Annotated in this window: 113 protein-coding genes and 1 pseudogene (2 of these 114 running past the window's edge); 66 read left to right on the forward strand and 48 right to left on the reverse strand. The window is 66.4% G+C overall.

The genetic code is table 11. The features are described from left to right. The 7 genes from QOL68_RS01105 to QOL68_RS01135 form a co-directional block, all read left to right on the forward strand. Positions 1–1,742: the 3' portion of a bifunctional [glutamine synthetase] adenylyltransferase/[glutamine synthetase]-adenylyl-L-tyrosine phosphorylase gene (locus QOL68_RS01105; protein WP_282946151.1), read on the forward strand. Its footprint begins 967 nt before the window's first position; the window shows 1,742 of its 2,709 coding nt (coding positions 968–2,709); its start codon lies off the left edge, out of view; it ends in the stop codon at positions 1,740–1,742. Continuing rightward, positions 1,739–2,203 (forward strand): thioredoxin-dependent thiol peroxidase, encoded by a 465-nt coding sequence (gene bcp / locus QOL68_RS01110; protein ID WP_282946153.1) that lies wholly within the window; start codon positions 1,739–1,741, stop codon positions 2,201–2,203. The genes QOL68_RS01105 and bcp overlap by 4 nt, the downstream gene beginning before the upstream one ends. Beyond that, positions 2,203–2,994, forward strand: coding sequence for a ferritin-like domain-containing protein (locus QOL68_RS01115; RefSeq protein ID WP_282946155.1), 792 nt, complete (start codon positions 2,203–2,205; stop codon positions 2,992–2,994). The genes bcp and QOL68_RS01115 overlap by 1 nt, the downstream gene beginning before the upstream one ends. A gap of 174 nt (positions 2,995–3,168) precedes the next feature. Beyond that, positions 3,169–3,813, forward strand: a complete 645-nt coding sequence (locus tag QOL68_RS01120; protein ID WP_282946157.1) for a M23 family metallopeptidase — start codon at positions 3,169–3,171, stop codon at positions 3,811–3,813. Positions 3,814–3,903: 90 nt separating this feature from the next. Then, positions 3,904–4,245 carry an iron-sulfur cluster insertion protein ErpA gene (gene erpA, locus QOL68_RS01125; RefSeq protein ID WP_282946159.1) on the forward strand — a complete coding sequence of 114 codons (342 nt, stop codon included), beginning with the start codon at positions 3,904–3,906 and terminating at the stop codon, positions 4,243–4,245. A gap of 39 nt (positions 4,246–4,284) precedes the next feature. Then, positions 4,285–5,058, forward strand: coding sequence for an exodeoxyribonuclease III (gene xth, locus QOL68_RS01130; RefSeq protein ID WP_282946161.1), 774 nt, complete (start codon positions 4,285–4,287; stop codon positions 5,056–5,058). After that, positions 5,055–6,047, forward strand: coding sequence for a cyclic nucleotide-binding domain-containing protein (locus tag QOL68_RS01135; RefSeq protein ID WP_058455643.1), 993 nt, complete (start codon positions 5,055–5,057; stop codon positions 6,045–6,047). The genes xth and QOL68_RS01135 overlap by 4 nt, the downstream gene beginning before the upstream one ends. Here QOL68_RS01135 and QOL68_RS01140 read toward each other — a convergent pair. The 4 genes from QOL68_RS01140 to QOL68_RS01155 all read right to left on the reverse strand — a co-directional run bounded on the left by QOL68_RS01140 (position 6,044) and on the right by QOL68_RS01155 (position 10,809). Further along, positions 6,044–6,958 (reverse strand): class II glutamine amidotransferase, encoded by a 915-nt coding sequence (locus QOL68_RS01140; RefSeq protein WP_282946164.1) that lies wholly within the window; start codon positions 6,956–6,958, stop codon positions 6,044–6,046. The genes QOL68_RS01135 and QOL68_RS01140 overlap by 4 nt on opposite strands. 65 nt (positions 6,959–7,023) lie before the next feature. Beyond that, a complete protein-coding gene (locus QOL68_RS01145) occupies positions 7,024–8,145 on the reverse strand; it encodes a DUF1501 domain-containing protein (RefSeq protein WP_282946166.1) in 1,122 nt (373 codons plus the stop codon). 3 nt (positions 8,146–8,148) lie between these two features. Next, entirely contained in the window at positions 8,149–9,579 is a 1,431-nt protein-coding gene (locus QOL68_RS01150) for a DUF1800 domain-containing protein (RefSeq protein ID WP_282946168.1), read from the reverse strand. A 63-nt stretch (positions 9,580–9,642) separates the two neighbouring features. Further along, entirely contained in the window at positions 9,643–10,809 is a 1,167-nt protein-coding gene (locus QOL68_RS01155; RefSeq protein WP_282946169.1) for an N-acetyltransferase, read from the reverse strand. A gap of 126 nt (positions 10,810–10,935) precedes the next feature. Between QOL68_RS01155 and QOL68_RS01160 the strand changes: the two genes are divergently transcribed. Continuing rightward, complete coding sequence (locus QOL68_RS01160; protein WP_282946171.1) at positions 10,936–12,024, forward strand: fatty acid desaturase family protein; 1,089 nt, start codon at positions 10,936–10,938, stop codon at positions 12,022–12,024. Between the two features lie 741 nt (positions 12,025–12,765). Here the strand turns inward: QOL68_RS01160 and QOL68_RS01165 are convergent. After that, a complete protein-coding gene (locus QOL68_RS01165) occupies positions 12,766–13,041 on the reverse strand; it encodes a hypothetical protein (protein WP_204992477.1) in 276 nt (91 codons plus the stop codon). Between the two features lie 124 nt (positions 13,042–13,165). Between QOL68_RS01165 and QOL68_RS01170 the strand changes: the two genes are divergently transcribed. Beyond that, a complete protein-coding gene (locus QOL68_RS01170; RefSeq protein ID WP_282946174.1) occupies positions 13,166–14,338 on the forward strand; it encodes a DUF481 domain-containing protein in 1,173 nt (390 codons plus the stop codon). Here the strand turns inward: QOL68_RS01170 and QOL68_RS01175 are convergent. Genes QOL68_RS01175 through QOL68_RS01185 form a run of 3 tightly spaced genes read right to left on the reverse strand, consistent with a single transcriptional unit; the run spans position 14,335 to position 16,829 of the window. Next, complete coding sequence (locus tag QOL68_RS01175; RefSeq protein WP_282946176.1) at positions 14,335–14,796, reverse strand: VOC family protein; 462 nt, start codon at positions 14,794–14,796, stop codon at positions 14,335–14,337. The genes QOL68_RS01170 and QOL68_RS01175 overlap by 4 nt on opposite strands. Next, entirely contained in the window at positions 14,793–16,337 is a 1,545-nt protein-coding gene (locus tag QOL68_RS01180) for a M20/M25/M40 family metallo-hydrolase (protein WP_282946177.1), read from the reverse strand. Before QOL68_RS01180 ends, QOL68_RS01175 begins: the two co-directional genes overlap by 4 nt. A gap of 21 nt (positions 16,338–16,358) precedes the next feature. After that, complete coding sequence (locus QOL68_RS01185) at positions 16,359–16,829, reverse strand: SAM-dependent methyltransferase (RefSeq protein ID WP_058455652.1); 471 nt, start codon at positions 16,827–16,829, stop codon at positions 16,359–16,361. 68 nt (positions 16,830–16,897) lie between these two features. Between QOL68_RS01185 and QOL68_RS01190 the strand changes: the two genes are divergently transcribed. After that, positions 16,898–17,707, forward strand: coding sequence for an SDR family NAD(P)-dependent oxidoreductase (locus QOL68_RS01190; RefSeq protein WP_282946196.1), 810 nt, complete (start codon positions 16,898–16,900; stop codon positions 17,705–17,707). Here QOL68_RS01190 and QOL68_RS01195 read toward each other — a convergent pair. From QOL68_RS01195 to QOL68_RS01220, 6 genes are all read right to left on the reverse strand, one after another. Next, a complete protein-coding gene (locus tag QOL68_RS01195; RefSeq protein ID WP_282946197.1) occupies positions 17,704–18,198 on the reverse strand; it encodes a hypothetical protein in 495 nt (164 codons plus the stop codon). The genes QOL68_RS01190 and QOL68_RS01195 overlap by 4 nt on opposite strands. Positions 18,199–18,210: 12 nt before the next feature. Beyond that, positions 18,211–19,734 carry a fumarate hydratase gene (locus QOL68_RS01200; RefSeq protein WP_282946199.1) on the reverse strand — a complete coding sequence of 508 codons (1,524 nt, stop codon included), beginning with the start codon at positions 19,732–19,734 and terminating at the stop codon, positions 18,211–18,213. Positions 19,735–19,804: 70 nt separating this feature from the next. Then, positions 19,805–20,608, reverse strand: coding sequence for a hypothetical protein (locus tag QOL68_RS01205; protein ID WP_282946201.1), 804 nt, complete (start codon positions 20,606–20,608; stop codon positions 19,805–19,807). A gap of 1 nt (position 20,609) precedes the next feature. After that, positions 20,610–21,074 carry a Fur family transcriptional regulator gene (locus tag QOL68_RS01210; RefSeq protein WP_282946203.1) on the reverse strand — a complete coding sequence of 155 codons (465 nt, stop codon included), beginning with the start codon at positions 21,072–21,074 and terminating at the stop codon, positions 20,610–20,612. Positions 21,075–21,169: 95 nt separating this feature from the next. Continuing rightward, complete coding sequence (locus QOL68_RS01215) at positions 21,170–21,604, reverse strand: MerC domain-containing protein (RefSeq protein WP_349252311.1); 435 nt, start codon at positions 21,602–21,604, stop codon at positions 21,170–21,172. Positions 21,605–21,697: 93 nt separating this feature from the next. Next, positions 21,698–23,365 carry an AMP-binding protein gene (locus tag QOL68_RS01220; RefSeq protein ID WP_282946205.1) on the reverse strand — a complete coding sequence of 556 codons (1,668 nt, stop codon included), beginning with the start codon at positions 23,363–23,365 and terminating at the stop codon, positions 21,698–21,700. Between the two features lie 128 nt (positions 23,366–23,493). Between QOL68_RS01220 and QOL68_RS01225 the strand changes: the two genes are divergently transcribed. The 13 genes from QOL68_RS01225 to QOL68_RS01285 all read left to right on the forward strand — a co-directional run bounded on the left by QOL68_RS01225 (position 23,494) and on the right by QOL68_RS01285 (position 37,793). Next, entirely contained in the window at positions 23,494–24,030 is a 537-nt protein-coding gene (locus QOL68_RS01225) for a hypothetical protein (protein WP_282946207.1), read from the forward strand. 33 nt (positions 24,031–24,063) lie between these two features. Then, a complete protein-coding gene (gene pabB / locus QOL68_RS01230; protein WP_282946209.1) occupies positions 24,064–25,875 on the forward strand; it encodes an aminodeoxychorismate synthase component I in 1,812 nt (603 codons plus the stop codon). A gap of 127 nt (positions 25,876–26,002) precedes the next feature. Then, a complete protein-coding gene (locus QOL68_RS01235) occupies positions 26,003–27,214 on the forward strand; it encodes a pyridoxal phosphate-dependent aminotransferase (protein WP_282946211.1) in 1,212 nt (403 codons plus the stop codon). 257 nt (positions 27,215–27,471) lie between these two features. Beyond that, on the forward strand, positions 27,472–28,146 hold the full coding sequence (msrA, locus tag QOL68_RS01240; RefSeq protein WP_282946213.1) for a peptide-methionine (S)-S-oxide reductase MsrA: 675 nt from the start codon (positions 27,472–27,474) through the stop codon (positions 28,144–28,146). A 137-nt stretch (positions 28,147–28,283) separates the two neighbouring features. Continuing rightward, positions 28,284–29,417 carry a class A beta-lactamase gene (bla, locus tag QOL68_RS01245; protein WP_282946215.1) on the forward strand — a complete coding sequence of 378 codons (1,134 nt, stop codon included), beginning with the start codon at positions 28,284–28,286 and terminating at the stop codon, positions 29,415–29,417. A gap of 3 nt (positions 29,418–29,420) precedes the next feature. Continuing rightward, positions 29,421–29,732: a hypothetical protein gene (locus tag QOL68_RS01250; protein WP_058455663.1), complete on the forward strand. Its 312-nt coding sequence runs from the start codon at positions 29,421–29,423 to the stop codon at positions 29,730–29,732. 127 nt (positions 29,733–29,859) lie between these two features. Further along, positions 29,860–31,068, forward strand: coding sequence for an ADP-forming succinate--CoA ligase subunit beta (gene sucC, locus QOL68_RS01255; RefSeq protein ID WP_282946218.1), 1,209 nt, complete (start codon positions 29,860–29,862; stop codon positions 31,066–31,068). Positions 31,069–31,343: 275 nt separating this feature from the next. Next, positions 31,344–32,093: an electron transfer flavoprotein subunit beta/FixA family protein gene (locus tag QOL68_RS01260; RefSeq protein ID WP_204992491.1), complete on the forward strand. Its 750-nt coding sequence runs from the start codon at positions 31,344–31,346 to the stop codon at positions 32,091–32,093. After that, positions 32,090–33,019, forward strand: coding sequence for an electron transfer flavoprotein subunit alpha/FixB family protein (locus tag QOL68_RS01265; RefSeq protein WP_282946221.1), 930 nt, complete (start codon positions 32,090–32,092; stop codon positions 33,017–33,019). Before QOL68_RS01260 ends, QOL68_RS01265 begins: the two co-directional genes overlap by 4 nt. Positions 33,020–33,031: 12 nt before the next feature. Continuing rightward, positions 33,032–34,390 (forward strand): DUF389 domain-containing protein, encoded by a 1,359-nt coding sequence (locus tag QOL68_RS01270; protein ID WP_282946223.1) that lies wholly within the window; start codon positions 33,032–33,034, stop codon positions 34,388–34,390. Positions 34,391–34,486: 96 nt separating this feature from the next. Then, complete coding sequence (locus tag QOL68_RS01275; RefSeq protein WP_282946229.1) at positions 34,487–35,773, forward strand: serine hydrolase domain-containing protein; 1,287 nt, start codon at positions 34,487–34,489, stop codon at positions 35,771–35,773. Between the two features lie 56 nt (positions 35,774–35,829). Further along, positions 35,830–36,825 carry a cupin-like domain-containing protein gene (locus QOL68_RS01280; RefSeq protein WP_282946230.1) on the forward strand — a complete coding sequence of 332 codons (996 nt, stop codon included), beginning with the start codon at positions 35,830–35,832 and terminating at the stop codon, positions 36,823–36,825. 59 nt (positions 36,826–36,884) lie between these two features. After that, a complete protein-coding gene (locus QOL68_RS01285; protein WP_282946232.1) occupies positions 36,885–37,793 on the forward strand; it encodes an energy transducer TonB in 909 nt (302 codons plus the stop codon). A gap of 72 nt (positions 37,794–37,865) precedes the next feature. Here the strand turns inward: QOL68_RS01285 and QOL68_RS01290 are convergent. After that, positions 37,866–37,988 (reverse strand): annotated as a pseudogene (locus tag QOL68_RS01290) (PhnA domain-containing protein); the annotation flags it as partial. A gap of 36 nt (positions 37,989–38,024) precedes the next feature. Beyond that, positions 38,025–38,774, reverse strand: coding sequence for a class I SAM-dependent methyltransferase (locus QOL68_RS01295; RefSeq protein WP_282946234.1), 750 nt, complete (start codon positions 38,772–38,774; stop codon positions 38,025–38,027). 125 nt (positions 38,775–38,899) lie between these two features. Between QOL68_RS01295 and QOL68_RS01300 the strand changes: the two genes are divergently transcribed. Then, positions 38,900–40,639 carry an N-acyl-D-amino-acid deacylase family protein gene (locus tag QOL68_RS01300; protein WP_282946236.1) on the forward strand — a complete coding sequence of 580 codons (1,740 nt, stop codon included), beginning with the start codon at positions 38,900–38,902 and terminating at the stop codon, positions 40,637–40,639. Then, a complete protein-coding gene (locus QOL68_RS01305; RefSeq protein ID WP_282946238.1) occupies positions 40,639–41,649 on the forward strand; it encodes a zinc-dependent alcohol dehydrogenase family protein in 1,011 nt (336 codons plus the stop codon). Before QOL68_RS01300 ends, QOL68_RS01305 begins: the two co-directional genes overlap by 1 nt. Before the next feature lie 18 nt (positions 41,650–41,667). Here the strand turns inward: QOL68_RS01305 and QOL68_RS01310 are convergent, their stop codons facing one another. Both QOL68_RS01310 and nhaA read right to left on the reverse strand, forming a co-directional pair. Then, the gene (locus QOL68_RS01310; RefSeq protein ID WP_282946240.1) at positions 41,668–43,014 is read right to left on the reverse strand and encodes a hypothetical protein; all 1,347 of its coding nucleotides are present in this window, start codon (positions 43,012–43,014) and stop codon (positions 41,668–41,670) included. Continuing rightward, a complete protein-coding gene (gene nhaA, locus QOL68_RS01315; protein ID WP_282946242.1) occupies positions 43,014–44,300 on the reverse strand; it encodes a Na+/H+ antiporter NhaA in 1,287 nt (428 codons plus the stop codon). Before nhaA ends, QOL68_RS01310 begins: the two co-directional genes overlap by 1 nt. Positions 44,301–44,414: 114 nt before the next feature. Between nhaA and QOL68_RS01320 the strand changes: the two genes are divergently transcribed. From QOL68_RS01320 to QOL68_RS01340, 5 genes are all read left to right on the forward strand, one after another. Beyond that, positions 44,415–45,881 carry a glycosyl transferase family protein gene (locus tag QOL68_RS01320; protein ID WP_058455677.1) on the forward strand — a complete coding sequence of 489 codons (1,467 nt, stop codon included), beginning with the start codon at positions 44,415–44,417 and terminating at the stop codon, positions 45,879–45,881. 248 nt (positions 45,882–46,129) lie between these two features. Further along, positions 46,130–47,044, forward strand: coding sequence for a hypothetical protein (locus QOL68_RS01325; protein ID WP_282946245.1), 915 nt, complete (start codon positions 46,130–46,132; stop codon positions 47,042–47,044). A 105-nt stretch (positions 47,045–47,149) separates the two neighbouring features. Continuing rightward, the gene (locus QOL68_RS01330; RefSeq protein ID WP_058455679.1) at positions 47,150–48,058 is read left to right on the forward strand and encodes a sulfite exporter TauE/SafE family protein; all 909 of its coding nucleotides are present in this window, start codon (positions 47,150–47,152) and stop codon (positions 48,056–48,058) included. Further along, positions 48,055–48,822: a TIGR02186 family protein gene (locus QOL68_RS01335; protein WP_058455680.1), complete on the forward strand. Its 768-nt coding sequence runs from the start codon at positions 48,055–48,057 to the stop codon at positions 48,820–48,822. Before QOL68_RS01330 ends, QOL68_RS01335 begins: the two co-directional genes overlap by 4 nt. Positions 48,823–48,904: 82 nt before the next feature. Beyond that, the gene (locus QOL68_RS01340; protein WP_197410092.1) at positions 48,905–50,617 is read left to right on the forward strand and encodes an ATP-binding protein; all 1,713 of its coding nucleotides are present in this window, start codon (positions 48,905–48,907) and stop codon (positions 50,615–50,617) included. A 128-nt stretch (positions 50,618–50,745) separates the two neighbouring features. Here the strand turns inward: QOL68_RS01340 and QOL68_RS01345 are convergent, their stop codons facing one another. Together QOL68_RS01345 and QOL68_RS01350 are read right to left on the reverse strand one after the other, a co-directional pair. Further along, on the reverse strand, positions 50,746–51,132 hold the full coding sequence (locus tag QOL68_RS01345; protein WP_282946248.1) for a VOC family protein: 387 nt from the start codon (positions 51,130–51,132) through the stop codon (positions 50,746–50,748). 44 nt (positions 51,133–51,176) lie between these two features. Beyond that, positions 51,177–52,301, reverse strand: coding sequence for a cell wall hydrolase (locus QOL68_RS01350; RefSeq protein ID WP_282946250.1), 1,125 nt, complete (start codon positions 52,299–52,301; stop codon positions 51,177–51,179). Between the two features lie 160 nt (positions 52,302–52,461). Between QOL68_RS01350 and QOL68_RS01355 the strand changes: the two genes are divergently transcribed. Next, the gene (locus QOL68_RS01355) at positions 52,462–52,968 is read left to right on the forward strand and encodes a hypothetical protein (protein ID WP_282946252.1); all 507 of its coding nucleotides are present in this window, start codon (positions 52,462–52,464) and stop codon (positions 52,966–52,968) included. Here the strand turns inward: QOL68_RS01355 and dmeF are convergent. After that, on the reverse strand, positions 52,965–53,873 hold the full coding sequence (dmeF, locus tag QOL68_RS01360) for a CDF family Co(II)/Ni(II) efflux transporter DmeF (protein WP_204992505.1): 909 nt from the start codon (positions 53,871–53,873) through the stop codon (positions 52,965–52,967). The genes QOL68_RS01355 and dmeF overlap by 4 nt on opposite strands. Before the next feature lie 262 nt (positions 53,874–54,135). Between dmeF and rimP the strand changes: the two genes are divergently transcribed. Genes rimP through rbfA form a run of 5 tightly spaced genes read left to right on the forward strand, consistent with a single transcriptional unit; the run spans position 54,136 to position 60,064 of the window. Continuing rightward, the gene (gene rimP / locus QOL68_RS01365) at positions 54,136–54,681 is read left to right on the forward strand and encodes a ribosome maturation protein RimP (protein ID WP_058455685.1); all 546 of its coding nucleotides are present in this window, start codon (positions 54,136–54,138) and stop codon (positions 54,679–54,681) included. Further along, a complete protein-coding gene (nusA, locus tag QOL68_RS01370) occupies positions 54,681–56,288 on the forward strand; it encodes a transcription termination factor NusA (RefSeq protein ID WP_282946256.1) in 1,608 nt (535 codons plus the stop codon). The genes rimP and nusA overlap by 1 nt, the downstream gene beginning before the upstream one ends. After that, a complete protein-coding gene (locus tag QOL68_RS01375; RefSeq protein WP_282946257.1) occupies positions 56,269–57,039 on the forward strand; it encodes a DUF448 domain-containing protein in 771 nt (256 codons plus the stop codon). Before nusA ends, QOL68_RS01375 begins: the two co-directional genes overlap by 20 nt. Positions 57,040–57,056: 17 nt before the next feature. Then, complete coding sequence (gene infB / locus QOL68_RS01380; RefSeq protein ID WP_282946258.1) at positions 57,057–59,603, forward strand: translation initiation factor IF-2; 2,547 nt, start codon at positions 57,057–57,059, stop codon at positions 59,601–59,603. Between the two features lie 53 nt (positions 59,604–59,656). Beyond that, complete coding sequence (gene rbfA, locus QOL68_RS01385; protein ID WP_282946260.1) at positions 59,657–60,064, forward strand: 30S ribosome-binding factor RbfA; 408 nt, start codon at positions 59,657–59,659, stop codon at positions 60,062–60,064. Positions 60,065–60,068: 4 nt separating this feature from the next. On the opposite strand, the gene QOL68_RS01390 is transcribed toward rbfA, so the two are convergent. Genes QOL68_RS01390 through QOL68_RS01405 form a run of 4 tightly spaced genes read right to left on the reverse strand, consistent with a single transcriptional unit; the run spans position 60,069 to position 62,767 of the window. Continuing rightward, positions 60,069–61,487: a WS/DGAT/MGAT family O-acyltransferase gene (locus tag QOL68_RS01390; protein WP_282946262.1), complete on the reverse strand. Its 1,419-nt coding sequence runs from the start codon at positions 61,485–61,487 to the stop codon at positions 60,069–60,071. Between the two features lie 30 nt (positions 61,488–61,517). Beyond that, complete coding sequence (locus QOL68_RS01395; RefSeq protein WP_282946264.1) at positions 61,518–61,874, reverse strand: TehB-like domain-containing protein; 357 nt, start codon at positions 61,872–61,874, stop codon at positions 61,518–61,520. A gap of 1 nt (position 61,875) precedes the next feature. Next, positions 61,876–62,298: a hypothetical protein gene (locus QOL68_RS01400; protein ID WP_282946266.1), complete on the reverse strand. Its 423-nt coding sequence runs from the start codon at positions 62,296–62,298 to the stop codon at positions 61,876–61,878. After that, positions 62,291–62,767 carry a group III truncated hemoglobin gene (locus tag QOL68_RS01405; RefSeq protein ID WP_282946268.1) on the reverse strand — a complete coding sequence of 159 codons (477 nt, stop codon included), beginning with the start codon at positions 62,765–62,767 and terminating at the stop codon, positions 62,291–62,293. The genes QOL68_RS01400 and QOL68_RS01405 overlap by 8 nt, the downstream gene beginning before the upstream one ends. Before the next feature lie 80 nt (positions 62,768–62,847). Here QOL68_RS01405 and QOL68_RS01410 point away from each other — a divergent pair, with 80 nt between their 5' ends. From QOL68_RS01410 to QOL68_RS01450, 9 genes are all read left to right on the forward strand, one after another. Beyond that, entirely contained in the window at positions 62,848–63,279 is a 432-nt protein-coding gene (locus QOL68_RS01410; RefSeq protein ID WP_058455694.1) for an RrF2 family transcriptional regulator, read from the forward strand. A gap of 41 nt (positions 63,280–63,320) precedes the next feature. Further along, on the forward strand, positions 63,321–63,935 hold the full coding sequence (locus tag QOL68_RS01415; protein ID WP_058455695.1) for a thymidine kinase: 615 nt from the start codon (positions 63,321–63,323) through the stop codon (positions 63,933–63,935). Continuing rightward, a complete protein-coding gene (locus tag QOL68_RS01420) occupies positions 63,928–64,470 on the forward strand; it encodes a GNAT family N-acetyltransferase (protein WP_058455696.1) in 543 nt (180 codons plus the stop codon). Before QOL68_RS01415 ends, QOL68_RS01420 begins: the two co-directional genes overlap by 8 nt. An 84-nt stretch (positions 64,471–64,554) precedes the next feature. Next, on the forward strand, positions 64,555–64,977 hold the full coding sequence (locus QOL68_RS01425; RefSeq protein WP_282946273.1) for a DUF6491 family protein: 423 nt from the start codon (positions 64,555–64,557) through the stop codon (positions 64,975–64,977). Positions 64,978–65,009: 32 nt separating this feature from the next. Beyond that, positions 65,010–65,966 carry a tRNA pseudouridine(55) synthase TruB gene (gene truB, locus QOL68_RS01430; RefSeq protein WP_282946275.1) on the forward strand — a complete coding sequence of 319 codons (957 nt, stop codon included), beginning with the start codon at positions 65,010–65,012 and terminating at the stop codon, positions 65,964–65,966. Between the two features lie 22 nt (positions 65,967–65,988). Further along, positions 65,989–66,258 (forward strand): 30S ribosomal protein S15, encoded by a 270-nt coding sequence (gene rpsO, locus QOL68_RS01435; protein WP_058455698.1) that lies wholly within the window; start codon positions 65,989–65,991, stop codon positions 66,256–66,258. A 194-nt stretch (positions 66,259–66,452) separates the two neighbouring features. Beyond that, complete coding sequence (gene pnp, locus QOL68_RS01440; protein ID WP_282946279.1) at positions 66,453–68,783, forward strand: polyribonucleotide nucleotidyltransferase; 2,331 nt, start codon at positions 66,453–66,455, stop codon at positions 68,781–68,783. A gap of 516 nt (positions 68,784–69,299) precedes the next feature. Continuing rightward, positions 69,300–69,899, forward strand: coding sequence for a DNA-3-methyladenine glycosylase I (locus tag QOL68_RS01445; RefSeq protein WP_282946281.1), 600 nt, complete (start codon positions 69,300–69,302; stop codon positions 69,897–69,899). 201 nt (positions 69,900–70,100) lie between these two features. Next, the gene (locus tag QOL68_RS01450) at positions 70,101–71,402 is read left to right on the forward strand and encodes an Hsp70 family protein (protein ID WP_282946283.1); all 1,302 of its coding nucleotides are present in this window, start codon (positions 70,101–70,103) and stop codon (positions 71,400–71,402) included. Between the two features lie 63 nt (positions 71,403–71,465). On the opposite strand, the gene QOL68_RS01455 is transcribed toward QOL68_RS01450, so the two are convergent. Together QOL68_RS01455 and QOL68_RS01460 are read right to left on the reverse strand one after the other, a co-directional pair. Then, positions 71,466–71,999 (reverse strand): SRPBCC family protein, encoded by a 534-nt coding sequence (locus QOL68_RS01455; protein ID WP_282946285.1) that lies wholly within the window; start codon positions 71,997–71,999, stop codon positions 71,466–71,468. Further along, positions 71,977–72,372 (reverse strand): ArsR/SmtB family transcription factor, encoded by a 396-nt coding sequence (locus QOL68_RS01460; protein ID WP_197410093.1) that lies wholly within the window; start codon positions 72,370–72,372, stop codon positions 71,977–71,979. The genes QOL68_RS01455 and QOL68_RS01460 overlap by 23 nt, the downstream gene beginning before the upstream one ends. 130 nt (positions 72,373–72,502) lie before the next feature. Here QOL68_RS01460 and QOL68_RS01465 point away from each other — a divergent pair, with 130 nt between their 5' ends. The 12 genes from QOL68_RS01465 (at position 72,503) to phhA (ending at position 85,870) form a co-directional block, all read left to right on the forward strand. Then, the gene (locus QOL68_RS01465; protein WP_204992616.1) at positions 72,503–73,219 is read left to right on the forward strand and encodes a peptidylprolyl isomerase; all 717 of its coding nucleotides are present in this window, start codon (positions 72,503–72,505) and stop codon (positions 73,217–73,219) included. A gap of 74 nt (positions 73,220–73,293) precedes the next feature. After that, entirely contained in the window at positions 73,294–74,088 is a 795-nt protein-coding gene (locus QOL68_RS01470) for an outer membrane protein assembly factor BamD (protein WP_058455703.1), read from the forward strand. 49 nt (positions 74,089–74,137) lie between these two features. Next, positions 74,138–75,805 (forward strand): DNA repair protein RecN, encoded by a 1,668-nt coding sequence (gene recN / locus QOL68_RS01475; RefSeq protein WP_282946293.1) that lies wholly within the window; start codon positions 74,138–74,140, stop codon positions 75,803–75,805. After that, positions 75,802–76,461, forward strand: coding sequence for a hypothetical protein (locus QOL68_RS01480; protein ID WP_282946295.1), 660 nt, complete (start codon positions 75,802–75,804; stop codon positions 76,459–76,461). Before recN ends, QOL68_RS01480 begins: the two co-directional genes overlap by 4 nt. Positions 76,462–76,468: 7 nt before the next feature. Continuing rightward, positions 76,469–77,155, forward strand: coding sequence for a GNAT family N-acetyltransferase (locus QOL68_RS01485; protein ID WP_282946297.1), 687 nt, complete (start codon positions 76,469–76,471; stop codon positions 77,153–77,155). Then, positions 77,152–77,547 carry a putative quinol monooxygenase gene (locus QOL68_RS01490; protein ID WP_282946298.1) on the forward strand — a complete coding sequence of 132 codons (396 nt, stop codon included), beginning with the start codon at positions 77,152–77,154 and terminating at the stop codon, positions 77,545–77,547. The genes QOL68_RS01485 and QOL68_RS01490 overlap by 4 nt, the downstream gene beginning before the upstream one ends. Next, a complete protein-coding gene (ligA, locus tag QOL68_RS01495; protein WP_282946300.1) occupies positions 77,544–79,718 on the forward strand; it encodes an NAD-dependent DNA ligase LigA in 2,175 nt (724 codons plus the stop codon). Before QOL68_RS01490 ends, ligA begins: the two co-directional genes overlap by 4 nt. Before the next feature lie 161 nt (positions 79,719–79,879). After that, the gene (locus QOL68_RS01500) at positions 79,880–81,049 is read left to right on the forward strand and encodes a sterol desaturase family protein (RefSeq protein ID WP_282946302.1); all 1,170 of its coding nucleotides are present in this window, start codon (positions 79,880–79,882) and stop codon (positions 81,047–81,049) included. A gap of 65 nt (positions 81,050–81,114) precedes the next feature. Beyond that, complete coding sequence (locus tag QOL68_RS01505; RefSeq protein WP_282946304.1) at positions 81,115–81,507, forward strand: hypothetical protein; 393 nt, start codon at positions 81,115–81,117, stop codon at positions 81,505–81,507. Between the two features lie 72 nt (positions 81,508–81,579). Continuing rightward, the gene (locus QOL68_RS01510) at positions 81,580–83,604 is read left to right on the forward strand and encodes a TonB-dependent receptor family protein (RefSeq protein ID WP_282946306.1); all 2,025 of its coding nucleotides are present in this window, start codon (positions 81,580–81,582) and stop codon (positions 83,602–83,604) included. Between the two features lie 14 nt (positions 83,605–83,618). Then, complete coding sequence (locus QOL68_RS01515; protein WP_282946307.1) at positions 83,619–84,956, forward strand: PepSY-associated TM helix domain-containing protein; 1,338 nt, start codon at positions 83,619–83,621, stop codon at positions 84,954–84,956. A 38-nt stretch (positions 84,957–84,994) separates the two neighbouring features. After that, positions 84,995–85,870 carry a phenylalanine 4-monooxygenase gene (gene phhA, locus QOL68_RS01520; protein WP_282946309.1) on the forward strand — a complete coding sequence of 292 codons (876 nt, stop codon included), beginning with the start codon at positions 84,995–84,997 and terminating at the stop codon, positions 85,868–85,870. A gap of 144 nt (positions 85,871–86,014) precedes the next feature. Here phhA and QOL68_RS01525 read toward each other — a convergent pair whose 3' ends face one another. The 5 genes from QOL68_RS01525 to QOL68_RS01545 all read right to left on the reverse strand — a co-directional run bounded on the left by QOL68_RS01525 (position 86,015) and on the right by QOL68_RS01545 (position 90,568). After that, complete coding sequence (locus QOL68_RS01525; protein ID WP_282946310.1) at positions 86,015–86,986, reverse strand: 50S ribosomal protein L11 methyltransferase; 972 nt, start codon at positions 86,984–86,986, stop codon at positions 86,015–86,017. Then, positions 86,983–87,882, reverse strand: a complete 900-nt coding sequence (bla, locus tag QOL68_RS01530) for a subclass B3 metallo-beta-lactamase (RefSeq protein ID WP_282946312.1) — start codon at positions 87,880–87,882, stop codon at positions 86,983–86,985. The genes QOL68_RS01525 and bla (QOL68_RS01530) overlap by 4 nt, the downstream gene beginning before the upstream one ends. After that, positions 87,872–88,564, reverse strand: a complete 693-nt coding sequence (locus tag QOL68_RS01535) for an SDR family NAD(P)-dependent oxidoreductase (RefSeq protein WP_282946314.1) — start codon at positions 88,562–88,564, stop codon at positions 87,872–87,874. Before QOL68_RS01535 ends, bla (QOL68_RS01530) begins: the two co-directional genes overlap by 11 nt. Positions 88,565–88,602: 38 nt before the next feature. Continuing rightward, positions 88,603–89,955, reverse strand: a complete 1,353-nt coding sequence (locus tag QOL68_RS01540) for a methyl-accepting chemotaxis protein (protein ID WP_058456960.1) — start codon at positions 89,953–89,955, stop codon at positions 88,603–88,605. Positions 89,956–90,082: 127 nt separating this feature from the next. Continuing rightward, positions 90,083–90,568: an Lrp/AsnC family transcriptional regulator gene (locus QOL68_RS01545; protein WP_374392355.1), complete on the reverse strand. Its 486-nt coding sequence runs from the start codon at positions 90,566–90,568 to the stop codon at positions 90,083–90,085. A 156-nt stretch (positions 90,569–90,724) separates the two neighbouring features. Here QOL68_RS01545 and ald point away from each other — a divergent pair, with 156 nt between their 5' ends. The 5 genes from ald to sdhA all read left to right on the forward strand — a co-directional run bounded on the left by ald (position 90,725) and on the right by sdhA (position 95,234). Continuing rightward, positions 90,725–91,840, forward strand: a complete 1,116-nt coding sequence (gene ald, locus QOL68_RS01550) for an alanine dehydrogenase (protein WP_204992539.1) — start codon at positions 90,725–90,727, stop codon at positions 91,838–91,840. A gap of 19 nt (positions 91,841–91,859) precedes the next feature. Next, a complete protein-coding gene (locus tag QOL68_RS01555; RefSeq protein ID WP_204992540.1) occupies positions 91,860–92,093 on the forward strand; it encodes a hypothetical protein in 234 nt (77 codons plus the stop codon). Positions 92,094–92,652: 559 nt separating this feature from the next. Beyond that, positions 92,653–93,033 carry a succinate dehydrogenase, cytochrome b556 subunit gene (sdhC, locus tag QOL68_RS01560; protein ID WP_502957365.1) on the forward strand — a complete coding sequence of 127 codons (381 nt, stop codon included), beginning with the start codon at positions 92,653–92,655 and terminating at the stop codon, positions 93,031–93,033. Next, positions 93,026–93,430: a succinate dehydrogenase, hydrophobic membrane anchor protein gene (sdhD, locus tag QOL68_RS01565; protein ID WP_282946320.1), complete on the forward strand. Its 405-nt coding sequence runs from the start codon at positions 93,026–93,028 to the stop codon at positions 93,428–93,430. The genes sdhC and sdhD overlap by 8 nt, the downstream gene beginning before the upstream one ends. Position 93,431: 1 nt before the next feature. After that, entirely contained in the window at positions 93,432–95,234 is a 1,803-nt protein-coding gene (sdhA, locus tag QOL68_RS01570) for a succinate dehydrogenase flavoprotein subunit (RefSeq protein WP_282946322.1), read from the forward strand. A 40-nt stretch (positions 95,235–95,274) separates the two neighbouring features. Here the strand turns inward: sdhA and QOL68_RS01575 are convergent, their stop codons facing one another. From QOL68_RS01575 to leuC, 5 genes are all read right to left on the reverse strand, one after another. After that, positions 95,275–95,544 (reverse strand): hypothetical protein, encoded by a 270-nt coding sequence (locus QOL68_RS01575; protein ID WP_231729000.1) that lies wholly within the window; start codon positions 95,542–95,544, stop codon positions 95,275–95,277. Positions 95,545–95,661: 117 nt separating this feature from the next. After that, positions 95,662–95,871 (reverse strand): DUF167 domain-containing protein, encoded by a 210-nt coding sequence (locus QOL68_RS01580; protein WP_231728999.1) that lies wholly within the window; start codon positions 95,869–95,871, stop codon positions 95,662–95,664. Between the two features lie 65 nt (positions 95,872–95,936). Then, on the reverse strand, positions 95,937–96,932 hold the full coding sequence (locus QOL68_RS01585; RefSeq protein ID WP_282946328.1) for an NADPH:quinone oxidoreductase family protein: 996 nt from the start codon (positions 96,930–96,932) through the stop codon (positions 95,937–95,939). 22 nt (positions 96,933–96,954) lie between these two features. Beyond that, on the reverse strand, positions 96,955–97,545 hold the full coding sequence (gene leuD, locus QOL68_RS01590) for a 3-isopropylmalate dehydratase small subunit (RefSeq protein WP_282946330.1): 591 nt from the start codon (positions 97,543–97,545) through the stop codon (positions 96,955–96,957). After that, positions 97,542–98,972: a 3-isopropylmalate dehydratase large subunit gene (leuC, locus tag QOL68_RS01595; protein ID WP_282946332.1), complete on the reverse strand. Its 1,431-nt coding sequence runs from the start codon at positions 98,970–98,972 to the stop codon at positions 97,542–97,544. The genes leuD and leuC overlap by 4 nt, the downstream gene beginning before the upstream one ends. Before the next feature lie 204 nt (positions 98,973–99,176). On the opposite strand from leuC, the gene QOL68_RS01600 reads away from it, so the two are divergent. Continuing rightward, positions 99,177–99,695, forward strand: a complete 519-nt coding sequence (locus QOL68_RS01600; RefSeq protein WP_282946334.1) for a sterol desaturase family protein — start codon at positions 99,177–99,179, stop codon at positions 99,693–99,695. Positions 99,696–99,819: 124 nt separating this feature from the next. Here the strand turns inward: QOL68_RS01600 and QOL68_RS01605 are convergent, their stop codons facing one another. From QOL68_RS01605 to QOL68_RS01635, 7 genes are all read right to left on the reverse strand, one after another. Next, positions 99,820–100,500 carry a glutathione S-transferase N-terminal domain-containing protein gene (locus QOL68_RS01605; protein WP_282946336.1) on the reverse strand — a complete coding sequence of 227 codons (681 nt, stop codon included), beginning with the start codon at positions 100,498–100,500 and terminating at the stop codon, positions 99,820–99,822. Next, on the reverse strand, positions 100,488–101,465 hold the full coding sequence (locus QOL68_RS01610; protein WP_282946338.1) for an NAD-dependent epimerase/dehydratase family protein: 978 nt from the start codon (positions 101,463–101,465) through the stop codon (positions 100,488–100,490). Before QOL68_RS01610 ends, QOL68_RS01605 begins: the two co-directional genes overlap by 13 nt. 57 nt (positions 101,466–101,522) lie before the next feature. Further along, positions 101,523–102,803: a serine hydrolase domain-containing protein gene (locus QOL68_RS01615; RefSeq protein WP_282946340.1), complete on the reverse strand. Its 1,281-nt coding sequence runs from the start codon at positions 102,801–102,803 to the stop codon at positions 101,523–101,525. 79 nt (positions 102,804–102,882) lie between these two features. Beyond that, on the reverse strand, positions 102,883–103,332 hold the full coding sequence (locus QOL68_RS01620; protein ID WP_282946342.1) for a hypothetical protein: 450 nt from the start codon (positions 103,330–103,332) through the stop codon (positions 102,883–102,885). Beyond that, positions 103,325–103,960 carry a CoA transferase subunit B gene (locus QOL68_RS01625; RefSeq protein WP_058457034.1) on the reverse strand — a complete coding sequence of 212 codons (636 nt, stop codon included), beginning with the start codon at positions 103,958–103,960 and terminating at the stop codon, positions 103,325–103,327. The genes QOL68_RS01620 and QOL68_RS01625 overlap by 8 nt, the downstream gene beginning before the upstream one ends. Next, the gene (locus QOL68_RS01630; protein ID WP_282946347.1) at positions 103,957–104,850 is read right to left on the reverse strand and encodes an HAD family acid phosphatase; all 894 of its coding nucleotides are present in this window, start codon (positions 104,848–104,850) and stop codon (positions 103,957–103,959) included. Before QOL68_RS01630 ends, QOL68_RS01625 begins: the two co-directional genes overlap by 4 nt. Next, entirely contained in the window at positions 104,850–105,560 is a 711-nt protein-coding gene (locus QOL68_RS01635) for a CoA transferase subunit A (RefSeq protein ID WP_282946349.1), read from the reverse strand. The genes QOL68_RS01630 and QOL68_RS01635 overlap by 1 nt, the downstream gene beginning before the upstream one ends. 91 nt (positions 105,561–105,651) lie before the next feature. Here QOL68_RS01635 and QOL68_RS01640 point away from each other — a divergent pair, with 91 nt between their 5' ends. Together QOL68_RS01640 and QOL68_RS01645 are read left to right on the forward strand one after the other, a co-directional pair. After that, on the forward strand, positions 105,652–106,548 hold the full coding sequence (locus QOL68_RS01640) for a LysR family transcriptional regulator (RefSeq protein WP_282946351.1): 897 nt from the start codon (positions 105,652–105,654) through the stop codon (positions 106,546–106,548). Positions 106,549–106,610: 62 nt separating this feature from the next. After that, entirely contained in the window at positions 106,611–107,420 is an 810-nt protein-coding gene (locus tag QOL68_RS01645) for a universal stress protein (RefSeq protein WP_282946353.1), read from the forward strand. 24 nt (positions 107,421–107,444) lie between these two features. On the opposite strand, the gene QOL68_RS01650 is transcribed toward QOL68_RS01645, so the two are convergent. From QOL68_RS01650 to QOL68_RS01660, 3 genes are all read right to left on the reverse strand, one after another. After that, complete coding sequence (locus QOL68_RS01650) at positions 107,445–108,107, reverse strand: HAD-IA family hydrolase (RefSeq protein ID WP_282946355.1); 663 nt, start codon at positions 108,105–108,107, stop codon at positions 107,445–107,447. A gap of 55 nt (positions 108,108–108,162) precedes the next feature. Beyond that, positions 108,163–108,549, reverse strand: a complete 387-nt coding sequence (locus tag QOL68_RS01655) for a hypothetical protein (RefSeq protein ID WP_282946357.1) — start codon at positions 108,547–108,549, stop codon at positions 108,163–108,165. Between the two features lie 88 nt (positions 108,550–108,637). Further along, positions 108,638–109,750 (reverse strand): DUF2855 family protein, encoded by a 1,113-nt coding sequence (locus QOL68_RS01660; protein ID WP_282946359.1) that lies wholly within the window; start codon positions 109,748–109,750, stop codon positions 108,638–108,640. Positions 109,751–109,806: 56 nt separating this feature from the next. Here QOL68_RS01660 and QOL68_RS01665 point away from each other — a divergent pair, with 56 nt between their 5' ends. Continuing rightward, positions 109,807–110,190: a DUF488 domain-containing protein gene (locus QOL68_RS01665; RefSeq protein ID WP_204992561.1), complete on the forward strand. Its 384-nt coding sequence runs from the start codon at positions 109,807–109,809 to the stop codon at positions 110,188–110,190. Here the strand turns inward: QOL68_RS01665 and QOL68_RS01670 are convergent. Continuing rightward, positions 110,187–110,538: the 3' portion of a VIT1/CCC1 transporter family protein gene (locus tag QOL68_RS01670; protein ID WP_204992562.1), read on the reverse strand. 335 nt of this gene lie beyond the right edge of the window; the window shows 352 of its 687 coding nt (coding positions 336–687); its start codon lies off the right edge, out of view; its stop codon occupies positions 110,187–110,189. The two genes, QOL68_RS01665 and QOL68_RS01670, sit on opposite strands and share 4 nt — an antisense overlap.

The following is a 110,538-nucleotide window of genomic DNA, read 5'->3' on the forward strand; positions in this document are numbered from 1 at the left end:
CAGGGCGCGTCGACGCCGACGTCGCCGAACGGCTGACCGGTCATTATGCGCTGCTCCGCCGGATCGAGCACCGGCTGCAGATGGTCGAAGACCAGCAGACGCAGTGCCTGCCGGTACAGCCCGCCGCGCTCGACGGGGTCGCGCGGCTCGACGGCGAGGCCGACGGCGCGGCGCTGCTCGCCACCCTCCAGCCCATCGTGACCGACGTCGGCGCCTGCTACGACCGGCTCGTCGCCGAACGTGCGGCGACGAGCGGCTTGCCGCGCGATGAGGGCGAACTGGCGGGCGCGCTGATGGCGGCAGGCTTCGACCCGCCCGACGCCGCGCTCCGCACGATTTCCGAATGGCGCGGAGGCAAGCTGCGCGCGCTGCGCAGCGCGGCGGCGCTCGAGGCGCTCGAAACCGCGCTTCCCGAACTGGTGAAGGCCCTCGGCGCCGCTCCCGATCCCAACGCCGCGCTGCTCCGCTTCGACAAGCTCGTCGGCGGCCTGCCGAGTGCGATCGGCTTTTTCCACCTGCTCGCCGCGCAGCCCGCGCTGGCGAAGATTGCGACGCGCATCCTGTGGCTCGCTCCGGCGCTCGCGGACGCGCTCGGCGCGCGGGTCGAACTGATCGAAGGTCTGATCGACAAACGTGCGTTCGAGGCGCCCGCGACCAAGGCCGAACTGCTCGCCGAATGGGCGCCCGGGCTCGCGGGGCTCGATTACGAACGCCTGCTCGACCGCGTCCGCGACCGGGTCGGTGAGCGGCGCTTCGCCTACGGTGTGCAGATCATTGCGGGCTCGACCGATCCGCTTGCCATTGCGTGCGGCTATTCCGAACTCGCCGAGGCGGCTCTGCAGGTGCTTGCCGATGCCACGGTCACCGAATTCGTCGCCGCGCACGGCCGCGTCCCCGACAGCGAGCTCGTCGTGCTTGCGCTCGGACGACTCGGGGGCAGGGCGCTGACGCACGCGTCGGACCTCGACCTCATCTATCTCTTTACCGGCGATCATCTCGCCGAATCCGACGGGCCGCGCCCGCTCGGCGCGACGACCTATTACAACCGGCTTGCGCAGCGCGTGACCGGTGCAATGTCGGTGCCGACCGCTGCGGGCAAGCTCTACGATGTCGACACGCGGCTCAGGCCGCAGGGCGCGCAGGGGCCGCTCGTCGTCACGCTCGACAGCTTCGAACGCTATCAGCGCGAGGAAGCGTGGACGTGGGAGCATATGGCGCTGCTTCGCGCGCGGCCGGTCTATGGCTCGGACCGCGCAAAGGCGGCGGTACAGCGCACCATCGACGAACTGCTCGCCGCGCCGCGCGACCGCGCGACGGTCGCGCAGGACGCCGCCGAGATGCGCGACAAGATTGCCGCACACAAACCGCCAAAAGGCCCGCTCGATATCAAGGGCGGGCCCGGCGGGCTTGTCGACCTAGAATTCGCGATGCAGGTGACGCAACTGGCTACGGGGCGGTGTCACGATCCCAACATCGGATCCGCGCTCGCCTGTCTGAGGGTCGACGGTCTCGCCCCGCCCGGGATCTGCGATGCGCACGGCCTGCTCGCGCGGATGCTCGTGATGCTGCGGCTGACCGCACCTGAGGGGGAACCCGCGACCGCCGCCGCGCGTCAACTCGTCGCAAGCGCATGCGGCGAGCCCGGCTGGCCGCAACTGCTTGCCGCGCACGATGCGGCGCGGCAGGAGATCGCGGACTGGTGGGCCTCGATTCGTCCGCCGCAGCAGGAGACGAAGCCATGACACTCGCCATCGGAGACGCCATTCCCTCGGTCACGCTGCTCGACGCCGACGGTGCGAGGATCGATCTTGCGAGCCTGAAGGGCGCGCCGCTTGTCGTCTATTTTTATCCGAAGGCCGATACGCCGGGCTGTACGGTCGAGGCGCAGGACTTCACCCGCCTTGCGCCGGAATTCGCGCATCTGAACGCACAGGTGCTCGCGGTGTCGCGCGATGCGCCGGAAAGGCTCTGCAAGTTTCGCGACAAATATGGCCTGACGGTGCGCCTCGCGTCGGACGAGGATGGCGCGGTATGCGAGGCGTTCGGCACCTGGGTCGAGAAGCAGAATTACGGGCGCACCTATATGGGGATCGAACGGTCGACCTTCCTGTTCGGCGCCGACGGCAAGCTCGCGAAGGAATGGCGCAAGGTCCGCGTGAAGGGCCACGCCGAGGCCGTGCTGGAGGCCGCGAAGGCTCTTTGATGCAAACCCTCGGCGAAGCTGCGCGCGCGGTCCTGCTGACGCCGGACCCGCACGACAAGCGCCGCGCGGCGCGGGCGCTGGCACGGGCATGGCGGCGCGGCGAGCTTGGGCATCGTTGCGACGTTGCGATGCCCGACCGGCCTGCTTGGCCCGCCAAGCCCGAATTGCTCGCGCCCGGCCAGATGCCGCGCCGCCGCAAAGGCGGGTCGACACGCGGCCGGATCGCGATGCTCCACGCGCTCGCGCATATCGAATTCGTCGCGATCGATTTGGCGGTCGATCTCGTCGGGCGGTTCGGCGGTGCGTTCCCGCGCGGCTTCGTCGACGACTGGATCGGGGTCGCCGCCGATGAGGCGATGCACTTTGCGTTGCTCGACCGGAGATTGCGCCAGCTCGGCAGTTTCTACGGCGAACTGCCCGCGCACGCCGGGCTTTGGGAGGCGGCGCAGGCGACGAACGACGACGTGCTGGCACGTCTCGCGATCGTTCCGATGGTCCTCGAAGCGCGCGGGCTCGACGTCACCCCGGCAACCGTCGATCGCTTCGGGGCCGCCGGCGACGCGGTCTCGGCAAAGATTTTATCGCGTATTTACAAGGATGAAATCCGTCATGTGACCGCCGGCACAGTCTGGTTTAACCAAAAGTGCGACGAAATGGGATTCAACGCCGTCGAAACGTGGCAAAGCCTCGTAAAATCGCGATTTCGTGGAGTCTTGAAGCCTCCGTTCAACGACTCGGCGCGCCATGAAGCCGGTTTAACGCAAGACTACTACGCAGTTATTGCTTGGTAAGGTTTGGGCCGTCATCAACACTCGCGGGCAGGGAATTATCCCAATCCGAAGCAAAAATCCGGCACCGGCGATCCCGAAACGGGACACTGGCGACAAGGACTGCGGGGTCGATACGTGCGATACGCTCTACTGGCGCAAAAGTTTCATTCTGGCCTGATTCTCGCTGCCGCGGCAGTGACGGGGCTCACCGCTCCGGCCGCCCACGCGGCGAATGCGGGCAACGACGCGAGCATCACCGTTCCCGACGAGCCCGATGACGACGGCTTCACCGCCGGCGTTCCGACGGCCGGTGAGAACACCGAAGCGCGCGCGATATTCCAGGCGTGGAAGCGCCTCGACACTGGCCTGACCGCGAACATCGGCATCGCAGTACCTTCGCGTCGTCCGATCGAAAAGATGTCGCTGTCGTCATCTTACGGGATGCGCGTCCACCCGGTCACCGGCAAGCTCGCGCGCCACAATGGCATCGACATTCCCGCGCCTTATGGCACCCCCATTTATGCGACCGCCGACGGCATCGTCGGCCGCGCCCAACGCCTTGGCGGCTATGGCAATTATGTCGAGGTCGAGCACGGCAACGCGATCCAGACGCGCTACGGCCATATGTCATCCTACATCGTCGCTCCCGGCCAGCAGGTGAAGAAGGGCGACATCCTCGGTTACGTCGGCTCGACCGGCCGTTCGACCGGGAACCATCTTCACTATGAAGTCCGCATCGAGGGCGAACCGGTTAATCCGATGCCCTTCTGCCAGTCGGAAACCATGGCGATCGCCGCCATCACGGGGAACAAGAAGCTCGCAATGGGCGGTCCCGAATAACTAGCTTTCCTGGGTCGGAGAGGAGGGGCGCTCTACGGCTATAGCCGGGGCGCCCTTTTCATTTGGGGTTGCGGCCCCTATCTTGCCCAAATGGACACGCAGGTTTCCGACATCGCCCTCTCGTCCGCCGCTGCGGCGCGCGTACGCTGGATCGCCGACCGCAAGGGCGAGGGCGAGGCGGCGCTCCGACTTGCGGTCGACGGCGGGGGCTGTTCGGGCTTCACCTATCGCTTCGGTCTCGCCGAAAGCATCGACGCCGACGATATCGTGACCGAGACCGACGGGGTGAAGCTGGTCGTCGATCCGGTCAGCATCGACCTGGTGCGCGGCTGTGTCGTCGACTTCGTCGACTCGCTCGGCGGATCCTCGTTCAAGGTCGAAAATCCCAACGCCGCCTCGGGTTGCGGCTGCGGGTCGAGCTTCTCGATCTGACGCCTTCCTTAGCGGCATGCTTCCTGCCATAGCGGGGGCATGAAAGTCGCGACCTTCAACATCAACGGAATCAAGGCGCGCCTGCCGCGCCTCGTCGAATGGCTCGAGGAAACGCAGCCCGACGTCGCCTGCCTGCAGGAACTGAAGTCGAGCGACGAGACGATGCCGACCAAGGAGATCGAGGCGGCGGGCTATGGCTTCCTCTATCATGGGCAAAAGGGCTTCAACGGGGTCGCGATCCTCGCCAAGGACGAACAGCCGGTCGAAATCCAGCGCGGGCTCGAAGGCGAAGCCGAGGACGAGCAGTCGCGCTACCTCGAGGCCGATGTCCGGGGCGTCCGCGTCGGCTGCATCTATCTGCCCAACGGCAATCCGCAGCCGGGGCCGAAATTCGATTACAAGCTGCGCTGGATGGCGCGGCTGCGCGAGCGGGCGAAGGCGTTGCTTGCCGCCGAAATTCCGGTGATCCTGGCCGGCGACTATAATGTCATCCCGCACGACGACGACGTCTGGGATCCGCGCGGGCCGATGGCCGCCGATGCGCTGATGCAGCCCGAATCGCGCGACGCTTTTTTCCGCATTCTCGGCGACGGCTGGACCGACGCGGTGCGCAGCCGGCATCCGGCGGGCGGGGTCTGGACCTTCTGGGATTATCAGGCCGGCGCGTGGCAACGCGACCATGGCTTCCGCATCGACCATCTGCTGCTCAGCCCCGCGATGGCCGACCGGCTCGTCGATGCCGGGGTCGACAAGGACCATCGCGGCCGCGAAAAGGCGAGCGACCACGCGCCGACCTGGGCGGTCTTTGCATGAGCCTGCTGTCCGCCGCGAAGCTGGCGGACGCGCCGCTCTTCGCGGGACTGGCCGAGGCTGAGCGCATCGAACTCGCGGACGCCTTCGTTCCGCGCCATTTCGCCGATGGCGAGGCGATCCTGATCCAGAACGAACGCGCCGAAGGGCTGTTCCTGATCGACGCGGGGCAGGTCGATATCGGCAAGCGGCTGCCCGGCGGCGGCCTTGCCCTGCTCGCCAAGGTGGGGCCGGGCGAGGTGATAGGGGACATGGCGCTGATCGGACGCGACCTCAGACGCTCGGCGATGGGGATTGCGCGCGGGCCGGTCGCGACCTGGTATCTTCCCGCCGACCAGTTTCGCGCCGCGCTGTCGCAGCTTCGCCCCGCCTCGTTGCAATTGCAGGCGGAACTCGGGCGACTCGTCGCCAGCCGCGTCGTCGCCAAGGCGGCCGACATCGCGGGGCTGCTTGCCGATGGCCCCGATGCCTTTACCGCGCGCCCGCAACGTATGCTCGCGCCGGTTGTCGAGGAGGCCTTCACCCCCGAGCCTTTCCTTGCGAAGCTGCCCTGCTGCGCGGCGATGACCCACGCGCAGCGGCTCGCCTTCTGGGACGCGGGCGAGCGGATCGACGTTGCCGCCGACACCGACCTCGCGCTCGTCGGCGGCGCTTCGGATCGGATCTGGCTCGTTGTTCGCGGTGCGGTGCGCAGTGCGCTGCCGCACGGGACGGGTATCTATCAACTCACCGTCACCGGGCCCGGCCAGCTCGTCGGCATCGCCGCGCTGCTGCTCGATGGCGCGCACGACCGGCTGCTGCGCACCAGCGAACAGGCGACCCTGCTCGCCTTTGACCGCGCGACCTTCACCGAGATGCTGGACACGGGCGATGCGCTCAGCCGCGAGCTAGGCGCGTCGGTCAACGCCGATCTCGTCACCGCGCTCGATGCGCTCGACCAGGTCGAGGCGCGCATCCTTGCGATGCGCCGCGGCCACGCCGTCGCGGCCTAACGCGCGAGTGGTATCACCCTGAATTTCGGAAGATTCCCGTCCATCTCTGCATGAACCATCGCATATTCGGGAACCGGCATCCACGTCGCGCTGTTCGACGACAGCGGCTCCGACGCGACGATCACCGCGCGCGGTTCCTCCTCGCCACCGACCATCTGCCATTCGCCGTCGTGGAGGCCATAGTCGCGCCCGGTCGTGAACCACATCGACAGGAAATTCATGTTCGCCTCATGCACCTGATCGGGCGATCCGGTGCGATAATGACCGAAGTCGAAGCAGTGGCGGAGGCCCAATATCTGCCGCCCCGTGGTGATGAACAGGTTGCAGCTCGACGAGATCGCGATGCCATGGCGCCGCCGCGCCGCCTCGATCAGGTCGACCGTCTTCTGCACGGCGGCGACCAGTTCGTCGCGGCTCGGCTCGACGCGCCAGTCCGGGAGCTGCGACAGCAGCAGCGCATAGATCCATTCGCTGTCGGTCGATCCCGAAATCTGCGCGAGCAGTTCGGGGTCGATATCGGCCATCAGCGTCCCCTTCATTTCGCCGATCCGGTAGATGTCGCCGTTGTGCGCCATCGCCACCGCGGCGCCCGGAAAGTGAAAGGGATGGGTGTTCTGCTCGCTGACCTTGACCGTCGTTGAGTAAGCGACGCCGCGGACATGCGCGATCACGCATTCGGCGCGCGTCTTCACCGCCAGCGACTTGAGATTGCCGTCGAACACCGGCAGCGACGGCGAGCGATAGCGGTGCGGTTCCTGCGGCAGGAAGCTCGACGCATCCCATGCCATCATCCCGAACCCCGCCAGGTTCAGCATGTGCAGCATTTTGGGCATATAGGCCTGGTTGACGAGGCTGGAGTCAGGCTTGAAGAGCAGGTCGTCGAGCTGCACCGGCTCGCCAAGATACATCATCGCGCGGCACATGACCCGTCCCCACCCACTCGTTCGGGGCCAGCCTAGACACGACGCAGAGCGCGTCAAGCGTCAGGGTAGAGCGTTCTTGCGACCCGCGCCGGATCGAGATCATAATGATGCGCGATCGCGCCCGCGACGACGCGTTCGAGGCTGCGTGTCGGCTTGAGGTCGCGGCCTTCGTAGCGGGCCGGTACGGCCAGCCCCGGCCAGTCCGCGGATACCCTGCCGCCCTCAGCCAGTCCGCCGCCGAAGAACATCGCGGTCGACGCGGTGCCGTGATCGGTGCCGCCGGTGCCGTTGACCTCGACCGTGCGGCCGAATTCGGTCGCGACGATGACCAGCGTGTCGGCCCATGCCGGGCCGAGTCCGGTCTGAAGCGCACCAACGAGCTGATCGAGCCCGCGAAGCTGTGCGGCGAGGCGCCCGCGCTGCGCGCTGTGCGTGTCCCAGCCGCCGGTTTCGACCATCATCACGCGCGCGCCGTCGGCGGGAAGCATCAGCGAGGCGGCGAGTTTGCCGAGTTCGGCGCCGTTGCGGCCGTTGTTGCCGCCGATGTCGCTCGCCAGTTCCTGCGTCTTGACCGCGCTGTCCCACAACGGGCGTAGCAGCGCGTCGCCCTCATACATTGCGGTCAGCCGCGCGATCAGGTCGGCGTCGGCCTGCGGCAGGCGGCTCGGCGCATAGGTGCCGACCGGCACCGTGCCGCGCAGCGCGAGCGGCACGGCAGGCGCGATTGCGATCGCATCGCGCTCTGCGGCGGGGAGCAGGGTGAGCAGGCGCCCGACCCAGCCGTCGTCGCGCTCATATGGGCGCGACCCGCCTCCTTCTAGAACATTCTGCCCGTCGAAGTGCGAGCGGTCGCGATAGGCGGTGGCGACGGCGTGCGCGAAATGCGCCTGCTTCGCGGCGAAGAGCGAAGCGCCGGTCACGAGCGCAGGGTGCAGCGTGAAGAGGCCGTCGAGCTTCGCGCCGCCGCTAGTTTCATCGGCGAGCGCGCGCCGCGCGGCGGCGAAGGCGGGGTCGCCCGTTGGCGCGACGACCGCCAGTCCGTCGGCCGCACCGCGCTGGATCACAAAGACGAGGCGTCTGGGCGTGCCTGCGGCGGCATGGGCGAAACGCGGCATCGCGCCCGCAGCGGCGACGGTGATGCCCGACAGGATGATGGAACGACGTGAGAGGATCATCGTCTATCTCCGCAGGAAGACGGGGCTGGCGAACAGCATCGCGAGCGCCTGTCCGGGGCTGTCGGCGCGCGCGATCGCCTGTTCGATATCGGGGGTCATCGCGTCCGCGAGGATCAGGGGCGCGAGCTTGCGCGCATCGACGCGGTCGCCGATACGCCCGGCGATCCGGCTGGCGATTTCGACGCGCTGCATCAGCGCCGCCGACCCCGCCCAGGTCGCGACGAGGTCGTCATAGCCCGCGGGCGATCCCGGGCGCCATAGCGGCTGGCCGAGCTGGGTGAAGATCGCGGGCACATTCTGTTTCTCGCCGATCGCGGGCAGTTTCAGCGCGCGCATCGTCGACACCGCCCAGTCCCAAGGCGACTTGAACATCGTCGGCGCGCCTGCCCACGGCTCGGGTGAAGCGATCAGCGCGCGGTAAAGCGAGGGCAGGTCGCCGCCGGTCTGGCGGAAATCGGCCGTCAGCCGCTCGACGAGCGCGGGGGGCGGGGTGTCGCCGGTGAAGTGGCGCGCGAGCTTGGTCGCGATATGCGCTGCGGTCGCCGGGTGGACCGCAAGATCGCGGAGCACCGCCTCGCCTTGCCGTGCACCGGGCTGATCGTACCGCTTGCCGAGGATCGACTGTGCGCCGGGTTCGTGGAGTTGGGCGATGAACACCGTGTCACCGGGCCGCGCGTCGGCGGGCATCAGGCGTTGCCCGGCGCCCTTGCCGAGGCCGGCGACAGTCAGCCCGGTCAGCGCCTTGGCAAAGGCCGTGACGTCGGCCTGCGTATAGCCGGTGCGGACACCCAGCGTGTGCAACTCGAGTATTTCGCGCGCCAGATTCTCGTTGAGGCCGAGTTTCGCCTGCTTCTGGCGGCGCCGGACACGTTGCGCGACGGGGCTGTCGGGGCCGAAGCTCTGCGCCTGATCGAGATAGAGCAGCATTGCGGGGTGGCGCACCGCCGCGATCAGCAGGTCGGCGAATTTGCCCATGATGTTCGGGCGGATCGCCTCGAACTCATGATTGCCCGCAAAGCCGATCATCGTGATCTTGTCGGCCGACACCGCGAAATGATTGGCCCAGAAATGTGTCAGCCGTTCGGGGAAAGGGGTCGGCGTCGCGACGGCATTCGCCAGCCGCGCGCCCGCCGCATCGACATAGTGCCGGCGGATTTCGGACCGCGACAGGCGACGGAGTTCGGGGTCCATGCCCTTTTCCTCCTCGCTCATCGGCATGTCGGCGGCTTCGCGCCGCATTGCCTGCCGATCCTCCCGATAGCCCAGATAGGCGGCGGCGATCGCCGCGCGGCCGGGGAGCGCCGCGATCGCGGCGGGGGCAGGATCGAAAGCGCCGAGCTGGCGCGTCAGCCACTCCCGCGGATCGCCGATCGCGGGATCATCCCAGCGGCGTCCGAGGCCGAAACGATTGGCGGCAAGATACTGCGTCGACATGACATGCCTCTTCCGAACCGGAAACGCACCATGCCGGCTATTTGTCGCAAAGCTGTGCCAGCGTCAGAGCATCTTGTCGTAAAGCTGGTACACGCGGTTGCGCCGCGCGTTGATCGCGTCGGCCACCGCGACCATCCCCTGATTGTCGTCGAGGACCCAGCCGATATCGCCCTCGGTCGCGCCATAGTTGGCGACGCCGTCGCGGCGGATATATTCGATCATCATGAAGGCGAGGGTGCTCGCCATGCGGCTGTTCTGCAATTTCTTTACCACGCCCATCAGCGGTACGCGGAGCCGCTTGCTCTTGGGTTTCCTCAGCCACCAGAGCAGCCTCGCCCAGTTGAAGGGCAGCAGCGATCCGTCCATCTCGATCAGCAATTCGTTGATGTTCGGCAGCACGATCATGAAGGCGACCGGCTCGCCGTCGACTTCGGCGACGCGGATCAAATCCTCGAAGACGATGTCCTTCAACTTCTTGCCGACATAGGCGATCTCGCTGTCGGTCAGCGGCACGAAACCCCAATTGTCCGACCAGGCGTCGTTGAGGATGCCCATGATCAGCTTCGCCTCGGCGTCGAATTTCTTCTTGTCGACGCGGCGGATGCGGATGCGCTCGTTCTTTTCGCCCGCGGCGACGATGCGGTTCACCAGCGGCGGGAAACCGTCGACGATCTCGACGCCATAGTTGAAGAGCTGCTTGACCGGCCGGTACCCTTCGCCTTCGATCCAGCCCTGGTAGAGCGCGCTGTTGTGGCCGAGCATGATCGCCGGCGGCGTGTCGAACCCCTCGATCAGCAGCCCGGGTTCGTCCCAGACCGAAATCGACAGCGGCCCCAGAGCGCGCGTCATGCCCTGGCCGCGCAGCCAGTCCTCGGCGTTGGCGATCAGCGCATGCGCCACCTCGGCGTCCTCGGCCTCGAGCAGGCCCCAGTTGCCGGTGCCGGGCCCCATGCCCTGTTCGGCGGGCTGCGCGAGCGCGAGTTCGTCGATATGCGCCGAGATGCGCCCGACGGTGCGCTCGCCGCGCCGCGCGACGAAGAGCTGCGCCTTGCCGTGCTCGAACCACGGATTCTTGCCCGGCGTCAGCAGGCCGTAAACCTCGCCCTTCAGCGGCGGTACCCACGCCGGGTCGCCGCGATTGAGGCGATAGGCAAGCTCGACGAACTCGCGCCGGTCGGCTTTGGTCTTGACGGGGTGGAGGGTGATGGGGCCTTCGTTGTGGGCGCTCATACTGGTTTCCTGGGGATGCGATCCTATATGCGTGGCGACGCATTAGGGCATTGCGGTGGCGCTGGCGACCCGCATTCGGCCATTTTGCTGCCACGAAATCATGATGAAGACGCGGACATGTTAGCAATGAACACCCTTGTCGACCGCCTGTCGAGCGAACCGGCGGTCAAGGCCCCCAAGTCGGCAATCCCCGACGACATGGCGATGATCCGCGCGGCGTCGGAGTTGACGCGCGACCTCGTGACCCCCAGCGCGCGCGTCTATTGGACCGATTTCATCGCCTCGGCCGTCGTCGGCTATGCCGGCGTCGCGGCGGCGATCCTCGCGCCCTCGACGGGCTGGATGCTGGTCGCGAGCTTCGTCGCGGTGCTCGCCCTCTACCGCGCGGGCAGCTTCATCCATGAGCTGACGCATATCCGGAAGAATGCGCTGCCCGGCTTTCGCTTCGTCTGGAACCTGCTCGTCGGGGTGCCGCTGCTGATCCCGTCCTTCATGTACGAGGGGATCCATAGCCTGCACCACAACCGCACCAAATATGGCACGGTCGAGGATCCCGAGTATCTGCCGCTCGCCCTGATGAAGCCGTGGACGGTGCCGCTGTTCGTCGTCGCGGCAGCCTTTGCGCCGCTGGCGCTGCTGTTCCGTTACGCGGTACTGACCCCGCTATCCTTCCTGATCCCGCCGCTGCGCAAGCTGGTGCGCGAGCGCTATTCGGGGATGATCATCAACCCGATGTTCCGCCGCAAGTCGCCCGAGGGCGAATTCCGCCGCCAATGGGCGTGGCAGGAAGGCGGCGCCTGGGCGTGGTCGACCCTGCTCGTCGCGGCGGGCGTGTTCGGCTGGGTGCCGCTGCGCGCACTCGTCATTTTCGGCGCGATCGCGGCCGCGACGCTGGTGCTCAACCAGATCCGCACGCTCGTGGCGCATCTCTGGGAAAATGACGGCGAGGAGCTGACCGTGACCGCGCAGTTCCTCGACAGCGTCAACGTCCCGCCGCCGGGGCTGCTGCCCGAGCTTTGGGCGCCGGTGGGCCTGCGCTATCACGCGCTGCACCACCTGCTGCCGGGCGTGCCCTATCACGCGCTGCCCGAGGCGCACCGCCGCCTGAAGGAGGCGCTCCCGGCGGATTCGCAATATCATGGCGCGAATTACCGCAGCCTGCCGAAGCTGGTGATCAATCTGGTTGCCGGATCGGCGAAGGGTGCTGCGGCCTGATCTTTCGGCGGGCATTGGCTTTGGTGTGGAAATCCGTCCTGCCGCTCTGGTCATCGCGCCCTGGATTTTCAAAGTTCAGGAAAGTTCAGCCTATTGCGTCCCTCGTTCTGGAGATGCAGGGTTGCCGTACGCATCGCGCCCTTCGCGCCCGCAAGCCGAACCGGGACCGCTCTTATCCGTCAGATGGAACAGCCGGGTGAAGGCTGACACAGCGGGATAATGTAGGAAAGGCCTATTTGAGGGCGGTGGCGGCTTTGCGGTGGGGAGCGGTCGCCACTTAGATTGGAGGAAGGCCGCTAGAATATTCCGCGTCGCCGCTTCGGCGGAGGAATATCCTGGTAAACCCTGCGGACCTAACTATCTTTTCCGCGCGTCTTACGCACGCTTGGCGCTCTCCGCTAATCACCAGATCAATTTGCCACGACTTATCGGGGAGCTGTGTCATCCACTCCGAAAGGCCGCTACTTTTCAGGATCATGTCTTGGACCTGAAAAGAGCACGCTCCTTTATCGATTGTGACAAATACTGGATAGCCCGCTGGTAGGTCGCCGGATGCGAAAAATGGGCTCGAGGAAACCGCGCAGCCCGACAGGGCGAGGGCGAGAAAGCACATGGCGAACTTCATCACTGACCTAGTAGCGCGAAACTCGGAGTCCGCAATCGGTCGAAACCGGTCATCGCTCCCGATCGGCCGCGAATGCGAGCTCTCGTCCGTCCCAAGTCATCCCCCCCCCGGCGGCGTCAGCGCGGCCGGTGCATGATCCAGCTGAATGCCATCGCGTTGAAGATGGTGTAGAGGCCATAGAGCAAGAGCCCGGTGAACCAGTTGCGCGAAGCGATCGCCATCGCGCCGACGAGCAACAGGAATTCGAAGACATAGGTGATGTTCGGCCCGACCTTGTCGGCGAGCGGGCGGACCATCTGCTGGATCAGCGGGTCGTCGCTTTCCATGAAGGCGCGGTGCATCGCGAAATTGCCGATGCCGGCCCCGAAAATGGCAATGATCGCGATCCACATGAAAGGCAGATGGGGCAGGCGGGGTGGAATTGCCAGCCTCTTTCAGCGTATAGATGGGCCGGATGCCGCTCCACGAGGCCGCTCCGCGATCGAACGAACCCCAACCCCGAAGAAGGACGATTCGATGACCGCTCTCCCCCGCTTCGCGGCTCTCGGCCTGCTCGCGGTCGCCGGCCCGTCGGCGCACGCATCTTCCCATCCGGCGCAGCCCAACCCGGCGCTGGTCGATCCGGTGCTGGCCAATCCGGTTCCCGAGTCCATCGTCGTGCTGCCGCCCCCGCCGTTATCGGAAGCGGTCCGCGCGATGATCAACGCCGCGATCGCGAGCGGTGAGGACGCCGATGTCGAAACGGTGGTCAAGGTCGCGAAACTGGCCAATCCCGATCATGTCGCGGAGATCGACGCGCTGCTCGCGCGCTATCGGAGCCAGTATCCGCCGGTCGCGCCGGCCGATCCGGTCGGCGATCTGCTCGCCGCCGCGATCGTGAGCGGCAAGGATGCCGACGTCGAGGCGGTCGGCGCGCTGGCAAAGACGACCAATCCCGATCTGGCGACAGAGATAGAGGCGCGGCTCGTCGCCTACCGCGCCGAACGGCAGCGACTGAAGGACGAGGCGGCCGCGGCGGCGCGCGAGAAGCTGGCGAGCGCCAAATTCTATGAGAATTGGAAGGGCGAGGGGCAGATCGGCGCGACGCTGAGCAGCGGCAACACCGATTCGACCGGGCTCAGCGCCGGGGTCGCGCTGACGCGGCAGGGGATCGACTGGAATCACAAGTTCCGCGCGCAGGCCGATTATCAGCGCACCAACGGCCAGACCTCGGTCGAGCGTTTCGTCGTCGAGGTCGAACCGCAGTACAAGGTGAGCGAGCGCGCCTTTGCCTATAGCCTCGGCCGCTGGGAGCAGGACCGTATCCTCGGCTATGACACGCGCTGGAACCTGTCGGGCGGCGTCGGTTACAAGGTCGTCGATCGCGAGGGGCTGTCCCTGAGCGTGAAGGGCGGGCCCGCATGGCGGCAGACCGATTTCACCGGCGGCCGCCACGACAGCGAAATCACCGGGCTCGCCGGGGTCGATTTCGGATGGCAATTGTCGCCCGCGCTGCGGCTGACGCAGGTCGCCTCGACGATCGTCGGCGAAAGCAAGACCGCGACGAGCTCGCTGACCGCGCTCAACGCCAAGCTCACCGGCGCCTTGTCGGCGCGCATCGCCTATTCAGCGGAGATCGATTCGAACCCGCCGCCCGGCGTCGAGAATGTCGACACGCTGACGCGGCTGACGCTGGTGTACGGATTCTAGCTGCCGTCGAACGCGTCGGCGCCGCCGATTTCCTCGCCATCGATAAGCAGGCCCGCGCCGGGAACATGGTTGAATTCGATGCGGATGCCGTCGGGATCCTCGATCAGGACCGAATAATAGCCCGGCGCCCACGGCTCCTCCTGCGGCGCATGGACGATATGCACGTCGCCGCGGCTTGCCAGAAAGGCGTGGACCGCATCGACCGCCGCGCGGTCGCGCATCCGGAAGCAGGCGTGGTGCAGCCCCGGCGCGCCCTGATCGAAGCGTTTGCCCGCATTTTCGGGGCTGGGGGTGCGGATCCCGATCGCGGTGCGGCCGCCGACGCCATAGAGCATATAGTCGCTGTCGAGCACGAGCTTGAGGCCCAGATAGCCGATCATCTCGCGCCAGAAGGCGGTCGAGCGCGCGAAGTCGCCCGCGGTCAGGATGACATGGGCGACACCGTTGAGCCCGCTCACTTGATCGCCGCCAGCGTGTAGAGGAATTCGACGAAGCCCATCGTCGCGTCGACCATTCCCGCGACCTTCGGGTTGGTCGAATCGATCAGATAATATTCGTTCGGCGCGTGCGCGCCCGAACCATGACCGATGCCAAAGTGCGCGGCGGGGATCGACACCGGCGGGGCGGTGAAGGTCGCGCCGGGCCAGCTGCCCGCGAGCCGCGCGTTGATATTCGCCTTGACGCCGAGCGCCTTGTAGGCCGCAAGCTCGGTGCGGACGAGGCGGCTGTCCTCGGCGACCTCGGTCGGGTCATAGCCGCCCGAGACGTTCATTTCGACATCGGTGAAGCCATGCTTGTCGAGATGGGCGCGGAGCTTCTTCTCGGCCTCGGCGCGCGTCTGGTTCGGGACGAGGCGGAGGTCGAGCTTGGCGACCGCCTTGCCGGGCAGGATCGTCTTGCCGCCGGGGCCGGTATAGCCCGCGACGAGCCCTTCGATATTGACCGTCGGCTCCTGCGCGAGACGGATCAGCGCGTCGTCATATTTGAGATTGTCGATCCAGACGTCGACGCCGAGCGCCGCCTTTTCTGCGGCTTCGTCGGCGCCCTTCGCGGCTTCGCGGATCAGCGCCTTTTCGCGGTCGGTCAGCGGACGGACGTTTTCGAACCAGCCCTCGATCGCCGGGGTGTTGCCGTCGGGGGTGACGAGCGTCTGGAGCGCCTGCACCAGCCGCCAGACGGGCGAGTCGATCATCGCCTTCAGGCTGGAGTGGACATCGCCCTTCGGCCCGCGGCCCCATTTTGCGCCGCTCGCGATCAGTTCGAGTTCGATGATCCCCTTCGACCCCAGATTGACGTCGACCGCGCCGGTCTTGTCCTGCGAGGCGAAGGGAATGAAAATGCCGTCGCATGTCTTGAGCGCGGCGAGGACGTTGGGCTTGGTCGCGACCTGGCGGAAGTGCGGCGAGCCGATCTCCTCTTCGCCCTCGCAGACGAGGACGATGTTCACCGGCAGTTTCGCCTTGGCGGCGCGGATCGCGTGGAGCGCGGCGAGGAAGGTCGCCTCGGGACCCTTCTGGTTCACCGCGCCGCGGCCGACGATCGACAGGCCGAAGCCGGGCTTGTCGATCATCCTGCCTTCGAGCGGCGGCGACGACCATTCGGCGGGATCGAACTGCTTGACGTCGTACATGAAATAGATGCCGAGCGTGCGTTTCGCGCCGGCGTCGATCGTCCCGAAGACGCCGGGATGGCCGTCTGTCGGGATGATCTCGACATTGGTGAAGCCCGCATCCTTCGCGAGTTCGGCCATATAGGCCGCGCCCTCGGGCATATTGCGGTTCTCGGCAGCGATCGAGGGGAGGGCGATCCAGTCGCGCAGCCGCTTGAGCGAGGCGTCCTTGCCGGCTTCGGCCGCCTTGCGGATCGCGACGCTCTGGCTGCTCGCGGCGAGGGCGGGAAGTGGACTCATCGCCATCGCGCCGGCGCCTAGCATGGCCGCACCGCGCATCAGGCCGCGCCGCTCGAGCAACATCCGGATCGCCTGATCGTCATCGTGCATCGTCAGTCCCTTTCCCCGTCGTCATGATTTTTCCCAATATCCCTGCATCAATTCGTGCGACCAGTCCGGCTGTCGCACATCCCCGCGCGGGAGAAACTCCACCATCACCGGCTTGATGTCGAGGACGGGCGTGCCGTCGATCGCGTCGAGCCCCTCGACCTCGACAGTCAGGCCGTCGACCACGACGATGCGGCAGGTGGTGAGGCCGAGGCGGTTGGGGCGGTTCTTGCCGCGCTGCGCGAAGATGCCGACGAGCGGCCAGTCGGCGCGGTTGCGCGGATGGCGTGCACCGGTCTCGATCTTCTCGTCGGGCACCTTGTCGAAGAGGAAAATCACCTCGGCGTGGCTGAAGTCGGCAAGGCCGGCGAACGCGTCGGGGGTGAATTTATCGGGGTCGAGAGCGATCGTCGCGCGGCTGGCGCCCCAGTCGTCGTCGATCGCGTCGGCGCGGCCGCCGCGGACATGGCCGATGGGTGTGAGGGTGAAGCTCATCGTTGATCCCCTGCTGCGTTGACGCTGATGGCGCAGCGCGCCTAGCCTTGCAAGGAAGGAGAGGCGCGATGGACTTTCAGGGCAAGAGCGTCGTCATCACCGGCGGGGCGACGGGGATCGGCTTTGCGCTGGCGAAGCGCATCGGCGCTGCGGGCGCGCGGATCATCCTGTTCGAGCCGCGCGCCGACAAGCTCGCCGAGGCGGTCGCGGCGCTGGGCGCGCTCGGGATCGAGGCGCTGTCCGTCGCGGGCGATGTCACCGATGCGGCGGCGGTCGAAGCGCTCGCCGATTTCGCGCGGGATCAGCATGGCCGCGCCGACGCGATCATCGCCAACGCCGGCGTGGGTGGGGTCCGGACGGAAATCCTCGACACCGACGATGCTGCGGCGCGCGCGCTGATCGAGGTCAATTTCTGGGGTGTGTGGAATTGCATCCGCACCTTCGGGCGGCGTTTCCGCGAGGATGGGCTGCCCTCGGCGATCTATGCGACGGCGTCGGAGAACGGGCTGTTCAACGCGGTGCGCACGAACGGCGGCATCTATGTGGCGAGCAAACATGCCGTCGTCGGGCTGATGGACACGCTGCGCAACGAGGCGCCGGATAATATCGAGGTCGGCGTCATCATCCCCGGCTGGGTCAAGTCCGACATGACGCGCCACGCCGCCGCCGCGATGGACGCCGATGTCTTTGCGGACCGCATCGTCCCGCAGATGGAGGCGGGCCAATTCTATCTCGTCAGCCACCCCTATAATGTCGTGCGGATGGAGGAGCGCTGGGCCGAGGCCTATGCCGCCTTCGCGCAATATGCGCCGCGCGAGCCGGGCGACGATGCGATGGACGTCGCGCTGTTCGTCGAACGGATGCGCAGCCAGCGTTAGGCGGCGGGCCGCGCGTCGAGTTCGCGGCTCAGGAAGCGCATGATTTCGCGCCGGTCCTCGTCATCCTTTGCGCCGCCAGCGCGGAAGGCGAGGGAGCCGACGACCATCATGAACAGCGGAATCCCTGCGAAGATCACGCCGAACAGCAGGGCTTCGGGCACGAACCAGGCGACGGTGACCCCCACGATCACGAACAGCGACAGGAAACCGTGCCATACGAAAGGGAAGAGGCGCCCCGATCGCGTCAGGCCGAGCGTGCCAGTGATCCGCGTGCCCTCGCCCTCGGGCTCCATCGCCGCTTCGAGCGTCGGGGCCATCGGATTCTGGACGTTGCGACGCGCATAGCGCAGCGTCATGTCATACTGGCTGCCGCTGCCATAGACGCGCGCCGTTGCGGTCGTCATCGGATCGTCCATGACCGCCTTGAGCTTGCGCGCGATCTCGTCGGGCGGGAGAGGCGAGTAGAGATCGATGTCTTCGCTCTTCGCCATCGCCGCGCTCCCTCACGCCTTCTCGAGCAGTCCCTCGTCGGCGATGCGCTTCTGCCACAGCTTCGGCGCGTTGACGTGGACGTTCTGGCCTTCGCTATCGACCGCGACGGTGACCGGGAAGTCTTTCACCTCGAACTCGTAGATCGCCTCCATGCCGAGATCGGCGAAGCCGACGACCTTGCTGCCTTTAATGGCGCGCGCGACGAGATAGGCCGCGCCGCCGACCGCCATCAGATAGGCGCTCTTGTGCTTGGCGATCGCCTGCGTCGCGGCGGGACCGCGTTCGGCCTTGCCGACGCAGGCGAGCAAGCCCTGCTCCAGCATCATGTCCATGAACTTGTCCATGCGCGTCGCGGTCGTCGGGCCGGCGGGGCCGACGATTTCCTCGCCGACGGGGTCGACCGGGCCGACATAATAGATGACGCGGCCCTTGAACTCGACGGGGAGCTGTTCGCCCTTGGCGAGCATGTCGGCGATGCGCTTGTGCGCGGCGTCGCGGCCGGTGAGCATCTTGCCGTTGAGCAGCAGGCGGTCGCCCTGTTTCCAGCTCGCGACCACCTCGGGGGTCAGATTGTCGAGATCGACGCTGATCGCCGCCTTGTCGGGCTTCCAGTCGATCTGCGGATAATCGGCGAGCACCGGCGGTTCGAGGAAGGCGGGGCCGCTGCCGTCGAGGGTGACGTGCGCGTGGCGGGTCGCGGCGCAGTTCGGGATCATCGCGACGGGTTTCGACGCCGCGTGGGTCGGCCAGTCGGCGATCTTGACGTCGAGCACGGTGGCGAGCCCGCCAAGCCCCTGCGCGCCGATGCCGAGCGCGTTGACCTTTTCATAAAGCTCGATGCGCAGTTCCTCGGTCGGATTGCTCGGGCCGCGCGCGAGCAGTTCGGTCATGTCGATCGGGTCCATCAGCGACTGCTTCGCAAGCAACATCGCCTTTTCGGCGGTGCCGCCGATACCGATGCCGAGCATGCCCGGCGGGCACCAGCCGGCGCCCATCTGCGGCACCATTTCGAGCACCCAGTCGACGATCGAATCCGACGGGTTCATCATCTTGAACTTCGACTTGTTCTCGCTGCCGCCGCCCTTGGCGGCGACGTCGATCACGACCTTGTTGCCGGGGATCATCTCGACGTTAAGGACCGAGGGGGTGTTGTCCCTGGTGTTCACGCGACTGAACGCCGGGTCGGCGAGGATCGAGGCGCGCAGCTTGTTTTCGGGGTGGAGGTATGCCTTGCGCACGCCTTCATCGACCACCTGCTGCAGGCTGCGGGGGCTGTCGAGGCGGCAGTCCATGCCCCATTTGATGAAGACGGTCACGATGCCCGTGTCTTGGCAGATCGGGCGATGCCCCTCGGCGCACATCCGGCTGTTCGACAATATCTGCGCCATCGCGTCTTTCGCGGCGGGCGACACCTCGCGCTCATAGGCCGCCGCGAGCGCGCGGATATAGTCCATCGGGTGGAAATAGCTGATGTACTGGAGCGCGTCGGCGATCGTCTCGATCAGATCGTCCTCGCGGATGACGACGGTGTTCATGGGTGCAGCCCCTTTCCTGTTTCAGGATTCGCCGTCTCCCTAGACCCGGCGGCCCGGGGTGGGAAGGGGCTTAGGCGCCGCGGCGGCCGAAGCGCTTGTGGGCCGGTGCCGCGTCAGGTTCGGCGCGGCGCGTGGCGGGTGCCGGTATTTCGGGTTCCACAAGCGGGCGCTTGCGCACCGCCGCGCGCCAGCTTGCCATCATCGCAAGGCCGATCAGCACGATCCAGCCGCCGCCGGTCGATGCGAGCAGGGTCCAGCCGTAACGCGCGGGCACGGCGATCGCCATCAGCACAGGCACGCAGGCAACGATGACGAGCGTCCCGGCCAGCTCGTGCCAGCGGCCGATCCGCGCGATGCCGAGGCCGATCGCGACATTGGTGAGCGCCAGCAACGCGAATTTCGCCGCTACCGGATAGGGCAGGCTCGCCATCGCAGGCGAATAGTCACCGACGGTGAAGGCGGCCTGGATATCGAAGAGCAGCCAGTTTTCCCATGCGTCGCAGAGCCCCGCGAGGATCGGCAGCGTTGCTGCGGCCTTCAACGCGCGCAGTCCCAATTCGTGCGAGAGCGCGATGAGCCCCGATGCGAGGAAGCCCGTGTAGAGCAGCATGTAGACATAATCCTGCTCGTTCCCCGTCCGCATCGCGGCGAGGCGGCCGACCTGCCGCGGATCGCTCTCGGGACCGAAGATCGCGATCAGGTCGTGTTGGCCGCCCGCGAATTCGAACGCGAGGACGGGCGCGCCATAGCCGGGATCGACCGCATGGCCGTCTGGCGGAAAAACCTGCCCCAGGTGCAGGCCCAAGAGCAGGACAGCGATGCCAAGCAGCAGCGCCCCGTACCACCAGCGCGCCGCCGGCAGGTCGTCATTCAACCTATTGGCACTCGGCGCATTTGCCACGCACTTCGATCACCGGGCGTTCGGCGGCGAAGCCCGTTGCCTCGGCGGCGGCGCGGACGCCGTCCGAGAGCTTGTCGTTGTCGACATGGACCGCGGTGCCGCAGCTGTCGCAGATCAGAAAAATGCAGTCGTGCAGGCAGCCCGGATGGCTGTTCGCGACGAAGGCGTTGGCGCTTTCGACCCGGCGGACGAGGTTGTTCGCAACGAACAGGTCGAGAATGCGATAGACGCTGTTCGGCGCAACGCGCTTGCCACGCTTTTGCGAGACGATGTCGGCGATTTCATAGGCGCTCGCGGGCTTGCCGATTTCGGCGACCGCATCGAAAATCTGCGCGCGCATGTCGGTCCAGGCCTCGCCGCCCTTTTCGAGGGCATCCTGTGCGGCTCTGGCGAGCGAGGCGCCGGTCGCCTCGACGTGCGGATGTTCATGCTTGCCCATTGGATCTTCCTTGCGCGGCCGTCGTGCCGCTCTGCCCCCGTCCGAAGGCAATGTATGTCGTTTGGAGGTTCCCCGCAAGCTGCGGGGACTGCGTATCAGCGCGTTGCGCGCCTGTTAAGGTCGTGGCCGAGCGCAACGACCGCGACGCCGATCATCGTCGCCAGCACCTCGCTGCCGTCGTGCGGCCGCGACAGTGCGCCCGCCATCATGCCGAGCCCGAAGCAGCCGACCGCGAACGGCATCATATAGCCGTGGCTGAGCACCCCCGAGACGAGCGTGATCAGCGCGAAGCCGATTGCAATGACCAAGCCGATTTCATGGAACAGATGGCTTTCGAGGAACACACCCCCGACCGACGCGATCGAGGCGAAAAAGATCGTCGTTGCAAGGCAGTGGACGAGGCAGAGCCCCGACAGCCCCATGGCGAGCTGGTCGCCGGTCAGCGAAGTCAGCGGGCGCGAATCACGCGCAGCCCGCACCAGCGCGCCGAAGCGCGGCCATGCATGGCTGTGATTGGCGACTTGGGTCACCCGATTCTCCGTTGGACCAACTGCGAGGCGGGATATGGCATATCATGACCAAGGTTACAATGTCTCATTGTAACAAAATATCGTCGCGGCCGTTCAGGCGCCGGCCTCCGCCCGCAGCGCCTTCCGATCCAGCTTGCCGATCATCGTCTTGGGCAGGCTGTCGCGCACCTCGACCGCCGTCACCCGCTCATGCTTGCCGAGTTGGGGGTTGAGCCAGGCGGCAAGCGCTTGGCCCGAAACCTCGAAACCTTCCTTCAGCGTCACGAACGCCTTGGGCGCTTCGCCGCGATAGGCGTCGGGGACGCCGAGGACGATGGCTTCCTTGACCGCAGGATGCTCGTAGAGATGCGCCTCGATCACGCTCGGATAGACCTTGAACCCGCCGACCGCGATCATGTCCTTCAGCCGGTCGACGATGCGGATGTAGCCGTCAGCATCGATTGTCGCGACGTCGCCGGTGCGCAGCCAGCCATCGGGGGTAAAGCTGTCCATGTCGGCGTCGGGCCGGTTCCAGTAACCCTGCATGATCTGCGGGCCCTTCACCGCGAGTTCGCCGGGCTCGCCCGCGGGCGCGTCCTTCGACGGGTCTTCCTTGTCGAGCAGGCGGATGTGCGTCGCGGGGATCGGCTGCCCGATCGTACCGGGCTTGACCGGGCCGTCATAGGGGTTGGTCGCAACGACGCCCGAGCTTTCGGTGAGGCCATAGCCCTCGACGAGCGAGGCGCCGGTCGCGGCGATGAATTTCTCGCGCAGCTCGGCGGGCATCGGCGCGCCGCCCGAGATGCAGACACGCAGCGAGGAGAAGTCGGTTTTGGCGAGGTCGGGATGGTCGAGCAGCGCCTGGTACATCGTCGGCACGCCCGGCAGCGCGGTCGCCTTGGTCCGGGTGATCGCCTCGAGCGCGCCCTTGGCGTCGAAACGCGGCAGCATCGTGATCATTCCGCCGTTGAGGACGGTGCGGTTGAGCACGCAGGTGTTGGCGAAGACGTGGAAGAAGGGGAGGACGCCGAGAATGCGGTCGCCGGCGTCATGGTCGGGGTCGATGCCGTTCACCTGCCGCGCATTGGCGGTCAGGTTCTGGTGGGTGAGTTTCGCGCCCTTCGGCGTGCCGGTGGTGCCGCCGGTGTACTGGATCAGCGCGACGTCGCGTTCGGGGTCGATTGCGACCGCATCGGGCTTGCCGTCATTGTCGGTGAGCGCCGAGAAGCGGATGACGCGCGGGTCGGCGGGCAGCGGCGCGACCTCCTTGCGCTTGAAAAGGCGATAGAGAACCGATTTTGCGTGCGGGAGCCCGCCGGCGATCGAGCCGACAACCAGCCGCTTGAGGCTCGATCCGTCGAGCACTTCGAGCGCGGTCGGCAGCAGCGCAGCGGCGCTAATCGTGAACAAGGTGTCGGTGCCCGAATCCTCGACCTGCGCTTCGAGTTCGTGCGCGGTGTAGAGCGGCGAGAAATTGACCACCGTCGCGCCCGCGGCAAGCGCGCCATAATAGGCGGCGACGTAATGCGGCACGTTGGGCAGGAACAGGCCGACGCGGCTGCCCTTGCCGATTCCGAGCTGTTGCAACCCGCGCGCGACCCGCGCGACGCCGTTCGCGACTTCCGTGTACGAAAAATGCCGGCCCATGAAGTCGAGCATCGGCGCATCGCGCTTCGCCGCGACGCTCGCCGCGAGCATCGCGGGCAGCGAGAGCGGCTCGAACAACTGGTCCCACTTCGTCGGGTGGCGGTAATCGGTCGACCAGTCGTAGGGGGGCGTCATCGCGGAGGGAGACCCTTTCATCTGTGCTATTTACATCACTCTAGGCAGGCTTCGCTGCGTCCGCAATCTTGCGGCGCAGGGCGGCGGCGGCTAGTCAGGGGACCGTCCGGTCTGACAGGGGTTCGTCCATGGTGTTGCAGCATATCGTGCGTCTCGGCGCGCCCATCGTCCTTATCGCCTGCATGGCTGCGCCGGCGGTCGCCAAGGACAAGGAAGCGCCGCCGCGCCCCGCGCAGATCAACGAACTTTATGCCTGCCGCGATATCGCCGACCCCACCGCGCGCCTCGCCTGCTTCGACCGCGAGGTCGGCGAGCTGTCGGCGGCCGACCAGGCGCGCGAAATCACCTTTGCCGACAAGGAAACGGTCAAGAAGACGCGGCGCGGCCTGTTCGGCTTTACCTTGCCGAGCCTCGGTCTGTTCGGCGGCGACGACGACGCGGACAAAATCGAGCGGGTCGAAACCACCATTGCATCGGTTGCCGATGGCGCCGACGGCTATCGCATGGAAATGGCGGATGGATCGCTGTGGGTCCAGACCGACGGCAAGCGAATGCCGCTGCGCCCGCGCGTCGGGCAGAAGGTCGAGATCAAGTCGGGCACGCTCGGCACCTTTTTCCTCAGCCTCGAGGGGCGGCCGTCGGTCAAGGTGCGCCGCGAGCGATAAGCGCATCGTGGAGGTTTGCCGACGACGGCGATGATGCGACTGGCAACAGGTCCGGACGAGCAGGCCTTCGTCCTTCTCGACGATGCACGCGTGCATGGCGCCGCGCCGGCACGCCTGTTCCGCGACCCGGCCCAGGTGCTGACGGCGGCATCGGCAGACCAGATCCCGGCGCTGCTCGATCAGCTCGAAGTCGCGCCGCGCCGCGGGCTCCACGCCGCGGGCTACCTGGCCTATGAAGCCGGGAAGGGACTGGCGCCCGCGTGGCGCGGTGCGGCGGGCGATCCCGGCGACGATGCGCCACTGGCATGGTTCGGACTGTTCCGGAGCGTCGAGCGGATCGCAGCCGATGCCGTGCCAGCTCTCTTTCCCGATTCCGACGCCGCGTGGGTCGGCCGCGTCGCACCGCGTATCGCGCGCGCGGCCTATGAGGCAGCGGTGGCGCGCGTGCTCGATTATATCCGCGCCGGCGATATCTATCAGGCGAACCTGACCTTCCGCGCCGACGTGCCGGTGCTCGGCGATCCGCTCGCGGTCTATGCCCGGCTGCGCCGGACCGCGCGCGCCGGCTATGGCGGTTTCATCTGGACCGGCACGCAGGCGATCGCGTCGCACTCGCCCGAGCTTTTCTTCGCGCTGCGCGGGCGCGAGGTGATGGCGCGGCCGATGAAGGGCACCGCGGCGCGGCTGGCGGAGGGGGCGGCCGACGCGGCCGCGGCGCGCGAGCTGGCGGCCGATCCGAAGCAGCGCGCCGAAAATCTGATGATTGTCGACCTCATCCGCAACGACCTGTCGCGCGTCGCGGTGCCGGGTACGGTCGCGGTGCCCGATCTGTTCCGCGTCGAAAGCTTTCCGACGATCCACCAGCTCGTGTCGGACGTCACCGCGACGCTGCCCGAATGGGCGGGGGCGGTCGACGTCCTGCGCGCCGCCTTCCCCTGCGGATCGATCACCGGCGCGCCGAAGGTGCGCGCGATGGAAATCATCGACGAGCTGGAGAGCGATGCGCGCGGCCTCTACACGGGGTCGATCGGCTTCATCGAGGCAGGGGGCGACGCGGCGTTCAACGTTGCAATCCGCACGCTGATCTTTCCGTCGCAGAGCGGCTTGCGCGACGGCGCGGCTTGCGCCACGCTGGGGCTCGGTTCCGGGATCGTCGCCGATAGCCAGCCGGCGGAGGAATGGCGCGAATGTCTGGCCAAGGGGGAATTTGTGGGCGCAGCGGGGGAAAGCTTCGACCTTCTCGAGACGATGTTTTTCGACCCTGTCGAGGGCGTTCAGCGCCTTGAAGGGCATCTGGCCCGGATGAAGGCGAGCGCTGCGGCATTCGGTTTCGCGTTCGACCGCCATGGCGCGCGCAACAGCCTGCAATCGGCGACCTTCCGCCTTCGTACCGCGGCGCGAGTGCGGATGCGGCTTTCGTCGTCGGGCGCACTGGCGATCGAGGTGTCGCCGTTGCCACGCCTTGCCGAACTGCCCGTGCCCGTCGTCGCGCGGCCCGCGCCGATGGCGGCGGACGATTTCCGCCTGGCGCACAAGACCAGCCTGCGCGCGACCTATGACGCGGCGCGGATCGAGAGCGGCGCGGCCGAAGTGGTGTTCGTCGACGAACCGGGCTTCGTCACCGAGGGGAGCTGGAGCAATATCTTCGTCGAGCGCGACGGCGTGCTGCTGACCCCGCCGCTGTCGCTGGGGCTGCTGCCCGGGGTGCTGCGCGCCGAACTGATCGAAAAGGGCCGCGCCGCCGAATCGCACCTGCGGCTCGCCGACCTTGCCGAGGGCTTCTACATTGGCAATTCGCTTCGCGGGCTGGTTCCGGCGCGGCTGGCCGAGCCTTCGTCCGCGTGACGCGCAGTGCATAGGTAAATTATACCGCTGCGCGCTTGCGAATATGAGCCGGAGGCTTTAGGCGCGGCCGCGCGCAATTTCCTGTCAATTCGCAATCGATCCGCGCAAGCCACGGAAAGCCTGACCCATGTCGCTGAAGCCGCATACGTCCGCCGCCCTGAACCGCATCCAGCCGTCGGCTACGCTCGCCATGACCGCGCGCGTCGCCAAGCTGAAAGCCGAAGGCATCGACGTGATCGGCCTGTCGGCCGGCGAGCCCGATTTCGACACGCCGGACTTCGTCAAGGAAGCCGCGATCGAGGCCATTCGCAATGGCCAGACCAAATATACGCTCGTCGACGGCACGGTGGCGCTGAAGGAAGCGATCCGCGGCAAGTTCCGCCGCGACAACGGCCTCGAGTACGGCCTCGACCAGATCACGGTGAACGTCGGCGGCAAGCACACCTTGTTCAACGCGCTGGTCGCGACCGTCGACAAGGGTGACGAGGTGATCATTCCGGCGCCCTATTGGGTGAGCTACCCCGACATCGTCGCTTTTTGCGGCGGCAAACCCGTCGTGATCGAGGCGTCGGCTGCGCAGAACTACAAGATCACACCCGCGCAGCTCGACGCGGCGATCACCGAAAAGACGCGCTGGATCATCTTCAACTCGCCCTCGAACCCGTCGGGCGCGGCCTATTCGCCGCAAGAGCTCGACGCGATCGGCGAAGTCGTCCGCTGCCATCCGCACGTGATGGTGATGACCGACGATATGTACGAGCATGTCTGGTACGCCGATTTCGAATTCTCGACGATCGCGCAGCGCTGCCCGGATCTCATCGACCGTATCCTGACCGTGAACGGTTGTTCGAAGGCTTATGCGATGACCGGCTGGCGCATCGGTTATGCCGGCGGTCCCGCCTGGCTGATCAAGGCGATGGGCAAGCTCCAGTCGCAGTCGACTTCGAACCCCTGTTCGATCGCGCAGGCGGCGGCTGCGGCCGCGCTCGGCGGGCCGCAGCAGTTTCTCGATGACCGCAACGCCGCGTTCCGGAAGCGCCGCGACATGGTGGTCGCGATGCTCAACGACGCGCCGGGCCTGTCGTGCCCGGTCCCCGACGGCGCCTTCTACGTCTATCCCGACGCCAGCGGCTGCATGGGCAAGAAGACCCCCGACGGAAAGCTGATCGACACCGACGAGGCACTGATCGACTATTTCCTCGACAGCGCACGTGTTGCGGCGGTGCATGGCGGCGCCTTCGGCCTGTCGCCGGCGTTCCGCGTCTCCTATGCGACGTCGGAAGCGGTGCTCAAGGAAGCCTGCGTGCGCATCCAGCAGGCGTGCGCGGCGCTAAGCTGAACCGCGGACAACAGGTCGGTTCACCCGATAGTAAGCCGTCTCCCTTAAGGGTGACGGCGATCACTGCACGATGGCAAGGGGCGCGCCATATCGTTCGGTGTAACCGGAGCTCCGGCTCCACCGTATAAGATGACATGCAAAAAAGAGGCTCCCATGGTTTCCCTTCTCCGCTCCGACTGGTTTTCGACCATGCTCGCCGGCTTCGCGATCGGCGGGCTGATCGTGATGATCCAGCATCCGGCGTTCGCGATGGCGCTGTGACGCCGCGGGTCCGCCCGCTCGTCGCCCTGCTCGCCGCGGCCGTCCTGTCGCAATGCGCGCCCGCGCAGGCCGAAAGCGTCGTCAAGCTCCCCGCCGCTGCCGTCGATCCTGCGGTCAAGACCAAGCGTGCGACGGCCGTTCTCGCGGGCGGCTGTTTCTGGGGCGTCGAGGGCGTCTTTTCCAACGTGAAGGGCGTGATCTCGGTCGAGTCGGGCTATCATGGCGGCAGCAGGGCGACCGCGAAATACGAGCTGACGCACGACGGCACCTCGGGCCATGCCGAGGCGGTGCGCATCGTCTATGACCCGACGCAGGTCAGCTATGGCACCCTGCTGCGCGTGCTGTTTTCGGTCGTTGCCGACCCGACGCTCAAGAACCGTCAGGGTCCCGACTCGGGCACCCAATATCGCGCCGCGATCGTTCCGATGGATGCAACGCAGCGGCAGGTGGCAACCGCCTATCTGGCGCAGATCGGCAAGGGGAAATATTTCGCGAAGCCGGTGATCGTGCCGATCGAAAGCTACAAGACCTTCTATCCGGCCGAAGCGAGTCACCAGAATTTCATGCGGCTGAACCCATCGAATCCCTACATCGTGCGATGGGATGCGCCGAAGCTCGCAGCCTTGAAGCGCCTCTATCCCGACCTTGTACGCAAGGTTCCGGCGCCCTGACCGGCAGAGGTTCCGCCGCTCACCGTGCGTCGGGAATCATTCGTCGCAAATCGCTGGCCCCTGCCGCCCGCCTGCGGGACCAATAGGCCGACCAAAGGGGTCGGGACGATGATGACGGCTGTAGCCGCGGGGTTTGAATGACGTTTCACTTTTCGGGCAGGCCGCTGCTCGGTTTGACGATTGGTGCCGCCTTGCTCGCGGGGTGCGTGAGCAGCGCGGCGATTGTGCCGCCGCCGCGTCAGGCGCAAGCGCCGCAAGGTTCGGGCGCCGTGACGGTGCCGATCGGGCAGCCGGTGCGCAACGCGGCCCCGCCGCGCGGGACGCTGGATCCCGGCTTCCGCCGCCCTGCGCCTGGCCTCAGCGATCGGATCTATGCGCTGTGGCGCGCCTATCCGGGCAGGGTTGGCATCGCGGTCCAGCGCATCGACGGCGAATGGGCGATCGCGCAGCGTGGCCCCGACCTGTTCCCTCAGCAGAGCGTTTCGAAGCTGTGGGTGGCGATGACGGTGCTCGACGCGGTGGACAACGGCCGGCTGAGCCTCGACCAGCGCGTGCGGATCGGTCCCGAGGATCTGGTCGTCTTCCACCAGCCGCTCGCCGCTCGCGTCCGCGCCGAGGGGAGCGTGACGATGAGCGTTCGCGACCTTATCGAGACCGCGATCACCCACAGCGACAATCTTGCGAACGACAGCCTGTTGCGCACCGTCGGCGGTCCCGAGGCGGTGCGCGCCTTTCTTCGCAAAAAGGATCTGGGCTCGATCCGCTTCGGCCCCGGCGAACGGCTGTTGCAGGCCGGCACCGCGGGGCTGACGTGGCAGCAGAGCTATTCGATCGGGCGCAATTTCCAGGCAGCTCGTGCCGCGCTGCCGCCCGCAACGCGCCGCGCGGCGATGGACAATTATCTGGCAAACCCGGTCGATGGCGCGAGCCCCTCGGCGATCGCGAGCGGCCTTACGCGGCTTGCGCGCGGGACATTGCTGTCGCCCGAATCGACCGATTATCTGCTCGGCGTGATGAGCCGGACCAAGAGCGGACCGAAGCGCCTCAAGGCCGGGCTCCCGGCCGGCTGGCAGTTTCTGCACAAGACCGGGACGGGGCAGGATCTCAACGGCACCACCGCGGGTTATAACGACATCGGCATCGCGACCGCGCCCGACGGCACGCGCTATGCGATCGTCGTGATGATGGGTAGTACGGCGTCGCCGATTCCCGCTCGTATGCAGCTCATGCAGGCGGTATCGGGCGCCGTTGCCGAATTTCATGGAAGATAGACGATGCGTTTTGCCATTCTGCCTCTGGTCGCCGCCACGCTGATGCTCGCGGGCTGCGCCACCCCCGAGGCGCGATTGCGCACCGGGCTCAATAATGCCGGGCTTTCCAAGGCGATGTCGGCGTGCATGGCCGAACGGATGGTCGACCGGCTGTCGCTCGTACAGCTTCGTCGCCTGTCGGCGCTGGGCAGCCTGAAGGAGAAGCGGCTCGGCGACCTGTCGTTCGACCAGTTCCTGCACAAGGTCCGCGCGCTCAAGGATCCCGAGATATTGACCGTGACGACCAGTTCGGCGGCGCTTTGCGCGCTGCGTTAACGACTTAGCCCGCGCTTTCGGCAGTCCAAGTTTTTCTGGACGCGGCAGGGGTAGCCTTGCCGCGCAACTTGTGCTTATGCGGCGCCATTCTTCTCCCCTTCCAGAGTCGAAAGGCCCGGCAGACCTCATGAACATCCACGAATATCAGGCGAAAGAACTGCTCGCGAAATTTGGCGTTGCCATCCCCAAGGGCATCGCCGCGATGAGCGTCGAGGAAGCTGTCGCTGCGGCGAAGCAGCTGCCCGGGCCGCTTTATGTCGTGAAGTCGCAGATCCATGCGGGTGGCCGCGGCAAGGGCAAGTTCAAGGAACTCGGCCCCGATGCGAAGGGCGGCGTCCGCCTGGCCAAGACGCTCGAGGAAGTCGAAAGCCACGCGCGCGAAATGCTCGGCAACACGCTGGTGACGATCCAGACCGGCGAAGCCGGCAAGCAGGTCAACCGCCTCTACATCACCGACGGCGCCGACATTAAGAAAGAATATTATCTCGCGCTGCTCGTCGACCGCGCATCGAGCCGCATCGCGGTCGTCGCCTCGACCGAAGGCGGGATGGACATCGAAACCGTTGCGCACAACACGCCCGAAAAGATCCACACGATCACGATCGACCCCGCGACCGGCCTGATGCCGCACCACGGCCGCAGCGTCGCCGCCGCGCTCGAACTTGAGGGCGATCTTGCGAAGCAGGCCGCGAAGGTTCTTGCCGGCCTCTATGATGCGTTCCTCGCGACCGATGCCGAGCAGATCGAGATCAACCCGCTCGCCGTCTGCGAAGGCGCGAACGGCGACGAACTGCTCGTCCTCGACGCCAAATTGGGCTTCGACGGCAATGCCATGTTCCGCCACAAGGATATCGCCGAACTGCGCGACCTGACCGAGGAAGACCCGGCCGAAGTCGAGGCGTCCGAATATGACCTCGCCTACATCAAGCTCGACGGCAACATCGGCTGCATGGTCAACGGCGCCGGCCTCGCGATGGCGACGATGGACATCATCAAGCTGAACGGCGCCTTCCCGGCGAACTTCCTCGACGTCGGCGGCGGCGCCAGCAAGGAAAAGGTCACGGCCGCGTTCAAGATCATCCTGAAGGACCCGGCGGTCGAGGGCATCCTCGTCAACATCTTCGGCGGCATCATGAAGTGCGACATCATCGCCGAGGGTATCGTCGCCGCGGCGAAGGAAGTGAACCTGTCGGTCCCGCTCGTTGTCCGCCTCGAAGGCACAAACGTCCAGCAGGGCAAGGACATCCTCGCCAATTCGGGGCTGCCGATCGTCGCGGCCAACGATCTGGGCGACGCGGCAAAGAAAATCGTCGCCGAGGTTGCCAAGGCTGCGTGATAAGAAACTAGACCCTCTCCCCTTGTGGGAGAGGGATGCGGAGAGTTGCGAGCTTGCTCGCTAGTCGAAGCCGGGTGAGGGGTATGCGAGCCAAAGGCTCGCGCGGAGCTTTGCTCCGCTCACCCTCATCCAAGTCCGCCTAATCGCCTGCGGCGATAAGGCTCCCTATCCTTCTCCCCTCAAGGGAGAAGGGGTTTGGGGACTGCTAGGTTGACGTTTACGTAAAGCGCAACTATGGCGCAGTGCACAATTTGCTGAGAGGAGCTTTTAAAGCCATGAAAATCCTCGTCCCCGTGAAGCGGGTGCTCGATTACAACGTGAAGCCGCGGGTGAAGGCCGACGGCACGGGCGTTGACCTCGCCAATGTGAAGATGTCGATGAATCCGTTCGACGAGATCGGGGTCGAAGAAGCGATCCGCCTCAAGGAAAAGGGCGTCGCGACCGAGATCGTCGCCGTTTCTGTCGGTCCGGCGAAGGCGCAGGAAACGCTGCGCACCGCGCTCGCGATGGGCGCCGACCGCGCGATCCTGGTGCAGACCGACGATGAGGTCGAGCCGCTCGCGCTCGCCAAGATCTTCAAGGCGATCGCCGATGCCGAAGCGCCCGGTCTCGTGATCCTCGGCAAGCAGGCGATCGACGGCGACAACAACCAGACCGGCCAGATGCTCGCCGCGCTCACCGGCTGGGCACAGGGCACCTTCGCCAGCGCGGTCAATGTCGAGGGCGATCATGTCAGCGTGACGCGCGAAGTCGACGGCGGTCTCGAAACGGTGAAGCTCAAGCTTCCCGCGATCGTCACCACCGACCTGCGTCTGAACGAGCCGCGCTATGCCTCGCTGCCGAACATCATGAAGGCGAAGTCGAAGCCGCTCGATACCAAGACCCCCGCCGACTACGGCGTCGACACGACGCCGCGCGTCAAGACGGTCAAGGTGTCCGAACCGCCCGTCCGCTCGGCGGGCGTCAAGGTCGCCGATGTCGATGAACTGGTTGCCAAGCTGAAGGCGATGGGAGTGCACTCATGAAAACGCTCGTTTGGGTCGAACATGACGGTAGCGCCGTCAAGGATGCCACGCTCGCCGCGGTGACCGCTGCGTCGAAGCTTGGCGAAGTCCACCTGCTCGTCGCGGGCGAGGGCGTCGGCGGTGTCGCCAGTGCCGCCGCGCAGATCGCGGGCGTCCAGAAGGTGCATGTCGCCGACAACGCCGCTTTCGGTCACAACCTGCCCGAAAATATCGCGCCGCTCGTCGCCGAGCTGATGGCGTCGCACGACGCCTTCGTCGCGCCCGCCACGACCACCGGCAAGAATATCGCGCCGCGCGTTGCCGCGCTGCTCGACGTCATGCAGATTTCGGAAATCCTGTCGGTCGAGGGTCCGAAGACCTTCACCCGCCCGATCTACGCCGGCAACGCGATCGCGACCGTCGAATCGTCGGATGCCAAGCTCGTCCTGACCGTTCGCGGCACGGCCTTCGAAAAGGCTGCCACCTCGGGCGGCTCGGGCGCGGTCGAAGCCGTTTCGGCTGGCGGCGACGCCGGTATCTCGAGCTTCGTCGGCGCCGAGATCGCCAAGCAGGATCGCCCAGAGCTCACCTCGGCCAAGATCATCGTGTCGGGCGGCCGCGCGCTGGGTTCGAGCGAGAAATATCAGGAAGTCATCGTCCCGCTCGCCGACAAGCTCGGCGCCGCGCTCGGCGCCAGCCGCGCTGCGGTCGACGCGGGCTATGTCCCCAACGACTATCAGGTCGGCCAGACCGGCAAGATCGTCGCCCCCGAAGTCTATTTCGCGATCGGCATCTCGGGTGCGATCCAGCATCTCGCGGGCATGAAGGATTCGAAGACGATCGTCGCGATCAACAAGGACGAGGACGCGCCGATCTTCCAGGTCGCCGACTTCGGCCTCGTCGCCGATCTGTTCAATGCCGTTCCCGAACTGACCGGCAAGATCTAACCGTCCGCCCATATGGCCGGCAACCATCCCGGGGTGCCCGGACTGGGCGATGCACCGTTCAACGCCGGTGGTCGCCGGTCCGCGCGCCCCGGAGCCGGGCGCGAGGTCGATGATGACGACAATGGCCTCGGCGACGACGAGGTCCACGGGCGCGCTCTCGTCCTCGCGAGCGTCGCGCGCGACGCGCGGCTCAACAAGAAATTCCTGCTACTAATCACGCTGTCGGCCGCGATCGCAACGCTCGGCCTTCTGCAGAGCTCGACGGCGGTCGTCATCGGCGCGATGCTCGTATCGCCGCTGCTTGGTCCGATCATGGGTATCGGGTTTGGCCTTGCGACGCTCGAAAGCAACCTGATCAAGCGTTCCCTGGTGACGATGGCGGCGGGCATGGCGGTCGCCATCCTCGTCGCGATGTTCCTCATCTGGCTGTCGCCGATCCGCGACGTCACCCTCGAACTGCGCGCTCGGACACAGCCGACGCTGCTCGACCTCGGTGTCGCGGTCGTCGGCGGCATTGCTGGCGTCTATGCGATCATGCGCAAGCTGTCGGGGGTGATGGTCGGTGTGGCCATCGCGACCGCACTGGTTCCGCCGCTGTCGACCGTCGGTTTCGGGCTGGCGACCGGCCGCTTCGACTTTGCGCTGGGTGCGGCGTTGCTGTTCCTCACCAACACGCTTGCGATCGCCTTTGCCGCGACGATCGTGGCGCGAATCAACAAATTCGGACCATCGTTGACGCCGCAGCATACGGCGATGCAGGTCGCCGGCATCGTCACGACGCTGGGCATATTGTCGATCCCGCTCGCGCTGACGCTCAACAGCCTTGCGGGCGAGGTGCGCGCCCGATCGATCGTGCAAACCGAACTCAGGTCGCTGCTCGACGAAAACGATCGCGTCGACAGCCTCAACGTCCGGATGGAGCGTGACGCGATTGCTATCGACGGCGTCGTGCTTGTCGATCGTTATGCCGCAAGGCTCGACACGCAACTCGCAGCGAAAGTTCACGGCGAACTCGATCGCAATGTGCGCGTCAGCATCGTCCAGCTGAGGCAGCAGACGAATGCCGCAGTGCAGGTCGAAGAGCAGCTCAATCGCCGCCTTGCGACGCTCGAACGGCGCGAGGAGGACAGCCGCGCGATCCTCGCGGGACTGACGGTCGGTGAATTGCTGCCGCGCGAGCGGGTGCTGATCGACGCGCAGGCGCGCCGCGTGATCGTCCAGCGCGACCGCGAGGCCGAAGGCGAACAGGTTGCCGCGGCGATTGACCGGATCATGGCGTCGGTGCAGGCGGGTTATCCGCAATGGCTGATCCAGAACGGCGATCTGACCGCCGCGAAAACGCCCGCTGCGGAACCAGCGACGACCGAATAGCCTTTCCCGCAAACCTATTCGGGTTGACCCATCCTGTCCGATGCCATGTGGTGCGCGCCGATCCGCGACGAACCGCGGCGACGGCGGAGAGACGATATGCGCGGCAAGCGACTGGCAATGGCGCTGGCGATGACGATGGCGTGTGCGGCGTCGGCGGCGATCGCGCCGCCGCTGCAAGCGCGGCCGGCACCGGCCGAGGCGCTGACGATCGACGAGACGCGGATAGACACCGCCCTGAGACATATGGTCGACAGCGGCCGCGCCGCGGGGGCTTCGGCGCTGATCTGGCGGGATGGCAAGGAGGTTTATTTCGGCAGTGCCGGTATGGCCGACCGCAAGGCCGGGCGGCCGATGCGCCGCGATACGATCGCGCAGATCTTCTCGATGACCAAGCCGGTGACCGGGGTTGCCCTGATGCAGCTCTGGGAACGGGGCAGGTTCCACCTTGACGACCCGCTGGCGAAATATTTCCCCGAATATGCGGCCATGCGCGTCTATGCGGGCCGCGATGCGGCGGGCCAGCCGATCTATGTCCCTGTCGAGCGTCCGATCACGATCCGCGACGTCATGCGCCACACGGCGGGTTTCGCCTATGGTCCGGGGCCGACTCCGGCGCACGACGCCTATGTCGCCGCCGACCCGCTCGCCCTGACGATCGGGCTTCCCGAGATGAACCGCCGCCTCGCCGGGGTCCCGTTGCTCTTCCAGCCGGGGAGCCAGTGGAGCTACAGCATCGGCGTCGATGTGCAGGCGGCGCTGGTCGAGAAACTGTCGGGCCAGCCTTTCGCCGACTATGTCCGCGAGCATATCTTCGAGCGGCTGAAGATGACCGACACCGCGTGGCGCCAGCCCGACGCACGCCTGCCGCGCTTCGCGGCGATGAACGTCAAGCAGGACGGTAAGCTCGGACAGATGCCCGATGCCGAGGCGCGGACGCTCAATTTTCAGGACCACGCGCTGACGCCCGGCGGTTTCGGGCTCGCCTCGACGCTCGACGATTATCAGCGGTTCGCGCGGATGCTGCTGAACGAAGGCGAACTCGACGGTGCGCGCATCCTCCAGCCTTCGACGGTGAAGCTGATGTCGACCGACCAGCTCGACCCCGCGATCGCCGAGCGGCTGTGGCTCCCCGAAAAGGGCGCGGTCGGCTTCGGCCTGGATTTCGCGGTGCGCAAGCGGCCGCCGCAGACACCTGGGGAAAATCGCGGCGCTGTCGGGGAATTTTTCTGGGACGGCGCGGCCTCGACCTTGTTCTGGGTCGATCCGGTGAACAAGCTGACCGCGGTCTTTTTCGTCCAGACGATGCCCTATGACGGCACGCTCCACCGCGATTTCCGCGCCGCGGTCTATGGTGCGGATTACAAGGGGCCACCAGGCGACTGACGCTGTCATGCTTTTGTCATGTCGCTGGCCTTGAGCGGGCCGAGGAGATTGTGACGATGCCCCAGCCCGACAAACGCATGCTGCTTGCCGAAGGCCTGGCGGCGGGCGACGACGATGCGCTGCTCCACGCGCGGCTGGTCGAAGCGGGCGTGTCGGCGGCGGCGGCGAAGTACGAGGTCGACCGGCTGGCGAAGGATCCGATGGCGGCGATGCTGCGGCAGCAGGCGGCGCGGATGGCGAAGCAGGGCTGGCTGTTTGCGAACCAGCAGCGCCTCGCGTTCGAGGCCGAGGGCGGCTTCGCGCTCGATATGCTCGACAAGCCCGACACCGAATTATTTTACCGGCATTATTACGAGGCGAACCGGCCCGCGAAGCTGACCGGTATCATCGACCATTGGCCCGCGCTGACGTGCTGGTCGCTCGATCATTTCGACGCGGTCGCGGGCAACAACGTGGTCGAGGCGCAGGTCGAACGCGAGCGCGATCCGGACTATGAACTCGACAAGGACGACCATCGCCGCCTCGTCCGCTTCGGCGAACTGATCGACTGGCTGCGCAAGGACGAGGCGAGCAACGACATCTATCTGACCGCCTACAACAGCGGCAACAATGCCGCGGCGCTCGCGCCCTTGTGGGAAGATATGGCGCCGATTGCGCTGCTGGACGACAGGCGTGAGCGCGACGGCTTCTTCTGGCTCGGGCCGCGCGGCACGCTCACGCCGTGGCACCATGATCTCACGAACAATCTCCTCGTGCAGGTGATCGGCCGCAAAAGCGTGCGCATGGCGCCGCCCTGGGCCTTCGCGCGGATGCGCAACAGCCGCCACTGCTTCTCCGACTGGGGCAATGATCCGCTACCTGCGGGCGAAGGCGATGGCGCGACGCCGCCGGTCCTCGAAACGATCATCGGGCCCGGCGAAGGTATCTTTCTGCCGGTCGGCTGGTGGCACCAGGTCGAAGCGCTCGACCTATCGGCGAGCATGAGCTTCACCAGCTTTCGCCGACCCAATGCGCATGTCGAGGACTATCGGTCGTGGGGGGCGATCGGATGAGCGCTCCGCCGCGCCGCAAGCGGTTGCGCGCGCGAAGTTTTTCAGCATAGATTGACGACATGGCGCGCGCGAGGTGGACGATTGGAGCGGGGCTGCTCGCGGTGGCGAGCCCCGTATGGGCATCCAGCCGCGATGAACCCGTGGTGCTGGAACCGACGTCGCAATGGAACGTCAACTATGGCGCCGATTTCTGCCGCCTGACCCGCAAGTTCGGGACGGGCAAGGACGAGATAGTCATGCTTCTGGATCGCTACGCCCCCGGCGATTCCTTCCGTCTGATGCTGATCGGCGCCCCGACAGACGCGGCCAAGCAGCCTGGCACGGCAAAACTGCGTTTTGGATCGGCCTTCGCCGAACAAGAAGTCCAATTCGCGTCGGGCTTGTGGGGCGACAATATGCCGGCGTGGATCTTCACCGGTCCGATGCGCATTCGCCCCCGGACCGCGGACGAACAGCAGCGCTACGAAAAGGCCCGCGACCTCTACGGGACCGATGTGACGGGCGGGGAAATCACCGAAGCCGAAGAGGCGATGGTCACCGAAGTGCATATCGGCAGGCCGCTTCGTTCGCCCTATCTCTTGCGAACCGGATCGATGCGGCCCGCCTTCGCAGCGCTGCGCGCCTGCACCGACGAATTGATCACCCATTGGGGTATCGATGTCGCGCGCCACAAGGATCAGTCTATACCGCCCAAACCGGTCAATTCGCCCGCGCGCTGGGCGACCTGGCAGGACTACCCGTCGACCATGCTCGCGAACGGCAAGCAGGGGATCGTTCATTTTCGCCTTACCGTGGGCGAAGACGGCAAACCGACGGCCTGCCACATCCAGCAGTCAACGCGGCCAAAGGATTTCGACGACGCGGTGTGCAAGGCGATGATGCGCCGCGCCCGCTTCGAACCCGCCCGGGACAAGGATGGAAAGCCCCTGATGTCCTATTATATCAATTCGGTGCGTTTCTCGATGTAGCGAGGGCGTCGGTCCTCGAAGGGCAGGGAATGGGTGTCGCACCCCGATGTGCCGCGGCTTCGAGGAGCCGTATCACCGCTTCGTCACAAACTGGGTGCGCAGGACGAGGCCTCCGATGCCTTCGTGGCGACAGCCGATTTCCTCTGGATTGGCGGTCAGCCGGATCGACTTGACCACCGTCCCGACCCTGATAGTCATCGTCGTCGCTGGTCATCGTCCCGCGCCGGTGCCTCATCCCGGTTTGCGGAACCGCAGCGTGAACTGGTCGGTCTTGCCGCGAATGGCCGGGTCGAACACGTTGGCGGTAAGCGGATCGGCCGTCTGTTTGTAAAGATCGCTGGATGCGTCCAGCTTGAATCCGGCCTCGGTCAGCGCCGCGACCACCGCCGCCTTGTCGATGCGGTGGAGGCTGTCCGACAGCGTCGTCCCGGTGCCGGCGGCGGCGCTATGGTCGACGACGATCAGCGTCCCGCCGGGCTTCAGTGCCGCGAACAGCGCCGCGCTTGCCTTGGCGCCCGTGCCTGCGGGGAAGGGCTTGAGGTAAAGGTCGTGGAAATTCTGGACGGTGATGATCGCGTCGAGGGGTTCGGGGAACGCCGGCGCCGCGAACGGCCCCGCGACCGAATCGACATTGGCATAGGCGGCATCGATCGCAGCCTGATCGTCGCCATATTGCTTCTTGAACGCGATGAACTCGGCGGGCTGGAAGGCATAGACCTTGCCCGCGGGGCCGACTGCACCCGCGAGGATGCGGGTCAGATAACCGCCGCCCATCACGAAATCGCCGACCTTTTGCCCCGGCTTGATCCCGGCAAAGGCGAGCAGCTCCGCGGGTTTGCGCGCCGCGTCGCGCTCGCGGTCGGCGGCCGGGCGCGCCGGGTCGGCGAGTGCGGCCTTGGTGTCGGGGGCAGGGGCCTGTTTCGCAGCGACCGGCGGAGCGGCGAGGGCAAGCAGGATGGCAAGGGTCAGCGGGCGGATCATGGCATCGACTCCTTATGGTTTGTTGCGACATCATAGCGCCCTGGAACGCGTCCGGCGCCATAATTTGCACATCCTGATTTTGGTGATAGGTTTCACCTAGAAACCAAATAGCCGGGAGAGTCGGGATGCATGATCTGGTGATACGCGGCGGCACCGTCGTCGACGGAACGGGCGGCGCGCCTTTCGTTGCGGATGTCGCGGTGGCGGGCGATCGCATCGTCGCGATCGGCCGGAATCTCGGCCCCGCACGCGAGGAAATCGAAGCGACCGGCAAGATCGTTACCCCCGGCTTCGTCGACGTCCACACCCATTATGACGGGCAGGCGACCTGGGACGCCGAAATGGCGCCGTCGAGCTGGCACGGCGTCACCACCGTCGTCATGGGCAATTGCGGCGTCGGCTTTGCGCCCGCGCGGCCCGACCGCCACGACTGGCTGATCAGCCTGATGGAGGGCGTCGAGGACATCCCCGGCACCGCGCTCGCCGAGGGCATGTCGTGGGATTGGGAGACCTTCCCCGAATATATGGACGCGCTCGAAAAGCTGCCGCGCACCGTCGACGTCGCGTGCCACGTCCCGCACGGGGCGGTGCGTGCTTATGTGCTCGGCGACCGCGAAAAGCCCGGCGCGATCCCGACCGCCGAGGATATCGCGGAAATGTCGCGCATCGTCGAGGAGGGCGTGCGCGCGGGGGCACTCGGCTTCTCGACCAGCCGCACCGTGCTGCACAAATCGATCGACGGCGAACTCGTCCCCGGCACCACCGCGACCGCTGAAGAGCTGGTCGCGATCGGCCGCGCGATGGGCCGCGTCGGCTATGGCGTGTTCGAAATGGCGAGCGACATGAAGCGCGAATGGAACGAGTTTCAGTGGATGGGCGATCTCAGCCGCGAAACCGGGCTTCCCGTGACCTTCGCCGCGCTCCAGTCGATCGCCAAGGAGCTGCCGCTCGAAGAGCAGATCGAGGAAATGCGCAAACAGAATGCGACCGGCGCGAACATCGTCGCGCAGATCGCGCTGCGCGGCAATGGCATCATCATGGCGTGGCAGGGAACGGTGCATCCTTTCCGCTTCAAGCCGGCATGGAACGAGATCATCGACCTGCCGTGGGCCGAGCAGCTTTCTAAGCTGAAAGACCCGGCGTTCAAGAAGCGCATGATCGAAGAGGAGAATGTCTGGCCTGAAAGCGACATCCTCGATTTCCTGAAAATCGTCGCGCTCGGCTGGCCGGTGCAGTTCGAAATGGACCCCGACTTCAACTATGAGCCCAAGATGGACGAAAGCATTGCCGCGCGTGCCGCGGCGGCGGGGGTCTCGCCTGACGAATATGCCTATGATCTGCTGATGAAGGACGACGGCAAGGGTTTCATCTACTTCCCAATCCTCAACTACCGCGACGGCAACCTCGATTTCCTCGAGGATTTGCAGGCGGCGGACGACACCGTGAACAGCCTTTCGGACGGCGGCGCGCACTGCGGCACGATCTGCGATGCGGCCTCGCCGACCTTCATGCTCCAGCACTGGGTCCGCGACCGAAAGGGAAACCGCATCGCCCTTGAACACGCAATCAAGCGCCAGTGCCGCGACACTGCGATGCTCTATGGCCTCGAAGATCGCGGGGTGCTGGCGCCGGGCTATCTCGCCGATTTGAACGTCATCGACATGGAGGCGCTGAAGCTTGGCAAGCCCTGGCTCGCTTTCGACTTGCCGGCGGGCGGCAAGCGCCTGCTGCAAAAGGCCGACGGCTATGTTGCGACGATCAAGTCGGGGGTCGTCACCTTCAAGGACGGCAAAATGCAGGGCCCGACCCCGGGCGGTGTCATCCGCGGTCCGCAGCAAGTCGAGCTGGCGATGGCGGCGGAGTGATGCGGGCGGTCCGGCTTCGCGCGCCTGCCTCGCTCGACAATCTGACGCTCGCCGATCTTGCCGACCCCGGCGATCCGGGGCCGGGCGAGATTCGCGTGCGGCTCGCGGCCTCGTCGCTCAATTTCCACGATTTTGCGGTCGTCGCGGGGATGATCCCTACGATCGACGGGCGCATCCCGATGTCCGACGGGGCGGGAACCGTCGAGGCGGTGGGTGAGGGCGTGACCGATTACAAGGTCGGCGACGGCGTCGTTTCGCTCTTCTTCCCCGGTTGGGACGACGGCGACGCGCCATCGATGAGCGCCTTGACCAACGTGCCCGGTGACAGCACCGACGGCTATGCGCGCGACGTGGTGGTGACGCCGCAGCATTGGTTTACCCGCACACCGACAGGCTGGTCGGCCGCCGAGGCCGCGACGCTGACCTGTGCGGGGCTGACCGCGTGGCGTGCGCTGTTCGTCGACGGTGTTACCTTGCCGGGCTCGACCGTTCTGGTGCAGGGCAGCGGCGGGGTGTCCGTGTTCGCGCTGCAATTCGCCAAGGCGGCAGGTGCGCGGGTGATCGCGACAAGCTCGTCCGACGCGAAGCTCGATCGGCTGAAGGCGCTCGGCGCCGACGCGTTGATCAATTACAAGGACGTCCCGGAGTGGGGCGCCAGGGCGCTCGAACTCACCGGCGGGCGCGGTGTCGATACGGTGGTCGAGATCGGCGGTGCCGGGACGCTCGACCAATCGATGGTCGCGACGCGCGTCGGCGGCCATGTCGCCTTGATCGGCGTGCTTACGGGGATTGTCGGGCCGGTGAAAACCGCGCTGCTGATGAGCAAGAATCTGCGCGTGCAAGGGCTGACGGTCGGCAGCCGCGCGCAGCAACTCGCGATGATCGCGGGGGTCGAGGCGAACGGCATCCGTCCGATCCTCGACCAGCATTTCCCGCTCGAAAATCTCGCCGACGCGTTCCGGCATCAGGCGGCGAACGCGCATTTCGGCAAGATCATCGTCGATATCTAGGGTCCTGACCCTAGCGGCTCAACGCCCGAGCAAATCCGAAGGCAGGGTCGGTTCGCTGACGATCTTCGCCATGCGCCGCCACATCTCGTCGCGGCTCGGCCTGCCGCGCTCGACATAGGCGCGGACCATCGTCTCGCCGAGGCCGTAGTTGATCACATAGCTGCGATATTGTTCCGTGAAGCGAACCGACTGGTCGGCGCGTTCGGGCGAGACGAGCATATATTTCCGGGTAAGCGCAACCGCCGTCGCGCGGTCGATCTCGCCATCGAGATATTGCTGCGCGATCGTCAGCCGCGCCCCCGAAGCGCGTTTGATCGCCGACAGCAATTGCCAGTAGCGGTCGTCGGATGGTACGGGAATCTCGGCGATCGGCATCAGCACGTCGCGCTCGGTGTCGGCCTTGCTGGTCCCTGGAAAGGCAAGGTCGATGCCGTAGTTGGCGCTGCCCTCTGCGATCAGGCTCTGCGGGCTGTAGAGCGGATAGACGCTGAACTCGCTCCAGCCGCGCCTCTTCGCCAGCCCTTCCTCGAGCTTCATGTTGAGCAGATGATGGCCGGGATAACCCTCGTGGCAACCGAGGTCGAGCGCGCGCGACAGGCGGATCGGCAGGTCGGTGTTGACCTGGATCAGGCTGTGATAGCCGCCCTGGTAATAATTATAGCCGCTCCAGCTCTTGCCGGTGACGAATTCGAGGCGGAAGCTCTCGCCCGCGGGCATCGGAATATGCGCGGCGCTGCGGCCGCGACAGCGTGCGATTGCGGCGTCGAAGACCTTCTGCAGCCGCTGCTTCGGTATGGTGAAGCGGTCGAGATAGGCCTCGACCCGCGTCGCGAGCGGTCCCTCGCCGGGAACCAGCGCCTCGATCCTGGCAAGTTCAGCGTCATAGGTTTCGAGCGGTTTCAGCTTCGGGCGGACGCCGAACAGCCGCTCCGCCTCGTCGGCGAAGGCGAAGCGCGTGCCTTGCATCATCATCAGCCGCGCTTCGGCGGCGCGAAGCTGCGCGCGCAGGAAGGCGGCGCGGCGGCGGTCGAGCGGATCGGAGAGCCGCCGCGCTGCGGCATCGGTCCGCGCCATCAGGTCGCGCGTCGCGGCGAGCAGCGCATCCTTTTCGCGCGGCGCCGCCTCGGCCGCCTTTTGAAGGTCGGGCGGGCCGTAATAGGCGTCGATATAGCCGTCCTCGTGCGTCCCGATCTCAAGCGTCAGGCGCAGATAGTCGGCCGCGATGGCATCGAGGGCTTGCGACGCGTCGGGGCCGCGCCGGACATCGAGTGACGCGATCCCCGCTTCATTCGCGGGACGCGGCGGCGCATCGACCGCGCACGATCCCAAGGGGGCGGCGAGGAGGAGAAGGAGGAGCCTGCGCATCAGGTCGCGGCCGGTTCCTTCCTGTCCGACGTATCGCGCACATCGCCATCGGCGGCAATTTCCGCGTTCGTCTCGCTTTCGATCGCGTCATGGTCGGGATGCGGCGGTGCAAGGCGCAGCAGGGCGAAGCCCGAGAGCGCGGCGACCAGCGACCCCATCAGGATGCCGATCTTCGCTTCCTCGACCAGCGCCGCATCGCCGGGGAAGGCGAGCCCGCCGATGAACAGGCTCATCGTGAAGCCGATGCCGCACAGAATCGCGACCGCATAGACCTGCAGCCAGGTCGCGCCGCGCAGACGCCCGGCGATGCCGAGCTTCACGGCGAGCCAGACGCTGCCGAAGATGCCGAGCTGCTTGCCGAGGAACAGCCCTGCCGCGATGCCCAGCGGCAGCGGCGCGAACATCTGCTCGGGACCAAGGCCGCGGACATCGACCCCGGCGTTGGCGAAGCCGAAAAGCGGGACGATCGCGAAGGCAACCCAGGGATGCAATCCGTGCTCCAGCCGGTGCAGCGGCGACGCTTCGCTGTCGGGCGCGCCCGGCGTCCGCTCGAAGGGAATCGCCATAGCGGCGAGCACGCCCGCGATGGTCGCGTGGACGCCCGACAGCAGCATCGCGTACCAGAGGATCAGGAAGGCGACGAGGTAGAGCGCGAGGCTCTTCACTCCCAGGCGGTTCATCGCGAACATCACGCCGAGAATCGCCGCCGCCGCGCCGAGCGCGACGAGGTGGATCTTGGCGGTATAGAAGAGCGCGATGATCGCCACCGCGCCCATATCGTCGACGATCGCCACGGTGATGAGGAACAGCTTGAGCGAGGTCGGTGCGCGTTTGCCGAGCAGGGCGAGCACGCCCATCGCGAAGGCGATGTCGGTCGCGGCGGGAATCGCCCAGCCCTGCGCGAGGCCGGGCGTCGCGCCGGCAAAGGCCAAATAGATCGCGGCCGGGGCTGCCATGCCGGCAGCCGCGGCAACCATCGGCAGGATCCGCCGGCCCCATGTCGCGAGCCGTCCGTCGACGAACTCGCGCTTGATCTCCAGCCCGACGAGCAGGAAGAAAATCGCCATCAGCCCGTCGTTGATCCACAGATGCACCGTCATCGGACCGAGCTTGTCGGTCAGGACCGGCCCCGTCACGGCGTGGATGAGATGATTATAGGTCTCTGCGAATGTCGAATTTGCAACAATCATCGCCATTATGGCGGCGAAAATCAGCAGCATTCCTCCCGCGCTTTCACTCTCCAGAAAGTCGCGAAGGGCGGATCGAGGGGCGGATTTACTGGACATTCGGGAAAATACCGGATCGCTTTCAAGGGGTTTGACCCCGCTTTCCTAGCGACCGTGGGGGCGTCCGTCACCCTTTACAAAAATTGTGTCGATATTACCGAATGACGCCGGCCGATGGCGGGGCGCCATCGAGAAGGGGCGACGCGCGGGGTGGAGCTGTCGATCGCATCGCTGGAGTGGCTGGTGCTGGGCGCCGGTCGCGAACTGATGCTGTTTGCATCGGTCGGCATCCTGCTGTTCGGGATTGACGACCTGCTCTTCGACGGTCTGTGGATCGCGACGAACGGCCGCGACCGACTAGTCGATCTCGGTGTGGACAAGGAGCAGCCGCTCGCCGGAAAGTTGGCGATCTTCATTCCGGCCTGGAAGGAGGCGGCGGTTCTGCCGACGACGCTGTTGCGCTCGCTGGCGGCCTGGGGTGACGATGATTTTCGCATCTATATCGGCTGTTATCCCAACGACGCGGCGACGTTGCTCGCGGTGTCGCCGCTGGCGGCATCCGACCCGCGGCTCCGCCTGGTGATCGGCGCCGCTGACGGCCCCACGACGAAGGGCGACAATCTCAACCAGATGTGGGCCGCACTGTGCGCCGACGAGCGTGCCGAGGGGTTTCGCGCCCTGGGCGTCATTCTGCACGATGCCGAAGACCATGTGCATCCTCACGAACTCGCTCTCTATCGCCGCACCCTCGACGGCAATGCGATGGTCCAGATCCCGGTCGTGCCCTTTGTCGATCAGGGGGCAACCTGGATCGGGGGTCATTATTGCGACGAGTTTGCGGAAGCGCATGGCAAGGAGGTCGTGCTTCGTTCGCGGCTGGGCCTCCCGATCCCATCGGCAGGCGTCGGCTGCGCGTTGGCCCGCAGCACCGTTGCCCTGCTGGCGATCGAGCGCGGCGGTGATCCCTTTCGGCCGGACAGCCTGACCGAGGATTATGAGCTGGGCATGCTGATCGGCGCCTATGGCCTGTCGGCCCGCTTCGTCGATGCGATCGGACCGGACGGGGATCGAATAGCGTCGCGCGGGGCGTTCCCGATCACGGTAGAAACCGCAGTACGGCAGAAGTCTCGGTGGATTGCAGGTATCGCGCTTGCGGCCTGGGATTCGCTCGGTTGGATCGGCCAGATACGCAGCATACAGGATGGCGGACGTCCCAATATCTGGCTGACGCGCTGGATGCTGTGGCGCGACCGGCGCGCGCCCTTGGCCGCGATCGTGCTGCTGACGGCCTATGTCGCGTTGGTTCTGACGACGCTGGGCGTTGCGGGGACGCAGTGGCTGGGATGGGCCATGCCGACGCCGGGACAGGCGATCCGTACGCTGTTCCTGGTCAACGCGGTGGTTCTGCTCTGGCGGCTTGGCATGCGCGGATATTTCACTGCCCGCTGGTACGGGCCTCGGCAGGCGCTGCAGGCGCTGCCGCGCGCCTTTCTCGGCAATGTCATCGCGATACTCGCCGCGCGCCGGGCGGCTTCGCTCTATTGGACCATGCTCCGATCGGGCAAGGTCGTGTGGGACAAGACCGAACATTTCCATCGCGCGCCGCTGACCGAGCCGCTGCCATCGCGAGCGACCGAGTGATCGTCGGCGCCAACGTCTTGCTGCCGGCCGGAACCGAAGCGCGAGCGTTTCGATTTTTGGCGCTGTGTCTGGTTGGGTGGATCGGCGTTCGAGCTTTGGCGCTGTGGGGTGCCGCTGTCCCGATGGCCGCGCCCGCGGGCGTAGGGTCCGCGTGGGTGCCTCCACCGCCCGCCTTGGCTGCGCCGCTCCCTCCGTTCGTCACGTCCGCCCGCGCCGGAGACCGACCGCTGGCGCGCCAGGCCCTTGGCATGTCGGTGCCGCCCTCGATGCTGGCAAGCCGTCAAGGCGCCCGGCGCGCCTTCGCGGTCGGCGACGATGACCGGCGTGGAGAGGATCCCTCGCTGGTCGGCGGCGGCAATCGTCACAGCTTACGCTTGGCTTTGATGGCACGCTTGTTCCCGTCGGCCAGTCAGTCGAGCGCGGCCTTTCCCGGCCGTGAAAGCCTGTGGGCGGCCGCGGCGCCCGCCGCGGCCGCAACGCCAGGCTATGCGGAGCCCTTCTGGATGAACCGGCGGCTCGGTGGCTGGTCGCTGGGAAGCTGGATCTATCTGCGCGAAGGATCCGATCGGACGCCGGGCAATATCGTGGCGGGCGGTCAACTGGGGGGCTCGCAGGCCGGGATGCGGCTGGCCTACGGCTTTGGAGATGCCGGGCGCGTGCGCGCCTATGGCCGGGCGACGGTGGCGATTGAACAGCCGCGCCAGCGCGAGGCCGCGTTCGGCGTGGCTTTCGCGCCGGTCCGGCGCTGGCCGGTCGATATCGCGGTGGAGCAACGCGTTGCGCTTGGCGACCAAGGGCGGACGGCGCTCGCCGCGCTGGCGAGCGGTGGCGTGGGCGATGTTCCGGTAGCAGGCGCGTTCCGGCTCGAGGCCTATGCCCAAATGGGCGTGGTCGGCCTCAACCGCCGTGACGGCTTTGCCGACGGGGCCGTCGTGATCGATCGCCGGTTGGGCAAGGACGAGCGGTCTCCGCTGCGCCTCGGCGCGCTGGCGGCTGGAGCGATCCAGCCCGGCGCGTCGCGCGTCGATGTAGGGCCGCGATTGACCGTAAAGCTTCCAGACGTCGGGCAGGGCGCTCGGATCGCTCTCGACTGGCGGCAGCGGGTGGCCGGCAATGCGCGCCCCGAAAGCGGCGTTGCGCTGACGCTGGCGGCCGATTTCTGACGTCGGGAAATTTAGCTGGTTCATCCGATTCCCCGGCGATGAAAAATGCTCTAGGGTTTCGGGACTCGGCGCAGTTTTACGCCGCAGACGCATGTTTCGGGGCCCATGGATCTCTACCTCCCAGTCGCCAATCTGTCGGTCAACGCGCTGGTCATCATCCTGCTCGGCGGCGGGGTCGGCTTTCTGTCGGGGATGTTCGGGGTCGGCGGCGGTTTCCTGACGACACCGCTGCTGATCTTCTATGGCATCCCGCCGACGGTCGCTGCGGCATCAGCGGCGACGCAAGTGACCGGCGCCAGCGTGTCGGGCGCGCTCGCACATTTCGAGCGTGACGGGGTCGATGTGCGGATGGGCGCGGTGCTGATTGCCGGGGGCCTGCTCGGCTCGCTGATCGGCGCGGGGCTGTTCGAACTCCTCACCGCCTGGGGCCAGATCGATACCGCGATCAATATCCTCTATGTCGTGCTCCTCGGCTCGGTCGGCGGGCTGATGGCGCGCGAGGCCTGGGGCGCTCTCCGCGCCGCGCGGGCCGGATTGCCTGCTCCCGCCAGAAAGCGGCGTCACCATCCGATGGTCGCCAACCTGCCGCTGCGCTGGCGTTTCTATCGCTCGGGCCTTTATATCTCGCCGCTCGCGCCGCTGATCCTCGGGATGCTGGTCGGCATATTGACGATGCTGCTTGGCGTCGGCGGCGGTTTCATCATGGTCCCGGCGATGCTCTATCTGCTCGGCATGGGGACGCAGGTCGTGGTCGGCACCTCGCTGTTCCAGATCCTGTTCGTGACGATCGCGACGACGATGGTCCACGCGATGACGACGGGCGCGGTCGATATCGTCCTCGCCGGTTTGCTGCTGCTCGGCAGCGTCACCGGGGCGCAGTTCGGCGCGCGCTTCGCGCAGAAGGTGAAGCCCGAATATCTGCGCATGGCGCTCGCGGCGATCGTGTTGCTGGTGGCGGCGCGGATGGCCGTGGGGCTCTTCATCCGCCCCGACGAAATCTATACGGTGCAATGAGGCTCGCACTCGCCTCGATCCTTGGTTTCGCGCTGTTCGCGGCGGTTCCGGCGCAGGCCGCCGATCCGCGGCTCGTCCCCGACGTGTCGAGCCGCGCGATCGACATCCAGTACAGCTTTACCGGCGAGGAATTGCTGCTGTTCGGCGCGATCCTCTATCCGGGCCAGCGCCTCCCCGACGACCGCGCCGATATCGTCGTCGTGCTGAAAGGACCGGTGCGTCCGATCGTGCTTCGCGAAAAGCGCCGCGTCGCGGGCATCTGGGTTAACGCGAACAGCATCCGCCTTCGCACGTCGCCGGGCTTCTATGCAATCGGTTCGTCGCGGCCGATCGACAAGCTGGTCGACGAACGCACCGCCGCGATCTTCGAGCTCGGCCTCGACAATCTGTCGATGTCGCCGGCCGGCTTTTCGGAGGCGCGCAAGCTCGCCCGCTTCGAGAGCGGGCTGATCGACCTCTATCGGCGGAGCGGACTCTTCTATGAGAATCCCGGCGCGGTCGAGATTACGGAAGGCGTGCTCTATCGCGCGCGCATCCCGGTTCCGGCGCGCGTGCCGGTGGGCACCTATCGCGCCGAAACCTATCTGATCAGCCGCGGCCGCGTGCTGGCGGTCGCCTCGCGCGACGTTCAGATCCGCAAGGCGGGTTTCGAGCGTTTCGTCGCGCTCGCGGCGCAGCGCCACGGCTTCCTCTACGGCCTGACCGCGGTCGCGCTGTCGCTGCTGCTCGGCTATGGCGCATCGGCCATTTTCCGGCGCCGCTGAGATATATTGCCATTTAGTATAAGCGCTTTGTTTACTCTCGCCTGCGATAACGATCCCGGGACAACAAGTGGCGGGGCAAACTATGGATATGCATGGCGGCGGTTTCAGCGCCGGTGACACGACGGCGGCGCAGCATGTGCGCCTCGCAGGCGGCGGCACGGCAGCGGCGGTCGCGCCGGTCACGCTCCATCACCGCGATGACCTGCTGATCGGCGAAGTCATCGATATTTCGGGTTCGGCATCGCGCATGCTGCTCGATGCTGCGACGCTGGGCGAATTGTCGACTTCCGCCGACGCTGCCGTCGCGATGGCCGGACAGGTCGGCGCGCAGGTAAAGATCCGCGTCGGCAGCACCTGGCTCGTCGCCAGCATCCGTGACCAGCAGCTTCACGAGCGCGGCGAGGGGCTGATCGTCGCGACGATCGACTTCCTCGGCGAGGGCGAAGAGGAAAAGATCACCGGTCGTATTCACAATTTCCGCCGCGGCGTGACGCGCTATCCGATCCCGGGCAGCCAGGTTTATGCGGCGACCAGCCACGATCTGAAGCAGATTTACGCCGCCGACGAACGCGCGCATGTCGAGATCGGCAACGTCTATCCGACCAAGGATATTCGCGGTTCGCTCTATGTCGACGCGATGCTCGGCAAGCATTTCGCGCTTTTGGGCTCGACAGGTACGGGTAAGTCGACCAGCGCCGCGCTGATCCTGCACAAGATCTGCGAACTCGCGCCGCAGGGTCACATCGTGATGATCGACCCGCACGGCGAATATTCGGCCGCGTTCAAGAGCACCGGCGCCTTGTTCGACGTCGATAACCTCGCGCTTCCCTATTGGCTGATGAACTTCGAGGAACATTGCGAGGTGTTCGTCACCGCGCAGGGCCGCGAACGCCAGGCCGACTGCGACATTCTGGCGCGCTGCCTGCTGCAGGCGCGCACCAAGAACCGGCTCGCCGAGGGGATGACCAAGATCACCGTCGACTCGCCGATCCCCTATCTGCTCTCCGACCTTCTCAACATCCTGCAGAACGAGATGGGCAAGCTCGACAAGGCGACGTCGTCGGCGCCCTTCATGCGCATCAAGGGCAAGATCGAGGAAATGCGCGCCGACCCGCGCTATAATTTCATGTTCTCGGGGATGCTCGTCGCCGACACCATGGCGAATTTCATCGGCAAGATCTTCCGCCTGCCGTCGGATGGCCGTCCGATCTCGATTATCGACGTCTCCGGCGTTCCGTCGGACATCACGTCCGTGGTCGTGGCCGTGCTATCTCGGCTGACCTTCGACTATGCGATCTGGTCGCGCGGCGAGCCGCAGCGCCCGATCCTGCTCGTCTGCGAGGAGGCGCACCGTTACATCCCGGCGAAGGATGTCGGCGAGGGCCAAGCGGTCCGCAAGATCCTCGAACGGATCGCCAAGGAAGGTCGCAAGTACGGCGTGTCGCTGGGCCTGATCACGCAGCGCCCGTCCGACCTGGCCGAAGGCGTGCTGTCGCAGTGCGGTACGATCATCTCGATGCGCCTCAACAACGAGCGCGACCAGCATTTCGTCAAGGCGGCGATGCCCGAAGGCGCGCGCGGCTTCATCGACTCGATCCCGGCGCTGCGCAACCGCGAATGCATCGTCTGCGGCGAGGGCGTGTCGATCCCGATCCGCGTCTATCTCGACACGCTCGAAGAGGACAAGCGCCCGGCGTCGAGCGATCCGCTCTTCTCGAAACTGTGGCGCGAAACCGGCGGCGAGGCCGAAATCCTCGAACGCGTCGTCAAGCGCTGGCGTAGCCAGGGGCGTTGATGCTCTTCGCCTGACGGCGAAGGCGGCACCGGCCCGCTCCCCCACCCGGCCTCCCACAGAATACTGCGTCGGGAGGCCGGGTGGGGGAGCGGGCCGGTGCCGCGTCTGGCGTTAGCCAGACAACAAGATTACCCTTGCGGCGGCTCCCAGAGTTCGATCGGATTGCCTTCGGGGTCGTGGACCCGCGCAAAGCGCCCGACCGATGGATCGTCCCATTCGGGCTTGGTGATGATCGTCTCGCCCGCTTGCCTGAAGGGCGCCAGCACGGCGTCGAGATCGTCGACGCGCAGGTTGATCATGAACTGGCGGTCGGCGGCGAAATAGTCGGTGTCAGCCTTGAACGGCGAAAAGACGAGCGGCCCCGCCGTAACATTCCACACCCACTGGTTCGGCGGCACGCTGTCGTCGGCGCTGCACCCGCCGCCGACGCCGAGGCGTTCGCGATACCATGCGCTCAGTTTCTCCGGATCCTTCGCGCGAAAGAAGAGTCCGCCGATTCCTTTCACATGCCCCATGTCAGCCTCCCATGGAATGACGCGGTGAGACTAGGCAGCTTCGGTCAGCGAATCCACTCCCCGCTTTTCCGGAATTCCTCGCGGACCTGGCCCGACTGGTTGAGCCGCGGGTCCGAGTAGGCCGGCGCGGGCGCCGCGGCCGGTGCCGCGGGTGTGGGCGGCGGGGCGGTCATCGCACCGGGCATCGGTGCGGGCGCAACGTCGGGGAGGGGAGCGGGCGCGCCGGCGAGCGTGGGCAACGGTCCGGCGCCCGGCGCGATCCCTTTGCCTCTCAGGATCGCAAGCTGCTGCGCGACCGGCAGATAGGGGCCCGGTACGGGCTCGCGGCCGAGATAGGGCGCGCGGAAAGCGTCGGGCATTCCCCAGCGGCCGCGCCAACGATGGAAAATATGCGCACCGACGATGTTCGTCATGACGAGGCTCTTGCCCCAGCGCGGCCAGATCGCGGTGGTGTGATAATGGGTCGCGAGCCCGACGCCGGTAAAGACATCGCCATTGAGGGCGGCCGCCGCGATGCGGCTCGCGCGGAGCCAGTTGGTCTTGCTCGGCGCGCGGGCCATCGCGCCATCGCAGGAGAAGGTGAACTGGCACACGCCCGCGCGCTCCGACCCCTGGAACACGACACCGCACACGGTGTTCGGAAAGCTGGGGTGGCGGACGCGGTTGAGCACCGTCTGCGCGACGCCGCGCATCCCATCGTCGCTTTCCGACGCCGCTTCGTAATAGAGGGCGGCGGTCAGGCAATAATGTGCACGTTCGCGGTCGAGCGCAGTGAGACCGCGAAACATATAGGACGTCGCGGCAGGGCCGGTGAGCGCCTCCTGCTGAAGCTGCGCGGGGGGTGCCGGTGGTAGCGCGGTCGCATCGGCATAGCCTACGCTCGCGGGATCGGGCAGCGTCGGATCGATCTTCAGCGCGTCCTCATAGCTGTCGGAATTCATGATTGCCCAGCGCGCGGGATCATAGGGTTTGAAACTGAGCGGCACTGTGACGCTGTACGGCCCGAAACCGCGCGGGCGATATTGGCCGGTTGAGAGCATCAGCGCGAGGCACGCGACCACGACCACCGCGACCAGCACCGCCCAATAGTCGCGGCCCGGTCCCACCGTTTTTGCCGGCGCCGGGTCGCGCCACGTCGGGCCGGCGGCAAGGTTGAGTTCGGGTTTCATGCGTTCCGTCAAACCATCTCGGGCGATTCGCACCCTATTTCCGGCCTTATGCCCAGAAACGCCAATAAACTGTTTCGCCGCGCTTCGCATGTCCCACGCGGGGACATGACCGGCGGCGGATGTTAGCGAGCTGTTGAGGCCCACGTCCTATGCTCGGCGCATGACGGATGGGGGCATTCCAAGCTATCGGCGCAGCGCGCGGACCGACGTCCGGCTGTGGTTGCTCTTCGCCTTCGGCCTGATCTTCTTCTGGGCGGGCTCGATGCTTCGCCCCGAGGAAAATTGCAGCGAGGACGGGCGCGAATGCGCGCCGTGGCTGGTGCCGATGGCGCATGGGTTCGGGGCTCTCGTCGCGCTGGGCGCGGGCCTCACCATCCTCGCCAATCCGCGGCGCGGCAGTTGCATTGATGTCCGGACCGGCGACATCTTGTGGTGGCAGGGCCGGATCGGCGCGGCGGGCGGGGATGAGGGGCGTATTCACCCCTCGCAAATCGGCAAGCTGCGTATCGTCCGCCGCGACGAGCAGGAGGATGAGGTCCATCTCTATGATCTCGCCGGCAACCGCCTCTTCTGGTTCGATCAGGAGGTGATTCCCTGGCCCTATGACCGCTGGGCGGAGAAATTGCGCGGCGCGTGGCCGCATATAGAAATCGAGATTGCCGACTAGCGAATTTCGACCGTCAGATGTTCGATCTCGTGAACCGGGCGCAGGCGTTCGCAAATGATCGCGCGCCCTTGTCCCGTCACACTGACGATTGCGGCGTGTGCGCCCGGCCCGACGCGCCAGACATGGAGATCGGTGATCGTCGCATCGCCCGGCCCCTCGACGAGGGTGCGGATTTCGCTCGCGAGCTTGTCATCGGTGGCATCGAGCAGCACCGCGCCGGTGTCGCGCATCAACGACCAGGACCAGACTGCGATGACGATCGCGCCGACGACGCCCATCGCGGGGTCGAGCCAAACCCAACCAAGATAGCGCCCGCCGAGTAGCGCGGCGATCGCCAGCACCGAGGTCAGCGCGTCGGCGACGACGTGAAGATAGGCCGAGCGGAGGTTGTTGTCCTTTTCGTGCCTGTGATCGTGCGCGTGACCGTGATGATCCTCATGATCGTGCCCGTGGCCGAGGAGCAGCGCGCTGGCGATGTTCACGCCGAGCCCGATCACCGCGATGACCGTCGCCTCGCCGAACTCGACCGGGCTTGGATCGACGAGGCGGATCGCCGATTCCCAGGCGATGCCGATCGCGACGATGCCGAGGACGAGTGCCGAGGCGAAGCCCGCGAGGTCGCCGACCTTGCCCGTGCCGAAGCTGTAGCGACCGCTTGTCGCGTGGCGTTTCGCGTAGCGATAGGCGAGCGCCGCGATGCCGAGCGCACCGGCGTGCGTCGCCATGTGAAAGCCGTCGGCGAGCAGCGCCATCGAATTGAAGGCGATCCCGGCGACGATCTCGCCGACCATCATCGCCGCGGTGAGCAGCACGACCCAAAGCGTGCGGCGCGCATTTTCGTCGTGCCGCTTGCCCAGATAGACATGGCTGTGCGTCAGGGCGTCGATTTCACTGTCGAGCGACATCGTTGCTGCCTATCGGATAAGGGTGGAATGACAAGGGGGTGCGTGGTGCCGGTGTCGGATGCCTTTGAGTGCCCCAGTCACGGTCGGGATCCATGACGGCGGACGCCGAAACCTGCCACCCCAATCTCCCCTTGCCGACTCTCGCGGCAAAGCCTATATGCGCCCTACTTCTTGACATGGTTAGCCAGTTGGGACGTCGGGGCCGCGGGCCGCGGCGGCTTTTCCTGCATGGTTTTCCGGTCAGCCGATTTGGGAAACAGACTTGGTCGACTTCGACGTCCTCAACGCGATCATCGCGCCCGAAGCCGAGGCGATGGGCCTTGCGCTCGTGCGCGTCGCTTTCTTCGGCGGGACAAGCGATCCGACGCTTCAGGTGATGGCCGAGCGGCCCGACACGCGTCAGCTGACGATCGACGATTGCGCCGATTTGTCGCGCCGCATCTCCGACCGGCTCGACGCGCTCGAAGAGGCAGGGAAAGACCCGATCGAGGTCGCCTATCGTCTCGAAGTGTCGTCGCCGGGCATCGACCGGCCGCTGACGCGCCGCGCCGACTTCGCCGACTGGGCAGGGCACGAGGCGAAGGTCGCGCTCAAGGAAAAGCTGAACGGCCGCCAGCGCTTCAACGGCGAGCTGGTCGGCATCGACGGCGATACCGTCACGATTTCGGATAAGGAAGGGGTGGAGCACAAGCTGCCGTTCGATGCGATCGACACGGCGAAGCTGGTCCTCACCGACAAATTGATTGCCGCAACCGTCCCGCTCTCGATCGAGGGCGCGGATGAAATGGAAGAAGAAGGACAGGACTGATGGCCACTGCCATTTCCGCCAACAAGGCCGAGCTGCTCGCGATTGCCAACAGCGTCGCCAGCGAGAAGATGATCGACAAGGGCATCGTCATCGAGGCCATCGAGGAAGCGATCCAGCGCGCCGCGCGCGCCCGCTACGGCGCCGAGAACGATATCCGTGCCAAGCTCGACCCGCAGACCGGCGACCTTCGCCTGTGGCGCGTCGTCGAGGTCGTCGAGACCGTCGAGGATTATTTCAAGCAGGTCGATCTTGCTGCCGCGCAGAAGCTGCAGAAGGACGCGAAGATCGGCGACTTCATCGTCGACCCGCTGCCCGCGGTCGACCTTGGCCGCATCGACGCGCAGTCGGCGAAGCAGGTGATCTTCCAGAAGGTCCGCGAAGCCGATCGCGAGCGCCAGTATGAAGAATTCAAGGACCGCGCCAACGAGATCATCACCGGCGTCGTCAAGTCGGTCGAGTTCGGCCACATCGTCGTCAATCTGGGCCGCGCCGAGGGCGTGATCCGCCGCGACCAGCAGATCCCCCGCGAACTGATGCGCGTCGGCGACCGCGTCCGCGCGATCATCCTGTCGGTGCGCCGCGAGAACCGCGGCCCGCAGATTTTCCTGAGCCGCGCGCATCCCGAGTTCATGAAGAAGCTGTTCGCGCAGGAAGTGCCCGAAATCTATGACGGCATCATCGAGATCAAGGCCGCGGCCCGGGACCCCGGCTCGCGCGCGAAGATCGGCGTGATCAGCTATGACGGCTCGATCGATCCGGTCGGCGCCTGCGTCGGCATGAAGGGCAGCCGCGTGCAGGCGGTCGTGCAGGAAATGCAGGGCGAAAAGATCGACATCATCCCCTGGTCGGAAGACACCGCGACCTTCGTCGTCAACGCGCTTCAGCCCGCGACGGTGCAGCGCGTCGTCATCGACGAAGATGACGGCCGCATCGAAGTCGTCGTTCCCGACGACCAGCTGAGCCTCGCCATCGGCCGCCGCGGCCAGAATGTCCGTCTTGCCAGCCAGCTGACCGGCAGCCAGATCGACATCATGACCGAGGCCGACGCGAGCGAGAAGCGCCAACGCGAATTCGTCGAACGCTCGACGATGTTCCAGGAAGAGCTCGACGTCGACGAAACGCTCGCGCAGCTCCTCGTCGCCGAAGGCTTCGGCGAGCTCGAAGAAGTCGCTTATGTTCCGCTCGACGAACTGGCCGGCATCGAGGGCTTCGACGAGGAACTGGCGCAGGAACTGCAGAGCCGCGCGACCGAAGCGCTCGAACGCCGCGAAGAGGCCGCCCGTCAGGAACGCCGCGGCATGGGCGTCGAGGACGAACTTGCCGAACTGCCGCACCTGACCGAAGCGATGCTGGTCACGCTCGGCAAGGCAGGAATCAAGACGCTCGACGACCTCGCGGACCTCGCGACCGACGAGCTGATCGCCAAGAAGCGGCAGGACAACCGCCGCGGCCCGGCGCGCGAACGCCCCGAGGACAAGGGCGGCGTGCTCGGCGAATATGGCCTCAGCGAAGAGCAGGGCAACGAGATCATCATGGCGGCACGTGCGCACTGGTTCGAAGACGAACCGGCAACCGGGGAGGCCGCCGATGCGGACCCCGCGCAATGATAAGCTGAGTGAAACCGGCCGCGCGGGCAAGCGCGGGAAGCATGTGCCCGAGCGGCGCTGCGTGGTGACCGGCGAAGTGGCGCCGGCCGAACGGCTCGTGCGCCTTGCGCTCGGGCCCGACGGCACGATTGCGCCCGATGTTCTCGGCAAGGCGCCGGGGCGCGGGGGGTGGATCGGCGTGACGCGCTCCGAACTCGAAGCCGCGCAGGCGAAGGGCAAGCTCAAGGGCGGGCTCGCGCGCGCGCTGCACGAGGGGGCTATCACGATCCCCGACGATCTCGGTGCGCGCATCGAGGCGCAGCTCCAGCGCGCGACGCTTGACCGGCTCGGGCTCGAATCGCGCTCCGGAACCCTGATTTCGGGCAATGAAAAGATCGAGCAGGCGGCGCGGCGCGGGCAGGTTCGCCTGCTGCTTCATGCCAGTGATGCGGGCGAGGACGGTCGCAAGAAACTCGCCCAGGCATGGCGTGTCGGCGAGGACGACGAGGGTTCCGGCCGCGAAGGGATGATCTTGCCAGTGGACCGGGCCACCCTATCTATGGCATTGGGGCGAGAAAATGCGGTCCATCTGGCTGTCATCGACGCCCGTGCCGCTGACCGGTTGCTGGCGCATTTGAGCCGCTGGCAGTTTTTCACCGGATGGAGTAGGGACGCGGCCGACCGCGTTTCGAGCACGAATCCCCGCACGGCGGGTAATGGGACGGCGTCCACGGATTCCGATAAGGATTCCGATGCTTCGGACGCGTATTGAAGGAATAAGAAGTTTAGATGAGCGACGAACAGGACAAGCCGACCCTTACCCGCAAGCCGCTGGGGCTGAAGCGGACGGTCGAGGCCGGCCAGGTGCAGCAGCAATTCAGCCACGGTCGCCGCAACACGGTGGTGGTCGAGGTGAAGCGCCGCCGCGTGCTCGGTCGCCCCGGCGAAGCCGCGCCCGCGCCCGAGGTTGAAGAGGTCAAGGCCGCACCCGCGCCCGCTCCGGCCCCCGCGACCGCCCCGGTCGCCGCGAAGCCTGCCGCGCCCAAGCCCGCCGCGGACAGCCTGATGTCGCGCCAGGAACGCCAGGCGCAGCTGCTCCGCGAGGCCGAGGAAGCGCGGATGCAGGCGCTCGAGGAAAACCGCCGCCGCGAAGAGGCCGAGCGCGCGCGCGCCGCCGAAGAGGAAAAGGCGCGTGCCGAGGCGCGCGAAGAGAAGGCGAAGACCGTCGAAGCCGCGCCGGCTTCGGGGCCGACCGCTGCGCCCGAAGCGCCGGCTGCTGCCGAAGCCCCCGCTGCCAAGGAAGCGGGCGAGGACGCGCCGCGCACGACGCCTGCCGCGACCGCCACACCGGCACCGCGCCGCTTCACGCCGGTCGAGGCGCCGAAGCGCCCCGAGCCCAAGCGTCCCGAGCCCAAGTCGGGCCGCGCGACCGACAACCGTCGCCAGTCGGGCAAGCTCACCGTCTCGCGCGCGCTCAACGACGATGAAGGCGCGCGCGCGCGCAGCCTCGCGGCGCTGAAGCGCGCCCGCGAGAAGGAAAAGCGTTCGCACATGATTTCGTCGGGCCCGCGGGAGAAGCAGGTCCGCGAAGTCGTCGTGCCCGACAGCATCACGGTGCAGGAGCTCGCCAACCGTATGGCCGAAAAGGGCGCGGATCTGGTAAAGGCGCTGTTCAAGATGGGCATGCCGGTAACGGTCAACCAGTCGATCGACCAGGACACCGCCGAGCTGCTCGTCACCGAATTCGGGCACGAGATCAAGCGTGTGAGCGAAGCCGACGTCGACATCCGTCATGACGAGGACGTCGACGACGCCGCGCAGCTGAAGCCGCGCCCCCCGGTCGTGACGATCATGGGTCACGTCGACCACGGCAAGACGTCGCTGCTCGACGCGCTGCGCGGTGCGAATGTGCAGGCGGGCGAGGCCGGCGGCATCACCCAGCATATCGGCGCCTATCAGGTGAAGACCCCCGACGGATCGCTCGTCACCTTCCTCGATACGCCGGGCCACGAAGCCTTTACCGAGATGCGCCAGCGCGGCGCCAACGTCACCGACATCGTGATCCTGGTGGTCGCGGCCGATGACGGGCTGAAGCCGCAGTCGATCGAGGCGATCAACCATGCGAAGGCGGCCGGCGTGCCGATCATCGTCGCGATCAACAAGGTCGACAAGGAAGGCGCGAACCCGCAGCGCGTCCGCGAACGCCTGCTCGAACACGAGCTGGTGGTCGAGGAAATGGGCGGCGACGTGCAGAATGTCGAAGTATCGGCGCTGAAGAAGACCGGCCTCGACAAGCTGCTCGATGCGATCGCGCTGCAGGCCGAAATCATGGAACTGAAGGCGAACCCCGACCGCCCCGCCGAAGGCACGGTGGTCGAGGCGAAGCTCGACAAGGGCCGCGGCCCCGTCGCGACGATCCTGATCCGCCGCGGCACGCTGAAGGTCGGCGACATCTTCGTCTGCGGCGCCGAAAGCGGCCGCGTCCGTGCGCTCGTTAACGACAAGGGTCAGCAGATCAAGGAAGCCGGTCCGTCGATGCCGGTCGAGGTCCTCGGCCTCGGCGGCGTACCGATGGCGGGCGATACGCTGACCGTCGTCGAGAATGAGGCGCGCGCACGCGAAGTCGCAGCCTATCGTCAGAGCGAAGCGCTCAAGAAGCGTACCGCGCAGGCGCCGGTCAGCCTCGAGGGCATGTTCTCGGCCCTCGCCGACAAGGCGAAGGTCATCGAATATCCGGTGGTCATCAAGGGCGACGTGCAGGGCTCGGTCGAGGCCATCGTCAATGCGCTCAACCGCCTGTCGACCGACGAGATCCGGGTCCGCGTACTCCAGTCGGGCGCCGGCGCGATTACCGAGAGCGATGTGACGCTGGCGGCGGCCACCGGCGCGCCGATCATCGGCTTCAACGTCCGCCCGAATGCCAAGGCGCGCGAGATCGCGAACCGCGAAAAAGTACGCTTCATGTATTATGACGTCATCTATCACCTGACCGCCGAAGTGGCGAAGGAGATGGCCGGTGAGCTGGGTCCGGAGCGGATCGAGAATGTCGTCGGCCGCGCCGAGGTCAAGGACGTCTTCCCGGCCGGCAAGCGCGACAAGGCCGCGGGCCTGCTGGTGCTCGAAGGCGTCATCCGCAAGGGGCTGCACGCACGCCTTACGCGCGACGATGTCATCGTCTCGGCAACGACGATCGCCTCGCTGCGCCGCTTCAAGGACGACGTCGCCGAAGTGCGCGCCGGCCTCGAATGCGGTGTCGTGCTGGCGGACACCAACGACATCAAGCCGGGCGACAATCTCGAAGTCTTCGAGGTCGAGCTGCGCGAACGTACGCTGTAATTATCCCGTTGCTGCACTCACGCCGGCGGCGGGGGTGCAGCAGGAATTGATCGATGCGTCACAACGAAACCCCGTCCGGCCCCTCGGTCCGCGTTCTGCGCGTGGGCGAACAGGTGCGCCATGTGTTGAGCGAAATCCTCGCGCGCGGCGACGTGCACGACGATGTGCTCGCGAAGCATCCGGTGAGCATCACCGAAGTGCGCATGTCGCCCGACCTGCGCCACGCGACGGTCTTTGTGAAACCGTTGCTCGGCAAAGGCGAGGAAGCGGTGATCAAGGCGCTGCGCACCAATACGGCCTATCTCCAGAAGACCGTCGCGTCGAAGGTGCGGATGAAATATGCGGCGAAGCTGAAATTCCTGCCCGACGAAAGTTTCGACGAGGCGAGCCACATCGACAAATTGCTGCGCGATCCGAAAGTCGCGCGCGATCTTGAGAGCGGTGAGGGCGAAGACGCCTGAGGCGTTACTTCCCCTTGATCCCCGCCGCTTCCTCGAGCTCGACCAGCGCGTCTTCCAGATAGTCGATCAGTCGCTGGACATGCGGCACGCTGCGGCGGCAGGCGGTGATGCCGAAGTCGATATTCTTGTTGTTGCTGACCTGCGTGATGTTCATCGCCATGCCGTCGACGGGGATGCTCGCGGGATACATGCCGTCGAGCCGCGCGCCGTTCCAGTAAAGTTGCTCGCGCGGGCCGGGGACGTTCGAGATCGTCACCGAATAGGCCGGAAATTTGTCCGCGGTGCGCGTCAGCGCGGTCAGCATCTGCGGCATCTGGGTGATCGCGGTATAGATCTGGATCTGCTGCGCGGTCATCTCGCGCAGCTGCGCCTTGGCGGCGTTCATCGACGCCTGGATCGTCCGCATCCGCTCGGCCGGATCGTCGATATGGGTCGCGAGATTGGCGGTCACCGCCGCGACCGAATTGCCCGAATCGATATCGTCCTTGGCGCGGATCGACACCGGCGCCATGGCTTTCAATGGCTTGTCGGGCAGCTCGTTCAGCGATTGCAGATATTTGCGCATCGCGCCCGAACACATCGCGAGCACCGCGTCGTTGATCGTGCCGTCATACGCCTTGCCCATCGCGCGCACGCGTTCGAGCGACCAGCTTTGCGCGACGAAACGCCGCGCGCCGGTGATGTTGCGGTTGAAGCTCGTGCGCGGCAGGCCGCCCCACGGGGTCGTAAGGTCGCCGCCGCCCAGCCCGAACATCGCTGCAGCATATTGGTTGAGAGCCTTGGTCACCCCGATGCTGTTGCCCCATTGCTCTTTCAGAAAGGCGCCGATCGCCTTGAGATCGGTGATGCTGGGAGTCGGCGCCTTTCGCGCGGTCGGGAATTTGCGCTTATACGCCTCATAGACCTCGACCGACATCGGCGACGCGGTGGGCTTGTAGGTCTTGTCGTTGCTCAGCATCGCATTGGTGAAATGCATCGAGCTGGCGCCGTCCATGAAGGCGTGGTGGATCTTGAAATAGGTCGCGATCTGGCGATTGGGGAGCCCCGAGATCAGGGTGATTTCCCACAAGGGCCGAGTGCGGTCGAGCAAGGTGCCGTGGAGGCGCGAGGCGAGTTCGAACATCTCGCGGTAGCGCCCCGGTTTGGGGAGCGCCGCCGCACGGACATGGTAATGCATGTCGATGTCCCTGTCGGGGACCAGCCGGATCGGACCGTACTGGCCGAGCGGGGTGAGCTTCAGCACCTCGCTGAACGGCCGCCGCAGCCCTTCGGACTGGCGCAGCAGCGCGAGCATTTCGTCGAGCCATTCGGTCTCGTCGACCTTGTCGGGCAAAGTATAGAGATTGACGCCGCCGACATGCATGGGGGTTTCGCGCGTCTCAGCGACCAGAAACATCGCGTCGCTTATCGGCATCAGCCGCATGGTCGCTCTCCCCAATGTCATGCTGCGACTTTATGTTGCGCAGCATGGCAGCGGCGGTGAGCGAGTCAAGCGGCGGCGATTTTCCGGAATGGTACAGAAGGTGAGGGCGATGATGACCGGACCCTCGCGTTCGAGATGATGCGGCGCGGCGGGCGGGATCAATATCGTCTCGCCCGCCGACAGGAGGCGTTCGCCGCCCCGTTGGTCGTCCCAGCAGAAACGGATATTTCCTTCCTCGACCGACAACAGGCCCCAGACGCCAGCCTTCAGCTCGTGTTGCAGCAGGAGGCCCGCGGGGATGCTGTCAGCATCGAACGGGCCGATGGTCCGGTAGGGCCTGGCCTGTGCTGGAAGATCGGGGCCGCGCTGGACGATCTGCGGCGCCATATCAGAAGCCCGCAGTCGTACGGATCAGGAAGAAAGTGACGCCAAGGAAGGCGAAGCCCGCCGGCACCGCGAGGATCTGCGCTGCGACCGTGTGGCGGTCCATCGGCCCGGTCCAGGTCTGCAGCACGCCGTCGCTGCGGTCGAGGGGCGAGGCATGTTCCTCGCCTTTCTGCGCGTGTAGGATACCCGCGGTGACGAAATACATCAGCGCATAGAGCAGCGATATCACGAGCATGAAGACCGTCGCGGTATCGCGCCCGGTCGCCGCCGCGATGCCGACGAAGAAGACGCCATAGAGCGCGAACATCGCGCGCCAGATTGTGCGGGGAAGCTGGAAGCCCGCCTGCATTCCGTGAACCTCATACGGATCGTTCGGCAGATGGATGGCGGCTTTGTCGTGGTCGGACGTCAGATGGTCAAACATGGGGAAGCTCCACTTTGCTGGAAAAGGCCTCATCGCGGTCGCGATGAACGCTGATGCCGGTGAGGAGGCTTTCGGCGATCATGCGTGCCTTCGCCCCGACATGGTCCCGCGCCGCCGGCGTCGGCGCGATCTCGTTCAGTGTTCCGTAAAAGAGCGCGAGCCAGCGCTCAAAATGCGGCTGACCGAGCGTCGGGATCGCGAGATGCTTCATCATCGGATTGCCGGAGAACGTCCCGGCGCCGAGCAGAATCGACTGCCAGAAGCGGTTCATCTGTCCCAGATGCGCGGGCCAGTCGTCGACGCGTTCGCCGAAGATCGGTCCCAGGTCGGCGTCGACGCGGACGGCAGCATAGAAGCGGTCGATGAGCGCAGCGATGAAGTCCGCATCGATGCCCATCGCCGCGGCTTCGGCCTGACGGCCCGCGCGCGCGGCGATCGCATGGGGGTGGGCGGTGACGGTCCTGTTCATGGCTTCGACTCAATAATTGGTATCTGAAATACCTTTTATTCGTGGTTGAGGATAAAATCAATATCTGATATACATATTTTATGCGATTGAGCCTTCATAGCGATTATGCCCTGCGCATCCTGATGGCGCTTGGCGCCACGGGCGAGCAGATGTCGGTCGACGAGATTGCGGGGCGCTATGGTGTCTCCCGCAACCATCTTGCGAAGGTTGCGCAGCGACTGCAGGGGCTCGGCTATGTCGCGACCCAGCGCGGGCGCGGTGGCGGGATGCGGCTCGCGCAGGACGCCGGCGAGATCAACGTCGGAACCGTCGTCCGCCAGTTCGAAAATCTCGACACGTTCGTCGAGTGCATGGATCCGGCGACCTCGACCTGCCCGGTACGCGGCGCGTGCGGATTGCAGGGCGTCCTCGGCGGCGCGCTCGGCGCCTTCGTCCGCTATCTCGACGATTATACGCTCGCCGATCTGCTGCCCCAGCCGGGCCGGTTCCGCGCGCTGCTCGGCGCCGGCTGATTCCCGTTGCGCGCCGCCACCAAGGCGGTATCGCAGCGGACATGGCCAAGCTCTATTTCTATTATGCCAGCATGAACGCCGGCAAATCGACGACGCTGCTGCAGGCGGACTTCAACTATCGCGAGCGCGGGATGGAGACGATGCTGTGGACCGCGGCGCTCGACGACCGCTATGGCGCGGGTCAGATCACCAGCCGCATCGGCCTGCTCGCCGAGGCGCATAAGTTCGACCCCGAAAGCGACCTGTTCGCTGCGGTCAGCGCCGAGAATCTGGAGCGGCCGCTGGCATGTGTTCTCGTCGACGAGGCGCAATTTCTGTCGCGCGATCAGGTGCTCGGGCTCGCGCGGCTGGCCGACGAGATGAACATTCCGGTGCTTTGCTATGGGCTGCGCACCGACTTCGCCGCGAACCTGTTTCCGGGATCGGCGGCCCTGCTGGGCCTTGCCGACGCGCTCGTCGAGTTGAAGGCCGTTTGCGAATGCGGGCGCAAGGCGACAATGAACCTCCGCGTCGACGAAAGCGGCCGCGCGGTCGTCGAGGGCGCGCAGACCGAGATCGGCGGCAACGACCGCTATGTCGCCATGTGCCGCCGCCACTTCATGGAGAAGCGCCGCGAGGCGGCAAGCGTGCCAACCGCGGTAGTCGCCGATGCGTAACGCGCTCTATATCGAACTCGGTGACGGCGACCTGCGTCTCGTCAAGCTGGCCGAGCCGCACCGCGAGGCGCTGCGCGCCGCCTGCGCGGCCGACCCCGACATCTGGCCGATCTATTCGTCGAGCTTCGATCCCGAGCATTTCGATGCGAGCTTCGCGGCGCTGATCGGACACGAAAGCCGGATGCCCTATGCGATTTTCGGCGGCGACCGGCTCGTCGGAATGACCGCCTGGCTGCGTCCCGACTGGACGGCGCAGACGATCGAGGTCGGCAACAGCTATATCCATCCCGACGCACGCGGCACGGGGTTCAACGGACGGCTCAAACGCTTGATGATCGATCATGCCTTTGCCGTCGGCATCCGCCGCATCGAGTTTCGCATCGACGAACGCAACAAGCGGTCCCAGGCTGCCGTCGCGAAGCTCGGCTGCACCAAGGAGGGGGTGCTGCGCGCCGAACGCATCACTTGGACGGGCCATGTTCGCGATACCGGGCTGTGGTCGCTGCTTGCGGACGAATGGAGGGCGCGCGCATGAGCCTCTGAAGGGTCAGCCCGGGTTCAGGGTCGACTTGCTATGGGACCGTGCAGGGCAGGGATTCGTGAATCGAAAGACCCGGACATGAAAAAACTGCTCTCCATCGCGCTCGCCGCCGTCCTGCTCCTCCCCGCCGCTTCGCCCGTGCTTGCCAAGTCCGCTGACGAGCCGCGCCCGCTCGACGTCGAATCGAGCATCGCCTTTCCGAACGATGCAACGATCAAGACGTGGGAAGCCGATGGCGAGGACGGCATCTGGATTCAGACCCGCCATCGCGACTGGTATTACGGCAAGTTCGCGACGATCTGCCGCGACCTGGATTTCGCGCACGGCATCGGCATCGACAATCGCGGCACGGGGCAGCTCGACAAGTTCGCGGCAATTCTCGTCGGTCGCCAGCGCTGCCAGCTCATCTCCTTCGTGACCTCCGCGCCGCCGCCGACCAAGGCCGAACGGAAAGCGACCGCGGAAGCCGCAAAGGCGACGAAAGCCGCCGAGGCAAATTGACAAGCGCGCCGCGCGCCAGCAGGGCGCGCAGGATGAACGGCTGGATCATTCTCGACAAACCCGTGGGGCTCGGTTCGACGCAGGCGGTCGCCGCGGTTAAGCGGGTCTGCCGCGAGGCGGGGCTGGGCAAGGTCAAGGTCGGCCATGGCGGCACGCTCGACCCGCTGGCGTCGGGGGTGCTGCCGATCGCGCTCGGCGAGGCGACGAAGCTGTGCGGGCGGATGCTCGATGCCAGCAAGGTCTATGAGTTCACCGTGCAGTTCGGGACCGAGACCGCCGGGCTCGATGCCGAAGGCGAGGTGGTTGCGGCCAGCGACGTGCGGCCGACGCTCGCCGAGGTCGAGGGGGTGCTGCCGCGCTTTACCGGGGCGATCGAGCAGGTGCCACCCGCTTACTCCGCAATCAAGATCGACGGGCAGCGGGCCTATGACCGTGCGCGGGCTGGCGAGAACGTCGAGATGAAGGCGCGGGCGGTGACCATTCACTCCCTTCGTCATGCCGGACTTGATCCGGCATCCATTGCAGCGGCCGAAGAATGGACCCCGGATCAAGTCCGGGGTGACGAAGCAGAAGGGGCGCGGCTCGCCTCCATCACGCTCACCGCCCATGTCTCGAAGGGCACCTATATCCGCAGCCTTGCACGCGACATCGCGCGGGCGGTAGGCAGCGTCGGGCATGTCACCATGCTTCGCCGCGTGCGTGCGGGGCCGTTCGACTTGCGACAAGCGATTTCGCTGGACAAATTGAACGCTTTCGGCCAAGGCGCCGCGCAATCAGATATCATTCTGCCGCTCGAGGCAGGGCTGGTCGACATCCCGGCTCTGAACCTTTCCCCGGAAGCGGCAGGGGCGATCCGTCAGGGTCGCGTCTGGACCGGGGAAAGCACGCACGACGGGCTCTATTGGGGACGCGATGCCGATAGTCGGCCGGTCGCCCTGATCGAGGCTTTGGCGGGAACGCTGAAAGTCGTGCGGGGCTTCAACATATGACACGATGTTCGAAGGAAGAAATATGTCGATTACCGCAGAGCGCAAAACCGAAGTCATCAACGACAATGCGCGCGCAAAGGGCGATACCGGTTCGCCGGAAGTCCAGGTCGCGATCCTGACCGACCGCATCAACACGCTGACCGAGCATTTCAAGGCGCACCACAAGGACAACCACAGCCGCCGCGGGCTGCTGATGATGGTCAACAAGCGCCGCAGCCTTCTCGACTATCTTCGCAAGAAGGACGAGGACCGCTACCAGGCGCTGATCGCGAAGCTGGGTCTTCGTAAATAAGAATTCGAGGGCGGCCCCGGACTTCCGGGGCCGCTGTCATATTGGTCGCCCGCATTTGCGCGCGATCGCAGGGCCGCTCCCGCATCCGGCGGGACCGCCACAGGGGCATCAAAGCGCCCCGTACCGCCCCGGGCCGGATTGCCCGGAATCAGAGGCCCCGCCCGGCATAGGGCCCGGCGGGCGAAGGAAACCACATGTTTGACGTGAAAAAAGTATCGATCGAGTGGGGCGGTGAAACGCTGACTCTCGAAACGGGCAAGGTTGCCCGCCAGGCCGACGGCGCCGTGATGGCGACGCTGGGCGAAACGGTCGTCCTGTGCGCGGTGACCGCCGCGAAGTCAGTGAAGGAGGGGCAGGACTTCTTCCCGCTCACCGTCCATTATCAGGAAAAATATTCGGCCGCGGGCCGCATCCCGGGCGGCTTCTTCAAGCGCGAGCGCGGCGCGACCGAAAAGGAAACGCTGGTCAGCCGCCTGATCGACCGTCCGATCCGCCCGCTGTTCCCCGAAGGTTTCTATAACGAAATCAACGCGATCGCCCAGGTTCTGAGCTATGACGGCCACAACGAGCCCGACATCCTCGCGATGGTCGCCGCATCGGCTGCGCTCACCATTTCGGGCGTGCCCTTCATGGGTCCGATCGGCGCCGCGCGCGTCGGCTATCTGAACGGCGAATATATCCTGAACCCGACCGACGAGCAGGTTGCCGAAGGCGACCTCGATTTGGTCGTCGCCGCGACCTATGACGCTGTGATGATGGTCGAATCCGAAGCCAACGAGCTGTCGGAAGAGGTCATGCTCGGCGCCGTCCTGTTCGCGCACGACGCGTGCAAGGAAGTCATCAAGGCGATCGTCAAGCTCGCCGAGCAGGCTGCCAAGGAACCTTGGGAAATGGCCGCGTCGGACGACAACGCCGCGCTCAAGGACAAGCTGAAGAAGCTGATCGGCAAGGACATCGCCGCCGCCTACAAGCTGACGGACAAGTCGGCCCGCTCGAACGCGCTGAACGAAGCGCGCGCGAAGGCGAAGGAAAGCTTCACCGCCGACGGCCTCAGCCCGCAGGACGTCATGGCCGGCATCAAGCTGACCAAGAAGCTGGAAGCCGAAATCGTCCGCACCGCCATCCTCAAGGACGGCAAGCGCATCGACGGCCGCACGACGACGCAGATCCGTCCGATCGTCGCCGAAACGCACTTCCTGCCCCGCGCGCACGGCTCGGCGCTGTTCACTCGCGGCGAAACCCAGACGATCGCCACGGCGACGCTGGGCACCAAGGACGCGGAGCAGATGATCGACGGCCTCAACGGCCTGTCGTACCAGCACTTCATGCTGCACTATAACTTCCCGCCCTATTCGGTCGGTGAAGTCGGCCGCTTCGGCGCGCCGGGCCGCCGCGAAGTCGGTCATGGCAAGCTCGCATGGCGTGCGCTGCACCCCGTGCTGCCGACCAAGGACGAGTTCCCCTACACGATCCGCCTGACCAGCGACATTACCGAGTCGAACGGCTCGTCGTCGATGGCATCGGTGTGTGGCGGCAGCCTCGCGATGATGGACGCGGGCGTGCCGATCAAGCGCCCCGTCTCGGGCATCGCGATGGGCCTCATCCTCGAAGGCAAGGATTATGCGATCCTGTCGGACATCCTCGGCGACGAGGATCACCTCGGCGACATGGATTTCAAGGTTGCGGGCACGTCCGAAGGCATCACGACGATGCAGATGGACATCAAGATCGCGGGCATCACGCGCGAGATCTTCGAAGCCGCGCTTAACCAGGCGAAGGAAGGCCGCGCGCACATCCTTGGCGAGATGAACAAGGCGCTCGGCGAAACCCGCAGCGAATTGTCGGCGCACGCGCCGCGCATCGAAACGATGCAGATCGACAAGGCGAAGATCCGCGACGTCATCGGCACCGGCGGCAAGGTGATCCGCGAGATCGTCGCGACCACGGGCGCCAAGGTCGACATCGACGACGAAGGTCTGATCAAGATTTCGTCGAGCGACCTCACCCAGATCGAAGCGGCCCGCAAGTGGATCGCCGGCATCGTCGAGGAAGCCGAAGTCGGCAAGATCTATGACGGCAAGGTCGTCAACCTCGTCGATTTCGGTGCGTTCGTGAATTTCATGGGCGGCAAGGACGGTCTCGTCCACGTCAGCGAAATCAAGAACGAGCGCGTCGAGAAGGTCTCGGACGTCCTGAGCGAAGGCCAGGACGTCAAGGTCAAGGTCCTCGAGATCGACCCGCGCGGCAAGGTCCGTCTGTCGATGCGCGTCGTCGATCAGGAAACCGGCGAAGAGCTGGAAGACACCCGCCCGGCGCGCGAACCCCGCGAAGACCGCGGCCCCCGCGGCGATCGTGGTCCGCGCCGTGATGGCGGCGACCGCGGCCCGCGTGGCGGTGGTGGCCGTGACCGCGATCGCGGCCCCCGCCGTGACGGCGGCGACCGCGGTGATCGCGGCCCGCGCCGCGAGCGTTCGGAGGACGGTCCGGAAGATCAGGGCCATGTGCCCGACTTCCTGAAGGACTGAGTCTTTCCGCAAACGGAACGAGAAGGGGCTGCCGTAAGGCGGCCCCTTTTTTTGTCGGTTGTGGGGTGGGGAGCGGTCGTTCGCTGATCCTCATTCGTCACCCCGGACTTGATCCGGGGTCCATGACTTCGCCGCCGCGGTGGATCCCGGATCAAGTCCGGGATGACGAAGAAGGACTTGTCCTCCCTATCGCGCAGCGATGGGGAGGGGGACCGCCGCCGAAGGCGGCGGTGGAGGGGCCGCAACGGCGGCGGTATTGCCCCTCCGTCAGCGCTTCGCGCTGCCACCTCCCCATGGCTGCGCCACAGGGAGGAGCGAAGGGCACATAACGGTCGCTTTCGGCCGTCGACGCCGGAACGGCCGCCAATGGCAGTAAATGTCCGCAACCGACCATCATCACCATCGCACGCGGCGTGGCTGCCCCCGGCCGACACGGACACGCAGTGCGGTTCTTCCTTGAAACGGTCGACAGGGCTCAATAAGAGAACATATCGTGAATATGATGCGAGGCCGGCTATGACGCTCTTCACCCCTTCCGACGGCATCGCGCGCTGCGGCTGGTGTGCGGCGTCGGAGGATTATATCGCCTACCACGACCGCGAATGGGGATTTCCCGTCGCTGACGACCGGCGATTGTTCGAGAAATTGAGCCTCGAAGGTTTCCAGTCGGGGCTCAGCTGGCGGACGATCCTGATGAAGCGCGAGAATTTCCGCGCGGCATTCGCCGGTTTCGATTTCGACCGCGTTGCGGATTTCGACGAAAGCGATGTCGAGCGCCTGCTGCAGGATGCCGGGATCGTCCGGCATCGCGGCAAGATCGAGGCGGTCATCAACAACGCTCGCCGCGCGCAGGATCTGATGGGCGAGAAAGGCTCGCTCGCGGCCTATGTCTGGAGCTTCGAGCCCGTGGGCGACGTTCCCTATCTGGCCTCGACCTCGCCCGCGTCGATCGCGATGTCGAAGGATCTGAAGAAACGCGGCTGGAAATTCGTCGGCCCGACGACGGTGCACGCCTTCATGCAGGCGATGGGGCTGATCAACGATCATGCCGAGGGCTGCGCGATCCGGGCTGCCGCTGCGGACGCAAGGAAGGCCTTTCAGCCACCACCGGGCTAGCCCCATTTTCCAGAATTCGTCATCGCGGACCCTTCGACAGGCTCAGGACAGGCTTGATCCGGGATCGATCGTGGCGATTAGGTCGTGGACCCCCGGATCAAGTCGGAGGGGACGAATCGGTGGGGCTCGCCCGGCTTGCCCCACCCGCCGTGCTGTGCAATAGGCGCCGCCCCTCGCACACCGGCCGGCACAGGACAGATCATGGACAGCAATGCGGCGGCGACCGCGCTCGGCCTCGACTTTGGTACGACGAACACCGTCGTCGCGCTCGCCGACGGGCAGGGCGGATCGCACCTCGTCGACTTCGCCGGCGACGAGGCGACCGGCCCCGTCTTCCGCTCGGCGCTCTGCTTCTGGGAAGAGGAGCGCGCGTGGCAGGGGATCGCATCCGAGGCGGGGCCATGGGCGATTTCGGAATATCTCCAGTCGCCGCTCGACAGCCGTTTCGTCCAGTCGTTCAAGAGCGTCGCGGCGAGCCCGCTGTTCGAGCGCGCGACGATCTTCGGCAAGCCGTTCCGCTTCGAGGATATGGGGCGGCTGTTCCTCCAACGGCTCGTTGCGCACGCGGGCGGCCGCCTCGACCAGCGGCCGCGCCGCGTCATCGTCGGACGGCCGGTCGAGTATGCGGGCGCGCGCGCCGACCCCGCACTGGCGCGGCAGCGGTACGATGCGATGCTGGGTCAGTTCGGCATCGAGCTTTTCTATGTCCACGAACCGCTCGGCGCGGCGCACAGCTATGCCTCGCGCCTGACCGAACCGGCGACGATCCTCGTCGCCGATTTCGGCGGCGGCACCACCGATTTTTCGATTGTCCGCATCGCCGCGCCTGGGAGCTCGCGCCGCTGCGTCCCGCTCGCCTCGTCGGGCGTCGCGATCGCCGGCGACCGCTTCGACCAGCGTATCGTCGACAAGCTTGTCCTGCCGCTCCTCGGCAAGGGCGGCCGCTATCGCTCGTTCGACAAGATACTGGAGATTCCGGGCGGCTATTTCTCCGACTTCGCCGACTGGTCGCGGCTCGCGATGATGCGCAACCGCCGCACGATCGACGAGTTGAAGCGCCTGCAGCGAGACGCGATCGAACCCGCGCCGATCGGCCGGATGATCGCGCTGATCGAGCATGAGCAGGGCTTTCCGCTCTATGATGCGGTGGGCAAGGCCAAGCGCGCGCTTTCGGGCAGTGAGGAGGCTGAGTTCCGCTTCAGCGGCGGCGGCGTCGAGATCGGCGCGACGGTACGCCGCGCCGATTTCGAGGCGTGGATCGCCGACGACCTGGTGCGTATCGAGGCCGCGATGGACGCGGCGCTCGACAAGGCGGGCGTCGAGGCGCGCGCCATCGATCGCATCTTCCTGACCGGCGGTTCGTCGCTGATTCCGGCGATCCGCGCGATCTTCGACCGCCGGTTCGGGGCCGAGCGCATCGCGTCGGGCGGCGAGCTGACCTCGATCGCGCACGGACTCGCGCTGATCGGCGAGGAGCCCGACCCCGCGGAATGGGCGGCCTGACCAATCGACCGGGAAGGAAGGGGCCGCGTGGGCGACCCCTTCCCTTCACACGCGGTCGGGGGATCAGCGCGTGAAGCGCTCGGCATAGTCGGCGCGCAGCCGGAGCCAATTGTCCCAATGCGGCGCGGGGGTCGCGCCGCGCAGCCGCGCTTCGAGCAGATCGACATGCGCGTGCCAGCCGGCGCTGACGTTCAGGCGGACGGTGACGTCCTCGATCCGTCTGTGGACGATGGTCAGCAAGACCTCGTCGCCCTGTTCTTCGAGGGTGAAGGTCACGCCGCCGGTGCTGCCCCACGTGACCGACAGCATGTGCGGGCCGTCGATCGCGGTGACCTCGCACGTCATGCGGTGCTCTTCGGCCATGCCTTCGGGGCGTTCGCCGGGCGGGTCGGTCAGTTCGTCGTTGCGCCAGACGAATTCGACCGGCGCGCCGACCTTTTCCCCCATCGTGCCCGCGGCGAGCCACTGGCGGCGCAGCTCGCCGTCGGTGAGATAGGCCCAGACGCGCTCGATAGGGCCGGGAAGCAGGCGCTGGAGGGTCAGCGTCGCGGGCTCGGTCAGCGTGCCATAGGCGTCATCGGTCAGCGTGGCGGTCATCGTCATTCTCCTTCTTTGCCGGGGAGGGGCTTTCTGCGGGTAGGGGCGGCGGATTGCGGAGCAGTGCTTCGAGGGTGTCGAGGCGGTCGGTCCAGAAGCGGCGATAGATGCCGAGCCACTGATGGGCGCTCATCAGCGGGGCCGGATCGAGGCTGCAGACGTGGGTGCGCCCGCGAACGTCGCGGCGGATCAGCCCCGCCGCCTCGAGCACCTTGATATGCTTGGACGCCGCCGCGAGCGACATCGCGAAAGGTTCGGCAAGCTCGCCGACGGTGCGCTCGCCCACGGCGAGTTCGCCGAGCATTTGGCGCCGCGTCGTATCGCCGAGCGCGTGGAAGATCGTGTCGAGGCTATGCGAATCATGTTCAACCATGTGGTTTAATATCGGCGAGTCGGATTTTATTGTCAACCATATGGTTGAATGATGGCGGGCTCGCTTGGCGCAGCCGTAAACTGCGTCTAGCCTGTGTGCTGACCGTGTCCGCAATCGGAGTGATTCCATGATGTTCGAAACGCTGATCCTGTCGATTGCCATTGCGAGCGCGGCGGCCGCGCCGGCTCCGCAGCCGGCTCCATCGCCCCCGCCGATGATGGCGCCTCCGCCGCCGCCGCCACCGCTTCCGGTGCCGCCGAAGGCCGACGAGCCCGACACGCGGCCTTATGTGGCGCTGGTCACCGACGCGGGGACGATCGTCGTGCGGATCGAGAACAAGCGCGCCCCGGTCACCGCCGCCAATTTCCTCCGCTATGTCGACACCAAGCGCATGGACGGCTTTTCCTTCTATCGCACGACGCGCAGCTGGGGCCCCGATAGCAAGCTGGTGCAGGCGGGCAACCGCGGTGACGCGCGCAAGAATTTCCCGCCGATCGCGCACGAGCCGACCAATGTGACGGGGCTCAAGAGCTGCGACGGCGCTCTCCTGATGGCACGGCTCGCGCCGGGTGATGCGACCACCGACTTCTTCCTGCTGCTCAGCAACATCCCGGGGTTCGAGGCCGATCCCAAGGCGCCCGGCGACAATGCGGGCTTCGCGGTGTTCGGCGAGATGGTCGCGGGCCGCGACGTCGCCGAGAAAATCTACGCGCTGCCGGTGTCGGCGACCGCGGGCGAGGGCGCGATGAAGGGGCAGATGATCGAACCCGCGGTGAAGATCGTCTCTGCCCGCCGCGTCCCCGCGCCGGCCGAGGCGCCGAAAGGCTGCGTGACGGGGGGCAGCTGACGCGCAGCGCAAAGGCCGCGTGGGCAAGCGATCATTTATTTTGCGTTCATCCGCGCTGTGGCTATACCGCAGCCATGATTCAGCGTCCCTCCCTGCGCGCCACGACGCGCCTGCTCGCCGCCGCTCTCGTCATTTCGCCGCTGCTCGCCGCCTGTGCGGGCGGGTCGGGGGTCAAGAAGGACACGCGCTATGTCGCGCGCGACGTCAACACGCTGTACCGCGCGGCGCAGGACCGGCTCGACCGCAAGCAGTACAAGGTCGCGGCTGCGCTGTTCGACGAGGTTGAGCGCCAGCATCCCTATTCGCCATGGGCGCGCCGCGCGCAGTTGATGAGCGCGTTCAGTTACTATATGGACCGCGAATATACCCCGGCGATCGAGGCGGCGCAGCGCTTCCTGTCGATCCACCCGGGCAACAAGGACGCGCCCTACGCCTATTATCTGATCGGCCTCAGCTATTACGAACAGATCAGCGACGTGACGCGCGACCAGAAGATCACCGAGCAGGCGAAGAATGCGCTCGGCGAAGTGATCCGCCGCTATCCCGACAGCCGCTACGCCGCCGACGCGCGGCTCAAGGTCGATCTGGTGCAGGACCATCTTGCGGGCAAGGAGATGGAGATCGGCCGCTTCTACGAGCGAAGCTCGAACTGGCTCGCCGCTTCGATCCGCTTCCGCGAAGTGACCGAGAAATTCCAGACGACGAGCCACACTCCCGAGGCGTTGTACCGCCTGACCGAATGCTATCTCGCGCTCGGCATTCCCGAGGAAGCGAAGAAGTCGGCGGCCGTGCTCGGCGCCAACTATCCGGGCAGCAAATGGTACGACCGGGCCTACGACCTGATGCGGAAGCACGCGCCGACGGCTTGATGCGGTTCGGGGAATAGATTCGCATTTTGTTCTGCGTTAAGAGCGGGACATGCTGACCGCCTTGTCCATCGCCAACATCGTTCTGATCGAACGGCTCGACCTCGATTTCGAGGCCGGGCTGGGCGTGCTAACGGGCGAGACCGGCGCGGGCAAGTCGATCCTGCTCGACGCGCTGGGCCTCGCGCTGGGGATGCGCGCCGACAGCGCGCTGGTGCGGCAGGGCACGGACAAGGCGCAGGTGACCGCAAGTTTCACGCCCCCGGCCGAAGCGACGCCGCTCGCCACGCTGCTGGCCGAGAATGAGGTCGCGCTGGAACCCGGCGAGCCGCTGCTGATCCGCCGGACGCTGAAGGCCGACGGCGGCAGCCGCGCCTTCCTCAATGACCAGCCCTGTTCGGCGGCGCTGCTGCGCGAGGTCGGGGGGTATCTGGTTGAAATCCATGGCCAGCACGACGATCGCGGCCTGCTAGCGCCCGCAGGGCACCGCGCTTTGCTCGATGCCTATGCGCGCGCGGACACCGGCGCGGTGGCTGTGGCGCACGCGGCCTGGCGCGCGGCGGAGGAAAAGCTGGCGGTGGCGAAGGCCGCGATTTCGGAAGCGACACGCGACCGCGAATGGCTCGAGCATTGCGTTGCCGAGCTGCAGAAGCTCGACCCGCAGCCGGGCGAAGAGGCCGAACTCGCCGAAGCGCGCGCCGCGATGCAGAAGGGCGAGAAGATCGCGGGCGATCTCGGTACGATCCTCGAGGCCTTCGACGGCAGCGACGGCGGTCCCGCGCTGCTGCGCGGTGCGGCGCGGCGCCTCGACCGGCTCGCGGGCGATCACCCGCTGCTCGCCGAGGCGCTCGCGGCGCTCGACCGCGCGATCATCGACGCCGACGATGCCGAAACGAAGCTGCACGAAGCCGCGCGCGCGCTCGAATATGATCCCGAGCGGCTCGAAGCGGCGGAGACGCGGCTGTTCGAACTGCGCGCGATGGCCCGCAAGCATGGGGTCCAGCCCGACGAGCTGGCCGAACTGGCGGGCGAACTCGCCGCGCGGCTCGATGCGATCGAGGGCGGCAGCGCGGGGCTCGCGAAACTCGAAGCGGCGGTGGCCGAGACGGCGGCGGCCTATACCCACGCCGCGACCGCGCTCTCCGACCTGCGCGCCAAAGCGGCGGCGCGGCTCGATGAGGCGGTAGCGGGCGAACTCGTGCCGCTGAAACTCGACGCGGCGCGTTTCCAGACTGCGGTCGAGCGGCTCCCCGCCGAGCGCTGGGGCGCCGACGGGATCGACCGCGTCGAATTCCTCATCTCGACCAATCCCGGTGCGCCCTTCGCGCCGCTCGCGAAGATCGCGTCGGGCGGCGAGCTCTCGCGCTTCATCCTCGCGCTGAAGGTCGCGCTCGCCGAGGAGGGCGGGGCCGACACGATCATTTTCGACGAGATCGACCGCGGGGTTGGCGGCGCGGTGGCGAGTGCGATCGGCGAGCGGCTCGCGCGCCTGTCGCGAGGAGGCAAGCAATTGCTCGCGGTGACGCACAGCCCGCAGGTCGCGGCAAAAGGCGCGTCGCATTTCATCATCGCCAAGTCGAGCGAGGGGACGGTCACGCGCACCGGCGTCCGCGCGCTTGACGAAGCGGGTCGCCGCGAGGAAATCGCGCGCATGTTGTCGGGCGCCGAAGTCACCGAAGAAGCGCGCGCGCAGGCCGAAAGATTGCTGGAGACGATATGACCGGGCAGGCCGAACGCTACCGCGAAGAGGGCTATCTCGCGTTGCCCGGCTTCGTGCCGACCGACGTAACGCACGCGCTGCTCGGCATGATGAAGGGCGACCTGACGCGCGGCGGCGTGTCGTTCGACCGGCTGAAGCGCAAACATGCGCTGCTCGCGAACGAGGCGGTCGAGATTTACGGGCGTCACTATCTGCCGCTCTCGACGTTCCTGTGGGGGATGACGCCGGCGGTCAGCGCGCTCGTCGGGACCGCGCTCAAGCCCTCCTATTGCTATTTCCGCATGTATCGGCAGGGCGACGTCTGCCACGTCCATTCGGACCGCTACGCCTGCGAGCACAGCCTGTCGCTGTTGCTCGCGGCAAGCGACGGCAAGCCTTGGCCGCTCGAGGTCGGGTCGCAGCATATCGAGACCCCGCGCGAGCGCGCCGATCCCGATTTCGGGGACGAAGCCTATGGCTCGGTGCCGATGCTGCCGGGCGATGCGGTGCTGTATCAGGGCGTCCACCGCCTGCACGGACGGACGATGCCGAACCCGAACCGCTGGTCGGCGCATCTTTTTCTGCACTGGGTCGATCCCGCGGGCCCCTATGCCGAACATGCGATGGAAGGCGTGGTGATCCCGGCGACCGAAACGCTGGCGATGGAACAGGCGTGATCGCGCGATGACGCCTGCGCATCCGCTCGACCGTCCGATCTGGACGATGCTCACCGGACGGCAGGCGCATCTCGCTGAGGGGGGCGACCGCGCGAAGCGGATCGATCGCGGTTACGGCGTGTTCGGGGTCGCCGCCGATACCGGCGCGGAGGCGCAGGCGGCGCTCGCGGCGCTGGTTCCGGACGACGGCGAACTCTGGATCGTCGAGGGTGAGCGCTGGCCCGTTCCGCCCGGAACGCGCGAGGTCAAACGCGCAGTGCTTGCGCAGATGGTCGCCGACGGTCCGCCCCCCGAACCGCGCGAGGGCGAACCGCCGATCGTCGCGCTCGGCGAGGCGGATGCCGCGGAAATGGCAGCGCTTGCCGACCATGCAAAGCCGGGACCATGGGGCCCCGCGACGCATCGCTATGGTCCCTTCTTCGGGATCCGCGAGAATGGCCGCCTGCTCGCGATGGCGGGGCAGCGCATCCTCGTGCCCGGCATGGCCGAGGTCAGCGGCGTTTCGACGTGGGAGGATTGTCGCGGACGCGGCCTGGCGCGCGCGCTGATCGGCCATGTCATGCGCGCAATGGTCGCGCGCGGCGAGCAGCCGTTCCTGCACAGCTATGCCGACAATGAAGGCGCGATCGGCCTCTATGAATCGCTCGGCTTTCGCATCCGGCGCGAGGTGCATGTGCTGGTGATCGCGAAATGAACCGCCGCGAACATCTCATGGCGCTGCTGGCGATGGCCGCAGCCTTGTTGCCCGCGGCGAAGGTCCGGGCTCTGGAGGACATGATGGAAGACGCCGATCCGCACTATGGCCTCATCGGGCAGATGATCGCGCAGCCGGGGCAGCGCGCGGCGCTCGTCGCGATCCTTGGCGAAGGTACGGGGTCGATGCCGGGCAACATCGCCTATCTGATCGGCGAGGACGCTGCGAACCCCGATGCGATCTGGATCGTCGAGCTGTGGGACAGCAAGGACGCGCACGCCGCATCGCTGCAGCTTCCCGAGGTTCGGTCGGCGATCGCGAAAGGTCGCCCGCTTATTGCAGGATTTGGTACTCGCGCGGAGTTCAAGCCGGTGGCAAAAGCCGCTGCATGACAGAGATTGAATCGCTTTCCCCCGCCGACGCCGCCAACGAACTGATGCGGTTGGCAAAGCAGATCGCGCATCACAACAAGCGCTATCACGTCGAGGATGCGCCGGAGATTTCTGACGCCGATTATGACGCGCTCGTCCGCCGCAACAATGAAATCGAAGCGGCTTTCCCCGACCTGATCCGTGCCGACAGCCCGAACCGGCTCGTCGGCGCTGCGGTCGAGGCCTCGCCGCTCGCGAAGGTCACGCACGCGGTGCGGATGATGAGCCTCGACAACGCCTTTTCGGGCGAGGATGTCGAGGAATTCGCCGCGCGCGTGCGGCGCTTCCTCAACCTCGGCGAGGGCGAGGCTGTCGCGCTGACCGCCGAGGACAAGATCGACGGGCTGTCCTGTTCGCTGCGCTACGAACAGGGCCGGCTGGTGCAGGCGGCGACGCGCGGCGACGGCACGGTGGGCGAGGATGTGACCGCGAACGTTCGCACGATCGGCGATATTCCGCAGGAGCTGGCGGGCGAGGCGCCCGACGTCTTCGAGATCAGGGGCGAGGTCTATATGGCCAAGTCCGATTTTGCGGCGCTGAACGCGCGGTTGATGGAGGAGGGAAGGGCGCTTGCGGCGCAGCGCGGGCAGGAATTCGATCCCGCGACCGTCCGCCAGTTCGCCAACCCGCGCAACGCGGCGGCGGGATCGCTGCGCCAGAAGGACGCGAGCGTCACCGCGTCGCGCCCCTTGCGCTTCCTTGCGCATGGCTGGGGTGAGGCGAGCGCGGTTCCTGCCGACACCCAGTTCGACATGATGCAGCGGATCGCGGCGTGGGGCGTTCCCGTCTCGCCGCTACTGAAGCGCTTCGAGGGCGTTGCCGAGGTGCTGGCGCATTACCGGACGATCGAGGCCGAGCGCGCCGAGATGCCCTATGACATCGACGGCGTCGTTTACAAGGTCGACCGGCTCGACTGGCAGCAGCGGCTGGGCTTCGTCGCGAAGGCGCCGCGCTGGGCGATCGCGCATAAATTTCCGGCCGAACGGGCGCAGACGACGCTCGAGGCGATCGACATCCAGGTCGGCCGAACCGGCAAGCTGACCCCGGTCGGGCGGCTTACGCCCGTCACCGTCGGCGGGGTCGTCGTCTCGAACGTCACGCTCCACAACCGCGACGAGATCGGGCGCCTTGGCGTCCGCCCCGGCGACCGCGTCGTGATCCAGCGCGCGGGGGATGTGATCCCGCAGGTGGTGGAGAATCTGACCCGCGACGAGGAACGCGCCGCTTACATCTTCCCCGATCATTGCCCGGTGTGCGGCAGCGAGGCGGTCGCCGAGGAGGGCGAGGTCGATGTGCGCTGCACCGGCGGCCTGATCTGCAACGCGCAGAAGTTCGAGCGCCTGCGCCACTTCGTCAGCCGCGGCGCGCTCGACATCGAGGGGCTGGGTGAGAAGAGCATCCAGGAATTCCTCGACCTTGGCTGGCTCGACAAGGGACCGGCCGACATCTTCCGGCTGAAGAACCACCGCGACGAATTGCTCGGCCGCGAGGGGTGGAAGGAAAAGTCGGTCGACAATCTGTTCGCCGCGATCGAGGCGAAGCGGTCGCCCGACGCGGCGCGGCTGCTGTTCGGGCTCGGCATCCGCCATATCGGCGCGGTGACCGCGCGCGATTTGCTCAAAGGCTTAGGTGATATTGCGCTGCTGCCTGCAAAAGCGGCCGAGATTCAGGCCTATCTCGACGCCAACCCGCAAGCCGAAGGCGAGTCCGACGGCAAATATCAGACGCGCAAGATGGACGCGATCAAAGCGATCCTCGAAGTGCGGGCCGACGGGATCGGACCGGCCGTCGCCGAAGCGCTCGGCGATTTCTTCCATGAGCCGCACAACCGCGCGCTGTGGGATGATCTGCTGAGCGAAGTGTCACCGCCGCCCTATTTCGTCGAGACGCGCGAAAGCGAGGTGTCGGGGATGACCGTCGTCTTCACCGGCAAGCTGGAGACGATGAGCCGCGACGAAGCGAAGGCGCAGGCCGAAGCGCTGGGCGCGAAGGCGGCGGGCTCGGTGAGCGCGAAGACCGACCTCGTCGTCGCGGGCCCCGGTGCGGGCTCGAAGCTCAAGCAGGCGAGCGCGCTGGGTATCAGGGTGATCGATGAGGCCGAATGGGCGAAAATCGTCGAGGCGTCCGGTTGAACATTACCATAGTCGTCACCCCGGACTTGATCCGGGGTCCATGCTGCGAAGAAAGAATGGATGCCGGATCAAGTCCGGCATGACGAAAACAGAGTTGGGCTGATATCAAGCCGTGCGCGCCGTCACAGACGGTCGCCACGAAATGCTGTGAAGGGGCGGACATGGCAAAGGGTGATTATCTCAAGACGCTGATGCACGATCTCGAATCGCACACCGAAGTGCGACGGTTCGGCAGCGGCTGGCTGTCGGGTTTCTTCGGGCTGCTGTTCGCGATCGCCGGTTTCTTGATGGTGATCGCGCTGCGCTTCCCCGATTGGTTTGCGACGCCCGAACTGGAGGTCGTCAAGACCTGGACCGGCTTTCGCGGCGCCGTGCATATCGTGCTGCTGATCAGCTACGGCCTGTCGTTGCTCAGCCTGCTGCTGCGCCCGCGCAAGGTGCTCGGGCTCACCGCGCTGATGATCGGGCTGGCGGCGATTCTGCTCGGCGGATCGAACGTCCAGCCGCAGGAAACGCGCGACTGGGGCATTTTCTTCGGGCTCGACTTTTTCGTCGTGAACCTGCTCGTCACCGGCTTCATGTTCGCGCCGCTCGAGCGCGCCTTCCCGCATCGCCGCGCGCAGCGGCTGTTCCGCACCGAATGGCGCGAGGATCTTTTCTATTATCTCGTGAGCACGATGTTCGTGCAGGTGCTCGGCTTCCTCGCATTGGCCCCGCAGCAGTTCGTCAACGCGCACACGAACAGCTGGGACGCGTTCCGCGCCGCGGTCGCGTCGCTGCCGTGGATCGTCCAGTTCCTGATCGTGCTGGTCGCGTCGGACCTCGCGCAATATTGGTACCACCGGCTGTTCCATAAGGTGCCGTTCCTCTGGGGCTTCCACGCGATCCATCACAGCGCCAAGTCGATGGACTGGCTCGCCGGGTCGCGGATGCATTTCGTCGAGATCATCCTGCTCCGGGCGATCACCTCGCTGCCGCTCTTCACACTCGGCTTCTCGCCGTCGGTGATGCAGGCCTATATCGGCTTCGTCTATGTCTGGTCGTCGCTGCTCCACGCCAATGTCGGCGGAAATTTCAACCGGCTCGGCCATTGGGTCGCGACGCCGCGCTTCCACCACTGGCACCACGGGCTGGAGCGCGAGGCTTTCGACGTCAATTTCGCGATCCACTTTCCTTTGCTCGACAAGATTTTCGGGACCTTTCATCTGCCCAAGGACCGCTGGCCCGAAAATTACGGCATCCCCGAGGATGTACCCAAGGCCTATTGGGGCCAGTTCCTCTATCCGTGGACGCGCACGGGCAAGAAGAGCGACGAGGCGCCCGCCGAATAGCTTGCTGCGGCGCTGGACGCTTTGTCCGCTTGTCAGCGCGGACGCCGCGTCATAAGGGGCGGGCCGTGGGCCTCCTCGCCGCCTTTCGCCGTCCGGGCATCCTGCTGCTGCTGCCGCTGATCCTCGCGCTCGCCGCGCGGGTGCTCGTCGCGCCGGGCTGGATGATCGAGAGCGACGCGGCGGGATCGATCACCGTCCGCGTTTGTTCGGACCCGTCCAACCCGGGGGCGACGCTGACAATCCCGCTCCAGAAGGCGGGCGAGCATCAGGCGGGCGAAGGGCAGCAGCATTGCCCGTGGGGCGCGCTGGCCGCGGCGCCGATCGTCCCCGACCTGCCAGCGCTGCCCGAAAAACTCGCGATCGCCGAGCCTGCGCCTGTCGCGGCCCCATCGCTCGGCTTCGCGCCGGGCATCGCCTCACCGCTCCCGCCGAGTACCGGCCCGCCGCACTTCGCCTGATCCAGCCTGAACTGCCGCCTGCGCACAATAGCGCTGCGCGGTCCCATGCCTGTATCCAGGGAAGATTTTCTGATGAAGACCATTGCCAATCGCGCGGCGCCCTTGCTCGCGCTCGCCACCTGTCTCGCCGCCTCGCCAGCCCATGCCGACGAGGCCGATTCGACGATCATCGTCACCGCCCCGACCGCGACCGACGCCGCCGAAGAGCGCGCCTCGCGCACGCCCGGCGGCACCGACGTCGTCTCTTACGAAGATTATGCCGACAAATCGGTCGTCAGCTTGCGCGACACGCTCGCCTTCTCGCCCGGCGTCTATCTCCAGCCGCGCTACGGGCAGGAGGTGCGTATCTCGATCCGCGGCTCGGGCCTCTCACGCGGGTTTCACATGCGCGGGCTGACGCTCTTGCAGGACGGGGTGCCGATCAACCTCGCCGACGACAATGGCGATTTCCAGGAGCTGGAGCCGATCTTCTTCGACCATCTCGAGGTGTATCGCGGCGCCAATGCGCTGCGCTTCGGTTCGGGAACGCTCGGCGGCGCGGTCAACGGCGTGACGCCGACCGGGCGCACGGCGGAGGGCTTCTACCTGCGCGGCGACGTCGGCAGCTTCGACAGCTATCGCGGGCTGGTGTCGGCGGGTGTCGCGGGCGACCGGGTCGATGCGTGGGGCGCGATCAGCGCCGACACCTCGAACGGCGACCGCGACCATGTGCAGCGCCGCAGCTTTCGCTTCAACGGCAATGTCGGGTTGAAGCTGAGCGACGTCGTCTCGACGCGCTTCTACGCGAGCTACAATGACATCAAACAGGAAATCCCCGGTGCGCTGACCTATAATCAGGCGCTGACCACCCCGCGCGCGGCGAGCGCGGCGGCGGTGGCGGGCGATCAGGCGCGCGATATCGTGTCGCTGCGGCTCCAGAACCGCACGACGTTCGACTGGGGCGCGTTCAAGCTCGACGTCGGCGGTTTCGTCAATGCCAAGTCGCTCTATCACCCGATCTTTCAGGTGATCGACCAGGATTCGGTCGACCTTGGCGGCTTCTTCCGCGCCGATTACGCGGCGGGGCCGGTCGAGGTCACGCTGGGCGGCGAATTGCGGCGCGGGACGACCGACGCCCTGCAGTTCGTGAACATCGCCGGCCGGCGTGGCGCGCTGACCTTCGACGCCGACCAGACCGCGCGCACCGCCAATATCTATGGCGAGGTGCGGGTGCGGCCGGTCGAACAGCTGACCTTGATCGCCGGCGGCGTCTATGCCGATGGATTCCGCAAGCGGCGGGTCAATGTGTCGTCGTCGCTGGACGGGCGGATCGACTTCGACGCCTTTTCGCCCAAGTTCGGCTTGTTGTTCGAACCGAGCGACGCCGTGCAGTTCTTCGCCAATTACAGCCGCTCGGCGGAGTTTCCGGGCTTCGGCGAAGTGTTTCAGACAATCGGGACGCCGCCGGTCAGCCAAGTGGTGTCGACGATCCGCCCGCAGCGCGCATGGACGGCCGAGATCGGCACGCGCGGGAAGGCGGGCATAGTCAGCTGGGATCTGGCGCTGTATCGCTCGACGCTGAAGGGCGAATTGCTGCAATTTACCACCAACGCCAGCATTCCGGTGGCGACCTTCAACGCCGACCGCACGCGGCATCAGGGGGTCGAGGCGGCGCTGGAGATCGCCCCGGCGGCCTGGCTGCGGCTGCGGCAAGTCTATACCTACAGCGACTTCCGTTTCCGGGGTGACAGCCAGTTCGGCGACAATCGCCTGCCGGTGGTACCGAAGCACGTCTATCGCGCCGAGGTGCGGATCGGGAGCGATGTGCTGCATGTCGCGCCCAACGTCGAGTGGGTGCCCGACGGCACCTATGCCGATTACCGCAATCAGGTGCAAACCCCGGGCTATGCCTTGCTGGGCGTGACCGGCGGCGCCCGGATTGCCGAGGGGATCGACGCCTTTGTCGATGTGCGCAATATCACCGGCAAGAAGGCGATCGGCGACATCAGCGCGGTGATCGCCGCCACGGCGCCATCGGTGGTCACGCCGGCGGCGTCGGCGATCTACTATCCCGTCGAGCGCCGCGCAGTGTCCGCCGGCATCCGCGCGCGTTTCTGAGGAGAGGGCAGGGGATGACCGACACCAGGCAGATTCCGCTCTACCGCACGATCTGGCGCTGGCATTTTTACGCCGGTCTTTTCGTCATCCCCTTCATCCTTTTGCTGTCGGTGACGGGCGCGGCCTATCTGTTCAAGCCGCAGATCGACCGGTGGGAAGAGCGCGCGTGGCGCGGCCTGCCCGCCGCCGATGCGGTCGACGCCGATGCGCAGGTCGCTGCCGCGCTCGCCGCCAACAAGGGCGCGTCCTTCCATTATTACCGCATCCCGGAGGCGCGCGGCGACGCCGCGGTCGTCCATCTCGGACTTCCCGGCGGCGCGATGCTCGATGTCGCCGTGTCGCCGCAGGGGCGCGTGATCGGGTCGGCCGATCCCGACGCGCGCTGGTCGGCGTGGCTGGCGCGCTTGCACGGCAGCCTGCTCGTCGGGCGCAGCGGCAAGCTGCTCGTCGAGCTGGCGGCAAGCTGGGCGATCGTGATGATCCTGACCGGCCTCTATCTCTGGTGGCCGCGCGGGCGCGGGCTGGCGGGGGTCGTCTGGCCGCGGCTGTCGCTCGGCGGCCGGGCGGCGCTGCGCGACCTCCATGCGGTGACCGGCTTCTGGGTCTCCGGCTTCGCGCTCGTCCTGCTCTTCACCGCGCTGCCGTGGACCGACGTCTGGGCGAGCGGATTTCGCGCGGTGCGCGCCGAAATGGGGTGGGTGTCGGGGGTGCAGGACTGGAAGGGCGGGGCGGACCCGCACGCGGCGCACGATCATCATGCGATGGCGGCGGCGCCACCACCCGGCCACGCTTCGCGCGCGCCGCTGGAATATATCGTGATGCGCGCGCGCGGCGAGCATATGCCCGCGCCTGCGATCATCCAGCCGCCCGGCGCGCCCAACATGTTCGGCCCGCCCAATGGCAACACCTGGACGCTGACGACGCTGACGCAGAACCGGCCGCTGGTGCGCAAGGTCGGCTACGACCCCGAAACGAGCCTCGAGGTCTCGCGCAGCAGTTTCGCCGACAAGCATGTCATCGACCGCGCCGTCGGCTACGGGATCGCGTGGCACGAGGGGCAGTTGTTCGGTCTCGCGAACCAGCTCGTCGGCGTGGCGACTGCGCTCGCGCTCTTCACGCTCGCGATCTCGGGATTCCTCATGTGGCGGCGCCGCAAGCCCGACGATGCGCTCGGCGCGCCGCCGCTGCCGCGCGATCCGGCGCAGCTCAAGGGCGTGGCGGCGATCGTCCTGCTGCTCGCGGCTTTCCTGCCGCTGCTCGCGGCATCGCTGGTCTTGCTGTGGATCGTCGATCGGCTAATCTTGCCGCGCCTTCCGCGCGCGGCCCGGTGGCTCGGAGTCGCGCGCGTATAAGGTTTCATTTGAAACTATTTCATGCTAGGCTGCTGCTCATGAAGGATGGCTTTACCCACGTCCACGAAGTGCCGCCGCCGGGTGCCGCGGCCGACTGGACGATTTCGCAGAATTGGGACGCCTTCACCGCCGACGAACATGCGATGTGGGACCGGCTGTTCGCGCGCCAGTCCGACATGCTGCCCGGCCGCGCGGCGGAGGCCTTCCTGCGCGGGATCGATGTGCTCAAGCTCGAAAAGCCCGGCATTCCCGACTATCGCGAGCTCAACGCGCGGCTGATGGACGCGACGGGGTGGCAGGTCGTCGCGGTGCCGGGGCTGGTGCCCGACGACGTCTTCTTCGATCATCTCGCGAACCGCCGCTTTCCCGCGGGCAATTTCATCCGCACCCCCGAACAGCTCGACTATCTGCAGGAACCAGACGTCTTTCACGACGTGTTCGGGCACGTGCCGATGCTCGCCGACCCGGTGTTCGCCGACTATATGGTCGCCTATGGCGAAGGGGGCTTGCGCAGCCTGAAATATGACGCGTTGAAACAGCTTGCCCGGCTTTACTGGTACACGGTCGAATTCGGGCTGATCCGCGAAGCGGGCGGCCTGCGCATCTATGGCGCGGGGATCGTGTCGAGTTACGCCGAAAGCGTCTTCGCGCTTGACAGCGATAGTCCGAACCGCATCGGCTTCGACCTCGCGCGCGTGATGCGCACCGACTACCGGATCGACGATTTCCAGCAGAATTATTTCGTCATCGACAGCCTTGATCAGCTGCTCGACGTGACCGTGAACACCGATTTTGCGCCGCTCTACGCCGCGAACGACGCGCTGCCGCCGATTCCGATTGCCGATATCCTGCCGGGTGACGTCGTGATCACGCGCGGCACGCAGGACTATGCGCTGGGGAAGCAGACCGTCTAATAAACCCCTCCCGCAAGCGGGAGGGGCAGCGAGACTTACGAGCTTGCTCGTTAGTCGCAGCGGGGTGGGCTTTCGCGAGGCCAAAAGCTCGCTACGCTCGCGCCCACCCCCAAACCCCTCCCGCCTGCGGGAGGGGGGCTTTGTTTACCAGCTTCCGAAGCTCGCGTCCGCCGGATTGGACCGGTGGAGGGCGCGCTGCTTGCGCCGATACCCGTAGCGCCGCCGCTTCACCAGCAACAGGCACGGCCATTCGGCGCTCCCGCCGCGCGCCGCAAGGCGGAAGCCCTGGGCGCGATAGGCGGCCAGCACCGGTTCCATCTGGCGCGCGATCAGCCCGGCGAGGATGGCATGGCCGCCGGGCGAGGTCGCCGCGCCGATGTCGGGCGCCAGCGTGATCAGCGGCCCGGCGAGGATATTCGCGATGACCAGATCATAGGGCGCACGGCGGCGGATCGCGGGATGATCGGTCCCCGGCGCGACCGCGAGCGCGAGCCGCCCGCCGCTGCGGCCCAGCGGCACGCCGTTGATCGCGGCATTGTCGCGGGTAACGACGATGCTCGCGGGATCGATATCCGACGCGATCGCTTTCGCGCGCGGCCAGAGGTGCATCGCGGCAAAGGCGAGCAGGCCCGTTCCGGTTCCGACGTCGGCAATATTGCGCGGGCTCGCGCCCTGCCGGGCCAGCCGGTCGAGCATCGCGAGGCAGCCCGCCGTGGTATCGTGGCCGCCGGTGCCGAACGCCTGGCTTGCGTCGATCAGAAAGGGCACGCTGCCCGCAGGCACGCGGTCGGCATAGCTGCTGGTATGGACGAAGAAGCGCCCGGCCTGCACAGGTTCGAGCCCCTGCTGCGACAGCGTCACCCAATCCTGCTCGACCAGTTGCTCGACGTGCGGTTTCTTGCCCTTTGCGCTCGGGATTAGCGCCTGCAGCAGCCCCAGCAGCGCCGCGCCGGGCTTGTCGTCCAGATAGGCGTCGAGCTGCCACAGCCCCATATCCTCGTCTATCTCGCGCGTCACGATGACGGGCGCCTCGGGCAACGCATCGAGTTCGGGAACCTCGCCCGACAAGGCTTCGGCCTCGTCGCGCGTGCAGGGGAGCGAGACGATCCAGCTCATTTCGGTGGCGTGCTTTCGGACGCCAGCCGGTCGGCAAGCCGCATCCTCGCACCCGCAGCATAGGCGCGGCACGATTCGGGATTGGCGAGGGTCGCCGGGTTCGCGAGCCGAGCGAAGAGGTTGCTCGCCCCCGGATGCGGCGTGAGCAATATCTCGCACGGCAGCGCCTCGACCTTCGCGAAGGTCGCGCGGAAGGTCGCGACATAATCGGGATGATCGACGAACCGGTAGCCGTCGGCCGACACGGCGCTCAGGCTGTCGACATAGGCGATTATGCGGCAATCGCTGCCTTCGCACGACCGCCACGTCCAGCTCGTACCGCCGGGGGTGTGGCCCGGCGTCGCGTGCGCGGTCAGGCGCAGCCCTTCGATCTTCAGCATTTCGCCGTCGAAAACGGTGCGCGCGACGGCGACGCCGCGAAAGGGCGGAATACCGCCGCGCTGCGGATCGGTTGCGTCGGGTTCGCCGCTGGTCAGCGCGGCCATCGCTTCGGGCCGCGCGACGACCTGCGCGCCCGTTGCGTCTTGCAGCGCCTTCAGCCCGCCGACATGGTCGAGATGCTCGTGGCTGGTCAGCAGGAACCGCACGTTCTTCGGATCGAATCCCAGCGTGCGGATGTTCGCAAGGATCGATGGCGCGGCCTCTTCGGTTGCGGCGTCGATCAACACCAAACCGGCAGCCGTATCGATCAGCACTGCAGATATGCCGCAGGTGCCGACATAATAGCTGTTGCCGAAAATCTTCGCGGGCGGGGCGGAATCGCTCCAGCCCTCGCGGCCGGCGCAGGCCGCCGCGAGCGCCTTGCCGGTCGGCGCGGTGGCAAGGGAGGAGGGGGCGGCATGCGGCGTGCAACCGGCGAGCGCCACGGCGGCGAAAAGCAGCAGCTTACCGGACATAGCTGGCTCCGTTGGCGTCGAGCACCGCCCCGGTCATCGACGCGGGCGCCTCGAGCGCGCACCAGCGCGCCATCTCGCCGATCTCTTCGGGATCGGCAACGCGGCCAAGCGGGATCTCGGCAAGCAAGGCTTCTCCGCTTCGGCCTTGAAGGGCCTCACCCGCCATGTCGGTCAACGTAAAGCCGGGGCAGATGGCAAAGGCGAGGATGCCTTCCTTGGCGTAGCCGCGCGCGATCGTCTTGGTCATCGCGACCATGCCCGCCTTCGATGCCGCATAGTCCCAGTGCGCCGGACTGTCGCCGCGGTAGGCGGCGCGGCTTGCGATATTGACGATGCGGCCGCCGCTGCCGCGGTCCTGCCAATGCCGAACGGCGCGGCGACAGAGCAGGGCGCTCGCGGTCAGGTTGATCTGCATCGTGCGGTCCCATGCGGCAAGCCAGTCGGCGTCGGCCGCATCGATCGGATTCGCTTCGAAAATGCCGGCGTTGTTGATGAGTATGTCGATCCGCCCCTCGAGCCGGTCGAGGCCGCTTTCCCACAGCGCGTCGGGAACAGCGGGATCGGAAAGGTCGCCGTCGGCGCTCGACAGCGCGACCACCCGGGTCGTGTCGAGAGTCAGGGCGTCGGCGATCGCGGCGCCGATGCCGCGGCTTGCGCCGGTGATGAAGATGCGGGTCGTCATCCCCCCGCCTTAGGGCAGGGGAATGGGCGTTGCCAAGCTCAGGCCACGCGGCGGCTGAATTCGCTCGCAGCCTTTTCGAGCGACTGGAGCCGCTCGCCCATCTTGGCGAATTCGGTGCTCAGCGTGCTGATTTCGCCCGCGACCATCCCCGAATCGTTGCGGATGCTGGCGATCGTCGACGACATCGAATCGGCGGCGAGCGCGGTTTCGTCGACCGCGGCGGTGATCGAGGTGACCGTCTGCGCCTGCGCGTCCATCGCGTCGCGGATGCGCTGCGCCGAGGTCTGGACTTCGACGATGGTCTGCTGGATCGACTGGTTGGCGCTCACCGACCCGCGCGTCGCTTGCTGGATCGCCGCGATCTTACCCGCGATATCGTCGGTCGCGCGCGCGGTTTCGTTGGCGAGGCTCTTCACCTCCTGCGCGACGACCGCGAAGCCGCGACCCGATTCGCCCGCGCGGGCGGCCTCGATGGTGGCGTTGAGCGCGAGCAGGTTGGTCTGGCCCGCAATCTCGCGGATCAGGCCCAGGATCGACTCGATCGATTCGGCGTGGCGCGACAGCGCCTCGGACATGGCGACGGCTTCGCCCGCCTGTTCGGAGGCGCGCGTCGCGACGCTGGCCGAGGCTTCGACCTCGCTACGCGCATCCTCGATCGCGCGGATCAGGCCCGCAGCCGTCGAGGCGGCTTCGCGCATCGCCATCGCCGATTGTTCGGAGGCGGCAGCGACCTCGCTCGTCTTGGCGATCATGCCCTTCGCCGCCTGGTCGGCCGAAGCGGCCTGCCGCGCGAGCTGCTGCCGCGCAGCGTCGGTATCCTGAACCAGCGAGGCGATCGAGCGGTCGAAATCGCCCGCGAGCGCCTGACGTTCGCCCGAGATCACGGCGCGGTCCAGCTTGGTCGCATAGCGCTGCATGATGTCGAACTCGAGCAACGCGAGCCGGTTGATCGCACCGGTCAGTCGCGCCTGCCGCGCGGTGTCGCCGGCCGCGGCTTCGATGACATATTCGATGGTGAGGCGCAGGCTCTCGGCGATGCACGACATCACCGACGCCAGCGGCAGCTTCACGCGGCGCGCCATATGGGTGTTCTGGCACGCGATCGTCGCGACCTCCTGTCCCGCGGCATCGCTGTATTTGACCGCGGCGTGGCGTGCGCTGCCGCGCACATAGGATTCGAGAAGTTCGCCCTCGACCTTGCGCTCGATCCCGGGAAGCCGGTTGAAGGCGTCCCAATAGGCGCGCGCGATCATGTCCTCGCGGCCCGAGATGATGGCGTGGATTTCGGCGGCGTCTGCGGCGAGGCGTCCGTCGAGGTCATAAAAAGGGAAACGATCGGCCATCAGCACGGGATCGATCTGCTGCTTATGAATCGGATTTTCCTTCACCATGATCCTGCCTCCCTGGCCAAATTCGGACGCGCGGACTCTGTCGGTCCCCATCGTCCGCGAAACGCGTCACCGGGATATGCTGGGAGGATGGTAAAAGCGGCGTTAACCAGCCGCGGGAATTTTGGCTTCAGCGCGCCGGGTCGCCGATTTGCGCCGCCGATACCGGATAGCCCTCGAACGCCTTGATCGTGCGCAGCGCAAAGGCGCTGTGCATCGACGCGACGCCGGGCAGGCGCGACAGGCAATGGCGGTGCAGCCGGTCGAAGTCGGCGACGTTGCGCGCCGCGACGCGCAGGCGATAGTCCGACGCGCCCGACAGCAGCTGGCACTCCAGTATCTCGTCGAAGCTCTTCACCGCGCTTTCGAACGCGGTCAGCGCCTCCTCGCTCTGCGAGGTCAGGCTGATGTCAACGAAGACGTCGAGGCCGAGCCCGATCGCCTCGGGATCGAGCCGCGCGGCATAGCCGGTGATGATCCCCGCCGCCTCGAGCGCGCGGATGCGGCGATGGCACGCCGAGGGCGACAGGCCGACGATCTCGCCCAGTTCGGCGGCGGGTTTTGGCCCCTCGCGCTGCAGCAGGTGAAGCAGCTTTGTATCGATTCGATCCATCATCGTGCGTCAATTCTGCATTTCACGCCAAATATGTGCGCGTCTGTGCGACATCGGGCGAGGATATGCAAGCACCTCTCGCGGCTTTGCTGTTATGTTTCTCCGAAGGCTACGGATGCGGAAATTTTGCGTCCGGGCGCAGGGATATGGAGAGCGACAATGATCATCGGCACCCCCAAGGAAATCAAGAATCACGAATATCGCGTCGGCCTGACCCCCGAGAGCGCGCGCGAGCTCGTCGTCCATGGCCACCGGGTGCTGGTGCAGACCGGCGCGGGCGAAGGCATCGGTGCGCACGACGCCTTCTATCAGCAGGCGGGCGCCGAGATCGTCCAGAGTGCCGAAGAGATTTTCGCGACCTGCGACATGGTGGTGAAGGTCAAGGAGCCGCAGGCGGTCGAGCGCGCGATGCTGCGCCCCGGCCAAATTCTCTACACCTATCTCCACCTCGCGCCCGATCCCGAACAGACGCTCGACCTCATGAAGTCGGGCGCGATCTGCATCGCCTATGAAACCGTGACCTCCCCCCATGGCGGGCTGCCGCTCTTGAAGCCGATGAGCCAGGTTGCCGGCCGCATGTCGATCCAGGCCGGCGCGACCGCGCTCGAAAAGGCGCATGGCGGCCGCGGCGTGCTCCTGGGCGGCGTCCCCGGCGTGGCGCCGGGCAAGGTGTGCGTGATCGGCGGCGGCGTCGTCGGCTTCAACGCGGCGCAAATGGCCGCGGGCCTCGGCGCCGACGTCACCATCCTCGACCGCGATCCCGAGGTGCTCGAACGCGTCGGCACCTTTTTCGAGGCGCGCGCCAAGACGCGCTTCTCGAACCGCGCGAACCTCGCCGAATGTGTCGCCGAGGCCGACCTCGTGATCGGCGCGGTGCTGATCCCCGGCGCCGAGGCGCCGAAGCTCGTCAGCCGCGAGATGCTGAAGACGATGCGCCCCGGCTCGGTGCTCGTCGACGTCGCAATCGACCAGGGCGGCTGCTTCGAGACCAGCCATGCGACGACCCACGCGGACCCCACTTACGTGGTCGACGGCATCGTGCATTATGCGGTCGCGAACATGCCCGGCGCGGTGGCGCGCACCAGCACCTATGCCCTCAACAACGTCACCCTGCCGCATGCGCTGCGCATCGCCGACCTCGGGTGGAAAGAGGCATTGAAGCGCGACACGCATCTTGCGCAGGGACTCAACGTCTGGAATGGTAAGGTGACGTTCGAAGCCGTAGCGGAAGCGGTGGGAACGGATTATGTGCCTGTCGATCAGGCACTCGCCTGATAACAAGGACTTGCGTGACATGACCGATCAATCTCCCCCGCCGCCTCACGACGAAGAGGAAAATGAAGTGCTGCGCGCCGCGCGCGAGCTTCAGGCGCAGAAGGAGGCCGCCGAGGCGACCGAAGCCGCCGACAAGGCGGCCGCGGCGAAAGGCGGCAAGAAGATCGGCTGGAAAACCGCGGCGGGCATCGGTGTCGGCTCTGCGGCCGTGCTCGCGGCGCTGCTCTACGCGAACCGCGACAAGCTGAAGTGATCGCGCCTGCGCCGGTGTAGGCGCGATGTCTGTTTCGGGGTGGTGAGCTGCCGTTATGGTCCTCCCCATCGACTTGCGATGGGGAGGTGGCAGCCCGAAGGGCTGACGGAGGGGCCGAGCGCGCAGCGCTCGCTAACGCTCGCCGCCCCTCCACCACCGCTTCGCGGAGTGCTGGGTCGTCCAGTCCCCCGGACTGGACTTGGATTGCCGGGGGCAATCCAACCCTGCACTCCCCCTCCCCATCGCAAGTCGATGGGGAGGATCTTATGGCAGCAATCGGCCGTCAGCGGTCATTGCCTCCCGATCGGCTGCAAATGCCGGCTCTCGCCCGCAACCGGCCCTTGCCTTCGCAGCGACCGGCAGCCCCTGCATCCCGCGAACGCCCTTCAGCCAAAATCTGCGTTCATCGCCCCCTAAGTAATTGCATATCGCGGCGGGAACGCTTAACCCGCGCCCATCGACCGATGAGAGTCAGGAAAACGGGGCTGTTATGGCTGGCAACGAACCGAGCGCGCGGCCGCTTTCGCCGCACCTTCAGGTATATAAATGGGCGCCTTCGATGGCGGTCTCGATCCTCCACCGCATCAGCGGCGACGGGCTGGCGATCGCCGGGGCGCTGATGTTCCTCTGGTGGCTCGGCGCCATCGCCGCCGGTCCCGATGCCTACGCTGCCTTCGTCGCCTGCGTCTGGCACGATCCCAGTCCCGAGATCGGCCTGTTCCACCAGATCACGAACATTCTCGGCAAGGTCGTGCTCGTCGGCCTGACATGGGCCTTTTTCCAGCACCTCTTCTCGGGGCTTCGCCACTTCGTCCTCGACACCGGCGCGGGCTATGAGCTCAAGACCAACAAGCTGTGGTCGACGCTGGTGATGGTCGGTGCGGTCCTCGCGACCACCGCGACCTGGCTTTATATCGCGAAGGAGGCGCTCAATGGGTAATGGTACGCGCCTCGGCCGCGTGCGCGGGCTTGGCTCCTCGCATCACGGTTCGCATCACTGGCTGCAGCAGCGCCTGACCGCGCTCGGCAACGTCCTGCTCGTCACCTGGCTCTTCGTCTCGCTGCTCCGCCTGCCGCTTGGCGACCATGCCGCGGTGCATCGCTGGGCGTCGAACCCGACCGTCGCGCTCGCGCTGATCCTGCTCGTGATCAGCGTCTTCTGGCACTTCCGGCTCGGGCTTCAGGTTCTTATCGAGGACTATGTCCATGGTGAGGCGACGCGCCTGCTCGCGATCGTCGCGCTCAATTTCTATGCCATCGGCGGTGCGGCCTACGGCATCTTCGCCATCGTCCGCATCGCATTGGTCCCCGTAGCGGGCGTTCCGGGGGGCATGTAAGATGACCGAAGCCTACAAGATCATCGACCATATCTACGACACCGTCGTCGTCGGCGCCGGCGGCTCGGGCCTGCGCGCCACGATGGGCAGCGCCGAAGCCGGCCTCAAGACCGCGTGCATTACCAAGGTGTTCCCGACGCGCAGCCACACCGTCGCGGCGCAGGGCGGCATCGCCGCCTCGCTCGGCAATAACAGCCCCGACCATTGGCAGTGGCATATGTACGACACCGTCAAGGGCTCCGACTGGCTCGGCGACCAGGACGCGATCGAATATATGGTGCGCGAGGCGCCCGCCGCGGTGTACGAGCTCGAACATGCCGGCGTGCCGTTCAGCCGCAACGCCAACGGCACGATCTACCAGCGCCCGTTCGGCGGCCATATGCAGAATATGGGCGAAGGCCCGCCGGTCCAGCGCACCTGCGCCGCGGCCGACCGCACCGGTCATGCGATGCTCCACGCGCTCTATCAGCAGTCGCTGAAATATGACGCGGACTTCTTCATCGAATATTTCGCGCTCGACCTGATCATGGAAGACGGCGCGTGCCGCGGCGTGATCGCGCTGTGCATGGAGGATGGCAGCATCCACCGCTTCCGCAGCCAGGCGGTCGTCCTCGCGACGGGCGGCTATGGCCGCTGCTATTTCACCGCGACCTCGGCGCATACCTGCACCGGCGACGGCGGCGGCATGGTGCTGCGCGCGGGCCTGCCGCTGCAGGACATGGAATTCGTCCAGTTCCACCCGACCGGCATCTATGGCGCGGGCGTGCTCATCACCGAGGGTGCGCGCGGCGAGGGCGGATATCTGACGAACTCCGAAGGCGAGCGTTTCATGGAGCGCTATGCGCCCTCGGCGAAGGATCTTGCGTCGCGCGACGTCGTTTCGCGCTCGATGGCGCTCGAAATCCGCGAAGGCCGCGGCGTCGGTCCGCACGCCGACCACATCTATCTCCACCTCGACCATATCGATCCCGCGGTGCTCGCCGAGCGTCTGCCGGGGATCACCGAAAGCGGCAAGATTTTCGCGGGCGTCGACCTCACGCGCCAGCCGCTGCCGGTCGTGCCGACGGTCCATTACAATATGGGCGGCATCCCCTGTAACTATCATGGCGAAGTCGTCACGCTGAAGGATGGCAACCCCGACTCCGTGGTTCCCGGCCTGTTCGCGGTCGGTGAGGCCGCCTGCGTGTCGGTCCACGGCGCGAACCGTCTCGGCTCGAACAGTCTGATCGACCTCGTCGTGTTCGGCCGCGCGACGGGCCACCGCCTCAAGGAAATCCTCACCCCCGGCGCGGCGCAGGCGCCGCTGCCGAAGGACAGCGCCGATCTGGCGCTCGGCCGCCTCGACCATTTCCGCAACGCCAATGGCGGTTCGCCGACCGCGGAAATCCGCACCGAGATGCAGCGCGCGATGTCGCAGCATGCGGCGGTGTTCCGCACCGACGAGCTGATGGCCGAGGGCAAGGAAAAGCTCGCCAAGACCTACAGCCGCATGAACGACGTCCATGTCGCCGACCGCAGCCTGATCTGGAACACCGACCTCGTCGAAACGCTCGAGCTCGACAATCTGATCGCGCAGGCGACAGTGACGATGCATTCGGCGTACAACCGCAAGGAAAGCCGCGGCGCCCACGCGCACGAGGATTTCCCCAACCGCGATGACACGGTGTGGATGAAGCACACGATCAGCTGGTTCGACGGCTGGGGCGGCAAGGGCGGCGGCGTCCGCCTCGATTACCGCCCGGTCCACGAATATACGCTGACCGACGACGCCGAATATATCAAGCCGAAGGCGCGCGTTTACTAGGACGGATTGGCGCGATGCCCCGGCCGCGGGCCGGGGCGCCCTATTCGCTGCCGAACAGGCTTTTCGACGGATTGATGTCGGCGAAGGGCTCCTTGACCTGTTCGCCCATGACCCACAGCTTGTGGCAGGCGATGGTGAAGAACATCACCGCGATCGTCCAGACGATGATCGTCTTGATAATCTGCCACCTTTTGGCTTCATAGGCGGCCTTGGCGCGGGCCTTATAGTCGATGCCGAGCTCGCTTTCGAACTCGGCCACCAGCTGCGCGCGGCGGGTGCGCGATATGTTCGCGAGACTCGCGTTTTGCATAGTGTCTTCTTTCGAGCGGCGAGTCGCCATCACCCACACCCAATGGTCCCGATTGTCCAGCCTCCGGTCATAGACAAACAGCCCTGACAAAGGGTTAACCGGGCCGCGGCGATGCGATCAGTCGAGTGCGATTCCGATCAGCTTGATCCGCGCCGCCGCCCCGCGCAGCAGGGTCAGATCGCGCCGCGGAAGGTCCAATGCTGCCGCCAGCACGGCCAGCACTGCGTCATTGGCGGCGCCGTCGGCGGGCGGCGCGGTGACCCGCACCTGCACCGCGCCCTCGACGATCCGCACCTCGTCGCGCCGCGCGCCCGGCGTCACGCGCACCTCCAGCCGGCCCGGCGCTGCAAGGATGCGCAGCGCCGCGGTCAGCGCGGGGTCGGGGCGATATTTCAGACGGTGACGACCAGCTTGCCGACCGCGGTCCGGTCGCCGAGCTTGGCGATCGCCTTGCCGCCGTCGGCGAGCGCGAAGCTTTCGGTGACGCGCGGCTTGATCTTGCCCTGTTCCCACAGCTGGAACAGCCGCGCGATATTGGCGCGGTTGCGCGCCGGTTCGCGCATCACGAACGCGCCCCAGAAGACGCCCGCGACGTCGCAGCTCTTGAGCAGGGTCAGGTTGAGCGGCAGACGCGGGATGCCCGCGGGGAAGCCGACCACGAGATAGCGGCCCTCCCATGCGATCGACCGCAGCGCAGGCTCGGCATAGTCGCCCCCGACCGCGTCATAAATGACGTTCGCGCCATTGGGACCGACCGCTTCCTTGAACTTGTTGGCGAGCTCTTTCGACTGGTCCTTGTCGAACGGCTGGCGGCCATAGACGACGACCTCGTCGGCGCCCGCCTGACGCGCGATCTCGCCCTTCTCCTCGCTCGACACGCCCGCGACGACGCGTGCGCCGAATGCCTTGCCGAGCTCGACCGCGGCAATGCCGACGCCGCCCGATGCACCGAGCACGAGCAGCGTATCACCTTCCTCGATATGCCCGCGATCGACGAGCGCATGGATGCTGGTGCCATAGGTCATCAGCAGCGACGCGCCCTCTGCGAAACCATGGCTTTCGGGCAGGTGATAGACATTGTGGACCGACACCGCGACCGCTTCGGACATGCCGCCGTTGCCGCAGCCCGCGATGACGCGGTCGCCGACCTTGAATTCGGTCACGCCTTCGCCGACCTCGGCGACGAGACCGGCAACTTCGCCACCGGGCGCGAAGGGGCGTTCGGGTTTGAACTGATATTTATCCTCGATGATCAGCACGTCGGGGAAGTTGACCGCGCAGGCCTTCACATCGATCACGATCTGGCCCTTGCCCGCGGTCGGGCGCGGCAGTTCGCCAAGGGCGAGCGTTTCGGGGCCGCCGGTTGCGGTCGACAAGAGAGCCTTCATCATCTTCTCCTCTGTTTGATTATCAGGCGGCGGGCCGCATCCACGGCCGCTCGGCATCGAGCTTCGCTTCATAGGCGCCGATCGCGGCGTCGCTCATTTCGGTGAGCGAAATCTCGTCGAGCCCTTCGAGCAGGCACATCTTGCGGAACGGATCGATCTCGAAGACAAATCGGTCCTGGAACGGCGTGGTCACCGTCTGGGTGTCGAGGTCGACGTGCAGCGGATCGGTCTGTGCGACCTCCATCAGCCGGTCGATCGCCGCTTGCGGCAGCACCACGGGCAGGATGCCGTTCTTGACCGCGTTGCCAGAGAAAATGTCCGAATAGCTCGGCGCGATCACGACGCGGATGCCCAGGTCGCCGAGCGCCCAGGCCGCATGCTCGCGGCTCGACCCGCACCCGAAATTGTCGCCCGCGATCAGGATCGGCGCGCCCTTATATTCGGCGCTGTCGAACAGATTGTCGGGATCGGCCCGCAGCGTCTCGAACGCGCCCTTGCCCATGCCCTCGCGGCTGGTGGTTTTCAGCCAGTGCGCCGGGATGATGACGTCGGTGTCGACGTTCTTGAGGCCGAGCGGGATCGCGCGGCCTTCGACGTTCTCGATCGGCGTCATGCCATCAACTCCCGCACATCGGTGAGCCTGCCGGTCACCGCCGCCGCCGCCGCCATTGCGGGGCTGACCAGATGCGTGCGGCTGCCGGGCCCCTGCCGGCCGACGAAATTGCGGTTGCTCGTGCTGGCGCAGCGTTCGCCCGCGGGCACCTTGTCGGGGTTCATCGCGAGACAGGCCGAGCACCCCGGCTCGCGCCATTCGAGGCCGGCGTCGGTGAAGATGCGGTCGAGCCCCTCGGCCTCGGCCTGCGCCTTCACGAGGCCCGAGCCGGGGACGACGATCGCCCATTTGACGTTGTCGGCCTTCTTGCGGCCCTTCACGATCGCGGCGGCGGCGCGCATGTCCTCAATGCGGCTGTTGGTGCAGCTGCCGATGAAGATATTCTCGATTCTGACGTCCTGCATTCGCGTGCCGGGTTCGAGGCCCATGTAAGCGAGCGACTTGGCGGCCGCGGCCTGCTTCGACGGATCGGCGAAGCTCGCAGGGTCGGGGACGGTACCGGTGATCGGGACGACATCCTCGGGGCTGGTACCCCAGGTCACGCTGGGCGCGATATCGGCGGCGTCGATCACGACAGTCTTGTCATAGGTCGCGCCGGGATCGGTCGCGAGGCCTTTCCAGTAGGCGACCGCCGCGTCCCAGTCGGCGCCCCTGGGCGCATAGGGGCGACCCTTGAGATAGGCGAAGGTCGTCTCGTCGGGCGCGATCAGCCCTGCGCGGGCGCCGCCCTCGATCGCCATGTTGCTGACCGTCAGCCGGCCCTCGATGCTGAGCGCGCGGATTGCGCTGCCGGTATATTCTATGACATGGCCGGTGCCGCCCGCGGCGCCGATCGTGCCGGTGATGTGAAGGATGATGTCTTTCGCGGTCACGCCGGGGCCGACCTCGCCCTCGACGCGGACTTCCATCGTCTTCGCGGGCTGTAACAGCAAGGTCTGCGTGGCCAGCACATGCTCGACCTCGCTCGTCCCGATGCCGAAGGCGAGCGCGCCGATGCCGCCGTGGCACGCGGTATGGCTGTCGCCGCACACGATCGTCGTGCCGGGCAGCGAAAAGCCCTGCTCGGGGCCGACGACATGGACGATGCCCTGTTCGGGCGCGACCGCGTCGATGTAGCGGATGCCGAACTCGGGCGCGTTCGTCTCGAGCGCCGCCAGCTGCGCCGCGCTCTCGGGATCGGCGATCGGCAGCTTGTTTCCGGCCGCATCCTTGCGCGCCGTCGTCGGCAGATTGTGGTCGGGCACCGCCAGCGTCAGGTCGGGACGGCGGACGGTTCGCCCGCTTGCGCGGAGCCCCGCGAAGGCCTGCGGGCTGGTGACTTCATGGACGAGATGGCGGTCGATGAAGATCAGGCAGGTACCGTCGGGGCGCTGTTCGACGACATGCGCGTCCCAGATTTTCTCGTAGAGTGTGCGGGGCCGGGTCATGCCGGTTCACTTACGCCAGTCGGATAACAATGCAAGCGAGTGGGACACAAAAACGCAATTTTCGGTCGCACGACCATCCTTTCTTCGTCATGCCGGACTCGATCCGGCATCCCGCTTTGCGACGCTGATCAGTGGGACTTCCGATCAAGTCCGGGGCGACGAGAGATGATGGCGCTGTTGCCGTAACAAGCCTATAATCCCCCTATGTCGACGCTCGCGATCATCCTGCTCATTCTTGCCACCGTCGCGGCGATGGAGGGCGTCGCCTGGGCGAGCCACAAATATATCATGCACGGCTTCGGCTGGGCATGGCACCGCGACCATCATGAACCGCACGACCGCATTCTGGAGAAAAATGATCTCTTCGCCATCGTCGGCGCGGCGATGAGCATTGCGATGTTCGCGATCGGCAGCCCGATGATCCTCGGCGATTCGGCTTGGGAGCCGGGGACATGGATCGGGCTCGGCATCCTTTTCTACGGCATCATCTACACGCTGGTGCACGACGGGCTGGTCCATCAGCGCTATTTCCGCTGGGTGCCGCGCCGCGGCTATGCCAAGCGCCTGGTGCAGGCGCACAAGCTCCACCATGCGACGATCGGCAAGGAGGGCGGGGTGAGCTTCGGTTTCGTGCTCGCGCGCGATCCCGCGAAGCTCAAGGCCGAATTGAGGGCGCAGCGCGAAGCTGGGGTTGCCGTGGTGCGCGAGGCGCTGACCGAATGACCAAAACGCCGTCTCCCCGAGCGAAGACGAGGGGCCCGTTCGAGCGAAGCGAGAACCCGTGCGGTCGCTGCCTCGACTTCGCTCGGCAAAGCCCCTCGTCTTCGCTCGGGGATGCGGATGTTTCCTAACCCGTCCGGTAATCCGCCGTGATGACGCCCGCTGCCGCCAATTCGGCTTCATGACTCTCCTCGCGCCACGTTTCCAGCAGCGCCTGCCGCTCCCATTCGACCATCGCGGGATGCGCCAGCACATGGTCGACCCATGCCTGCCCGGCACCGACGTCGAGGCCGTAAGTGCGGATGCGGAAGGCGACCGGTGCGAAAAAGGCGTCGACGGCTGAGAAGTCGGTCCCTGCCAGCCACGGCCCGCCAAACCTCCCGAGGCCCTCCTCGAACAGCTCACGGATACGCGCCACGTTGCTGCGCAGCGCATCCGACATCGGCTTCGGCGTAACGCGCACCCCGACATTCATCGTGCAATCGTTGCGCAGCGCCGCAAAACCGCTGTGCATCTCCGCCGCCGCGCACTGCGCCCAGGCGCGCGCGTCCGGATCGGCGGGCCACACGCCCGCGTGCCGGTCGGCAAGATAGAGCGCGATGCCGAGCGAGTCATAGATGGTGCGCCCTTCGTGCAGCAGCGCCGGAACCTGGCCGGTCGGCGAGAAGCTGCGGAACGCCTCGTAATTCACGGGCTTGGCGAAGGGCTCGATCCGGTCCTCGAACGATAGGCCCAGCGCGCGCATCAGCACCCACGGCCGCAGCGACCAGCTCGAATAATTGCGGTTGGCGGTGATCAGCACATACATGCGTCGCGCTCCTGACGGGCGAGGGGAGAGGTGTAGCCGGGGTCATGCGCGAAGGGGAGCGGCGTCCGGTTACGCAGTGCGGTCAGCACGCTGCCGAAGTCGGTTTCCGCCCGCCAGCCGAAGCGGCGCTCGGCACGCGACGGATCGTACACGCGGTCGATGGTCTCGGGGAGCACCCAATTTTCGGCCGCATAAAGTTCGGCCGCATCGGGAAAATGGCGCGCGATCACGGCGCGGGCATCGCGCGCCAACTCTTCGGCATCTTCACGCACGAAAGGCGGCGGGGCCGAGAGGATGAAGGTGTCGCAGCCGATCCGCGGCGCGGCTTCCAGCGCGGCGAGATGCGCCGCGGCGGCATCCTCGACGGTCAGGCGGCGGCCCAGCAGTTCGTTCGCTTTCAGGTTCGGCCCACTCGGGACCGCATGGGTGTCGTCATCCTCGGGAAAGAAGCGCCCGGTGCGCAGGATCAGGGCATGGATGCCATGCTCGCGGTGCACCAGCCTCACCGCCTGCTCGGCGGCAAGCTTGGTGATGCCATAGATGTTGCGCGGCTCGAGCGGACCGAAATCCTCGTCCATCCACCACGCGCCATGCGCGCCCGCGCCTTCGCGCACGTCGGCGCGCACCATCAGCGAGGTGGTCGAGGTGAAGAGGAAGCGGTCGTTCCCGGCTGCGACCGCCGCCTCGATCAGGTTGAGCGTGCCCGTCACGTTGACGTCGATAAAGGCCTGCCGCGGATAGCGGACGATATCGGGCTTGTGCAGCGCGCCGCCGTGGATGATCGCCTCGATCCCATGCTCGCCCATCGTCCGGTCGATCAGCGTTCGGTCGGCGACCGTTCCGATCACCTGCGTATGGGTGCCGGGCACGACATCGAGCCCGGTCACCGCATGGCCGTTTTCAGTCAGCAGCGGGGCGAGAGTGCGCCCGAGCCAGCCCGACGATCCGGTAAGCAGCACGCGCATCGATGATTCTCCTCTTCGCCTTGACGCGCCCGATACACGGGGCAGGGAAGGCGTGCGCTACTTTTTGAGGCTCGCGGTGACCGGCCCGGCCCCCGCCGCGCCGCCAGTCGCCGGGGGCAGTTCGCTGAGGTCGAGCCAGGCGGCGTCCGCGCGCCCGTGATAACTGTCGATCGCCGCAAACGGGATGCGGAAGGGAAAGCCCCAATCGCTGTTCCACAGCGCGACGACGCCCGTCTTCGTGGCCGGTTCGAAAATCATCGTCGCGCGGTAGCCCGACACCGCACCCGAATGCCCCTCGAGCCGGTGGCCGTCATAGCTGAAGCTCCGCCAGCCGAGCCCGTAGCCGGCATCGCTGATCGCCTGCCGCAACGAACCCCCATACAGGCGGTCGGTGTCAACGCGGGGGTGATGCGCGATCTGCAACACGCGGGCAGGCAGCACATCGGGGCGGTTCCCCATCATCGCCTGCATCCACGTCGCGAAATCGACGATATCGCTTTCGACCCCCGCGGCGGCGGGGACGCGCCAATAGGCTGCCTTGGCGGGGAGGACCTGTGCGCCGCGATGCGGGCGCGCCCAGTCCTTCGCGCCCGTCAGCCGTTCCATCCCGTAACCTGCGCTGACCATGCCGAGCGGCAGGAACAGGCGATCCTCGACCGCGTCGCCGAACGGCTTGTGCGCCGCCTTCGCCAGAACCTCGCTTGCGGTGTCGAAGGCGATATTCTGATAGGTGTGGCAGGTGCCAGGCTCGCATTGCAGGGGCGCGGCGGAAAGGCCCGCGCGCAGCTGCGCGGGATCCTGTCCCTCTTCCAGCTTTTCGTCATAGGCGTTTTTGGTCAGGCCCGTGCGCTGCGACAGCACATCGGCCAGCGTGATCCGCGCTTCGGCGCCGCCCGGCAGGCGCAGGGAACTGCGCCAGTCGGCGACCGGATGGTCGAGATCGACGGTACCTTGCTTCGCCATCGCCGCCGCCATCGCGCCCGTCGCGGTCTTCGAGACCGAGGCCCAGCGGAACAGGGTCTGCAGCGTGACTGGCGTCCCGGTTGACTTGTCGGCGACGCCATAGGCGCGGACAAAGCGCAATTTGCCGTCCTCGACCACCGCGACCGCGAGCCCTGCCATTTCGGGACGCCGCGCCAGCTCGGCGAGCTGACGGTCGAGCGTCTTGTAATCGATCCGCCCCTGCCATTCGGCGGGCGTGTCGGGCAGGTTTTCGGCCGCCCGGAACGGGATCGGGATGCTGGCGAGCGGTTGGCTGCTGCCAAAGGCGCGAACGCCGAACCAGCCGGCCGATACCAGCGCGGCCACCGCAATCAGACTTACAATAACGCGCTTCATGGACTCGTGACTAAACTGCGACCCTATCTGTGGCCGCCGTCTTAGCCGCGACTTGTCCCTCCGTCACCCCCGCCGGGGATCAGGGCGCAAGATATCCCCAGGCTTTGATCGTACCGGCGGCGTGGACGGCGCCTAAGACCAGTACGATCGCCGACGACCATAGCGCGAATTCGGCGCTGTGGCTGTGCCGGACCAGGTTGACCGGCACGAACAACAGGCCGCGCAGCAGGTAGATGGCGGTAATGACGACAAGGCCCGGGCGCAGCAGCGGCAGGCGCGGCAGCGATCCGGCGCCCGAAAAGGCATAAGCGGCCCAGACAAGCAATGCCGCCGCTATGCCCAGCGTGATCAGCGCCGGCCGCCAGTCGCCGCGCGCCGCGGCGCGCGCCATGGCTTCGCCGGCGCCGAAGAAGCGGTACCAGTCGGGCCCGCCGAAGATGCAGGCAATGTGCAGCAACGCCGCCGCCACCGAGAGCCATCCGCCGACGAGCAGCCAGGTCGCGCTGGGGCTGGCCGCGAGGTCAGGCAATATAATGCGCGGTTGTCTTTGCCGCGACGTCCTCGGCCGTCACCCCCGGCGCGAGTTCGATCAGCCTGAACGGGCTGTCATGATCGTCGCGCTTGAACACCGCGAGGTCGGTGATGATCATGTCGACGACATTCTTGCCGGTCAGCGGCAAGGTGCATTCGGGGATGAACTTCGGGCTGCCGTCCTTGGCGTTATGCTCCATCACGACGATGATCTTCTTGACCCCCGCCACCAGGTCCATCGCGCCGCCCATCCCCTTGATCATCTTGCCGGGGATCATCCAGTTGGCGATGTCGCCGTTTTCTGCGACTTCCATCGCGCCGAGCACGGTCAGGTCGATGTGCCCGCCGCGGATCATCGCAAAGCTCTGCTCCGACCCGAAATAGGCCGATTGCGGCAATTCGCTGATCGTCTGCTTGCCGGCGTTGATCAGGTCGGCGTCCTCTTCGCCCTCGAAGGGGAAGGGGCCGATGCCGAGCATCCCGTTTTCCGACTGCAGCGTCACTTCCATCCCCTCGGGGATATGGTTCGCGACCAAGGTCGGGATGCCGATGCCGAGGTTGACGTAATAGCCGTCCTGCAGTTCCTTCGCGGCGCGCGCCGCCATGTCATCACGCGTCCAGCTCATCGGCTCGGCTCCCATTGCTTGTCGGAGGGGAAAGCGTCGTCCCAGCCCAGTTTCTCCCATGGGCCATAGACGGGATTGGGGAACAGGAACCAGCCCTTGTCCCAGAGTGCGGTAGCGCCAGTGCTCGTCGCGAGCGCCATCCGCTGTGCGGCGGGCAGATCCTTCACGTTGAACTGCTGGCTGAAATCGCCGAGCTGGTCGCCGCCGAGGATGATCACGCAATATTTCGACGCGATGGTGGCGCGTCGCCCGTCCTTGCTCGACCCGCCGGCGTCATCGCCCATCAGGAACAGGGTCTCGCCATGCTTGAACTCGCCGAGCCCGGCGGCGCGCAGCGTATCCTCGCTGCCCTTGGCATTGGCGGCGCTGCGGTTGGTATTGACGATGACGGTTATGCCCGCCGCGCGCAGGGCGTGCACCATATCGACGCTGCCCGGCATCGCGACCGCCTTGCCCGCGCCGGTCTTTTCCCACTGGTCCCAGATTTTCGGATCGAAAGCGGTGCCCCGCTCGGCGAAATAGCGCATGGGGCCGAGGTTCCAGATCAACGTCTCGTCGGCATCGAACACCGCGGCGAAGGGCTTGTTCCCGCAAGGCTCGAACGCCGGGGCGTCCACGCCCGCGCCCTGCGCCAGCACGACGCTGTCCTTCGGCCGCGCCTTGATCCGCCACAGACCATAATCGGCGATCCGTGCATTGGTCGCACGCACCGCGACCGCCGCCTCGGGCGAGCCATAGAGATATTGCAACGCTACCGGCGGCTTGGCAGCCTCAGCGGGAGCGGGTGCCGGCAGGGGGGCGGGCGGCGGAGCCGGAGCCGTCGCTACCTCTGCCGGCGCGCTCGCGCACCCGGCAAGGAGCAGCGCGGCAGTAAGGGCTAAGCTGCGCATCACGCGGTCTCGCGCGGGCGCGTCGTGCGGAATTCGATCTTCTTGTCATAGGGCGCGCCGACGATCATGCGCTTCACATAGATGCCGGGCAGGTGGATGCTGTCGGGATCGAGGCTGCCGGTCGGCACGATTTCCTCGACCTCGGCGACGCAGATTTTCGCCGCGGTCGCCATCGGCTGGTTGAAGTTGCGCGCGGTCTTTCGGAAAATGAGGTTGCCGCTCTCGTCGGCCTTCCACCCCTTGATGATCGCGAGGTCGGCGAAGATGCCGCGTTCGAGGATATAATCCTGCCCGTCGAAGCTCTTCACTTCCTTGCCGTCGGCGACGAGCGTGCCGACACCGGTCTTGGTGTAGAAGCCGGGGATGCCCGCGCCGCCGGCGCGGCAACGCTCGGCCAGCGTGCCCTGCGGGCAGAATTCGACCTCGAGCTCGCCCGCCAGATATTGCCGCTCGAATTCCTTGTTCTCGCCCACGTAAGACGAGATCATCTTCTTGACCTGCCGCGTGCGGAGCAGCTTGCCGAGCCCTTCGCCGTCGATCCCGGCATTGTTGCTCGCGATGATGAGGTCTTTCGTGCCCGCGTCGCGGATCGCGTCGATCAGCCGTTCGGGGATGCCGCAAAGGCCGAAGCCGCCCGCGCAAATGTGCATGCCGTCGAAGAGCAGTCCTTCGAGTGCGGCGGCGGCGTCGGAATAGCGCTTGTTCCCCATGAAACAGCCTCCTTGATGAGTGATCGCGCGCGAGATTGGCGCATTTGATCCATCAATTCTAATTTTTCTAATTTTCGATTATGCATAAACAATGTCTATCAGTCGCGTCTCGCTCTATCACCTCGAAACCCTGCTCTGGATCGATCGGCTCGGGACCTTCTCCGCGGCCGCCGAGCGGCTCAACACGACGCAGCCCGCGGTATCGGCACGAATGCGCGAGCTCGAACAACGACTGGGAACAAGGCTGTTCCGCCGCGACGGGCGCACGATGTCGCTGACCGCGGCGGGGCGCAAGCTGGTGCGCGACTGCGATCCCTTGCTCCGCGACATGCAGGTCGCCTTACTCGGCAGCGGCGGTTTTGCCGAGGCGAGCGGAGTGGTGCGGATCGGGGCGGGCGAGATCGCGGCGGCAAGCTGCCTGCCCGCCTTCGTTGCCGACCTCAAGGCCGACATGCCGAATGTCGGGCTGGAGATCGAGATCGATCTGACCGCGAACCTGATCCAGCAACTGCTGACGGGGCGCACCGACATCGCCTTCGCCGCGGGACCGATCGCGCACCCGGCGCTCAAGACCCAGCCGATCGGCGAGGTCGCGCTGATGTGGCTGGCGAGCCCCGCGGTCGCGGCGGCGTTCGCAGCGGGCGAGGCGCAGCTTCCGGTCTGGTCGCTCGCCAGCCACTCGCCGATCCACGGCCGGATGCGCGATGCGATCGAGGCATCGCGGATCGCGCAGGAATCGCTCAATCTCTGCAACAACGCGCGCACGATGATCGATATCGCGAAGGCGGGCGGCGGAGTCGGCATCTTTCCCGAACCGATGGCGCGGGCAGAGGTCGCCGCAGGCGCGCTGGTAGAGCTTTCGGAAATGCCGGTACTCGCGCCCGTCGCTTTTCATGTCGCAATGCGCGTGTCCGACAGCGAGCCCGTGCTTGCGCGCATCTTCGAGCGCGCGGCGCTGCTCAGCCTTTCCGTGCCGCCTCAATTTTGACGCCGGTCAATGATCGGCGGCGGCGGTGGGCCCATCAAGGGCCGACACCAAAGGAGTCTGCCATGCGTTCGATTCTCGTCCATGCCGATCATGACAAAGCCAATGAAGTCCGCCTGCAGACCGCGCTCGACATCGCACGGCGTCTGCGCGCGCATCTGACGCTGCTGATCGCGACGCCGTTCCGGCAGTTCGTCGCCGTCGATCCCTTCGGCGGCAGCTATGTCCTCGCCGAGGCGATGGCGAAGGCGCAGGCCGACGATGCCGCGCTCGAAGCCGCGCTGTCGGCGCGGCTCGGCGGCGAAGATGTGCCATGGGATATCGTCACTGCCGACGGCGACATCGTCGGGTCGCTCGCGGCGGCGGCGGCCTTTGCCGATCTCGCCGTGGTCAGCCTTCCCGGCAAACCCGGTAGCGGGGTCGGCGAGCCGTCGATGCTCGCTGGCGACCTCGCGATCGCCGCCGCAGCGCCGGTGCTCGCGCTGCCGCGCGAGGGCCGACGGCCCGACCTCGACGCTCCCGCAATGGTGGCGTGGAACGGCAGCGCAGAGGCTGCGAACGCGCTGCGCGCCGCGATCCCGCTGCTCGCCGGGCGGCGCGTCGAGCTGGTCTCGGTGGGCAAGGACGACGGCAGCTTTCCCGCGACCGACGCGCTGACCTATCTCTCGCGCCACGATATCCATGCCGAGGCGCGGATCGTCGAGCGCGGCGGCGTGACGGTCGAGGAGGCGCTCGAAAAGGCGGCCGAGGCGATGGGCGCCGGGCTGATCGTCATGGGCGCGTTCGGCAAGAGCCGCCTTCGCGAAACGCTGTTCGGCGGGGTGACGCAATATCTGGTCACGAGCGGCCGCTTCCCGCTGCTGCTCGCGCACTAGGTCGAGTAAACCGGGCGCGCGATTTCAGGGTAAGGGCAGTTCCAGCACCGCCGACAGATCGGCGAGCGCCTGTTCGCCGCTCGTCACCTTGATCGCGTGCATGCCGAGCTGGCTCGCGGGTTTGCAGTTGATGCCGAGGTCGTCGAGATAGACGCAGTTCGCGGGGTGGGCGCCCAGCGCCTCGCACATCATCTGATAGATGCGCGGGTCGGGCTTGCGTACCCCCGCCTTGCTCGATTCGATGACATGCGCAAAGCGCGCCATGATGTCGGCGACCTCGATCGCCGCTTCCGCGCTGCGCGTCATCCCCGCACCGCGGATGCCCATCTTGCCGCCGGGGACGTTGTTCGTGATGCACGCGATGGTGAAGCCGCTGTTCTTCAGCGTATCGAGCGCGGCAACCATCGCCGGGCGGACCGCGCCCGCGATCACTGCGAGCACCGCTTCGCCCTCGAGCTCGTGCCCCAGCGCGCGCGCTTCCTCGGCGAACAGCGCGTCGAACGCCGCGGCGTCGATCTCGGCGCGCTCGAACTTCGCCCAGGCATTGTCGTCGGGGTTGGTCGCATTGACCCGGCGCACGAAGTCGTGCGGCAGCCCGCGCTCGGCCTCCAGCCGGTTGAACGCCTCGAAGGGCGAAGCGGTGATGACGCCGCCGAAATCGAAGATGACATGGGTGTAGCGAGACATGCGGCGGCTAGAGCCGAGATTGACGTTAACGTCAATCCGGTCGCGCGTCGTTGCGCTACTTCACCCGATTGCCCGACCAGCTCGCATCGTCGATCGTCAGGTCGAGCCGGTCGGGCGAGCGCACCGTGTCGATCAGGAAGACATAGGGCCCGCTCGCTGCGAGGATCGCGTCCATCGCCTTTTCGAGGGGGATCGTCACGGTCGGGATGCGTGCATAGCTCGACTTCACTTCGACCTTGTTCGGTCCGACGCGCGTGACGGTGATCGTGACACCACTCTTCGACGAACCGCGCGCGTCGGAGATCACGTCACCCTTGTAGGTGCCGGCAACGCGGTCGGCGAGGTCGGTCTTGCGCGGCGCGGTCGCGGGCTTGGTTTCGGCATGGGCGGCGGCGGGCAGCAACAGCGCGGCCGCGACGGCGAGGGAAAGCGAACGAAGCATATCTGGTCCTTTCAGGGAGCAGCTTGTACCGCCATTTGGTTCTTGGCGAGCCATTTGCAGGCCGCCGTGTGCCGAATGGCGGTATAAGCTAGGGTTCGACGATGATCCCTGCCTTGGGATCGGCGCGACCCGACAGCATTTCCTTGTAAGCATCCAGTGCGGCTTCTCCGCCGCTGCGCTTGTCGATCCGCGCCAGCTGCGGCGCGACCTCCATGAAGCCCAGCCAGGCTTCGGCAATCTTCTGCCCGAACACCGCGCCGCCCCAGTCGGCGATGCGCTTCTGGCTGCGACCGGGGGCGAAGAAGCCCTGCCGCTCGGGGCCGGGCAGGCCTTCGACATCGGCCTGCGCGTCCCAATGCGACTTGCCGACGATGATCGACGCCTTGAGCTGCCCCCCGAAATGGCTGTGGACGCTGCGCGTCACCGCGCCATTGCCCGCCATGTCGACGAGGGCCGAGGGCGCCCCGGCGCTCAGCGTCATGATCTGATCATAGCTGATGACGCGGTCGTAGATATTCTGCGCGGCCAGCGCTTCGACATTCGCAGCGCTGGTCAGGCCGACGATTTCGGGCCGCGGCTCGGGCCGCTGCTTCAGCGAAAAGCCAAGCCCGATCGCGGTCTTGCTCGACGCGCTCGCGATCAATATCTGCTCGGCGCCATAGTCGCCCTCATCCTCGAACTGGTCGGCGATCAGCCAGCCGGTCAGGAACAGCGGGCGGAACACCGGCCAATAATCATGATCGGCGGCGCGATAGTCGTGCAGCGCCTCGATCCGCTGGTAATGATTGTAGATGGGCGGCAGCGTGGTGCGGCGCGGCGTTACGTCGGTAAAGCCGCCGGGGCCGACATTCCCGGCGGTCAGCACGGCCGTCTCGGCCATCGGATAATAGCCGTAGAAGCGGTCGCCGGGCGCGATGCCCTCGGCCGCGCTTTCGGTCACCGTCGCGAACCCCCAGACCGGAAGGCGGCCCGGTTCGCCGCGCTCGGCGAAGAAATCCCAATAGCCCTGATCCCTCCCATTTTTATCTGGGCCGAACAGCCCCGCGGGCTTCCCGAACACCGCATAGGTGATGTTGTTCGCGGTCATCGCATAGCTGTCGAGATGCACCCGGACCTGCCCGGGCGCGAGCGGCGGCGAGGGGTCGTCGACCAGGCTGGCCTGCTTCACGTCGTCACGGTCGATGTCGATCGCCCAAGTCATGTCCGGACCCCTCCGATATCTTGCCCGCAGCCGCGGGATCGCCGATAGTCTTGCAGATGGAACAGCCAGTTACAATCGCGGTAAAGCGCATTCATGACGCGGCCGAGGCAGGCGACGGCGCGCGCTTCCTCGTCGACCGGCTCTGGCCGCGCGGCGTGTCGAAGGAAAAGGCCGCGCTTTCCGCCTGGCTGAAGCCGCTGTCGCCGAGCGATGGCTTGCGCAAACGCTATCATGGCGGGACCGCCGATTCGGACGAGGCCTGGGACGCCTTTCGCCTCGACTATTTCGCCGAGCTCGACGCGGGTGGCGAAGAAATGAAGGCGGCGCTGTTCACACTCGATGCCGCGGCGGATGCAGGACCGGTGACCCTACTCTACGCCGCGAAGAGCGCCGAGCGGAACAATGCGCTGGCGCTGCGCGAATGGCTGGAGCGGCGCTAGGCGACCGCCCCGAACAGCGACCCGATCGCGATCGTCGTCGCCATTGCCATCGCGCCCCAGAAGGTCACGCGCACGACCGGCCGCAGCATCGGCGCGTTGCCTGCCCACGCGCCGAGCGCGCCGAGGAGCGCCAGGAAGATCAGCGACGCCCCCGATACGGTCCATGGCAGCGAGCCTCCATGGTCGAAAAACACCGTCGCGAGTGGCAGCGCGGCGCCGACCGAAAAGCTTGCGGCCGACGCGATCGCCGCCTGAATGGGTCGCGCCGCCGCCGCCTCCGTCAAGCCGAGTTCGTCACGCAAATGGGTATCAAGTGCGTTGTGCGCGGTGAGCTGCACCGCGACCTGC

The organism is Sphingopyxis sp. Geo25 (assembly GCF_949769135.1).
Taxonomy (GTDB): Bacteria; Pseudomonadota; Alphaproteobacteria; order Sphingomonadales; family Sphingomonadaceae; genus Sphingopyxis.

What these genes read in the sequence shown, in the direction of transcription:
- QOL68_RS01265 (WP_282946221.1), top strand. Translation starts at nt 32,090, where the DNA reads ATGAAAACGCTCGTTTGGGTCGAACATGACGGTAGCGCCGTCAAGGAT.
- rbfA (WP_282946260.1), top strand. Translation starts at nt 59,657, where the DNA reads ATGCGTCACAACGAAACCCCGTCCGGCCCCTCGGTCCGCGTTCTGCGC.
- QOL68_RS01455 (WP_282946285.1), bottom strand. Translation starts at nt 71,999, where the DNA reads ATGACCGCCACGCTGACCGATGACGCCTATGGCACGCTGACCGAGCCC.
- QOL68_RS01305 (WP_282946238.1), top strand. Translation starts at nt 40,639, where the DNA reads ATGCGGGCGGTCCGGCTTCGCGCGCCTGCCTCGCTCGACAATCTGACG.
- QOL68_RS01340 (WP_197410092.1), top strand. Translation starts at nt 48,905, where the DNA reads ATGGATATGCATGGCGGCGGTTTCAGCGCCGGTGACACGACGGCGGCG.
- QOL68_RS01270 (WP_282946223.1), top strand. Translation starts at nt 33,032, where the DNA reads ATGGCCGGCAACCATCCCGGGGTGCCCGGACTGGGCGATGCACCGTTC.
- QOL68_RS01405 (WP_282946268.1), bottom strand. Translation starts at nt 62,767, where the DNA reads ATGAACAGGACCGTCACCGCCCACCCCCATGCGATCGCCGCGCGCGCG.
- QOL68_RS01235 (WP_282946211.1), top strand. Translation starts at nt 26,003, where the DNA reads ATGTCGCTGAAGCCGCATACGTCCGCCGCCCTGAACCGCATCCAGCCG.
- xth (WP_282946161.1), top strand. Translation starts at nt 4,285, where the DNA reads ATGAAAGTCGCGACCTTCAACATCAACGGAATCAAGGCGCGCCTGCCG.
- nusA (WP_282946256.1), top strand. Translation starts at nt 54,681, where the DNA reads ATGGCCACTGCCATTTCCGCCAACAAGGCCGAGCTGCTCGCGATTGCC.
- QOL68_RS01210 (WP_282946203.1), bottom strand. Translation starts at nt 21,074, where the DNA reads ATGGGCAAGCATGAACATCCGCACGTCGAGGCGACCGGCGCCTCGCTC.
- QOL68_RS01225 (WP_282946207.1), top strand. Translation starts at nt 23,494, where the DNA reads ATGGTGTTGCAGCATATCGTGCGTCTCGGCGCGCCCATCGTCCTTATC.
- QOL68_RS01185 (WP_058455652.1), bottom strand. Translation starts at nt 16,829, where the DNA reads ATGAGCTTCACCCTCACACCCATCGGCCATGTCCGCGGCGGCCGCGCC.
- QOL68_RS01585 (WP_282946328.1), bottom strand. Translation starts at nt 96,932, where the DNA reads ATGAAGGCTCTCTTGTCGACCGCAACCGGCGGCCCCGAAACGCTCGCC.
- QOL68_RS01665 (WP_204992561.1), top strand. Translation starts at nt 109,807, where the DNA reads ATGGAACAGCCAGTTACAATCGCGGTAAAGCGCATTCATGACGCGGCC.
- leuD (WP_282946330.1), bottom strand. Translation starts at nt 97,545, where the DNA reads ATGACGCCGATCGAGAACGTCGAAGGCCGCGCGATCCCGCTCGGCCTC.
- sdhC (WP_502957365.1), top strand. Translation starts at nt 92,653, where the DNA reads ATGGCGGTCTCGATCCTCCACCGCATCAGCGGCGACGGGCTGGCGATC.
- QOL68_RS01200 (WP_282946199.1), bottom strand. Translation starts at nt 19,734, where the DNA reads ATGAACACCGTCGTCATCCGCGAGGACGATCTGATCGAGACGATCGCC.
- infB (WP_282946258.1), top strand. Translation starts at nt 57,057, where the DNA reads ATGAGCGACGAACAGGACAAGCCGACCCTTACCCGCAAGCCGCTGGGG.
- QOL68_RS01350 (WP_282946250.1), bottom strand. Translation starts at nt 52,301, where the DNA reads ATGAAACCCGAACTCAACCTTGCCGCCGGCCCGACGTGGCGCGACCCG.
- QOL68_RS01600 (WP_282946334.1), top strand. Translation starts at nt 99,177, where the DNA reads ATGTCGACGCTCGCGATCATCCTGCTCATTCTTGCCACCGTCGCGGCG.
- QOL68_RS01415 (WP_058455695.1), top strand. Translation starts at nt 63,321, where the DNA reads ATGGCCAAGCTCTATTTCTATTATGCCAGCATGAACGCCGGCAAATCG.
- QOL68_RS01165 (WP_204992477.1), bottom strand. Translation starts at nt 13,041, where the DNA reads ATGTGGATCGCGATCATTGCCATTTTCGGGGCCGGCATCGGCAATTTC.
- QOL68_RS01450 (WP_282946283.1), top strand. Translation starts at nt 70,101, where the DNA reads ATGGACAGCAATGCGGCGGCGACCGCGCTCGGCCTCGACTTTGGTACG.
- QOL68_RS01375 (WP_282946257.1), top strand. Translation starts at nt 56,269, where the DNA reads ATGCGGACCCCGCGCAATGATAAGCTGAGTGAAACCGGCCGCGCGGGC.
- QOL68_RS01220 (WP_282946205.1), bottom strand. Translation starts at nt 23,365, where the DNA reads ATGACGCCCCCCTACGACTGGTCGACCGATTACCGCCACCCGACGAAG.
- QOL68_RS01470 (WP_058455703.1), top strand. Translation starts at nt 73,294, where the DNA reads ATGATTCAGCGTCCCTCCCTGCGCGCCACGACGCGCCTGCTCGCCGCC.
- QOL68_RS01115 (WP_282946155.1), top strand. Translation starts at nt 2,203, where the DNA reads ATGCAAACCCTCGGCGAAGCTGCGCGCGCGGTCCTGCTGACGCCGGAC.
- QOL68_RS01160 (WP_282946171.1), top strand. Translation starts at nt 10,936, where the DNA reads ATGAACACCCTTGTCGACCGCCTGTCGAGCGAACCGGCGGTCAAGGCC.
- nhaA (WP_282946242.1), bottom strand. Translation starts at nt 44,300, where the DNA reads ATGTCCAGTAAATCCGCCCCTCGATCCGCCCTTCGCGACTTTCTGGAG.
- QOL68_RS01310 (WP_282946240.1), bottom strand. Translation starts at nt 43,014, where the DNA reads ATGCGCAGGCTCCTCCTTCTCCTCCTCGCCGCCCCCTTGGGATCGTGC.
- QOL68_RS01545 (WP_374392355.1), bottom strand. Translation starts at nt 90,568, where the DNA reads ATGATGGATCGAATCGATACAAAGCTGCTTCACCTGCTGCAGCGCGAG.
- QOL68_RS01140 (WP_282946164.1), bottom strand. Translation starts at nt 6,958, where the DNA reads ATGATGTATCTTGGCGAGCCGGTGCAGCTCGACGACCTGCTCTTCAAG.
- dmeF (WP_204992505.1), bottom strand. Translation starts at nt 53,873, where the DNA reads ATGTCGCTCGACAGTGAAATCGACGCCCTGACGCACAGCCATGTCTAT.
- ald (WP_204992539.1), top strand. Translation starts at nt 90,725, where the DNA reads ATGATCATCGGCACCCCCAAGGAAATCAAGAATCACGAATATCGCGTC.
- QOL68_RS01275 (WP_282946229.1), top strand. Translation starts at nt 34,487, where the DNA reads ATGCGCGGCAAGCGACTGGCAATGGCGCTGGCGATGACGATGGCGTGT.
- leuC (WP_282946332.1), bottom strand. Translation starts at nt 98,972, where the DNA reads ATGACCCGGCCCCGCACACTCTACGAGAAAATCTGGGACGCGCATGTC.
- pnp (WP_282946279.1), top strand. Translation starts at nt 66,453, where the DNA reads ATGTTTGACGTGAAAAAAGTATCGATCGAGTGGGGCGGTGAAACGCTG.
- pabB (WP_282946209.1), top strand. Translation starts at nt 24,064, where the DNA reads ATGCGACTGGCAACAGGTCCGGACGAGCAGGCCTTCGTCCTTCTCGAC.
- QOL68_RS01465 (WP_204992616.1), top strand. Translation starts at nt 72,503, where the DNA reads ATGTTCGAAACGCTGATCCTGTCGATTGCCATTGCGAGCGCGGCGGCC.
- QOL68_RS01515 (WP_282946307.1), top strand. Translation starts at nt 83,619, where the DNA reads ATGACCGACACCAGGCAGATTCCGCTCTACCGCACGATCTGGCGCTGG.
- ligA (WP_282946300.1), top strand. Translation starts at nt 77,544, where the DNA reads ATGACAGAGATTGAATCGCTTTCCCCCGCCGACGCCGCCAACGAACTG.
- bla (WP_282946312.1), bottom strand. Translation starts at nt 87,882, where the DNA reads ATGTCCGGTAAGCTGCTGCTTTTCGCCGCCGTGGCGCTCGCCGGTTGC.
- QOL68_RS01355 (WP_282946252.1), top strand. Translation starts at nt 52,462, where the DNA reads ATGACGGATGGGGGCATTCCAAGCTATCGGCGCAGCGCGCGGACCGAC.
- QOL68_RS01325 (WP_282946245.1), top strand. Translation starts at nt 46,130, where the DNA reads ATGTCGGTGCCGCCCTCGATGCTGGCAAGCCGTCAAGGCGCCCGGCGC.
- QOL68_RS01605 (WP_282946336.1), bottom strand. Translation starts at nt 100,500, where the DNA reads ATGTATGTGCTGATCACCGCCAACCGCAATTATTCGAGCTGGTCGCTG.
- rpsO (WP_058455698.1), top strand. Translation starts at nt 65,989, where the DNA reads ATGTCGATTACCGCAGAGCGCAAAACCGAAGTCATCAACGACAATGCG.
- QOL68_RS01635 (WP_282946349.1), bottom strand. Translation starts at nt 105,560, where the DNA reads ATGGGGAACAAGCGCTATTCCGACGCCGCCGCCGCACTCGAAGGACTG.
- QOL68_RS01190 (WP_282946196.1), top strand. Translation starts at nt 16,898, where the DNA reads ATGGACTTTCAGGGCAAGAGCGTCGTCATCACCGGCGGGGCGACGGGG.
- recN (WP_282946293.1), top strand. Translation starts at nt 74,138, where the DNA reads ATGCTGACCGCCTTGTCCATCGCCAACATCGTTCTGATCGAACGGCTC.
- QOL68_RS01170 (WP_282946174.1), top strand. Translation starts at nt 13,166, where the DNA reads ATGACCGCTCTCCCCCGCTTCGCGGCTCTCGGCCTGCTCGCGGTCGCC.
- QOL68_RS01250 (WP_058455663.1), top strand. Translation starts at nt 29,421, where the DNA reads ATGCGTTTTGCCATTCTGCCTCTGGTCGCCGCCACGCTGATGCTCGCG.
- sucC (WP_282946218.1), top strand. Translation starts at nt 29,860, where the DNA reads ATGAACATCCACGAATATCAGGCGAAAGAACTGCTCGCGAAATTTGGC.
- QOL68_RS01260 (WP_204992491.1), top strand. Translation starts at nt 31,344, where the DNA reads ATGAAAATCCTCGTCCCCGTGAAGCGGGTGCTCGATTACAACGTGAAG.
- truB (WP_282946275.1), top strand. Translation starts at nt 65,010, where the DNA reads ATGAACGGCTGGATCATTCTCGACAAACCCGTGGGGCTCGGTTCGACG.
- QOL68_RS01460 (WP_197410093.1), bottom strand. Translation starts at nt 72,372, where the DNA reads ATGGTTGAACATGATTCGCATAGCCTCGACACGATCTTCCACGCGCTC.
- QOL68_RS01295 (WP_282946234.1), bottom strand. Translation starts at nt 38,774, where the DNA reads ATGATCCGCCCGCTGACCCTTGCCATCCTGCTTGCCCTCGCCGCTCCG.
- sdhD (WP_282946320.1), top strand. Translation starts at nt 93,026, where the DNA reads ATGGGTAATGGTACGCGCCTCGGCCGCGTGCGCGGGCTTGGCTCCTCG.
- QOL68_RS01540 (WP_058456960.1), bottom strand. Translation starts at nt 89,955, where the DNA reads ATGGTGAAGGAAAATCCGATTCATAAGCAGCAGATCGATCCCGTGCTG.
- QOL68_RS01400 (WP_282946266.1), bottom strand. Translation starts at nt 62,298, where the DNA reads ATGTTTGACCATCTGACGTCCGACCACGACAAAGCCGCCATCCATCTG.
- QOL68_RS01335 (WP_058455680.1), top strand. Translation starts at nt 48,055, where the DNA reads ATGAGGCTCGCACTCGCCTCGATCCTTGGTTTCGCGCTGTTCGCGGCG.
- QOL68_RS01135 (WP_058455643.1), top strand. Translation starts at nt 5,055, where the DNA reads ATGAGCCTGCTGTCCGCCGCGAAGCTGGCGGACGCGCCGCTCTTCGCG.
- QOL68_RS01480 (WP_282946295.1), top strand. Translation starts at nt 75,802, where the DNA reads ATGACCGGGCAGGCCGAACGCTACCGCGAAGAGGGCTATCTCGCGTTG.
- QOL68_RS01345 (WP_282946248.1), bottom strand. Translation starts at nt 51,132, where the DNA reads ATGGGGCATGTGAAAGGAATCGGCGGACTCTTCTTTCGCGCGAAGGAT.
- QOL68_RS01650 (WP_282946355.1), bottom strand. Translation starts at nt 108,107, where the DNA reads ATGTCTCGCTACACCCATGTCATCTTCGATTTCGGCGGCGTCATCACC.
- QOL68_RS01320 (WP_058455677.1), top strand. Translation starts at nt 44,415, where the DNA reads ATGGCGGGGCGCCATCGAGAAGGGGCGACGCGCGGGGTGGAGCTGTCG.
- QOL68_RS01420 (WP_058455696.1), top strand. Translation starts at nt 63,928, where the DNA reads ATGCGTAACGCGCTCTATATCGAACTCGGTGACGGCGACCTGCGTCTC.
- QOL68_RS01575 (WP_231729000.1), bottom strand. Translation starts at nt 95,544, where the DNA reads ATGCAAAACGCGAGTCTCGCGAACATATCGCGCACCCGCCGCGCGCAG.
- erpA (WP_282946159.1), top strand. Translation starts at nt 3,904, where the DNA reads ATGGACACGCAGGTTTCCGACATCGCCCTCTCGTCCGCCGCTGCGGCG.
- QOL68_RS01425 (WP_282946273.1), top strand. Translation starts at nt 64,555, where the DNA reads ATGAAAAAACTGCTCTCCATCGCGCTCGCCGCCGTCCTGCTCCTCCCC.
- QOL68_RS01655 (WP_282946357.1), bottom strand. Translation starts at nt 108,549, where the DNA reads ATGCTTCGTTCGCTTTCCCTCGCCGTCGCGGCCGCGCTGTTGCTGCCC.
- QOL68_RS01640 (WP_282946351.1), top strand. Translation starts at nt 105,652, where the DNA reads ATGTCTATCAGTCGCGTCTCGCTCTATCACCTCGAAACCCTGCTCTGG.
- QOL68_RS01615 (WP_282946340.1), bottom strand. Translation starts at nt 102,803, where the DNA reads ATGAAGCGCGTTATTGTAAGTCTGATTGCGGTGGCCGCGCTGGTATCG.
- bla (WP_282946215.1), top strand. Translation starts at nt 28,284, where the DNA reads ATGACGTTTCACTTTTCGGGCAGGCCGCTGCTCGGTTTGACGATTGGT.
- QOL68_RS01330 (WP_058455679.1), top strand. Translation starts at nt 47,150, where the DNA reads ATGGATCTCTACCTCCCAGTCGCCAATCTGTCGGTCAACGCGCTGGTC.
- QOL68_RS01485 (WP_282946297.1), top strand. Translation starts at nt 76,469, where the DNA reads ATGACGCCTGCGCATCCGCTCGACCGTCCGATCTGGACGATGCTCACC.
- QOL68_RS01285 (WP_282946232.1), top strand. Translation starts at nt 36,885, where the DNA reads ATGGCGCGCGCGAGGTGGACGATTGGAGCGGGGCTGCTCGCGGTGGCG.
- QOL68_RS01180 (WP_282946177.1), bottom strand. Translation starts at nt 16,337, where the DNA reads ATGCACGATGACGATCAGGCGATCCGGATGTTGCTCGAGCGGCGCGGC.
- QOL68_RS01645 (WP_282946353.1), top strand. Translation starts at nt 106,611, where the DNA reads ATGCGTTCGATTCTCGTCCATGCCGATCATGACAAAGCCAATGAAGTC.
- phhA (WP_282946309.1), top strand. Translation starts at nt 84,995, where the DNA reads ATGAAGGATGGCTTTACCCACGTCCACGAAGTGCCGCCGCCGGGTGCC.
- QOL68_RS01300 (WP_282946236.1), top strand. Translation starts at nt 38,900, where the DNA reads ATGCATGATCTGGTGATACGCGGCGGCACCGTCGTCGACGGAACGGGC.
- QOL68_RS01555 (WP_204992540.1), top strand. Translation starts at nt 91,860, where the DNA reads ATGACCGATCAATCTCCCCCGCCGCCTCACGACGAAGAGGAAAATGAA.
- QOL68_RS01150 (WP_282946168.1), bottom strand. Translation starts at nt 9,579, where the DNA reads ATGTCGACGCAGTATCTTGCCGCCAATCGTTTCGGCCTCGGACGCCGC.
- QOL68_RS01445 (WP_282946281.1), top strand. Translation starts at nt 69,300, where the DNA reads ATGACGCTCTTCACCCCTTCCGACGGCATCGCGCGCTGCGGCTGGTGT.
- QOL68_RS01660 (WP_282946359.1), bottom strand. Translation starts at nt 109,750, where the DNA reads ATGACTTGGGCGATCGACATCGACCGTGACGACGTGAAGCAGGCCAGC.
- QOL68_RS01525 (WP_282946310.1), bottom strand. Translation starts at nt 86,986, where the DNA reads ATGAGCTGGATCGTCTCGCTCCCCTGCACGCGCGACGAGGCCGAAGCC.
- QOL68_RS01625 (WP_058457034.1), bottom strand. Translation starts at nt 103,960, where the DNA reads ATGAGCTGGACGCGTGATGACATGGCGGCGCGCGCCGCGAAGGAACTG.
- QOL68_RS01155 (WP_282946169.1), bottom strand. Translation starts at nt 10,809, where the DNA reads ATGAGCGCCCACAACGAAGGCCCCATCACCCTCCACCCCGTCAAGACC.
- QOL68_RS01490 (WP_282946298.1), top strand. Translation starts at nt 77,152, where the DNA reads ATGAACCGCCGCGAACATCTCATGGCGCTGCTGGCGATGGCCGCAGCC.
- QOL68_RS01500 (WP_282946302.1), top strand. Translation starts at nt 79,880, where the DNA reads ATGGCAAAGGGTGATTATCTCAAGACGCTGATGCACGATCTCGAATCG.
- QOL68_RS01395 (WP_282946264.1), bottom strand. Translation starts at nt 61,874, where the DNA reads ATGGCGCCGCAGATCGTCCAGCGCGGCCCCGATCTTCCAGCACAGGCC.
- QOL68_RS01280 (WP_282946230.1), top strand. Translation starts at nt 35,830, where the DNA reads ATGCCCCAGCCCGACAAACGCATGCTGCTTGCCGAAGGCCTGGCGGCG.
- QOL68_RS01630 (WP_282946347.1), bottom strand. Translation starts at nt 104,850, where the DNA reads ATGCGCAGCTTAGCCCTTACTGCCGCGCTGCTCCTTGCCGGGTGCGCG.
- sdhA (WP_282946322.1), top strand. Translation starts at nt 93,432, where the DNA reads ATGACCGAAGCCTACAAGATCATCGACCATATCTACGACACCGTCGTC.
- QOL68_RS01145 (WP_282946166.1), bottom strand. Translation starts at nt 8,145, where the DNA reads ATGATCCTCTCACGTCGTTCCATCATCCTGTCGGGCATCACCGTCGCC.
- bcp (WP_282946153.1), top strand. Translation starts at nt 1,739, where the DNA reads ATGACACTCGCCATCGGAGACGCCATTCCCTCGGTCACGCTGCTCGAC.
- QOL68_RS01610 (WP_282946338.1), bottom strand. Translation starts at nt 101,465, where the DNA reads ATGCGCGTGCTGCTTACCGGATCGTCGGGCTGGCTCGGGCGCACTCTC.
- QOL68_RS01390 (WP_282946262.1), bottom strand. Translation starts at nt 61,487, where the DNA reads ATGCGGCTGATGCCGATAAGCGACGCGATGTTTCTGGTCGCTGAGACG.
- QOL68_RS01535 (WP_282946314.1), bottom strand. Translation starts at nt 88,564, where the DNA reads ATGACGACCCGCATCTTCATCACCGGCGCAAGCCGCGGCATCGGCGCC.
- QOL68_RS01410 (WP_058455694.1), top strand. Translation starts at nt 62,848, where the DNA reads ATGCGATTGAGCCTTCATAGCGATTATGCCCTGCGCATCCTGATGGCG.
- QOL68_RS01195 (WP_282946197.1), bottom strand. Translation starts at nt 18,198, where the DNA reads ATGGCGAAGAGCGAAGACATCGATCTCTACTCGCCTCTCCCGCCCGAC.
- QOL68_RS01510 (WP_282946306.1), top strand. Translation starts at nt 81,580, where the DNA reads ATGAAGACCATTGCCAATCGCGCGGCGCCCTTGCTCGCGCTCGCCACC.